A 115,343-nucleotide genomic window follows, 5' to 3' on the forward strand; every position below is an offset into this window, starting at 1 on the left:
GCGGCGATCGCCCTTCGTTTCCGTTGGGACTGCAAAGGTAGGAATCTTTTTTAAACCTCCAAATTTTATTTTAAAATATTTTCGGAGAAGATTGCTGAGGATAAAATCTATCGGATAAAACCGAAAAACAATCACTCTTTCTACCTTATGTCATCGTTCCGAAGAACCGTCCCTCCCTCGCGGAGTGGTGCAAAGATAGGGACTTTAAGACCATATTTCAAAGACATCCCGCAAAGTATTTTATCGCATAAGCCATAAAACACTGGAACATTGAACGATAAAATTGAAAAAAGAAAACAAATAGGCACCATGGACTGCACAAAAGGCGGGATTATGCTATAATCAGCCAGGATTACTATGGATTTAAGCAAGGCATAACAGAGCCTTTATAGTGTTTTACCTCTATGAACCCTCTACAAACCCTCTATTATATCTCTAGATAACCCCTAGAAGATTTAAAACAGAGACGAAGAAGCAAAGAACGTAATACAACGGAACGAAGACACCAAAGGAGGGACGTATATATCGTATTAGAGATATTAAACTTTGAAAATTTTCTGTATCATTGTCTAACAGTACTTAGATTATGAATATCATCTACGGAATAGACTTACTTGGGACGATGGTTTTTGCCATATCTGGTGGAATGGCAGCCAACAGACAGGGGATTGATGTGTTTGGCGCAACTTTTATGGGTTTCGTGACCGCAATTGGAGGAGGGTCTTTACGCGATGTCTTTTTAAATATACGCCCCGTTTGGGTTGAGGACAGCAATTATCTAATTGCAATATTCATCGGTGTCTTCATATCAGTAATTGCGAATAGGCATCTCTACAACTGGGCAAAAACTTTAACATTATTCGATGCTATTGGAATTGGTTTTTTTACAGTCGTTGGGACCCAGAAATCTCTAGACTATGGCAGTAGCAATATTGCCGCAATAATGTTTGGTATGTTTTCCGCTGCTATGGGCGGTGTAATCCGAGATACATTGATGAATGAAACTCCCCTCATCCTAAGAAAGGAGATTTATGCATCAGCATGCCTATCCGGCGCCATTTTATTTGTAATCTTAGAGTATTTTGGGTTAAGCAGGGGATGGAATGCTTTCATTTCGGCCTCTTTTGTAGTCGGTGTACGATTGATATCCGTCAAATACAACCTATCTTTGCCAACAGTTTCCCCCGTTGAAGACAAAAAAAGCTAAAGAACTTCCAGTAACCGCTCAAAAGACATTCCTCGTGACGCCTTAAGTAACACAAAGCACCCTGATATTGTAGCCATAGGAATCAATGCCTCTGTTGTACTTTCATAAAATTCAGCCCCTTCGCACTTATGCTTATAGAATTCTTTCCCTACAAAAATAAGCCTTTCTAATAACAGCTCCTTCGCTTTCTGAATAACAAGTGCATGTTCTTCGTAAGCGTCTTCACCTAATTCAAACATATCTCCTAAAACCAATACTTTACGTTCGGCTGAAAGGACCTTCATATTATCTAACGCTGCTGCCATACTACTGGCATTCGCATTATAGAAATCCGCAATAACTGTATTTCGATCTGTTTTTGTAATCTGTGATCGGTTATTTTTAGGTATATAACCTGCTATTCCAGTATTTATAGCAATTGGATCTACGCCAAAGTGCAATCCAACAGCGATTGCCGCCAAAAAATTCTCTGTATTATAAGAGCCGGTCAAATTCGTAGAAACTTCATATGTTGCAGAATTGTTTCTCTCTTTCCAAGTAATAGCCAAGTAAGGGTTTGCAATCAACAGCTTGCCTATCACATTATTTTCTGCACTAAATCCATACTGCACTACGGTATCGATATGTCTCTTCTTCGCCATTTCCACTAAGTGTATATTGTCACCCTGTAAAAACAGTATTCCATGATGATCCTGTAAATAATCGTACAGTTCTCCTTTAGCAATCTTCACTCCTTCAAATGAACCAAAGCCTTCCAAATGAGCTTTTCCAACATTTGTAATCAATCCATGTGTTGGCTTAGCGATTTTCGACAAAAATGATATTTCGCCCAGATGGTTTGCACCCATCTCAATAATTGCAATTTCAATATCTTTAGATATAGATAGTATAGACAACGGGACACCAATATGATTATTTAAATTCCCTAGGGTAGCGAAGGTCTTATATCGTTGTGAGAGTACAGCGTATAACAGTTCTTTAGAGGTTGTCTTTCCATTTGTTCCTGTAATACCTATTATAGGTATATCTAATTGGTCTCGATGATATTCTGCCAACTTCTGTAAAGCCACCAAAACATCGTCAACTAATATATACCTATCATCTTTCTGCCATATCGGATTATCCACTACTGCATAGCGAGCTCCGTTAAGCAACGCCTGCTCTGCAAAAGCGTTACCATCAAAACTAGCTCCTTTCAACGCAAAAAAAACACTGTCTTGTTTTATGTTACGTGTATCCGTAGATATTAAAGGATACTGTTTATATATATTGTACAACGCTTCTATTTTCATGGTCTACCTGTTTTGTTAAAGCAAAAATAAATAATACTTCAGGTTGTCAAAGTCTATTCATGAATCTTTTTGAAAAACGTCTTACTTAAGCTTATAAGCTATTACACTATTACTATTAAAAGTAGGAATATACAATATACGTTCTCTAGCATTAAACCCTAAATCTGCAGTATTCATCTCTCCCTGTACATCTTGTAACTTCTCGATTACACCATCTGCCTTTACATAATAAATCAATCCCGGCCAGCACGTCACCAGAAAATCTCCATTACCGACAGGCTCTATTCCATCCCCTGCCTGTTCGAAACCTTTCGCCACTATAGTAACTTTTTTCTGAGAATCTATTCGCCAAAGCTCTTTACCCGCCAGCGTGTACAGGCTTCCATTCAACCATTTCAATCCATTAGCGTTATTTACATTATCCATATACAGCGAATAGTTACCCTCATCTATTTTATAAATTTTATTCTCTCTCGTATCCGACACATACACGACTCCCTCATTATCCACTGTAACATCATTCAGAAATACCGCCTCCTTAATTCCAATCTCATCAATGACATTCCCAGAAACCACATCTACCACAATGACAACATCAATGTCAGCAATATATAATAGACCTTTATGTAGAGCTAGTCCTTTGGGTGCGTTCAATCCCGAAATCCAAGTAGCGTTTCGTATAGAACCATCCGTATTTAAAAGAGCTATCCCTCCCTTTCCATCCTTTTCTGCACCGCCTCCATCAATCAGAGAAACATATAATACCTCCTTTACTCCATCGTATAAAACAGACTCTGGAACAGCAAGCTTTTCATTCGCCTCCCATAACTTCTCAAGTTGGTGATTTTGGCCCTTTGCCGTAAAAGCAATTAGCCCCACACATAATGCTAAAACTTTCTTCCTCATAACTATTTTATTAAAGTTCTTTACATGGATCTACAATTCAGAGTTGTATACGATTCCTCTACAGACAAAATTTAGTCAATCCCAAAATCAACCGTCAATTTACATTATTAAGGTTTGACATTCAATCTGATGATTCGAGAATACTTTTCTATATACTTAAACAAATCTAATAAAAAATGAGTTTAACAGCGCACAAAAAAACCGTAAGCTCAGCTAGCTTACGGTACGACTAAACCTAAAACATAAATAAGTTAGCCAACAGTTCCTATTGAGCTCTATTTTTCTCTTCACTGCTATTTTCTCGACGGCGAACGGATTGCTTCAAGTTTCCGAATTTATAATTGAAAGTAAGTCGTATAGACTGGGTATCATTATATTGACGTATATCTGAATCATATTCTGTGAATTTGGTGTATAAATTATTCCGGTTGCTTCGAAAAACATCTGTTATCGCCAATTTGAATGAACTACGCTGATCTTTTAGGTTATAACTTATCCCAATATCCGTATTAAATCTCCCTTGAATTTTATACACATTATATAAGAACGGTGAGTTATAGCGTAAAGCTAATTCAGAAGAAATAGCCTTGTTTATTTTAAGATTACTAGTTGAGTTGAATTGGAAGAATGTTGACCCCTTGTTTACATAGTAACCAGCTACAGGGCCCCGAAAGTGCATATAGATTACCGTCAGATTATTATACATCGTCCAAAATTTGCCGATGCGGGCCGGAACAGTAAGATTTAAGTAGCTCGTGTTCTGTTTCCCTAGGTTTTCTCGGGTTACCCATGTTGTCTTCAGAATCGTATCCTGCCCCATACTTTCCACCATAGCATCATTCGTAAAATCGTGTCCTAAAGCAATATTAAACACTTTATATAAGGTATAATATAGAGAAAAACCATTAGTGTATTCTGGTTTCAAATAAGGGTTACCACGCATTGACGTCCGCTTGTCAATATAATACTCAAATGGATTAAGATGTCGATAATTCGGCCTTGAGATCTTACGAGCATAATTAAGTGAGAACACGTGATTTTCGTTCTTATTATAACTCAACGAGCCCGAAGGAAACCAATCTAAATAATTCCGCTTATTCTCTTTGTTTTCCATACCCGATATGCCATCAGTCACCGTATATTCAGAGCGAAGTCCCGCCTTCACCTCCCACTTATTTAACGCCATGCTATAATCAATATATCCCGCAGTTATTTGCTCTACATAATTGAATGCATTGGAACGCTTTGGATTATTTTGCCAACTATCCACAATGAGGTGATCAAACCTTATTCCGTTATCTGATTCTACATTACTATACTTAACCCCTGCTTCAAGATTACCTTTACCGATCTTCTGTGTATAATCTGTCTTCACGGCAAAGATCTTAATATCTGTCAATGAATAGCTTCGCTCCTTCTCCGGCGCATAGATTAGCGTCTCCCCATCAGGGAAATAGGTACGATACTCGTAATTGAGTCCAGTACTGGTTTTAAACATACTATAGTCCAAATCCACGGTCAACGTCCTACCCATCGTGTCTATCTTAAACTCATTATTAGCATTAAAGGTGTACTTATTAAATTTTTCCTTGCCTAATGTATAAGAATTCATCACAGAATCAATCACTCCTTGCGCACTTCCCATATTCGTTGTACCGGGATTATCTTGGTTTTCTACATTATTATTACCGCTGAATTGTAACACAAATGTATTACGAACAGATGTCTTTTGCTCTAGCCCCAACTTATAATTATGCGTCCGATCTCTCTCTTTTAATTCAGCAAGCTGACTAAATATAGTTTGCTTATCGCCGTCAGGAATCACACGCATAATATTCAGGGTTTCTATCGTTTTATTATCTGTATAAGCGTAGTTACTAAAAACGGTTGTATTATCTTTCTTATAGTTTAAGTTGATAGAAGAGTTCCCTCTAAGCCGCTCTCCCTGACCGACACTAGCAACAAAAGAGCCGTTAAATCCTTCCAGTTTATTCTTCTTCAGAATTATATTAATTACTCCAGCAGCCCCCTCAGCATCATCTTTAGCAGAACGTGTACTAGAGAGCTCTATGCTCTTGATTTGCCCACCATCTGTGCTCTTCAAAAATGTAGCCAACTGCTCTCCTGTCATATAAGTAGGTCGCCCATCTATTGTAACATTGACCCCCTGCCTTCCCATTAGACTGATGTTATCATCTTTATCTACATTGACCCCAGGCGCTCGCTTTAATACTTCGAACGCATTATTTCCCGCACTAACTGAAGAGTTTTCTACATTCATCACCATTTTTCCCTTCACGTTCTGTATCAAAGGCAGCTCGCCCATTACCGTTACAGCCTCTATTTCTTTGTTAACAGGAGTCAACATAACATTTGGCAACTCCACACCTTCAGCCCCTGTTTTGAATATAGCTGTTTCACCTTTACCGAATCCAACAGCTGTAGCTTCTATTATAAACGTTCCACTTGGATAGTCCAAAATTGTATACTTCCCTTCTTCATCCGTTACAGCTGTTTTTAAAACTGCTCTAGCAGTAGTCGTGATTAAATAGACAGAAGCTCCATTAATTGGTTCATTATTGTGATTCACAATCTTCCCACGTAAAGTCGGACGTTGATTAGCCGTTACTACTGTACTGTACAACACTAGAGTGATTATCCAAAAAAAAGCGTTTTTCATAGTAGGCAATCGTTAGGGACTAAATCTATTGATTATTTAATAAGACTATTCTTCGTCTGAAATGGTTTCATCCTTCACTTTCTTTTCCTTCTTCTTCGCTTGTTCGATATGCAATGGCGCACATTGTAGCCCGGAGCGTCTCATAATCCATTCTGTATATTTTATAGTTTCATCATTATCATATTCTTTTTTACAGTCGGAATAGGGTAAGTTCCACATTTTCGATCTAATAGTTTGGTCTATTGTTACTTTTGCTCCCACAGGAAGAAATACCACTACAGACACCGCTTCGTCACGATAAGGTTCTTCAGTAGTCAACGCAAAATGGCTGTCGAAGACAATCTTTCCCTTATCCTGTTTTGCTAAATAGTCGATATGCGATGCACGCTCCGAGGCGCTTTGATAAGTTCGCCCTTTCGCAAAATAGTTATACTGTATATAAGGTATATCTAATGAATCAATATATTCGAAGCGAATGTTTATTTCATCCCTTAAGTATCTAGATAACTCTTTCTTTTTGAATGTCATTGTATACTTCTTATCTCCGTTATCCAATGCTGCCGCTTCTATTACCCTAATATCCTTTTCTTCGAAATGATAAACATTTTGCTTTTCTAGGACCTTCTCCACTTTAATGGTACTCGATTCTTTATACTCTTGTATCCCCACGAAAGAATAAAAAATAATCAGAATGATAGATACTATCCATCCAGCCCACAAACTAAGCGATAGATACGTATTCATCGATCTCGTTTTCAGCAACATTCTTAAAAAAATGTGCAATAGCGCTATAAAAGGAATTGTAATCGCCATCACTCCGGCAAGCAAAGCAATAAACGCCTGTCCCGTTGACAGTAATTGTAATCCTGGAAATACCATTTCATCTTGGTAACCTAAGATTCCAGTTGCAAAACCGACAAAAGTAATGAGCATACCAATGATTACCATTCCACAAAAAATGAGCATCAGAAAAGCAAAGCCCTTACCTAAAATCTGGAAAAAGGTAGATATCCCCTTACCAACCGTTTTTCCTCCGTTACTCAGATGCCCTCTTACAGCTGAAAAATCATCTTTATAGCCTTCTAATTCTTCTTCAAAATTCTTTTTAAAATTCTGAAGATTAGGCTCTTCCCCTCGCATAGACATCCGATCAGCCCGTGTAATTGCTTCTGGCATCACAATCCAAAGGATAACATACAAAAGCACTCCAGATCCTCCGAAAAGAAAGAATAATATAAACAAGACTCGAATCCATTTCGCCTGCATACCGAAATAATACCCCAACCCACTACAAACTCCAGCGACCACCTTGTCGTCGGGATTACGCATTAATTTCCTTTCAGAAATAACACGTTTGTAATCTTCCTTCGATTCATCCAAGTAAGGTTCATCTTTCATTTCGTCCTCTTGCTCAAAGTCGCTAACCCTTCCCATCTGCCCAATCACCTCATTAACATCTAGCATAGAGATAACTTCTTTCTTTCCAACTTGGATTCGTTCCGTAAACATTTCAGCAATACGGTTTTCTATATCTTGCAGAATTTCTCCACTATCATCGGATTGACTGAAATGACGCTTTATCTCAATCATATAACTCCGCAATACCTCGTAAGCATCTTCCTCAATATGGAAGACTATACTATTTATATTGATAATTATTGTCTTATTCATATGTATATATATTTTTCATTATTCGTCTGTTGACAAATTGGTTTGTTTTTACTTCTTATTACCTGTTAAAGAAATTTCAACAGCATATACTAACTCTTTCCAGGTGACATCTAATTTGCGTAACACTTCCTTTCCCTCTTCAGTAATCTGATAGTACTTGCGTGGGGGACCAGAAGTAGACTCTTGCCAACTATAGCTTAGTAGGCCATTATTTTTCAGTCTGGTTAATAAAGGATATAGCGTCCCTTCAACCACGAGTAATTCTGCTTTCTTGAGTTCTGCGATTATATCCGAAGCATAAATCTCTCCTCTAGAGATTATTGAAAGGATACAATACTCAAGTATTCCTTTCCGCATCTGGATCTGTGTATTCTCTGCTATCATAACAATACAAAGTTATATCCTTTGGATGGTACTTTGCAATACATAGTACTATATTTTTTCAAAAACCAAAAGCAAACAGCTGTAAATCAGTCTAATAATTTTATTTAGTCAATATTTAACAAAACTTAATTCAATAAAACAACGGTTATATCGGGCAATAATCCGAGATTTGCATCGATGAAATACCTAAAAAACTATATCTGGGCAATCGTATGGGCGCTAATAATGTTGGTTCTACTACTATTACCGTCAAAAAACTTTGAAGTCAAAAGCGTTACCTTTTATGAAGGCTTTGATAAAATGGTTCATTGTGGGATATTTTTCGTACTATGTATAATACTCTACTGGGAATCTATCTTGAAAAGCAAGAGGTCTGTAAATAAATGGACAAGTATTCTCAAAATTGTATCCAGCACTGTTATCTTTGCCTTTGCAACAGAGGCAGCTCAACAATACTTATCCCCTACAAGGACAGCAGACGTATGGGATATTGTTGCAGATATCATAGGTATAGGAATGGCTACATTTGCCTTCGTATTTTTTTATAAAAGAGAGAAATGAAAAGAAGAAAATATACAACCTGGTTTTTAGCAGCACTTATAACATTCCTTACGTTACAGTCGTGTGGAATTTTCAAAAAAGACTGTGGCTGTCCCAAACCACTCTCTGGCAAGCGGAAATAAAAGACAGAGCAACATCACGCACGGGCAATGGTCAACACGCTGACTTTAGCTCCAGATAGCTTGAGAATTCTACCCGCCTCACTTAAGGTCGCTCCAGTAGTCAGTATATCATCGACCAATGCAACATGTTTATCCTGTAGCATGCTATATCGTGGATTGACACTAAACACACCTTCGACGTTTTCGTATCGTTCTGATCGACTTTTTTTCGTTTGACTTATATTGTATACCTTTCGTTTCAGCACATTCTCATGGACAGGTATACCTAGAGATTCTGACAAGCCTATACCAAATTGGAATGCCTGATTATAGCCCCTCTCTCGGCGTTTTCTATTATGAATAGGGATAGCGACCAACATATCAAATCCCTGGTCTTTAGCAATATCATTTATTATCCTCCCATACATTTTCCCCAAAAAACGTCCTATCTGAGGTTTATTTCCGTACTTTAACTGATGTATAAGTCGTTCTACCCTTGAATTTTTAGACAGGTACAACATAGACATAGCCACCTCAAAATCCAACTTACCCCACAGCTGTCTAGCGGTCTCATTATTTACATCATGATGAAAATCTGTTAAGGGTAGATGATATAAGCATTCGGTACATACTATAGATTCATGAGCAAACAATGCCGTATCACAGGCTAGGCACAAATTGGGCAATAGCACATGCAGTAAGTCCCTTACAAAGTGAGTTATATTCACAACTAGTTTACCTTGGTATAAAGCAAACTTAATAAAATATGTCGGTTAAATCTAACTAGTTAGTTTTCTCTTTTATAGCTAACTGTCCACATGCCGCATCAATATCCTTTCCTCGGCTCCTCCTTACATTCGTCACCACACCTTGACTCCTTAAATAGCTTGCAAAATCCTCAATTTTATCTGCTTCCGCGTTTACAAAATCAGCCAAGGATATTGGGTTATACTCTATGATATTGACTTTACAGGGCACATGTTTACAAAACTTTGCTAGCTCTTTAGCGTCCTGTAGCTCGTCATTAAAATTATGGAATACGATATATTCAAATGTAACAGGGTTTTTCGTCTTAGCATAGTAGTACCTCAGTGCTTCAGCCAAAGCGGTCAACGAATTCTGCTCATTAATGGGCATGATCTCATTTCGCTTTTTATCGTTAGCGGCATGCAACGACAGTGCAAGGTTAAAACGCACTTCGTCATCCCCGAGCTTCTTTATCATCTTAGCAATACCCGCTGTAGACACTGTAATGCGTTTCGCAGCCATATTTAATCCATCTGCTGCAGTTATACGTTCCACAGATTTCATCATGTTAGCATAATTAAGTAGCGGCTCCCCCATTCCCATATAAACAATATTACTTAAAGGTTGCCCATAATTGTCTTCTGCCTGTTTACTGATGAGTACTACCTGATCATAGATCTCGTCCGCATTAAGGTTACGTTTACGATCCATATAGCCTGTTGCACAAAACTTACAAGTCAAACTGCAGCCCACTTGCGAACTGACACAGGCGGTCATCCGGTCTGGTGTTGGAATCAACACCCCTTCTATCACATTTCCATCATATAAGGAAAAACTACTTTTGATTGTTTTGTCACTACTTATTTGAGATTCCTTGACCCTAACATAATTAATTGAAAAACTCTCTTTCAGTTTTTCTCGGAGGCTCTTACTGAGATTACTCATTTCCTCAAAATCTACAGCAGATTTTTGCCAAATCCACTCATAAATCTGTTTGGCTCTGAATCCCTGTTCGCCCATTTCTACGAGCTTTGCTTTCAATTGTTCTAATGAAAGGCTCCGTATATCTATCAATTTTGTAGTATTCAACACGATACAAAGATACGTCAATTTTCCCTTTTTCACCATTTTTTGTTTTTTGAATCGCGCCGGTTACGACATATTCCAAAGTAGTATTCCTATATTGCACACAAAACAACTAAACACAATGAAGTATTATTTTTTTATCTCAATTATCAGCGGAATAGCGTTAATGAGCTCATGCGGTTCAAATAAGTACACAGCAACGGAAAAAGTATATAAGAAAAAAGCAAAAGAGTTTGCAATACAGTATAAAGAAGCTCCTGTAAAAGGACAGCTCGGGAAAATAACAAGTAAGGATAAAGAATGGATCGCTTCTATTAATTTCGGAATTCGCAAACCAAACTATGTAATGATTCACCATACGGCACAAGATTCATTAGCACAAACAGTAAAAACATTCCATAACGCTAAAGCAGGCGTCAGTTCGCATTATGTAATTGGGAGAGACGGTAAAATCGTGCAAATGGTCAATGATCTGTATCGTGGTCACCACGCTGGGGCCGGACGCTGGGGCAATGATACAGACTTAAATTCCTCATCTATCGGTATAGAGCTTGACAACAATGGCACCACCGATCCATGGACGGACAAACAAATACAAGCCCTTCTCGATCTATTAGGGACTCTTAAAGAAAGCTACAATATTCCCCAAGCAAATTTCATCGGACATATGGACTACGCTCCGACACGTAAAAATGACCCCTCACGTTTCCCGTGGAAAATTCTCGCCGACAAAGGTTTCGGATACTGGTATGACGAATACCTAGAAAATGTACCAGTAGGTTTTGAACCGCGGCTAGCACTCCGAATAATCGGTTACGATGTAAAAAATCTCGATGCAGCGATAAAAGCATTCAAACAACACTACATACAAAAAGAGACAAACTCTGCCCAACTGACAGAACACGACCTCAAGGTACTATATTCTATCTTTAAGAAATACTTATAAAAAAAGAGGCTTCAGCCCCTTTTTTTATAAAATCACTTTACAACTGAGCCGTAGAGATCAAAGTCTTCAGCCCGCTCTATAACAACGTTCACGAAATCTCCTATCCGTAGATAATTGTCTTTTGCAGCGATTATGACTTCATTATCGACCTCAGGAGAGTCATATTCTGTTCGTCCTATATAGTAATCTCCATCTATACGATCGACCAATACTTTATAGCTATTTCCCACTTTAGATTGATTGATGTCATAAGAAATCCCTTGTTGAACTTCCATAATTGCATCGACTCGCCCTTGTTTAACCTCTTCTGGAACATTATCTTCAAGATTATGAGCATGAGTCTTCTCTTCGTGGGAATAAGTAAAACAGCCCAAACGATCGAAACGTGTGCTCTCTACCCATCCTAACATTTCCTCAAAATCCTGTTCTGTTTCTCCAGGATATCCACAGATCAAGGTCGTTCGTAGTGCGATATTTGGTACTTTATCTCTTATTTTATTCACCAAGTCGATTTGCTTTTGTTTCGTCGTACCTCTGCGCATAGAAGTCAACATATTATCTGTTATATGCTGCAGAGGCATATCCAAATAATTACAGATGTTGCTCCGTTCATTCATGGCATCTAATATATCCATAGGAAAGCCCGAAGGATATGCATATTGCAAACGAATCCAATCGATTCCCTCAACATCAGACAGGTGTCTCAACAAATCTGAAAGATTTCTTTTACCGTAAATATCCAACCCATAATAGGTAAGATCCTGCGCTATGAGAATTAACTCTTTCGTGCCGTTAGATGCAAGAAATTTAGCTTCCTTCACTAAATCATCAATCGATTTTGATACATGCTTACCTCTCATTAATGGTATAGCACAAAATGAGCAGGGACGGTTACATCCTTCTGCAATCTTAAAATACGAAAAGTGAGAAGGGGTCGTTAATAACCGCTCTCCTAGCAGCTCATGTCTATAATCAGCTCCTATAGAGGATAGCAAGTCTGGCAAGTCATTCGTTCCAAAATAAGCATCTATATTAGGAATTTCTGTCTGTAATTCAGGTTTATATCGCTCAGATAAACATCCTGTCACAATTACCTTATTTACCTTGCCCTGATCCTTCAATTCGGAGAATTGTAAAATAGTATCAATAGACTCCTGCTTCGCATTATCGATAAAACCACAGGTATTAATAACCACAATATCATTGGCCTGTATATTATTTGACTCATGTACAACATCGATCTGATTACCCTTAAGTTGTCCCATCAACACCTCACTATCGTGAATATTCTTTGAACAACCCAATGTAACCACATTTACCCGTGGCTTAGCTGTTAAAATTGTCGCTTTTGTTTGCTTTGTTTTCATTTTATAGTTTTGAGTAGTGCGAAATGAGTATTATAAAAAAGACTCTTCCACTCTCTTTAACAACGGTTTAGCAATTCCAAATCAAGATTGCTCTACGACGATGGAAGTTTCCCTACTTAAACAACGAATCGACGAAATCTTTTTTATTGAAAAGTTGCAAATCTCCGATCTTTTCCCCAACTCCGATATACTTCACTGGAATTTTGAACTGATCAGATATCCCAATTACAACCCCACCTTTAGCTGTTCCATCCAACTTTGTCAAGGCCAAGGCATTGACATCTGTCGCTTGAGTAAACTGTGAACACTGCTCTATAGCATTTTGCCCCGTGGAAGCATCTAATACCAATAGAATCTCGTGAGGTGCTCCTGGAATCACTTTCTGCATTACATTTTTAATCTTACCAAGTTCATTCATCAGTCCGACCTTATTATGTAACCGCCCAGCAGTATCAATAATCACTACATCATCGCCATTGGACACCGCGGACTTAATCGTATCGAAAGCTACTGAGGCAGGATCCGATCCCATAGCCTGCGCGACCACACGAACCCCTACACGCTCCCCCCATAGCTTTATTTGATCTACAGCTGCTGCTCTAAATGTATCCGCAGCTCCTAAAACCACTTTATTACCTGCAGATTTCAACTGATGTGCCAACTTACCTATAGTTGTCGTCTTCCCTACACCATTTACACCGACTACCATAATAACGTATGGCTTATGATTACCATATTCGAAACTTTCGAAGTCATCGCTATTGTTCTCGGCCAATAATGCTTGAATTTCTTCCTTTAGCAGCCTATTCAACTCTTCGGTTCCGACATATTTATCCTTAGCCACCCGTCGTTGAATCCGGTCTACAATCTTCAACGTCGTTGTAACTCCAACATCGGATGTCACTAGCACCTCTTCGAGGTTATCCAGAACATCATCATCTATTGTTGTCTTACCAACTACAGCTTTAGTAATCTTTGATAGAAAACCCTCTTTGGTCTTTTCTAATCCTTTGTCCAGAGCTTCTTGTGCTTCAGGAGTTTCTTGCTTCTTCTTAAAAAAATCGAATAAACCCATGTTTCAAATTTAAAAAAAGTAAGAAGATTAAAAGCATATTTATAGACCAATGGTCTTCCATCTTTATGCTCTTCTTATGTTTAGGAAGCAAATATACTAAAAAAGCCCTTTCGGCTTATGCACCAAAACGGCTCTTCAACTTTTTAAAGAAAAACTTTAAAAAAGGAATATTTTCTGCTTATTTATTTGCTGCAGCAAGAACGTCTTTAACGTTGTCATTGTGCACCATGCTCTCTTTGAAAGTATAAGCTCCTGTTTTAGCAGATTTAGTTGTGATGATTACTTTAGTATATTCCTTACCACCACCTTTTTGTAACGATGCTACCGATTTCTTTGCCATAATTATATTTTTTAACTTGGATCAAGCTTAAACCTATCCAAATATGATTTATTTAATTTCTTTATGAACAGTCACTTTTCTCAATACAGGATTGAATTTCTTCAATTCCAAACGCTCTGTTGTGTTCTTTTTGTTCTTCGTTGTGATGTAACGTGACATACCTGGAAGACCACTTTCTTTATGCTCAGTACACTCTAAAATAACCTGTACTCTATTTCCTTTTTTAGCCATTGTTTTACTTTATTTTAATCCCTCAGCTGACGGATCGATTTCATGAATATCTTTAATTAACAGGCAATTATCTACTAAACGTATCCTTTTTTGATAAATTTACTGATAACCGAAGTAATTCCGTTTTTGTTAATTGTTTTAATCGCAGACGTAGATACTTTCAACGTAATCCAACGATCTTCTTCAGGAATGTAAAAACGCTTAGTTTGTAGATTAGGATAAAACTTACGCTTGGTCTTAACGTTCGAGTGAGATACGTTATTTCCCTTTAATGCCGTTTTGCCTGTTAAGTCACAAATTCTTGACATGATATTTATTTTTAATGTTGTCTATTTACATAAATCACCTTTGCACTCTCTGCAAAGAGTTTGCAAATATCTAAATTTATTTTGGGATTTACAACAACTAAGGGTATAAATATTTTTATAAAATATTCTATTATTCGTGGAGTACTCGCAAAGGTAAGTCTTTTGAAATATTTTCTACTTCTTTGTCTCTAAAAATAGTTTTCAACAATTAACATTATTATTCTTCAACAAGTGTGCGCTACGTTGCAAATGAACCCAAAACAGCAGCATTCATTCACATTCTATTCTTATTTAAGAATTATAATCCCACCTTTGTATAAGCTTGTCTATCCAATCAAAATATGCTACAAAAGACAAAAGGAATTGCACTAAAGACTACAAATTATTCAGAGAGTAGTATTGTTGCTCAAATATTTACGGAGAACCTTGGCTTACAATCCTATCTGATCAATGGTGCAAGAAAGCCAAAAGCCAAAATACACATCAATATGTTACAGCCTCTTCATCTTTTAGATATGATTGTATACGTAAAAGAAGGGAGCAACCTACAGCGAATCAAAGAAGCACACCCGGCGCCAGCACTTGCACAAGTACCTTTAGATATCAAAAAAGGTGCAATAGCACTATTCCTAAATGAAGTTCTATATAAAGTTTTAAAACATCAACATCCTGACCCTCATCTTTTTCATTTCGTCTATCAATCAATACTCTGGTTGGACCAAACAAATCTTTCTATCCAAAATTTTCATCTTTGTTTTTTAATGAAATTGAGTCGATTCTTAGGATATCTACCCAGCACAACTTCACAATCAAAACCTTTTTTTGATTTGATGGAGGGACGATTTACTAATAGTCTTCCTGCTCACACCTACGTATTACAAGAGCCACACACCAATTTGTTTCATAGCATTCTCAGTTGTAGCTATGAAAACAGTGCTGATATCGTGATAAAGCATAATGACCGTATATATATCCTACAACAGATTATAAATTTTTACCGGTTGCATACGGAAAATTTCGGGATAGTTAACTCTCTAGAGATTCTAGAAGAAATTTTCCATTAAATTTCCGGTTAAAAAAAAATAATCTATTTTTGAATTATCAATATCTTTGTTACATAAATAACTACACTATAATTAATACAACATTAACAACTACAACTATGGAATGGTATTTAAAAGTCGTAAGAGACAATTACGCAAACTTCAACGGTCGTGCTCGACGCAAAGAATATTGGATGTTCTTTTTGATAAATGTCGGTATCAGTCTAGTCTTGAGCCTAATTGACAGTTTATTTGGATTAAAAATGGGAGGAAACGAAATGGCAGCTTATGGTGGCGGAACCGGTGTCATTGGAGGAATTTACTCTTTAGCCGTTTTCATCCCGGGTCTCGCTGTAACTGTAAGACGATTACATGATTCTGGCAAATCTGGATGGAACTATCTTTGGGTATTAACATGTATTGGCGCATTTTATGTTCTATATCTTCTTATTCAAGAAGGAGACCGTGGTCAAAACCAATATGGAGAGGATCCAAAAGGAGGGGAGAATGAGGACCCATTCGCTGGACAACGTGAACTTAATAATCCTTTCTCAGGACAGAATAACCCATTTAAAAACGACAATCAATAAATCCCCGTTTGGTTAAAATAAAAAAGCCCGGAATCTTTTGGATTCCGGGCTTTTTCACAATAAATATATATTAGAATCTACTAGATAACTTTTACATTTACTGCATTAAGACCTTTACGACCTTGCTCTACTTCGTAAGTGACATCATCACCTTCACGAACTTTGTCTACTAATCCCGAAACGTGAACAAAAATTTCGCTCTCGCCTGATGCAGGGATAATGAAACCGAAACCTTTGGTCTCATTAAAGAATTTTACTTTACCTTCTTGCATTATATTAAATTGTTAATTTTCCTAAAGATAATGGATAAAAAACAAAAACTTATCATTTATTTTAAAACTATATTAAACATTATCACTTTTTCTTTGTCTATCGAATTATAAAACATTTTAGAAAACAATGATATGAAACAAATAATAACATTTTTCTTTTTAATTAGCTCTCTAGCTATGGTAAACGCTCAAACAATGAACATTGAAAACAGTCGCAAAGTCGCGACCAAAGGATATGCCGAAAAAGAGGTTACTCCCGATATTATCTATCTTTCTGTCAGTTTGAAAGAATTCTACATGGATGGCAACAGCAAGAAAAAAGTAACAATAGAACTCATAGAAAAACAGCTATTTGATGGCGCTATCGCTGCCGGAGTAAAAAAAGAAGACATTACAATTCAAAACATTTACAGCTATAACTACGAAAACAAAAAAAAGAATAACGAACTACTACAATCCCGCCAATACCGTATTAAAGTAACCAACTTAAATGGTCTGAATACGATGCTAGACAAAGTTGACCCACAAGGCTTACAAAGCACCTCTATAAATGGTTATGATCACTCCCAAAAAAGAGAGATTGAAAAAGAATTAAAAACAATAGCTGTAAGAGATGCTCGGCAAAATGCAGAAATTCTAGCAGCTGCCGATGGCCAGTCTGTAGGTCGTGTATTGATTATTAATGACAACAGCAGTATCAACTTTAATGACTTTGCACCAGTTCCTCAAATGATGTATGCTAAATCATCCCGCATGGACGTCTCAGGGGCTACGGAATCAAATGATCTCAACATTGATATCCGTCCTATTAAATTGACCTGCTATATCGATGGCGTATTTGAAATAAAATAGAGTGACTATGTTCGCTAAACAAGATGACAGGGCAGAAAAACGCAAAAAAGACTTCATTTGGGTCGAGCGCGTTTCCTATCTCTTAGACAATAAATTTAATATCGGGGGATTCAGGTTTGGCCTGGATCCCTTATTAAATTTAATACCATATGCAGGCCAAATTGTTTCCTTTGGCACCTCCATTTTATTGGTTCTAATAATGCTTCGCAATGGTGTTGGATCCAAAGTTGCTGTTAAGATGCTACTCAATGTAATTTACGACGCATTCTTTGGTGCTATTCCATTCTTCGGTCAGGTGTTCGACTTTTTCCATAAAGCAAATCAGAAGAATATAATTCTCCTTCGCGAACACTACTTTGAGGAAAAACACCAAGGCAGTGCAAAAAAACTCCTAGTAAGCATACTTATTATATTACTTTTCGTATGTATAGCTCTGTTCTATTTCTTATGGTTACTATCAGGGTGGTTTATTCGCCTTATAGGCACCATATTCTAAGAATATTCTCATTACTTCCCAGGTTATACGTGCAATATTTGTTACTTTGTTTAAATAAATTTTAATTTTGCCTAATGTCCAAAACTAGAATATTTGCACTATTGATGCTTGCTTTAATATTTGCAAGTATACTCACCAACCCTCCACGTGAACAGTTTGAAAAAGCGCTCACTATCAAGGCAAAAGATATCCTTGAAAAACAACTACATTATAAAGACAAAGACGCTGTACTTTTAGGTATGACGCTATTTGGGGACAAAGTCGTTCAGGACTTTATTGACCGAAGTATTATTGTCAAAAACTACTATCTTTTCTCTGTTGTAAAATTAAAATGGCAGGATACGGAAACTCCAATAGGAGGGGGGGCTTTTAAAACCATTTGGATCAGTCCAAAAATTGATGAAAAAGCGGATGAAATCATTGCAATATTAAAAGATCTGTAATGCTATGCTAGAAATCTTATACCATGACGAATTCTTAATTGCAATCAACAAACCGCACGGTTTACTTGTACATCGGTCTTCTATAGCGAATGATGCATCCGAGTTTGCACTACAGATGTTACGTGACCAAATTGGCCAACCTGTCTACCCAGCCCACCGATTGGACCGTAAGACAGGAGGGGTGCTACTCTTTACATTGGACAAAGAGACAGACCGCCTTACACAGCCTTTGTTTGCTGAGAACAAAATGGATAAGCGTTACTTAGCTGTCTTAAGAGGTTTCAGCCCAGGGCAGGGCTGTATCGACTATCCTCTATTAAAAGAAAACGGTACTTCACAAAATGCTATAACACATTTTCGTAGTTTAGCTCAAGCGGAGATTCCTATTCCTTTTGGCAAGTTCGATACCTCAAGATACTCCCTAGTTGAGGCCAACCCTGAAACCGGACGTATGCATCAATTGCGTAGACACTTTGCACACATATTCCATCCAATCATAGGGGACAGACCTCATGGCTGTAATAAACAGAACAAGTTATGGAAAGAGCAGTTCGAAATAGACACGATGCTCTTACATGCAAGTAGCCTCTCATTTCATCACCCACATACCGGAGATAAAATTGAAATAAAAGCTGACATCCACCCCTGCTTTAAAAAAGCATTAGACTTATTACATATTAACCTATGTAATACCGTTTAACCTCCGTACTGCATGCTGACCTGTATAACTTGACGACAGCGTCCCTGTTCAGGAAGCTTCTAGTAACAGGAATACCTGTCAGAATTTATCAATATTGCAAAATATAAGGTCACAATATCAACTTTATAAGTATTTTTGTAATAAAACATTTTTATATAGCTAAAGAATGAAAAACACAGCTTTGACAGATTTGCATATATCACTAGGTGCAAAGATGGTTCCTTTTGCAGGCTTCAACATGCCTGTACAATACACTGGTATAAACGATGAGCACGAAACAGTACGCAATGGAGTGGGCGTCTTTGACGTAAGCCACATGGGAGAGTTCATCTTAAAGGGTGAAAAAGCTCTCGATTTGATTCAAAAAGTATCCTCCAATGACGCATCAAAACTATATGATGGCAAAGTACAATATGCTTATCTTCCAAACGAGAATGGAGGAATTGTCGATGACTTTCTAACATACAAATTGGATGATGAGACTTATCTTCTAGTTGTCAATGCTTCCAATATCGAAAAAGACTGGAACTGGATAAGTAAGTTCAATACTTTTGGTGTCGATATGAAAGACATTTCTGACAAAACAGCATTACTTGCTATCCAAGGGCCAAAAGCCGCCGAAGCCCTACAATCTCTTACAGATATTGAACTTGCTTCTATGGAATATTACACTTTCCAAAAGGGGAAATTTGCAGGAGTCGACAATGTAATCGTATCTGCAACGGGATATACAGGAGCAGGAGGCTTTGAAATATATGTTGCCAATGAAGATGTGAAAACTGTTTGGGATGCAATTTTTACGGCTGGAGCTCCTTATGGAATTAAACCAATTGGCCTTGGTGCTCGTGATACCTTACGTTTAGAAATGGGCTTCTGCTTATACGGAAACGATATCGACGACAATACATCGCCTTTAGAAGCAGGATTGGGATGGGTTACCAAATTCACAAAAGATTTTGTAAACTCCGAAAACTTAAAAGCTGAAAAAGAGGCAGGAGTTCAAAAAAAGCTTGTTGGTTTTGAAATGATCGATCGCGGAATCCCTCGTCACGATTATGAAATCGTAGACATAGATGGAAATATTGTTGGTAGAGTTACTTCTGGTACACAATCGCCTACATTGAAAAAATCTGTAGGATTAGGTTATGTGAACAATGCTTTTGCTAAAGAAGGTACGGAGATATACATCAATATAAGAAACCAAAAAGTAAAAGCTGTAATTAAGAAACCACCTTTTGTAAAGTAATTGGCGAGTAGATTAGCAGATATAGCTCACAAAAAAGGGATAATTAACATTATCCCTTTTTCTTTTTAGTAACCATACTGTTCTTTTCTTGTTGCTTTTTAACCAAATCACTCTTGACATGCTTCAAAAGAACAATCTTCAAATAGATCAGCACTACGGAGATAGCGATAGCTGCGCCCAAGATCAGCATATTTCCACTTTGATAAGCAGCAACGCCACTCATTATCAAAAAGATTATGCCTAAATTCAATAATAAGTTTAGTATAAAATGTTTTTTCATCGTTTCTTATTTTCTGTACCAATTACCCGCTCTCTAATAAACGCAAAATACACAATCCCTCCTAAAATATTCGTTAAAATAACAAATAAGGCCAGCAGTGCCCGTTCCAACATATTAATATTTACTGACAACATTATCTCCCGAAGTACCAATAGTACCCAAATCATAGATATAAGTAACGATACACTGACCAATACCACTGAAAAAGGAATCTTCAACAAAACTGTACCAATTGCCAATACATAAAAAACCAGACTAAAATAGAACGCCTGTTTAGTCTGGTGATATAAATTTTTCATCCTCCGAAATTACAAAAAAATACTATTACCTACGGAAAGATTCCCAGTTCTTCATAGGCCACGCCAATTTTATTAATAGCACATATAAATGCTGCAGTTCTCAAATCTTCGACTCCATCAGTATTCTTCCAGACATCTCTGATTTCTTGATAAGATCCCATCATCGTATCTTCCAGACCCGAATGGACTAAATCAATCTCATCAGGTCCTCTCAGAATCATTTTACGTTCCACTTCCGACATTTTTTTATTTGTGAGCTCTTCAACCGAATTCATGATTTCAGCATATCGATTTTCGCTGAATCTTTTTTCCAAACGTCCATACCGAACATGGCTCAAATTCTTCAACCATTCGAAATAAGAAACAGTTACTCCTCCCGCATTGAGATACATGTCCGGAATGACTAACACCCCTTTACCATTGAGTATAACATCTGCTTCTGGAGTCAACGGTCCATTTGCTGCTTCACCGATTATTTTGGCTTTGATTCTATCTGCATTTCCCCCATGAATTACCGCTTCTAGAGCTGCAGGTATCAAGATATCACATTCTTGTTCCAACCCCTCAGCTACATCCGGTATATTTACCGCTCCAGGAAAATTTAATAGAGATCCTGTCTGTGACCGATATGCCTGTGCCTCATCTACATCAATACCCGTATCTTTATATATAGCTCCATTATATTCAATCAATCCGACAATGATAGCTCCTGCATTTTGACAGAATTTAGCGGCATGATATCCTACATTTCCAAGCCCCTGCACAATTATTCTCTTTCCCTTTATTCCAATAGATAATCCTATTTTATCCATATCTTCCTCTATAGAACAGGCTTCCCGTATCCCAAAGAACACCCCCAAGCCCGTCGCTTCTACACGACCGCGAACACCTCCTTGAGAAATCGGTTTTCCTGTCACACAAGCCATTGCGTTGACATCATTCGGATTCAGGGAAGAATACGTATCTACAATCCAACTCATCTCCCTTCCTCCAGTTCCATAATCTGGAGCAGGAACATCGATCCCTGGACCAATAAAGTTCTTTTTACATAATTCCGATGTATACCGCCTAGTAATCCGCTCGAGGTCTCCAACAGTATATTTAGAAGAGTCTATTTTTATACCACCTTTACCTCCTCCAAACGGTACATTGACAATCGCACATTTATAAGTCATCAGTGCCGCCAAAGCCATTACCTCATCCTGATTAACCTCCATGCTAAAACGGATGCCTCCTTTACAGGGTAATTTATGGTGCGAGTGCTGTACCCGATACGCTTCTATAACCTCGACTTGGTCTCCTATGCGGACCGGAAATTTAACCTGCAAAATAGAATTGCAAGCTTTTATCTGTTCTAGAATTCCTTTTGAGAACCGTGTGAATTTTGCCGCTTTATCAAAGCTACGTTCTACTCCACTAAAAAAGCTATAAGTATTACTTGTTGACATAAGTTTCACTAGTTAGTTAAACATTCAGATATCATATAAATTTATGAAAAACAGAGCAAACTAACTGTAGTTCAACACATTTATTTTAAAAAGTTGAACTAATTTTATACAGACGTAGAATTTGCCGTTCATAAAAAAGGGAGCCTAAGGCTCCCTTTTTTAGATAACATTATGTTTTTTAATTCTCTAATACACGTCTATCTCCGGATCAACCTCCTCTTTCCATGCTAATATTCCTCCTTTAAGATTTGCTAAATTAGTGAACCCTTGCTGTTCCAATAACATTACTGCTTGGGCACTACGCTTTCCCGAACGACACTGTATGATCACAGGTATATCTTTAGCTACTTTATCGGATTCAATCAAAATCCCACCTAAAGGAATATTAATACCATTCAAATTAGACACTTCATATTCAAATGTCTCACGAACATCAATCAATTGAAACTCTTCGTTTTGATCTATCATTGATTTTAACTCCTGAACTGTAACCTCTTTCATATGTGTAAATTTTAACTTTTTATTACCTTGTTGATTGATTAAAAGTAACACCTCGATTTCTCGCTCACTACTTAAAAGTTCTGCAAAACAGACACTTCCTCTTTTACTTTTATTACAATCAAACTTAGATAAAATGCATGGGATTCACGAATCCATCATAAAAAAAATTATATCAATCCTATTTATTAAATTGTACGCTATATTGAACAAAATCAAAATAATGAAAAAGCTCTTCTTCATCCCTTTACTATTCGTGTTTACGGGCACTGCTTTTTGCCAAAACTCTTCGCACAAAATTGTAGATCGCAGCGACATAGAAAGAATTTTAAACGTACTGGCATCCGATGATATGAGAGGTCGACACGCTTTAACAGAAGACGCGGAGCGAGCGGCTGATTTTATAGCAAAAGAATTTAAAGCCGTTGGTCTCACTCCCTACACGGAAAACGATTATAGACAACGGTTTGAGATGCAACAGGTATCAAAACGTAATAGCTCTGTAACCTGGAATGGAAAAGTTCAAGAACCAAATAATTTTCTGATTTTGGGACATGCTCCAAAAATACATTGGTCAACATCCTCTCAGATACCCATATACAGGATAAAGAAAGGAGAAGATTTTGCCCAGAGTTTTAGAAATCATGTACAATCTGATGAAGATGCAATTATAATTGTCGACCCTAGCTTCTCTGCCTTTATAGCTCGCTACAATAAAATATATTCGCGAGAAGATCTTGTCACAAAAACACCCCACACTCCCACGAAAGTATTTATAGTTAGCAAAAAAGCATCTGACAAGTATGAGATTATCAGCGAAAATAATATAAAAACGGTGTCTATGTCAAACGTTGCTGCAATCCTCCCTGGCAAGTCTAAACCGGGTGAGTATGTTATTTTTTCAGCACACTACGACCATATTGGTATTATCGATGCCGAAGGACAAGATTCTATTGCCAACGGCGCAGATGATGATGCTTCGGGCACTACCGCCATTATCAGTCTTGCTAAATATTACAAAGAACAAAATAATAATGATCGCACATTAATCTTTGTTACATTTACAGCAGAAGAAATAGGAATGTTCGGATCAAAATACTTTTCGAACAATATTAATGCAGACAGTGTTATCGCCATGATAAACATAGAAATGATCGGTAAAGATGCCAAATTTGGTCCTAATTCATTATATATAACAGGATATGACCGGTCTGACTTAGGCCAGCTAATGCAGCATAATCTAAGCGGTTCAAACTTTCGGTTCTACCCAGATCCCTACCTACAGCAAAATCTCTTTTACAGAAGTGACAATGCGGTACTGGCAGCACTCGGTGTCCCAGCACACACTTTCTCTACATCACAGATTGACAAAGACAAATTCTATCATACCGTAAGAGATGAAGTAAGCACGCTAAATATTGATAATATCAAATCGAGTATAGAAGCTATTGCTATTGGTGCTTCTGGAATCATTAACGGAAGCCAAACTCCTCGCCGCGTAGAAAAGCTAAAGGACTAAACCTCTTCACCTATACAAACGAATGTTTCAGTATTAAATATCAAACGAAAGAAACCATCCATTTCCGTCTCAAAGGATTGCCCTCCAATAGGACGCAATCCTTCCTGAGATTTTAAAACCCTTGGATCAACGAATATTTTTTCACCTTTCGGTTTCCACTTTTCATAATGTGTTTTCACAAAAACATATCTCCTGTTTTCGCAAAAAACAACCATATTAATATCCTCAGCATATTTTATTATCGTATCATCCATCTCTGAGCACAAAATATTCACTGCGGGATAGGATTTGGAGATTAAAAAAGATATCGCTGTATCGAAAAATGAGCTTTCAAGCGAAAACAGCCTAGTTTCTTCTTGTAGATAAGGAATAGACATAGCCGAAAAAACAATATCTACTTTTATTTCCTCCGAAAGAAAAAAATCCAGGCTATAGGTATTCGAAATTATGGTAGGGGACCATTCTAACAACTGATCTAACAGCTCCTTTTCTAATGCCTTAAAGTCTTGTACTAATAATGCGGGCTCTTGGTTCTCTCTGACAATATGATGTGACGACATTTATCTCGGATTATCGTTTTTATGTTTTGAGCTGTTGAATAGTTATATAAGCCATTAAGCCTATACTTAGCTCTAAAGCATCCTCATCAATATCGAAGGTAGATGTATGGACTGCGGAAGTTATTCCTTTACTAGCATTCCCTGTACCTAGTCTGTAAAAACATGCTGGTATTTCTTGCGAATAATAAGCGAAATCTTCTCCTGCGGGCCAAAGCTCTAACTCTACAACATTTTCCTTTCCAAGGTATTCCTCTGCAAAAGATCGCGATTGATTTGTCAAAGCGGGGTCGTTCGTCAAAAAAGGATATCCTTTACGAACCTCAAACTCACAATGAGCGCCCATTGCCTCGGCAATTCCTTCGGCAATCTGAACCATTCTTTTATGCGCCTCACCTCGCCACTTCTCATCGTAAGTTCTAAACGTTCCTTCCACGACCACTTCATCTGGGATAATGTTCGTAGCTCCGCTGCCTATAATCTTTCCCCAAGATACCACAGTAGGAATACGAGGGTCAGCGTATCGACTTACGACTTGTTGCAAAGCCGTTATGATTTGTGCGGTGATAGCAATAGGATCTATATTTTGATGCGGGTGTGCCCCATGTCCTCCTTTGCCTTTGATCGTCATATAGAGTTCATCTGTCGAGGCCATATATTGTCCAGCTCGAAACCCAACCTTTCCAACCTCAATAAAAGGCATGACATGTTGTCCTAAAATGGCCTCAGGCTTAGGATCTTCTAGAACCCCTTCTTTAATCATTATAGATGCTCCTCCTGGTAGCTTTTCTTCTCCAGGTTGAAAAATAAGTTTTACAGTACCTCCAAAAACGGGTCTTAAATGTTGCAATATTTTTGCCACTCCAAGTAGGGAAGAAGTGTGCACATCATGTCCACAAGCATGCATGACACCTATTCGTTCGGAGCCATATTCACGTCCCTCTACTTCAGTAATAGGAAGCGCATCCATATCTGCACGTAATGCAATAATCTTATCCGACTTCAAATCTCCCTTAACAAGGGCGACGACCCCCGTATTTGCCATGGACTCATAACGGATTCCTAACACATCCAATTGTTGCTTTACAAAAGCGGACGTCTCAAATTCTTCAAATGAAAGTTCAGGATTACGGTGTAAATGCCGACGAATATCGACTGTTTCTGAAAAAAAGGCTTTTGCCAATGCCTGTATATCCTTCTTAAGATCGGCCATTGTGTATATATTACTATTCCCAAACCCAAATGTCTTCTTGGAATACGAAGACTGAACTGTATTGTGAACGCAATACACGCATAAAATTATTTGCTTCAGTTCGGCTAGTAAAATCCCCCACTTTAACCCTATAGTTTGGTTCTTCGTAGTTTATATAACTATCCATATCTGTGTATTGGCTTCTAAAACGGCTTTGGGCAGCATAGGCATCATTCCGGTTGGAACCAGAGTATATCTGCACTCGGAAGCCCTTTCTCTTCACCCGGCTTGCTTTACTCTTATCTACCACCTTAGGGCCAAGACTAACCGTCCTCGTTGCTGTGGGATTGATTTCATGCTCTGCTCTGAAGTTTTGCAAAATTGCAATCAAGGTATCTCGAGATACTTCAACTACACCTGTTTGCTGTGCTTTGGCCGACAAGACCATTACTCCTAGAACAAAACCTAAAATCAATCCTTTTCTCAACATTATATTATTTTTTAAGCGTTTTTACCGTGACAGTTCTTGTATTTCAATCCTGATCCACAAGGACATTCGTCATTTCTCCCAACAGTTTGCTCTTTCTTTATTGGCTGCGTTACCTGAGCAGTTCTAGTATCTACATCTTCTTCAGATACCCCTGTCGGCGAACTTAGTTCCTCCTTAGTTGCTACGACCTTTGGCTGTACAATTGGCTTTGCTTCTTGTACCTGTTGTGGTTGCTGCCCTGGGATTTCACCTTTGAATAGGAAACTCACTATCTCTTTATTCATACTTGCCAACATGCTCTTGAACAAGTTAAAAGCCTCCATTTTATAAATGATAATTGGATCTTTTTGCTCATAAACAGCATTTTGCACAGACTGCTTTAAGTCGTCCATCTCCCTAAGGTGCTCCTTCCATGCCTCATCAATCAAAGCCAAAACTATTCCTTTTTCAAAAGAACGGAACACTTCAGCACCTTCAGTCTCGATCGCCTTCTTAAGATTAGTTGCAACTTGTATGCCACGAATGCCATCAGTAAAAGGAACAACGATATTTTCAATCATATCGCCTCGTTCTGCCATCACATTCGTCAATACCGGCAATGTTTGTTCTGCTAGATGTTTTGCTTTACTCTCATAGTGTGTAATCACCTGATCAAACAACTTATCTGTTAACGTAGCGATACTACTAGCCGTAAATTCTTGACTTGTTACTGTTGGATCTATCGCAAACAAACGAATCATTTCGATTTGGAATTCCTCGTAAGAACCACCTTCCTTCGATTCGGTTACCACATCTTCAACAACATCATAAATCGCATTATTCAAATCTACATCCAAACGCTCTCCAAATAATGCGTTTTTACGCTTAGTATAGATTACCGTACGCTGTGAGTTCATGACATCATCATACTCCAACAAACGCTTACGAATACCAAAGTTATTTTCCTCCACTTTTCGCTGTGCACGTTCAATCGATTTGGTCAACATACTGTGCTGCATTACCTCACCCTCTTCAACGCCCATCTTCACCATGATGTTTGAAATACGCTCCGAAGCAAACAAACGCATTAATGGGTCTTCTAATGAAACGAAAAACTGTGACGACCCTGGATCTCCTTGACGTCCCGCACGACCTCTCAACTGTCTATCTACACGACGGGATTCATGTCTTTCTGTACCCACAATAGCCAAACCACCAGCATTAATAACCTCTTCTGTAAGCTTAATATCCGTACCACGGCCCGCCATATTGGTCGCTATTGTTACCTGTCCTGGATGTCCAGCTTCAGCAACAATTTCTGCCTCCCTCTGGTGCAATTTCGCATTCAAGACGTTATGCTTAATTCCTCTCAACTTCAACATACGGCTCAATAACTCCGAAATCTCTACAGAAGTAGTACCGACCAGCACTGGGCGTCCTTGTTCTGTTAGGTTTTGTATTTCTTGAGCTACCGCATTATATTTCTCACGTGCTGTACGATAGATAAAATCCTGTCTATCATCTCTCTGTATACCTTTATTCGTCGGTATCTCGACCACGTCCAACTTATAGATCTCCCAAAGCTCACCAGCCTCTGTAGAAGCTGTACCCGTCATACCCGATAACTTATGGTACATACGGAAGTAGTTTTGCAGCGTTACTGTCGCATAAGTTTGTGTTGCATCTTCTACCTTTACATTTTCTTTAGCTTCGATTGCTTGGTGCAGACCATCAGAATAACGACGACCATCCATAATACGTCCTGTCTGCTCATCTACAATCTTAACTTTACCCTCATCTACGATATATTGATCATCGCGTTCGAACAAGGTATATGCTTTTAATAACTGATTTATAGAGTGAATACGTTCTGCCTTTATAGAATAGTCACGCAATAGTTCTTCTTTACGCGCAGCTTTTTCTTCCAATGTAGCTGTTGATTTTTCGATATCAGCAATTTCAGATCCCACATCTGGCAGGATAAAGAAACTTGGATCTTCTCCAGAAGCCGTAATTAGCTCAATACCTTTTTCAGTAAGTTCTACCTGGTTATTTTTCTCATCGATAACAAAGAATAGCTCTTTATCGGCTTTAGGCATGTGCCGATTTTGCTCCTGCATGTAGTAATTTTCTACTTTCTGCAAAATCTGACGATGATTTCCTTCACTCAAGAACTTGATTAATGCTTTATTCTTCGGTAAACCTCTAAATGAGCGAAACAAAGCTAAGCCTCCCGCTTCAGGATCTACATCTCCTGCTGCAATAGCTTTTTTAGCTTCATTAAATACCGTATTGATATAGGCTTTCTGTGCATTTACCAAGCGTTCTATCCGTGGCTTCAACTGATAGAACTCATGCTGGTCTCCCATAGGGATTGGTCCAGAGATAATCAATGGGGTACGGGCATCATCAATTAATACCGAGTCAACCTCATCAATCATTGCAAAATGCAATTTACGTTGCACCATTGCGTCTGGTGTTTGCGTCATATTGTCACGCAAATAATCAAAACCAAACTCATTGTTAGTCCCATATACGATGTCACATTTATAGGCATCGCGACGTTGTGGAGAGTTTGGCTGGTGCTTGTCAATACAATCTACACTCAATCCGTGGAACTCGAAAAGAGGACCATTCCACTCCGAGTCACGCTTAGCAAGATAATCATTGACAGTTACAATATGTACACCTTGACCAGATAGTGCATTCAAATAAGTCGGCAATGTTCCTACTAAAGTTTTTCCCTCACCAGTCGACATTTCTGCGATTTTGCCTTGATGTAGAACTATACCACCGATCAATTGTACATCATAGTGTACCATATTCCATTTAACCTCATTCCCAGCTGCTATCCAAGAATTGCTCCATAAAGCTTTATCTCCTTGAATAGTGACATTTGCCTTACGAGCGGCCAATTCCCGATCAAAATCTGAAGCCGTAACTTCCAGTACCGAATTTTCGGTAAGGCGTCGAGCCGTATCTTTTACAACCGCAAAAGCTTCTGGTAATATTTCTAACAATATTTCTTCAAGCTTCTTGTCTCGGTCTTTGTTCAATTTATCGATTTTCTCGTAAACTTCCGTTTTGGCCGCCATGTCTGTTTCGGTACTTTCAGACTTGCTTTTTAAATCGGCAATCTCTGCATCGATTTCCTTTAAATAGTCCTGAATACGTGCTTTAAATTCGATTGTTTTGGCACGAAGCTCGTCATGTGATAAATTGGTTAACTTGCTATATTCATCTTTAACCTTATTTACATAAGGTTGGATAGCCTTAATATCACGTTCTGACTTGCTACCAAATAGTTTACTTAAGAATTTTAACATAATTTTTTTTTATCTCTGTCCACATGCACAAAATTGAATCCAAAGACAAAACATAGGACATTTTGGCACTAACCGGGCAAATTTACTTATTCGAAACGATAACTTTCACTCTTACAATGTATTTTTTTTATATCTAGCCAAATCCCCCGTCTCTTTCTATTAAAAAGATGTTTTTTTTAATCTCAGGGATCAATTGAAGAGCCTCAGCACGTTCAAACATAGTAGCTATAGCCGCTCTACCAATACCTCCCAAATCAATTGAATAGGAATTCACATACAGTTCTATATGCTTATACATCACCGTTTCCTCCATCTCTTGAGCGTGACTGCGTATATATTCAATTCCGGACTTGGGATTGGCAAATGCAAATTCGACACTGTGACGTACCAAACGGTTAATCTTCTCTTTAACGTCTAATGGCAAATCCCGGCGAATCACAATACCGCCCAAGGGGATAGGACTATTGGTTGTCTTCTCCCAGTAGTCGCCAAGATCCACAACCTTATGTAACCCCTTCTCCTGATAAGTAAACCTATTTTCGTGAATAATCAATCCCAAATCAACTCTACCATCCATTACCGCTTCTTCAATATCAGAAAAAACCAACTCTTGCTTATTTTGCAATTGGGGAAAAGCCAAGCCCAACAAAAAGTTTGCCGTTGTATATTTACCCGGTATAGCTATCGCCAGATCCCTAAACTTATCCGGTAGGTCCTGACCTACATACTCCATTAGTTCTTCAGCTAACTCCTTATTTTTGGTAATAAGCAAGGGGCCTACACCAAAGCCTAGAGCACTACCTGCATCCAACAACTCATAGTCCTCGACAGCATAAGCAAAGGCATGATAACTCAGCTTTGTAATAGCTAATTCCTTCTTGAAAGCCTTTTGGTTCAGCGTCTCAACATCATGATATTCGACCTCAAACTCCAGCCCATATGTATCAATCTTTTGATGTATCAAGGCATCAAATATATAGGTGTCATTGGGACATGGAGAATAACCTAAACTTAATTTCATTATTTTAAAATAGTGTTATACCTTTATTTTGACAGTAATTACCAAAACCAACATCGCTATAAAAGTTACAAAAACAATTCCTTTAGCAAGTGATTCTTTTCCTGCACGATAAGTGAAGCGAACAATAATCAGGTTAATAAGAGCTGCAATCACATATAATGCAATAGGTTTATCCGAAAAATAGCTCGCCTGTATGCTGGTATAGTTAGATAGTACGTAGGCTAAAATAGGAGCGAGGGTACCTATTGCTCCTCCAGCCCAAAAAGAATCTTTCATTTAGCTTTTGAAATTAAATGCCCAAGAATTTAATTCTTGAATTGTATGATGTGCAGTCATATCATATTGCGTAGGCACTATAGAAACGTAACCGTTTTTTAAAGCAAATACGTCTGTATCTTCTCCTCTATCACTCCACTCAAACTGTCCCGTCAACCAAAAGTATTCCCTATTATAAGGATCCAACCTATGCTCAAACTCTTCTATCCAATGACCGTTGGCCTGCCTGCATATTTTAATTCCTTTTATCTCCTTATCTATATGCGGAAAATTAACATTCAAGAGCGTGCCTTTAGGTAATCCATTTGTTAACACTTGCTCTGCTATGGCCGAGATATAAGGCCTACAGTGTGAAAAGTCAGCACCATGTGAAAAATCATCCAATGAAAAACCAATAGAGGGTATTGCTTCAATAGCCCCTTCTACAGCGGCTGACATTGTGCCAGAATATAAAACATTAATCGAATAGTTTAAACCATGATTTACTCCTGACACACATAGATCGGGTTTCTCTCCTTTAAAAATTCGGTTTACTGCAAGTTTGACACAATCCACAGGTGTACCAGAACACTTATACATCTCGACTCCCTCATATAGCTCTATTTTATCCAACCTCAATGGCTTTCCAATAGTTATTGCATGCCCCATTCCCGACTGAGGCCCATCTGGAGCTACAACAATCACCCGTCCCAACTTTTTCATTTCCTCCAACAAGACCTTTATTCCTGGGGCTGTTATACCATCATCATTCACAACGAGTATAGTAGGTTTCTTCTTTGTCATACTGCTAAGTTAGTAAATAATCTAATCCCGTACCACACGGAATCCGAGATTACTAAAAGAAGCCATTGGGGCTACAGAACCTATAAAAACAGTATTGAACGCGGCACAACTCGTCCTATTACACCACCAAGATCCACCTCGGGCATGAGCTACTTTACGTTCTTTGTCCTGCGGGAGTCGTCCTTCGCAAAACTCGAAGACATTTCCTAACACATCATATAGTCCCCATGGGTTGGCCTTAAAGCTTTTTACAGGTGCTGTATACATATAACCATCCGAAAAATCGGGCTTAAGATGGTCTTTTTTATGCCAGATATTTGCATAATCCACTATCTCTTCCTCGGAAGCTCCTGCAAAATATTTTCCCGTGGAACCCGCTTTCGCTGCAACTTCCCATTCTTCAAAGGTTGGCAATCGTACCGCTGCCCATTTACAATATGCAATAGCGTCCCGATAAGAAATACATGTGACCGGGTGGTCCATCTTATCTGCTATACCACCTCGGGATACACCATTTGGGAAACGCCAATATGCGGTACTGTCTTGTATCCACCTAAACTCCTCCAAGCCTGGTTCAAAAACCTGCGCATTACAGTATCTTTCAGCAGTGGTCCTATACCCTGTAGCTTCTACGAATAGTAGAAAATCGGCATTAGTCAACTCTGTTGTAGCGATACTAAACTCTTTGATAAAAACAGTTCGTTTCGGATTAAGGACAGCTCCCTTTTCCCCAACAGTATACGTTCCTTCTTTTATTCGAACAAAATTCATATCCTGTGCAAAAGAAGAAATAGTAAAAGCTATAAAGAACAGAAAAAGAACACTATTTTGCATCTGATTCACGCTATTTATTATTCCTATCGAAATTATTTTCCAACGTCGCTTTTTTCTTTAAAGTAGCCCATCGCACGTTCTAAAATCAATGCTTCATTTGCCTTATTATAGTCAATATATGTCTCATAATTATAGGATTGCCCATATAACTTCCGATATGAAGTAGACTTTAGAAACTCTTCATATTCCCCTTTTTTCATCAGCAAAAGAAGCAAAGTCAATGCATCTTTATCTTTCTTATTACTTTCAAAATAAGTAATGATAAAGGGAATCATTTCCCATCCATTAATTTCGTCGATCACATCCTTGTAATTCACGCCCATCCGCTTGCTTCGTAAAGTAGACTCCTCTATATAGAACATTACAGAGTCTCTATTCTCGCGCAAGAAAACTAGCTGTCGCTGGCTCCAGGCCTGTTCGTTTAATGTAGAAAGCAAATAGCCAAATACCTTTTGTTCTTCATTGGGCAACATAATCCGTATATCACAATTCTGCGAATATACTTCTGGATGAACCATCGTATATGTAAATTTTTCGCGTAGAGTCAACGATTTAAAATCAGCTGTAGATAGGGCCGAGAGTCCCATATCATCGTTATCATCAGACTTGATTTCGATTTTCTTGATCAAGCCCTTCACTTTATCAAGACCGTAGGGCGGAACCGTCATCTTCCTTCGGTATTCCCAATAGTCATAATCCGCCTTTGTGGGTTCATAAAGCGCCAAATCATCTTGTGCATAAGAAATCGCTACTGCACTTATACTGATCAAAACTGTTATTAAATATCTCATAGCAATAGTAAACAAGTGACCTACTTGTCGAAAGTTTTTTCCGAAAATAAAATTAATGATTTCTTCTTATTTTCCACAAAGGAATATGTGGATTAAGCCGAGGTCTATAGCGGAAGTATATTCACCATAGATCGAAACAAATGCGCCTGATAACACTAGAGATACAGGCCCTTCTTATCTATAAATTCTAAAACACGATCGGGGACAAAAAACTTAACATCCTTTCTGCCCTTGATAGCGCTTCTTACAAAAGTAGATGACAACTCCATCTGAGGTGTATCTGTCATTGTCACAGCTGGGTGATTCAACCATTCCCCAGCCTCATATTTTGGCCTTGGATAGACAAAAATCTGAAAGTCTCTTAACAGGATATCTGCATTCTTCCATTTGTGTAACCCCATTAGATTATCTTCTCCCATAATCAACACAAACTCCTTACTCGGATACCGTTCCCTCATGTAGGTCAGCGTATTTATCGTGTAAGAAGGCTGTGGAAGTCCAAATTCAATGTCACATGCCTTCAGCTTTTCTGCTCCTTCAATAGCGAGGTTCACCATCTCTAAGCGATCATACATATTGCCCAGACTTTTTTTGTCCTTAAAAGGATTCTGAGGTGACACAACAAACCATACCTCAGCTAGGTCTGTATATTGCGCCATATAGTTTGCAATAATCAGATGTCCTATATGTATCGGGTTAAAAGATCCGAAGAAAAGTCCAATCTTATTGCCTGCCATTATTTATCCAGAAAATCCAATACTATTTTTTCCGCATCTTGACATGCTACATCCAGATCGAAGTTATTTAATATCACGTCAAATTTATCCGCGTAACTCAACTCCAATTCCGCTTTTGCAAAGCGCTCCTTCAGTTTCTCTTCTGAATCTGTACCACGTCCAGAAAGTCGTTCTTGTAACACTTCTAGCGATGGTGGGTTTACAAAAATCGCTAACGCTTCCTCTGGAAACTTAGATTTCAATCTTAATCCACCGACTACGTCAATATCAAAAATAACACTCTTTCCTAGAGACCATATACGATCCAATTCGGACCTCAGTGTTCCGTAATAAGTCCCAGAATAAACCTCTTCAAATTCTATAAATTCTTGCTTTGCTACCTTATGTAGAAACTCCTCTTTAGAAATGAAATAATAGTCTTTACCGTGTTCTTCGCTTCCTCTTGGCTCTCTGGTGCTCGCCGATATAGAAAACTCCAATTTGTCACTATATTTACTTAACAGATGTCTTACTATCGTTGTTTTTCCCGCTCCAGAAGGAGCAGAGAAGATTATCAATTTTTTATTCATAACTTACAATACATTTAGTAGTTGTTCCTTGATTTTCTCAAGCTCCTCTTTCATACGAACTACAATTTGCTGAATGTTCGCATTATTAGCCTTCGATCCTAGCGTATTTATCTCTCTCCCCATTTCCTGAGAAATAAACCCTAGTTTTTTACCGTTAGAATCCGCGGCATTAAGCGCCTCCAAAAAATAGTTACAGTGACTTCTTAAACGAACTTTTTCTTCAGTGATATCAAGTTTGTCGATATAAAAAATTATCTCTTGCTCAAATCTATTTTTATCGATATTCTCTTTTCCCACAGCTTCGTCCATATACTGGCTTAAGCGCTCTCTAATCAATGGAATCCGATCACCTTCGACAGCTTCTACCTGTCCTAAATAATCAAGAATCAACTCTACGCGCTTCTCCAAATCATTTTTCAGAACCTTCCCTTCATCCATTCTAAACCCAGTGAATGATTCTACAGCTTGATAGAAAGCATTCAATAATACTTTACCCTCTTCTTCATCCACTTCGTCTTCATTGTTCGCAATCACTTCAGGCATTGACAACGCTAGGTTAAATAACCCCGTTTGATCTTCTCCGAGCTGTGCAGCGATATCTTTAAGTTGATTATAATACTTCTTCAGCAGTTCGCGGTTTATAGAAGATGCTTTCGCTGTTTGGTCAGCGTATTCTGATGAAATCAAAACGTTCACTTTTCCTCGTTCTATCAGTTTACTACATTCTCCACGAAGCGTAAGCTCCTTGTCCGAAACAGCCTTAGGCAAACGTATTCCTAACTCTAGAAATTTTGAATTAAGTGATTTTATTTCCACGGTATATTTAACCTTCGCATTCTCATGCGAACCTACACCATATCCTGTCATTGATTTTATCATATGCAAAGGTAGGAAAACTAATGTTGATTTCTAACAATCTGACTATTGAAAAACCCCAAACTATATCCTGCTATATAAAAATGTCGTTTATGGACAACCATCCTACCAATCATGCTTAGCAATGATTACACATAAATAGGTTTTATAAGTAGATCCGCTCGGTGAATGGACAAATCCGATACCTATATCGACTAGAGAACCATTCCAATCGTCCATACCTAAAACATGTTTCCGATGCATAAAACCTGGAGATCCCTTTCCGATGATAAAAGCATTAATCCCCTCTACGGCTGAGGCATGGTTGGCTGCTATCGATTCGAAATTGTTCGCTGACTTTTTCTTCGTCCAATCGGGGTTGAGGTGATATCCAGCCTTTACCATGTAATAATTCGGCCCCAAACCTTCTGGTGTCACATGTTCAAAATAATTACGATTAGCCATATCATAAGCCCTGAATTCAGCTACTTTTGCGAGATCATCGTTCCAAATCAACATCGTTCTTTTCACCTTATTCACCGGTGAAATTCCTAATTTCTTAGCATATTTTTCGGGATGCATACGGATCTCATTGAGTAGGTTATATGCCTCCTTTGCTTGTTGCCGATCGGTACTAATATTTTTATTTTGAGCAATCGCTACAGTAGAGAACAGTAATAAGAAAAACAAAATACGCATATTAACTCTTTTTAAATTAGACTACTTTGTTGCACTTATGTTTAAATCAAACTAAGCAAAAAAAAGAGGCATTCCTTTTTGGAGTGCCCCTTTCTATTATAACATATATAGCCTTTAGACTGCTTTACTTCCTTTTATTTTTTCCTTCACTACTTCAAAAATTATCGGAAGTATAGAAAGGAAAATAATAATCAAAACCACTTTAGAAAAATTATCTCGAATTATAGGAATGTTCCCTAAGAAATAGCCCGCCAATGTAATTCCGACAACCCAAAGAATTGCTCCAACAACATTATAGGTTATAAACGTACTATATTTCATCCTACCAATTCCTCCCACAAAAGGGGCGAGGGTTCTTACGATAGGAACAAAACGAGCAATAACGATTGTTTTGCTACCATATTTCTCATAGAACGAGTGCGTTTTTTCAAGTTGTGCGTCTGTTACCATTTGCTTCCCAAACAGCCTAAACCGAGTAATACGCATTCCAAAATGCTTACCAATCGCATAATTCAGGGAATCTCCCGTAATAGCGGCAATAAGCAACAGAATAATCATAATCCAGATATTAAGATCATTTGGTTGAGCAGCAAGCATACCCGCTGCAAAAAGTAACGAATCTCCTGGCAAAAAAGGCATCACGACCACACCTGTTTCAACGAATATGATTAGAAATAAAATCAAATACGTCCAGGTCTGATAGTCATTTACAATCTCCACTAGATGATCATCAATGTGAAGAATAAAATCTATCAATGAATATATTAAATCCAATGGAATTCAGTATTAGTTAAAACTATTCAGCATTACAGGCATAACCAACATCAAGATTTCTTCATTATCCTGCTTGATTGCTGGTAATAACAACCCAGCGCGATTTGGAGTACTCATTTCCAACACCACTTCTTCGCAGTTTAAGTTATTCAGCATTTCTACCAAAAACTTAGCGTTGAATCCTATCTCCATGTCTTCACCTTCAAACTGACAATTAAGACGTTCATGAGCCTCATTAGAAAAATCTAAGTCCTCCGCAGAGATATTCAACTCACTACCATTGATTTTCAAACGAACTTGATGTGTCGTTTTATTTGCAAAAATAACCACACGACGCAATGTGTTTAAAAACAAAGCGCGATCTACTGTAAGTTTATTTGGATTCACTTGAGGGATTACAGCATCATAATCCGGATAACGCTCGTCTACAAGGCGACAGATCAAATGAATGCTGCCAAATTGAAAGAATGCATTTGTTGTATTATACTCTACTGCTACCGAAGTCTCATCAGATGGTAGGGAAGATTTTAACAATGTTAATGCTTTCTTTGGAAGAATGATAGATGTTGCCTTTTCTGCACCGACATCTGTACGACGGTATCTCACCAAGCGGTGTGCATCTGTTGCTACAAAAGTGATATTCTGTTCTCCCAATTGCACCAACACACCAGACATCGCTGGTCTTAACTCGTCATTACTTACTGCAAATATTGTTTTATTTATTGCCTCCGATAGAATGGATGCTGTAATTTTAACTGTTGAGACATTATCTACAACAGGTATCTTAGGAAAGTCATCTGCATTTTCTCCACTGAGCTTATATTTTCCATCTCCAGCACTAATCTCTATCGCCAGCGTTTTTGTATCCACCGAAAAAGCGACAGGTTGATCAGGTAACGTCTTCAATGTATCTATCAAAATCTTTGATGGCATTGCTACTCTTCCTTCTTCTTTAGCTTCGATGGCCACAGAAGTTACCATGCTTGTTTGTAAATCCGTCGCAGAAATAGTTAAAGTGTTATCTTTTATTTCAAATAGAAAGTTCTCCAAAATCGGAAGAACAGTACTGCTACTGGATGCCCCGCTTATGGCCTGCAATTGCTTTAATAATACAGATGTGGATACTATAAATCTCATGTCTAGCTTCGATATATTTTTATATGCAATAATACAGAAAAGAATTAAATTTTTACAATCTAAGTACGGGTTTATCTTTCATCACTGACATATTCACTTCGCTTTTTTTGTACTATGTATTCGTGAATACAACGCTTTTTATCTAAGTTTGTGTAGACTTACGATATGCAATTTAAGGAAATAGTAGGACACCAAAGCATTAAAAACCATTTAATCAACTCGGTAAAAAACAATCGGGTCAGCCATGCTCAGCTTTTTTTAGGACCAGAGGGTTCAGGCAGTCTGGCTTTAGCGTTGGCATATGCCCAATACATCAATTGTGAAGACCGACAAGAGGACGATAGTTGTGGACATTGTGCATCTTGCAGAAAATATGAAAAATTAATCCACCCCGATTTACATTTTTCCTATCCCTTCTTTGCTAAAGGCAAAGAAGAAACTGCTACTACCTATATGGACGAGTGGCGTAAAGCTTTTCTTACCAATCCTTATTTGGGTTTGAATTACTGGCGAGAGCAATTAGATTCTGGCAATAAACAAGCTAATATCAATATAGCTGAGGCCCATGATATCATCAAAAAACTGAGTCTCAAATCTTTTGAAGCCGAGTACAAAGTATTGATTATGTGGCTTCCGGAATACCTTGACACCCAAGGAAACGCCCTCCTAAAGCTTATTGAAGAGCCTCCAGCAAAAACGCTCTTCCTTTTAGTTGCTGAAAATCAAGATAAAATAATAAATACGGTAATTTCCCGAACCCAATTGGTCAAAATTAACAAACTTCATCATGACGAGATGAATAGTTATTTAGTTGAGGAGCGAAAGTTAGACCCTAAGCGTGCCAAAGAAATATCCTTTATTGCAGATGGAAATATTCAAGAAGCTCTTAATTTAATCCATCAACATGGAGAAAACGAAACTTTTTCTATTTTGGTTCAATGGTTACGTTTTATAGTCACTGATAATGGAAAAGAACTAATAGGTCTTACCGAGGACAAACTTTCAAAATTAGGTCGGGAAAATCAAAAAAGTTTCTTACTTTATGCCATTAATATGATGAGACAGATCATATTAATGCAACAAGGCTTGAGAAATCTAGTCTTTTTACAAGAAGAAGAATTTGCATTTGTAGAAAAATTTAGTGGTTTATTCCAATTTGAACAATTAGAAGAAGCTATCAATATCCTAGAAAAGACACATTATGGGATTGAACGCAATGGTAACGCCAAAATATTATTTTTAGATTTATCTTTGCAATTGGTTTTATTGTTCAAATATCAAACGTTCCCGAAAAATCGGGACTCAATAATATAAAATAGAAATATGGGATGTGGCAGTTGCTCATCCGGGGGATGTGGTACAGGAAGTAAATTAGGTACAGTACCATCAGGATGCAATAACAATGGTTCTTGCATGACCAGCGGATGTAATAAATTAGATGTATATGACTGGCTTTCCGACATGGATTTGCCTTCAAATTATAAACCCTTTGACATTGTTGAAGTTCGCTTCAAAGGGTCTCGTAAGGATTATTATGTAAACACGGACAACATTTACCTAGAAATGGGCGAAATGATAGCCGTAGAGCCTTCTACAGGAGGATACGATATCGGGCATGTTTCTTTGACAGGAGAGCTCGTCCGTCTTCAATTGAAGAAAAACAATATCGCACCAGACTCCGTTGTCAAGAAAATCTACCGCAAGGCAAACGATGCCGATGTTACAAAGTTCAACATTGCGAAAGAGCTTGAATGGGAGACTATGCATCGAGCACGAAAGCTTGCTTTAGACCTTGGTCTATCGATGAAAATATCCGATGTAGACTATCAAGGTGATAAAACAAAGGCTACTTTCTATTATACAGCAGAAGGTAGGGTTGACTTTCGTGAGTTAATAAAACGTATGGCTGAATCCTTCCGGATCCGAATAGAAATGCGACAGATTGGAATGCGTCAAGAAGCGAGCCGTTTGGGTGGTATAGGATCCTGTGGTCGTGAACTTTGTTGTTCCACGTGGCTTACCGATTTTAAGACCGTATCAACCTCTGCTGCCCGCTATCAAAATCTATCCCTCAACACACTAAAACTAGCTGGTCAATGCGGTAAATTAAAGTGTTGTTTGAACTATGAGTTGGATAGCTATATGGATGCACTAAAGGATATTCCTAACGATGTAGACAGAATAGAGACCAATAGTGGAATGGCCTATCTCCAAAAAACAGATATCTTCAAAAAAACAATGTGGTTCTCTTACCCTGGTGCTGAAAACTGGATCCCGTTATCCATCAGCAAAGTAAAAGAACTTGCAGAAATGAATAAGGGAGGAATTAAGCCTGACGCATTAGATTACACCCCTCAAGCTGTTGAGACCAAAAAACCGGTTGTTTTTGACTATGAAAATGTCGTTGGCCAAGATAGCTTAACACGTCTGGATGATAAAAACAAAAGACGTAAAAAGAAAAAAAGCAAACCTCGACAAACTCCAACAAATCAAAAAACAGAGAGTAATACAAATTCTAATCAGGCACAAGCTCCAAAGCAAGCCCCGTCAGGTCAAAAAAAGGAAACGAGCAGTGGTGTAGAAAGCCGTCAGAATAGACCTGCTCAAAATAAAGACAATAACAAAACGGCACCCTCTGCTAATCTGGGAGATGACAACGCCCTAAAAAATGAGCAGCGCAAAAAAAGAAGGTATAATAACAGGAATAGAAACAAGAATAACGATAAACCAAATAACAGTGGCGAGTAGATACTCGTCACTATTTTTTCAATATGATAAGACCCCTTCTATATGCTTTTGGTATAATAAGTTGTTTGGTTTCGTGTACCAATAGCGCTGTTTATGAAAAGAATCAGCCTATTCCAGACCGAGCATGGTCATATGAAAAAACACCTCAATTTGATGTGCACATAGCAGATTCCAAGGCTAGATACAACATCTATATAAACCTACGCCACTCCAATGAATATAGCTTTTCCAATATTTTTGTACTCCTTCATGAAAAAGGTGCAAAATTAGCCGATACAGCTTATCGCAAAGAAATACCTCTTGCTCAGCTGGATGGACGTTGGTTCGGAAATTCAGCGGGATCACTATATGAAGTACAATATCTTGCAAAAGAAAACTTTGTCTTCCCTGATACCGGTGTATATACCTTTGCGGTCGAACAGAACATGCGGGAAAATCCACTCAAGGATATTGTTGATGTAGGTATTAAGGTGGTAAAACAATGATTATTACCCTTATTCGGTGGTTATTATTACCAATAAGTCTAATCTATTGGCTCATTGTATGGGCTAGAAACACACTCTATGACAAAGCTATACTAAAAGGCACCAAATTCTCCATCCCAACAATTGTCATTGGTAATCTTGCCATAGGAGGAACAGGAAAAAGCCCAATGACGGAATACATCATCCGATTACTAAAAGATGATTACAAAATTGCAACACTTAGTAGGGGATATGGTCGAAAAACAAAAGGCTATAAAATTGTACACAGCGATTCTTTAGCGATCGAAGTAGGGGATGAGCCTTTACAGTTCAAAAATAAATTTCCGAAAATTACAGTTGCTGTTTCTGAAAATCGCTGTTACGGAGTTCAACAACTTAATAAAGATCACGACCTCATTATTTTAGACGATGCTTATCAGCATAGAAAATTAACTCCAGGTTTCACCATCCTTCTTTTCGACTTTAACTCTCTTTTATCCCCCATAATACCCCTTCCTACCGGAAACTTTAGGGACAATTTTTCTGCAACGAAAAGAGCCGATCTAATATTAATTACAAAGTGTCCCGACGACATTCTCAATAGAGATAGGAACCGTATAGAGCATCAAATAAGAAAACATGCTCTAGCACCTATATTCTACACGGGAATTGATTATGGGCAACCAAAAGACAGAAATAATCAACCCCTAACAGCCCCTTTGAAAAACCTTGATATTGTTCTTTTTTGTGGTATAGCCAATCCTTTGCCATTACAGTCTTATCTCACTGCTCTGGGAAATATAGTACATATCTTACAATATCCAGACCATCACAATTACACGGATAAAGACTTCGATAAAATAGCAGATTATTATCAGTCTCTACCTACTACCAATAAAATTATCATAACGACAGAAAAAGATATGCAAAGGGTACCTAACTCGGCATTGCAGGATATACCGCTTTATTACATCCCTATCACCCTCAAATCAATGGATAAGCAGCAGGATACCTTTGATCATTTTATATTTAATTACATACAGTCCGCTACAAGTGTTAATTAGCTTTAACGAAAGTTAATCTTCACTAAAGTTAAAGTACCAACTCCCTACTAGTCAAATTATTTAATGAAATTTATGGTGTAAACAATTAATTGATTCATCATGAAAACAGTATTTGCATTAGCAATAACCACAGCCTTGTCCATAAGTATTGGCCAGGCACAGGAGAGGAGCAACAGACAGCATCGCAGTCCTGAAGAACAGACAAAAATAAAAGTCGAACGATTAGCCACAGCGCTTAATCTTCAAGACTCCCAAAAAGACTCTATTTATAACTATCTTTTAATTTTTCAAAAAGAAACAAAAGCAGAGAATAGGAGAGAAACCTGGAAACAAAGAGACACTAAAATAAAAACTTTCCTAACCGAGGAACAAGTAGTAAAATACGACTCTTTGCAAAATAGTACCCAAAACAAAAGAAGTCGACAAAATAAAACTTAAAGTACTAAAAAACAATAACTTAAAAAGGGATAACATAGCTTTATCTCTTTTTAGGTTGTGTTAAATGATGTTAAATTGTAACAAATACGATACAATAAAAGCAATAAAATAGGCGATACAACAGTTATTAATTCAGAAAACGATTAATAATACATTTCAAAAACTTAAAATTTAAATGCTATGAAAAAATTAATTTTAACTGGACTAAGCTTTTTATTTGCTATCACGATTCTATTCGCTCAAGAAATAAATCCAGAAAACAAAGCAAAAGAAACGGTTACAGAATTAACCGAAAAATTAACACTGACTGATGACCAACAAACAGCTGTATATAATATTGTTCTTGAAAAAGTAAATGCAAAAATTGCGATAAAATCAGACACAACATTATCGGCAGATGTAGTAAAAGAACAAATACAAGCTTTGACAGCCACTGCCAATGGTAAGATTAACGACTTATTGACAGACGAACAAAAGCCATTATTCGTTCAATACTTAGAAGAAAAGATGGCTAATAAAAAAGAATAGCTTGAATCAGTACAATAGTTTTTAATTTCATAATTACCTAGCTGAGGCGGGTCAGAGAAAATACTCTGGCTCGCCTTATTTCATATAAAAAGGCTGATTCATACTAAAGAATCAGCCCTTCTCCTATATTATATTACTACGACTAAGAAGTTTTTAATTTCTTCTGTATGTCCTGTACGTATGTTTTAAATTTCTTATCCGTTTCGATCAAATCTTCTACTGTCTGACAAGCGTAGATTACGGTAGAGTGATCTCTTCCTCCGAAGAAACTCCCAATCGACTTCAAAGAGGACTTGGTATGATTTTTAGCCAGATACATTGATATTTGGCGAGCCTGTACTATTTCTCTCTTACGTACCTTAGATTTAACCATTTCTACAGGAACTTCAAAATACTCACATACCAATTTCTGAATATACTCCATCGAGATCTCCTTGTGGGTATTTTTCACAAAGTTCTTTAGCATCGATTTTGCCAAGTTCAGATCTATTTCTTTTTTGTTTAATGTAGATTGAGCCAATAATGAAACTAGAGCACCTTCTAATTCACGCACACTATTATCAATCTGTGTCGCTACGTACTCTACAACATTCTCAGGTAATTCTATACCATCAGAGTACATTTTCTTTTTTAGAATTGCTATTCTAGTCTCTAAATCTGGAGCTTGTATATCGGCAGATAATCCCCATTTGAAACGGCTTAAAAGACGCTCCTCTAACCCAGAAAGATCTTTTGGTGCCTTATCCGAAGTCAGAATAATTTGTTTTCCTGATTGGTGTAAATGATTGAACACGTGGAAAAATATATCCTGTGTTTTTTCCTTTCCTGCAAAATTATGGACATCATCCATAATAATAACATCCATTGCCTGATAGAAGTTTACAAAATCATTGATAGTATTATTCTTCAAGGAATCTACAAACTGTTGACAGAATTTCTCACAAGAAAGATATATAACTAGCTTATCTGGCAAGTTCCTTTTTATCTCATTACCGATTGCCTGTATCAAATGCGTCTTACCTAATCCCACATCTCCATACAACATCAAAGGATTAAATGAGGTACCACCAGGTTTATTGGCCACTGCATAACCAGCTGATCTAGCTAATCGATTACATTCACCTTCCACAAAATTCTCAAACGTATAGTTCTGATTCAGCTGTGGGTCAACCTGCAATTTCTTTAGTCCAGGTATGACAAATGGATTCTTAATATTTTTATTTAGAGCGACAGGAACTGGGATAGATTGTCTCTTAGCTTCAGCCCCGTTGCCATTCGAAGGTAGATTTGTCGTATAAGGTATATTAGTAGAAGATTTCTCTACTACGATATTATACTCTAACCTTCCTTGTTCGCCTAAAAATTTCTTTACAGTCTTACGAAGAATACCCACATAGTGCTCTTCCAACCACTCATAAAAAAACAAACTCGGTACTTGAATAGTTAAAACGTTTCCCTCCAAACGAATAGCCTTCACAGGCTCGAACCATGTCTTGAAACTCTGCGCCGGAATGTTATCTTTTATGACCTGAAGACAATTATTCCAAACACCTGTATACGTTTTTTCCATTCTTAAATTGTTAATAACTTGATAACCAATTAATGATAAAATAATTGTTTATAACTTTCGCTCTCAACGAAGATGACAAAAATTTCTGAGGTAAAAAAATCAAAAACCAAAAAAAACAATAATAACTAATACACAGCGAGTTATGTCATTTTTAAAGCTGTTTTAACTATAATATTTACGTCAAATTATACTTTTCCACACGGGCATCTGTTAGCAAGAATAGGTTGCTATTTTCGAAAAAAAATAGATTGCGGATTGAAAATTGTGGAAAACTTTACGCTCCAATAATTAGTCATTTTCTCCTTTATACACCGCAAAAAATAAGCCACAAATACTTGTGGCTTAATCAATTTAAAAATATAATTTTATTTTGTCCTTATTTTAACCGACCATAGTCTTTGTTGGTTGCGATTGCATTAGTTTTCTACACACTTCTATCACCGCGTTGGCATCATAATTACACAGTCTCCAGAGTTCTGGTTGCTCACCATGATCCACAATCTCATCAGGAATACCTAATCGTACAAGATTTGCTGTATAGCCATGATCCGCCATAAACTCAAGCACTGCCGAACCAAATCCTCCGGGCAATACCCCATCTTCTATAGTTATTACCTTCTTAAATTTTGAAAATACTTCGTGTAATAAACCCTCATCAATTGGCTTCACAAATCGAATATCATAATGAGCAGGATATATCCCTTCCTCGTTCAGTGCATGAAAAGCCTTCGATACCTCATTACCTACATGGCCTAAACTAAGAATAGCGACTTCCTCGCCATCGACTAACTTACGCCCTTTTCCTATTTCCAAAGCCCTAAATGGACGCTTCCAATCCGCCATTACTCCCGATCCACGTGGATACCTAATTACAAATGGTCCCATATTCTCCAATTGAGCCGTGTACATCATATTACGCAACTCCTCTTCGTTCATAGGCGCTGCTATCGTCATATTAGGAATACAGCGCATAAATGCAATATCATATGCTCCATGATGTGTTGGTCCATCAGCTCCTACTAATCCCGCCCTGTCTAGACAGAATACTACATTTAGATTTTGTAAAGCAACGTCATGTATTACTTGATCATAGGCCCGTTGCATAAACGAAGAGTAAATATTACAAAACGGTACTAAACCTTGCGTTGCCAACCCAGCACTAAAAGTTACAGCATGCTGTTCTGCAATCCCGACATCGAATGCTCTATCTGGCATTGCATTCATCATAATGTTCATAGACGAACCGCTTGGCATTGCTGGCGTAATTCCCATTATCCGACTATTACTTTCAGCTAGTTCTACCAAAGTATGCCCGAATACATCTTGGTACTTTGGTGGCTGAGGCTTATCATGCGTGGATTTCTTGATTTCGCCTGTTATCTTATCAAATAGTCCAGGAGCATGCCATTTCGTCTGATCTTTCTCTGCGAGAGCATACCCTTTTCCCTTCATTGTAACCACATGTAACAACTTTGGTCCATTGATATGCTTCAAATCCTCTAAAGTTTTAACCAATTTATTGACGTCATGCCCATCGACAGGTCCAAAATATCTAAAATTAAGTGATTCGAACAGATTAGAATTTTTTAACAACGTTCCCTTAATACTTTGCTCCAACTTTTTAGCCCATCCGTATGCGTCAGGACCATTCTTAGAAATCTTAGCCAATACAGCGATAAGGTCATCTCTGAATCTATTATAGCTTTTAGAAGTAGTAATACTTGTTAGGTATTCCTTCATCGCCCCCACATTGGGATCAATAGACATACAATTGTCATTTAATATCACCAAGAGATTCGATTTCTCAATACCAGCATGATTAAGGGCTTCAAAAGCCATTCCTCCGGTCAAAGCGCCATCACCTATTATTGCTACATGTTGCCTATCTGTTTCCCCTTTATAAGCTGATGCTACAGCCATTCCCAAAGCTGCAGAAATGGAGGTTGATGAATGTCCGACCCCAAAGGCATCATACTCACTCTCGCTGCGCTTAGGAAATCCAGATATTCCACCTAAGACACGATTCGTATGAAAAGAATCACGTCTGCCTGTCAATATCTTATGCCCATAAGCTTGATGTCCCACATCAAATATAATCTGGTCATAAGGGGTATTCAATACATAATGTAATGCTACGGTCAGTTCGACCACGCCCAAGCTAGCCGCAAAGTGCCCTCCATTGACAGAAACAATATCAATAATGTACTGTCTGAGCTCTTTACATACTTCTTCCAATTCACTATCTTTTAGATTACGTAAATCAGACGGAAATTGAATTCCTTTTAAAAGTGCTCCTGCTTCTACCTGCATACCAAAAAAATTTCAAAATAAGATACAAAGTAACAATTAATTCCATAAACTATCTACAATTATTTAGAGAATTAGTTTTGTCTGTAAAATATACCAGAGATGTTTTTCTAAAACATAAATATTAACTTTCAAATGTCTATTTTTGAGATTGTATATGGATGCGACAAACTACGAAATAAAACTGGAACAATTTGAAGGTCCCTTTGACCTTTTATTGTTCTTTATCGAACGCGATGAATTGAACATCCACGATATTCCTATTTCTAGAATTACAGATGACTTTTTGGATTATATCCAGAAGATGCAATCCTTAAACATAGAATTAGCTTCCGAATTCATTTTTGTTGCCTCGACCCTGATGCGTATTAAGGCAAAAATGTTACTTCCTCGTCCTGATTTAGATGGAAATGAAAATGAAGTAGATCTAAAGGAACAACTTGTTCAGAAACTTATCCTCTACAAACAATTCAAGGATGTCTGTGAATCATTAAAAGTTTTGGAAACGGACCGCGAAAAACTACACCATCGCGCCAATATTTCCTATGATCTAAAACACACCCAGCGACAGACAACCGAAGAAGAACTCGCATCTTTCGATTTATACAAACTGATGATGGTATATGAAAAGATGATGTTTCATTTTACCCACAGGGTAATGCCTGTGACACATACCGTTGTCAAATTCCCTTATACAATCGAACAGCAAAAGAAAGCCATAGCTGAACTCATTGAGCTCAATAAGAAACTGGATTTCCAACATATCCTCAAACACTCAGAGAATAGAGTACAGTTTGTTTTCAATTTCTTAGCTATATTAGAGATGTTGCAACAAAAACTATTAGAGATAGAGATTGGTGCAGGCTATAATAGCTTTTCTATAGAAAGGAAAGATCCAAATGCTGTCGATCAAGTCATCGAAGAAGAGGAAGCTAATTAGCCTCTCTTCAGATTATCCAATACCTCTTTCAAATAGGTAAACTGATCTTGTGCCGGAATTGATTTTATAGCTCGTAAAGACTTTATACCTTCTTTCAAGGCACGAACAGATTTATTTTCGAAGCTTCCAATCAATATATCCAATTCTTTCCTATCCAAAACACCATCTACAAGCCCTAGATCTCGAGCCCGTTCAAAATCAAAATATTCTGTATCCAGACATAATTGTAGTACCTGCTTTTCGGACATGATCTTTAGTAAACTAGCCATCACCTGAAACGGAAATATACCAAGGTCCAATTCCGGCAATCTAAACTTCACATCTGGAGTAGCAAATACATAAGTACACCCCAAAGCTATCAAAAAACCTCCCGCTATTACATTTCCTTCCATAATAGCTATCGAAGGTTTATACAACCTCTCAAATACCTCGCCCAGGGATATATTTTCATTTATAATGGTAGGATTTACGTCATCCAGTCCAGCATCTTCAAAAGTCTTTAAATCCATCCCTGCACAAAACACAGGTCCTTCAGCTTCGATGAGTACCACTTTAATAGCATCGTCTCCATTTACTTTTTGAAACACATGATGTATCTCATTGACCATGGTAGGAGTAAAAGCATTTCGCTTACCAGGTCTGGCCAATACCACTTTACAGATATAACGGTCTATTTCAACCTTGATATATTTATACTCTCCCATGTTCAATCATCGTTTGAAATGCATCCATAAGCGCAACACGCTGTTCTATATTTCCCTTTTTGAATCTGTCTAATAATAATTCCATTGGAATATTCCCAACCAAATCATCTTTAGCAAATGGACAACCTCCATACCCTAATAATGCTCCCTCAAAACGTCTGCATCCAGCATTATACCCAGCTTCGACTTTTAGTAGGGCTTCTTCAATCCTAGCGTGTAGATGTAAACTTAATTCAGCATTAGGAAACTGCATGGCGACTTGACGATATAGACTAGCAACGGCATCTACAGAAGCTTCCGAAGTCGTATCAGCGATAGAAAATCTATTTACCCCTAGATTTGATAGACGATCCATCCATTCTATAACTAAATCTTCATGCCACAGATCACCATAAGGATTCCCAAATGCCATAGAAATATAGACGACAAGTTCCTGTTTATTACTTTGCATCAGATCACAGATACGTTTTACACGTTCTAAAGACTCATAAACAGACGAATTAGCATTACGTTGCTGAAATGTTTCCGAAATAGAAAATGGATATCCCAAATAATCTATTCTGTCTAGTCCAGAAGCAACTTGCGCCCCCCTTTCATTGGCAACTATTGCCAACAGCTTAGCCTTTCCCTTATCCAATCCCTCTAAGACTTCTACCGTATCCTTCAATTGGGGCACAGCTTTTGGCGATACAAAGCTTCCAAAATCGATATACTCGAATAACCCTGAAGCTAGTAATTGATTAATATAGGTGATTTTCTTTTCTGTAGGAATAAAATCACCTATACCTTGTATTGCATCTCTAGGACATTCTACTAATTTTATTTCCGAACTATTTGACATCTTTTCGTATTTCGCGTGCGATTACCATTTTCTGTATCGCGCTAGTTCCTTCACCGATTGTACATAGTTTGGCATCCCGAAAGAATTTTTCAGCGGGAAAATCTTTTGTAAATCCATATCCACCATGTATCTGTACGGACTCATTACTTGCTTCCACGGCAACCTCTGATGCGTAAAGCTTAGCCATAGCACCTTCTTTTGTTACTTTTTGATGCGTATCTTTCAAATAACCGGCCTGTCTAATCAATAACTCTGAAGCTTCAATCTTCGTTGCCATATCGGCTAATTTAAATGAAACATCCTGAAAATCAAATATTTTTTGATTAAACTGTTCCCTTTCATTCGAGTATTGCAATGCACATTCGTAAGCACCGCGCGCTATTCCCAAAGACAATGCAGCGATAGAAATACGACCTCCGTCCAGCAACTTTAGTGCCTGTACAAAACCATTGCCTACTTCTCCTATAACCTGATCTTTGTGAACTCTACAATTATCAAAGAACAAACTTGCTGTCTCCGATGCCCGCATTCCCAATTTATCTATCTTCTTACCTGCAGTAAATCCAGGTGTTCCTTTTTCAATAATAAAAGCCGTCATTCCATGTTTATCTCCCTTCTCACCGGTACGGACAATAACTACTGCTACATCTGCGCTTATTGCATGTGTAATAAAAATTTTGGAACCATTTATCACCCAATAATCACCATCTTGAACAGCCACGGTAGTCATTCCACCTGCGTCGGACCCCGATCCTGTTTCTGTCAGTCCCCAGGCACCGATCCATTCTGCTGTAGCTAATTTTGGCAAATATTTTTCTTTTTGTTCTTCACTTGCAAAAGAAAGAATATGATTGGTACATAACGAATTATGTGCTGCTACGGAAAGTCCTATAGAACCACATACCTTAGATATTTCATCCAAAATAGTGATATACTCCTGATAAGTAAGTCCCGCACCATGATACTTTTCTGGTACTAGAATTCCCATAAAACCATAATCACCCATTTTCTTAAAAAGCTCTACAGGAAAATATTGCTTTTCATCCCACTCCATCACAAAAGGTTTGATGTGCGTTTTTGCAAATTCACGTGCGCTCTCACGTATCATTACCATTTGCTCGGTATCCTTCGCATTATACATAATGAAATTTTACTTATGTTTATATTCAGTTTATAATTATTATTACAAATATCAAAAAAAACAAATAATATTTTACGATATTTATAAAAATAATTCAAATGACCTTTTGTAAATATTAAATTAATAATCCATAGCATATGGAAAAACTTCTTGAAATATTAAAAGAAAAAACTGAAAAACTTTATTTAGGGGGCGGTTTAGATAAAATCCAAAAACACAAAGAAAAAGGAAAATTCACCGCTTGGGAACGTATAAAATATTTACTGGATCCTGATAGTCCTTATACAGAAATAGGAGCTTTTGCTGGAGATAATATGTATCAAGATGATGGAGGCTGTCCAAATGGAGGTGTAGCTATTGTCATGGGATATATACAAAAAAGACTATGTGTTATTGTTTCTAATGATGCTACTGTAAAAGCAGGTGCATGGTTTCCTATAACGGGCAAAAAGAATCTTAGAGCACAAGAAATAGCAATGGAAAACCACCTTCCCATTATTTACTTAGTAGATTCTGCGGGTGTATATCTTCCGATGCAAGACGAGATATTTCCAGACAAAGAGCATTTTGGTCGAATTTTCAGAAACAACGCAAAGATTTCAGCAATGGGTATTCCACAGATATCTGCCATTATGGGATCATGTGTGGCGGGCGGGGCTTATTTACCCATAATGTCCGATTATGCACTTATTGTAGAGGGGACAGGCTCTGTTTTTCTGGCCGGTTCTTACCTTGTTAGGTCCTCTATCGGCGAAGTCATTGACAACGAAAGCTTAGGAGGGGCCACCACCCACTCTGAGATATCAGGTGTAACTGACAATAAATATCCAGATGATGAAAGTTGTTTAGACGCTATCAAAAAAATAGTGGATAAGTTCGGAGATACCCCGAAAGCAGGGTTTTCAAGAATAGCATCCCAATTACCCCTCTTACCAGCTGAGGCCGTCTATAAAAATCTTCCAGAAGATAGACTCAAGCCTTATAATATGCTCCAGTTACTGGATTCTATCGTAGACAAAGGCTCACTTGAAGAATATAAAAAAGATTATGGCAAGACTATAATCTGTGCCTTAGCCCGAATAGATGGATGGGCAGTAGGCATAGTTGCCAATCAAAGAGAAATCGTCAAAGCAAAGAAACCGGGAGGCACACAAGAAATGCAAATGGGGGGTGTCATCTACTCCGATTCTGCAGATAAATCCGCTAGGTTCATCATGAACTGTAACCAACAGAAAATTCCTTTGGTATTCTTTCAGGATGTAACAGGATTTATGGTAGGTTCCCGGTCAGAGCAGGGGGGGATCATCAAGGACGGAGCTAAGATGGTCAATGCAATGGCCAATTCCGTTGTTCCAAAATTTACGTTTATAATAGGAAATAGCTATGGTGCAGGAAACTACGCCATGTGTGGTAAGGCATATGATCCTAGGTTGATATATGCTTGGCCTACTGCCCAGATGGCTGTCATGAGTGGTGCTTCAGCAGGTAAAACATTACTACAGATTCAAGAAGCGGCCTTAAAAGGAAAGGGAATACAGCTGTCCGAAAGTGAAAAAAACAAGTTACTTTCAGAGATAGAACAAAAATATAATGAACAACTAAGTCCTTATTACGCAGCAGCTCGACTTTGGGTAGATGGTGTCATAGATCCCAAAGAGACCAGAAAAATCATCAGTATGGGTATTGAAGCTGCAAACAATAATCCAGATATACCAAAATACAATGTAGGGGTTATACAGACCTGATCAAAGATATTCATTAGGGCTGGTTTTCAGCCCTAATGAGTATTATAGATAGCAATATATTCAGCTAAAGACTCTGGATTACGCATTATATCAGTCGACACGACTTTACTTATCTCTTTACCCGAAAATATCTTCTTGATAGGAAGCTCTAGCTTTTTACCACTCAACGTATACGGTATATCAGAAACAGGGTAAATAGAATCAGGTACATGTCTTGGACTATATTGTGCCCTCAACGTTCGCTTTATCATATCCCTTAACTCCTCATCAAACCCCATCTTTTCTTCCATCTGTACAAATAGTAACATCGTCGAAGACCCATTTTCATAATCTATACAGATTACCAAGCTATCTTTTATCGGTGTTAGGCTATTCACTGCATTATAGATCTCTGCAGTACCTATACGTACACCACCCCGATTTAGTGTAGCATCCGACCTACCATAGATTACCACTCCTTCATCATTTATTTTTATCCAATCACCATGGCTCCATACCGATGGAAAACGATCGAAATAACTTTCATGATATTTTATATTATCTATATCATTCCAAAAATAAAGCGGCATAGAAGGCATAGGCTTTCGGATTACCAGTTCACCTACCTCATCGTATACGGCTACTCCTTCATCATTAAACGCAACTATATCAGCCCCTAATGTTCGACACTGCAACATACCTGCATATACTGGTAGGGTTGGACTTCCCGACAAAAAGGCTGAACAAACATCAGTCCCTCCGCTCAAAGAAACAATATGTACATCTGGAAATTTACGTTGCAAATCTTCAAAAGTAGCTATGGGTAGAGGAGACCCCGTAGAACCGATAACCTTCGGTGCATAATCTACTATTTCGACCCCTTCTAATGAGGTAAAATAAACAGCTCCTGCTCCAAGGTGATCGACCTGTGCTCTTTTTAAAAATGTCCAAAAGGTAAGGTGCTTATTATGGTTAATAATACCATCAAACAAGCAAAGAGTAGCCCCACATAAGAGAGATGACAATGCATAGTTCCACATCATCCAACCCGTTGTCGTATACCAAAGAAAATTCTCTCCATTCTGCACATTTTGATGTAATACTAAAGCCTTAAAATGTTCAAGAAGATTGCCACCAGTACTGTGTGTAATCGCCTTAGGTTTTCCTGTTGTGCCAGAAGAATACAATATCCAAATTGGATGAGCAAATGGAACGCGTACAAAAGTTAATTGCTTTGGTACATAACCGAATATAATTTTCTTCCAATCGTCTTCATAAACCTGTACAATAGCCGAAAGATCAGTTAGATCTGACTTCAACCGCTCCAATGTTTCTAATTTAGAAAATATCCTTTCATTGTACTGGTAAGAAGTCTCTATGAATAATACCTTGGGTTTAATTTGGGTAAAACGTTCAGAAATGCTTACATCTCCAAAGTCAGGTGAACAGCAGGACCAGATAGCCCCTAATGAATTGACTGCCAGAAATATAGCTATAGATTCTATCGTATTATTCAATACAGCTGCTACACGGTCACCTTTTTCCACACCTTTTTCCACAAGAAACTGTTGAATCCGGCTGACCATTTCACTTAATTCTTCCCAGGAAACCTCCTCGTAGCCTATCGATTCGCTAGCAAATTTAAGCGCTGGCCTTTCTGTGGTCTTTTGCTTGAAAATATGTTCTGCATAACTCAGTTCTACCCCTTCAAACCACTGTGTCTCAATAAAATCAGTAGCACTGCTATCCCAAGACACCCCTTTTTTATACCTACCCGAATAAGATATACGAAAGTAGGAAAACAAGCTAGACCAAAATTCTTCTAAATTATCAATTGACCATTGATGCAATTCATGATAGGAGGAAAATTTTATTCCTTTATCCGATTCTAAAAATTGTTGATAGTGGAAAAGTCCAGACTTATTGATATAATCGGACGATGGTGTCCATAACGCTTTAGTCATATTGTTTATTTTGGCTATAATAATTGCAAAATTAGCAATTTAGGCAACAAAATAAACAATAATACTATATATCGTAATATAAAGAGTCTGCTTTTGACTATTTATTGAAAGCGTTCCATCCCTGAGCCTTTATTTCATGCACATGTCCAGATTTAGATATCATATTACACCCTTCTGCTGTCTCGGTGATATATCCTATTACGGAAATATCCAACTGTCCCTTAATTTTGTCATAGTCAGACTGCGGAACGGTGAATAGAAGCTCGTAATCCTCACCACCACTTAATGCACATACCGTAGGATCCAAACCAAATTCTCGAGCAGTCTCATAAGTCATTGGATCAATAGGGATTTTATCCTCATACAATTTACAGCCTACATTAGAAGCTTTACAAATATGCAATATTTCAGAAGCCAATCCATCCGAAACATCAATCATAGCATGAGGTTTCACGTGCAACGCTTCTAACAACTGGATAACATCTTTCCGTGCTTCTGGTTTCAACTGTCGTTCGATAATATAGTCCTTGCCTTCTAGGTCAGGTTGAATATTAGGATTTTCCAGGTAAATTTGCTTCTCGCGTTCTAACAGCTGCAGACCTACATAAGCCCCTCCCAAATCTCCCGAAACGCATATCAAATCTCCCTCTTTCGCACCTGATCGATAAGCGATTTCATTTTCCTCCGCATAGCCGATACTCGTTACAGAAATGACCAACCCCTGCGCCGACGCTGAGGTATCCCCACCAATCAAGTCAACATTAAATTTTTTGCAAGCTATTAAGGCACCTTCATAGATTTCTTCCACAGCCTCTAAGGGAAATTTCGAAGATAATCCTATTGAAAATGTAATTTGTGAAGCTATACCGTTCATTGCATAAATATCACTGAGATTGACTTGCACAGCTTTGTAGCCCAAGTGTTTTAAGGGAACATAACGCAAGTCAAAGTGAATTCCTTCCAGTAGTAAATCAGTAGAAATCAACGTTTTTTTATTCGCAAAATCTAATACGGCTGCATCATCTCCAATTCCTTTGACCGTTGAAGCCTCCGTTAATTCGACAGCTTGCGTAAGGTGGTGAATTAAACCAAATTCTCCCAACTCACTGATATTTGTTTTGTCTATATTGTCAAACATATTTCTTGCTCGTATTTTTCTTCATCTATTACAGCCCCAGTTGAGCTGATATTTCCAACATTCGTTCGATAGGTTTTTGCGCTCTAGCGATGACATTCTCAGGCAAAACAATCTCAGGTTGCTCATAATAGAGACAATTGTACAATTTCTCCAATGTATTGAGTTTCATATGTGGACAATCATTACACGCACAAGCATTGTTCGGAGGAGCTGGAATAAATTTCTTATTTGGACTGGCTTTTTGCATCTGATGTAAAATGCCCGATTCCGTAGCTACAATATACGTTTGACTAGCGTCTTCTATCGTAAATTTTAACATTCCTGAAGTAGAACCGATATAATCGGCTTGACTTAGTATATGTTCCTCACACTCTGGATGCGCTATAAATTTGGCTCCAGGATTTTCGTTTAGCAATCTTTCAATTTTTTCTTGCGAAAAAATCTCGTGCACCATACATGCACCATTCCATAATACCAAATCCCTACCAGTTTTTTTCTTTACATAATCTCCGAGATTTTTATCCGGTCCAAAAATTATCTTCTGGTCACGTGGCAAACTCTCAACAATCTGAACCGCATTACTTGATGTACATACAATATCTGAAAGCGCCTTTAATTCGGCAGTACAATTCACATAGGTAATCACTAGATGATCTGGATATTGCTCTTTAAATTTAGCAAAGAGATGAGGAGGACAACTATCCGACAACGAGCATCCCGCTTTCAAATCCGGAAGCAGTACTTTTTTACTGGGCGACAGTATTTTAGCAGTTTCTGCCATAAAATGAACCCCTGCAAATACAATCACATCAGCATCTGTTTTTGCAGCCTGTTGCGACAGCCCTAAGCTATCTCCGATATAATCTGCTAGATCCTGTATTTCAGACTCTTGGTAATAATGAGCTAAAATGACAGCATTCTTTTCTTTCTTCAACCGTTTTATTTCTTCGATCAAATCAATACTAGGATCAATAGCGACATCAATAAAGCCTTTGGCTTCTAAGTCTCTCTCAAAAGTAATATTCATCTCTCTTCTTTATTTGTCAATCATTGGAACTAAATCAACATCACAAAAGTAAACAAAGAAATTCAAACGAAATCCACATTCCTTTTTTTCAATAATTAATAATCTATTTTATATAAATCAATCTTATTGTTTATTAGTCTGTGGAAAATGGGGATAAGTGAGTCAAAAATTATTTTATTTTTGAGATAAGGGCGCTTTATCCACAAGTTATCCACAGAATCTTATCGAATATAGTCTGATTTTCAATTAGGTAATTTTAGCGGCTTTATTTTTTCCATATTCAGATGTGAATTTATTTATGTTTACAATTTGTTAATATCTGCTTCATATTTGTAGAATTTTTGGGTTCTGAATGTGTGTATTTATAGGCGATTGTGGAATAATAAAAAGTTTTACAATTTAATTCACTATTTGTTTACACGTTTTCCACATATTTTGTTAATTTGTTAACGTATATAGGTTCTATATTTAAGTTTTTTTTATGTCGGAGAGAAAAGTTGACTTTTTAATAGTAGGCTCGGGTATAGCAGGGTTGAGTTTTGCTTTGAAAGCAGCTAAGTTAGGTAAAGTATTGATAGTCACTAAGTCTAATGAAGACGAGTCCAATACAAAGTATGCCCAGGGAGGTGTAGCGGTCGTTACAGATCATACTGATAGCTTCGAAAAACACATACAGGATACCCTAATTGCGGGGGATGGTCTTTGTAATCCACAGGTTGTGGAAAACGTGATCAAGGAGGGGCCTGCCCGTATAGACGAGCTGATAGCTTATGGGACCTCGTTCGATAGAGAAGATTCAGGTAGTTATGATTTAGCGAAGGAGGGAGGTCATTCTGCGCATAGAATTCTTCATTATAAGGATATTACGGGCTATGAAATTGAGCGTGCGTTACTTGAGAAGATTCATCAGGAACCGAATATAGAGATTCTAACACATTACTTTGCAGTAGATCTCATTACACAGCATCATTTAGGGAAGCATGTGGATAAGAAGTCTGTAGACACCGCTTGTTACGGTATTTACGCTTTCAACACTTTTACTAACAATGTGGAAAAGTTCCTCGCAAAGGTCACACTGATGGCTACTGGTGGAGCTGGTCATGTTTATTCTAGCACTACAAATCCAACTATTGCTACGGGTGATGGCATTGCTATGGTGTATAGGGCCAAAGGAAAGGTTAGGAATATGGAGTTTATACAGTTTCATCCAACTGCTTTATATAATCCGAGCGAATACCCTGCCTTTTTGATTTCAGAGGCTGTGCGTGGTTTTGGAGGTATCTTAAGAAGATGTAATGGCGAATCCTTTATGGAGGAGTATGACGAGCGTGGTTCGCTTGCTCCAAGAGATATAGTCGCTCGAGCTATAGATAGCGAAATGAAGCGGTCTGGGCTAGATTATGTTTATTTGGATATTACGCATCGCAATAAGGCTGATTTGCTTTCACATTTTCCAAATATCTATGAGAAATGTCTTTCGATAGGCTTGGATATGACAAAGGATTTTATACCTGTTACTCCAGCAGCACATTATTTATGTGGAGGCATACTTGTAGACGAGTTTGGTGCTAGTTCAATAGCCAACCTGTATGCTTGTGGAGAATGTGCGTCTACAGGGCTTCATGGAGCTAATAGGCTGGCTTCCAATTCTTTATTAGAGGCCGCAGTGTATGCACATCGCATATTTTTGGATGCAGAAGCCAAGTTCTCGGCTTTGACTTATCAAGAAGCAGTTCCAGACTGGGACGATTCGAATACAAAGCTTTCTAACGAGGATATTTTGGTTACTCATAATCTGCGGGAGACCCAAAAATTTATGAGTGATTATGTAGGTATTGTTCGTTCTGATTTTCGTCTTGATCGAGCTATGCGTCGTTTAGGTTTATTGCATGAAGAAACGGAATCTTTTTATAAAAGGACACGTTTATCGGTGAAACTATGCGAGCTTCGTAACGTTATACAAGTGGCTTATTTGGTTGTCAAGTCTGCCATGAATAGAAAAGAGAGTAGGGGATTACATTTTACAACAGATTATCTTCAGCATGCAGAGCAGTTGGAGGATACAATTTTATAGATTATGGCTACAATTCTCCCAGTTAAAGCGAGTTTTCCATTTATAGGTGATGATACCTATCTTGCGCCTAATAGTACGATTGTGGGTGACGTAACAGTTGGAAAGAACTGTTCCATTTGGTTTAATGCAGTTGTACGCGGAGATGTAAATTATATTAGAATAGGAGATTATTCCAATATTCAGGACAATGTAACTATTCACGGTACCTACGAACGTAATGGTACGGACATTGGATCTTACGTTAATGTAGGGCACAACGCGATAGTTCACGGTTGTACGATAGATAGCCACGTACTTATCGGCATGGGAGCGATCGTAATGGACCAGGCCCATATACAAAGCAACGTAATCATTGCCGCAGGCGCAGTAGTATTAGAAAATACCATCTGTGAGTCTGGTTTTCTTTACGCCGGTGTACCGGCAAAGAAAGTAAAACCATTGACGGAAGATCAACTATCTCTATTGCAGAATCTTCCGCATAATTACGTGATGTATGCCTCTTGGTTTAAGTAATAAAGGGGCTGTATAAAACTAGTTTTGTTCAAATTTTAGCACTACATTTTCGTTTTGCTCCCAGTTCGCACGAATTGTAAATGATTTGTCTAAGTACCAGATTGGTTCAGCCTGTATTTTATTATAGACGTCAGCACCATCCCATCGTTGGTTTTTATTTAAGTCCTTTATGACGCGTAATATGTATTTTCCTCCTGGATACTTTATATAAGCTACTTCATCCGTGTTAGTAATTATTCTACTGTCAAATATTTTTTCTCTTTTTTCATCAGTAAGCTGTACAATGTATTGTATATCAGGTTCTATACCATTTATTTTGAATTTTATATCGCCATAGTTCTCTGATTCATCTAAAGTGAACTTAGTTTTAAACTCTTTGTTAAAATCATCAAAGGGACTTAGAATAGCCTTTTCTTCCAATACAAGTTCATAGTTTTTATTGGCTTTCCAATTGTAGCGGATATGATATAAATTCTGGTTAAGAGTATCCTGTTGAAGTTGGAAGTTACGTCTGGAGGTACTATCTTCCATGAGTATAACCTTAGCTTTATCTATATTTTTAATAGGAAAGAGACTCGTTATCGTCAGATGTTTGATCTTGTCAACTTTACTTCCTATATTGATAACAGGCTCTATAAAGCGTTCGTATTTTTCATTTTTTGATCTTCTTAAGAGGATTGTATCCAGTACCTTTTCTTTATCACTTAACTTGAATTTTATAGAATCAAAGTCCATATTTTTAAGAAATATGAAAGAGGAATCACTGTAATTCGAAAATCGGATTTGTTGATCAGCTATAGGTATATTGGGGTCCATTATTCTGATACTTGCCGAATCAATAGGCTGATTGAAAGTCAGCAATATCCTGCTATTTTTCTCTATTTTCTTTTCAATCGTTCTGAATTTGGTCGGTTTTCCTACGGAGTATTCTATTTTTATGTTTTCTACATCTTTGTTGAGTACTATGCTATCTCCTATAAATCCAATGGCCTCTTCCGGATTGTTGTATATCCTGTCGTTATTTTGCTCTTTTAAAGCATATATTCTATAGGTATCCTCCCTCAGATTTCTAAAAGTGAAGTTCCCTGAAGAATCTACTATGGTGAATATGTTTGCTTTTCGTTTTCCAAATATAGAATCCTGGCGGGTAGGGATGAGTAGTACTTTTACGTCTTTATCTATTTTTTCGTCAAATACTTTAGTATACGCATTTTTTACTGATCCTGTTATTTTTAAAGAATCAAGTTCAGGGCCTGTCGAGAAAACATAGGTGTAGTTTACAATAGGATTTCCTTCATTGTAATCTACTAGACCTTTACCAAAGTTGATAGTATAGGTTGTGTTCTTTTCGAGTGAGTCGGGTAGAAGTATATGTAGGTTTTTTTTCTTCACTTTATACTCAGGTTGCTTGTCCGCGTCTGGGGATATGCTGAATTCTTTAAACTGGTTGTTCAGTTTTATATATTCATCCATTGTCAGAACGATTTCTTTAGCGGCGAAATTTCTGGTGAAGTTTGCAGGCGATTCATTTAGAATTTTTGGTGGAAGTGAATCTTTTGGTCCACCAGTAGGCCGTTGCATGTTTGCGCAGCGAAAAAATGTGAGCGATATAAGGGATATAAAGCCTATTATTATCAATTTTTGGATTAAATGTGTTTTAAGGCGTTTTGACGCAATATTATCTTTAGTGGACTCCAGTATCATAAATTTATAGATAATCTCTTATATCGCTTTATTTTAAGTCGATTTTATATTATATAACCTATTGATATATAGTTAATTAACTCATATGAACCATTAAAACGCTAATATCCGAAGGTGACACCCCAGATATTCGCGAAGCCTGTCCAAGTGTTCTAGGTTTTACCTTGAGTAACTTTTCACGTGCTTCTATCGATAGCGAAGTTAATGAAGAATAATCAAAATTAGGATTAATTTCTTTATCCTCCATTTTTTTCATCTTGTTTACGATCTCTATTTCTTTTTCGAAGTAGCTATCGTATTTTACTTTTATTTCTGCCTGCTCGATTGTTTCTTTATCGTGTTGTTGCAACAGCGCATCGAAGTCTGCATTTGCTTCCGCTATATGTTGGATATTAATTTGCGGACGCGTAAGTACAGCAAACATTTTACTTTTCTGATTCAATGGACTTGAATTTTCTCGCGTTAATATCCCATTCATTTCTTCTGGACTTACCGCGGCTTGCTTCATATAGTTTACGAGCTTATCGGAGTTGTCTATTTTCTCCTGTACTTTTTGTAGTCTTTCGTCAGAGACGAGTCCTAGTTTATGTGCGATAGGAGTGAGCCTGATGTCCGCATTATCTTGTCTTAGCAATAAGCGGTGTTCAGCTCTGGATGTAAACATACGGTACGGTTCTTCGGTACCTTTTGTTACTAGATCATCTATTAGTACACCGATATAGGATTCTGATCTTTTTAGAATAAGCTCATGAAGATCATTTATCTTTTGATGTGCATTTACTCCCGCTACAAAACCTTGGGCTCCGGCTTCTTCGTAACCTGTTGTTCCGTTTATTTGTCCTGCGAAGAATAGATTTTTCACCTTCAATGTTTCTAGGGTTAGATCCAATTGCATAGGAGGGAAATAGTCATATTCTATGGCATATCCGGGTCTGTACATTTTAGCATTTTCAAAACCAGGTATAAGTCGTAACGCTTTTTGCTGTACATCCTCTGGTAGTGAAGTTGAAAAACCGTTGACATATATCTCGACAGTTTGAAATCCTTCTGGCTCTACGAAAATTTGATGTCTATCTCGTTCAGCAAATCTGTTTATTTTATCTTCTATGGATGGACAGTATCTTGGTCCTAGACCTTTGATTCTTCCGGTGAACATTGGAGATTTTTCGAAACCGGTTTTCAATATTTCGTGTACCTTGTCGTTTGTATAGGTTATCCAACAGCAACGTTGTTCTGTAGGTAATGGAACATCGGTAAACGAAAAACGTCCTTTTTCTTCATCGCCCCATTGTTCTTCCATGAGTGCGTAGTTTAAACTTCTTCCGTCTATGCGTGGGGGAGTCCCTGTTTTCATTCTCCCTGATTCGAATCCTAAAGAGACAAGTTGTTCTGTGAGCCCTGTTGCCGATTTTTCTCCGGTACGCCCACCACCAAATTTTTTATCACCAATATGTATTAGGCCGTTCAAAAAAGTTCCATTCGTCAGTATGACAGCATCTGCTTCTATGCGTATACCTAGAGATGTTATCACCCCTTTTGCAGTACCGTTTTCTACAATTACTTCTTTGACGGTATCCTGCCACATATCCAGATTTGGAATAGCTTCGAGTTGTAATCTCCATTCTTCTGCAAAACGCATACGGTCATTTTGCGTTCTTGGACTCCACATTGCTGGTCCTTTGGATTTGTTTAGCATCCGGAATTGAATCGTAGATTTGTCAGCGATGATCCCAGTGTATCCACCCATAGCATCTATTTCTCTTACGATTTGACCTTTTGCTACTCCACCTATTGCAGGATTGCAACTCATTTGGGCTATCACCCCCATATTCATAGTGATTAGTAAGGTAGAGGATCCTAGATTTGCTGCTGCTGCTGCTGCTTCGCACCCTGCGTGACCAGCGCCTACAACAATTACGTTATATTTATTAAACATATTAGTAAGTGATGTTTCACGTGGAACAAGTGTTTATTTTTTTTACGTTCCACGTGAAACAGTTTAAATGTATTCTGATAATTCTATCCAGCGGTCTGATTTTTTATCGAGTTCTTTTTGTAAGCTTTGTATCTCGTTTGATATTTCAGTTAGCGCTTCGTGTTCTGTAGTGTTGTTTAGTAAATCTGTTTTTTCGATTATACTTTTTTCTAAGACTTCTATTTCTTTTTCTATTGTGTCGTATTCAAATTGCTCTTTGAAGCTTAATTTCTTTTTGTTGCTTTGACTTGTTGTAGTAGGGTAGTCTTTAGTAGTTTTGTCTATAGATTTTTCTTCTTTTAGTTTTAACTCTTGCTCTGCTTTATAGTCTGCATAGTTTCCATTGTATATGGTTACATCTCCATTTCCATCAAAAATAAAGAGTTGCTCTGTGAGTTTATCTATTAAGTATCTGTCGTGCGATACCAATATTAGAATTCCAGGATAGTTAATTAGAAAGTCTTCCAGTACATTTAAGGTGTCTATATCTAGGTCATTGGAAGGTTCATCTAGTATTAAGAAGTTGGGGTTGGCCATGAGGATACGCATCAACTGCAGACGTTTCTTTTCTCCACCACTCAATTTACTTACCATTCCGAATTGTTTTTCCGGCGGGAAGAGAAAAAGTGTAAGTAGTTGAGAGGCCGTTAGTGTATCTCCGTTAGCCATTTTTATATATTCCGCTACATTCTTCACGATATCTAGTACACGATCTCCACTATCGAAATTTAATCCGCCCTGTTTGTAATATCCGAATTTTGTTGTTTCTCCTATATCTACAGTTCCTGCGTCAGGAGAGAGGGTTCCGGTTAGTAAATTTAGAAATGTACTTTTTCCTGTACCATTCTTACCAGCTAGCCCAATTCTATCTCCTTTTTTAAATATGTAAGAGAAGTTGTCAATAAATGTATGTCCATCAAATGATTTTGATACATTGTTTAATTCAAGTATTTTGGAGCCTTGACGGGATACTTTTACACTGAGCTCTACTTTGTCGTGTGCTCTAGGTCCCTTCGATTTCTCTTCTAGGGCATAATACGCATCTATTCGAGATTTTGATTTAGTGCCTCGAGCTTGGGGCTGTCTGCGCATCCATTCGAGTTCTCTCCTTAATAGATTGCGTGCTTTTTCGGCCTGTATAGCATCGTTGTATTCTCTTTCTGCTTTCTTTTCTAAGAAGTAGGCATAGTTTCCCTTATACAGATGTACTTTAGCTTTATCTAATTCACGTATCTCTGTGCAAATATTATCTAAAAAATATCTATCGTGAGAAACTGTAAGAACAGTTTTTTGTCCCGTTGTTAGCAGTTTTTCTAGCCATTCAATAGTTTCAATATCCAAATGGTTGGTCGGCTCGTCTAATATATATATATCAGGTTCGTCGATAAGAAGCTTGGCTAAGGATAGCCTTTTCTTTTGTCCTCCAGAAAGGCTATCTATCTTTTGGTCAAAATTTGAAATCTGTAACCTGTTTAAGATAGTTTTTATATTGTACTCATACTCCCAGGCATTGAGCGCTGTCAGTTGATCCGTAATTATTGCTAGCTTATGTTCATCTACAGTAGGGGAGTCTACGAGTTCCTCATATTGTTTGATCAATTGCTGTTGCTCATTGTCCGCACTATAAATAAAGTCGTTGATCGTATTCAAGCCTGAAAAATCAGGTTCTTGAGGTAAGTATCCAATTCGGATTCCTTTTTCTTTTACAATCTTGCCTTCTTCTGGTGGGAAAACCTCTGCCAATAGTTTTAACAAAGTAGATTTCCCTGTTCCATTTATCCCGACTAGGGCTATGCGATCGCCTTTTTGCAAGCCAAAATGCAGCTCTTTGAATAACCATTTGTCATTAAAAGAGTGACCAACTTGTTCTGTACTGAGTATACTCACGTTTTCCTATATTATTTTATTATCGTACTATAAAAATATACTATCTGAATTAGGGTGCTTATGGAACCCTTTTTGTAAAAAGGTAGTGCCCAAAAAATACCAGTTGATAATCAATTTTTTATAATACTGATTATCAATAATTTATAATTATTTTAGTAAAGCTGAATTTGCTTTACCTATAACTTTGGATTATAGCATTATAATCTTTCTACTGTAGGCATACCTATCCAATCACAAAAGTAAGCAAATTATCTCTTGCAGATTAGAAAAAGAATAGTATAGAGTAGTTTTTACAAAAAGCTGTTAGTTCAGCCTAAATGAGGCGATGAGATTAAATTTTGGTATTTCGACCTGGAATACATATCCATCTATTTCCCGTATCATCGTGTAGTAGCCCTTCATATATCCCAGTTCGCTTTTTAGGTTGCAACCTGATACATATTGGTGCGATTCTCCTGGCTGCAGAACAGGTTGTTCGCCTACTATACCGTCGCCATCCACTTGTTTATGTTCACCTATAGAATCAAATATATCCCAGTGTCTGCTTACTAGCTGAGCAGTATAGTCGGAGGTATTCTCTATAGTAATCCGATACGCAAACATAAAATGCATATTGTCTGCGTTAGAGTATTCCGGTTGGTATACGCATTCTACAGATATACTGATTCCTGCAGTCGATTGTGTGATCATAGCATCAAAATTAGGAACTATGTTTTTAAAATCATAATTCTATTACCTATTGATACTAAATAGTTTAAACTTATTAGATTGTTTTGACTATTTTGGTTTAGGGTATGCTTTTTGTTAATTTCCGCGGAGAGTACATATTATAGTCAAACAATCTATAGAAAATGAAAATAAAGAACATTATGTTGGCTTCATTGATAGGAGCTGGATTAACGTATTCCTGTGGTGGTAATAGTGCTAAGCAGGAAGATGGAAACCAAGAAAAGGGAGTTTTAGAGCAAGTTAGTGAATCTGCAGAAGCCATAAAGGGATTAAGCAAATTGGAAGAATATAGCAAGGAGCTTGAATCTCGTATGAATGAGTTAAAAGGAATGAGTCCTGTTTCTAATGATGTCTTTAAAAAGGTATTACCAGAAACTTTTCAGGAATTAAAGCGTACTTCTCTCCAGGTAGGAGAGATGAGTGCACTCAATTTAGCGAGTGGTAAAGCGGAATATAAAAATGAAGATCAGTCTAAGAGTATTGTAATTGATATCATGGATGGGGCAGGAGAAGGTGGTGCGAGTATTGTTTCGCTTATGTTTATGGGGATGATGACTGATAAAGAAGAGATAACAGATACAGGATTTGAGAAGACAATGGATATTAATGGTACGAAAACCATGGTTAAGGAGCATAACGATCAAGGAGTGAAGGATTCGGAGATACAATGGATATATAACAAACGTTTTGTGGTAAAACTCGAAGGCAGAGGTTATTCCTTGGATGAATTGACTGCCGCATTTAAGGGGTTGGATTTGGTAGCTCTTAAATAAAGCTTAATTGTAATAAGAAAAAGAGGCAAAAAGCCCCTTTTTCTTATTTAGTTTTTTTATGTTTTTTATATCTCAGCCAACCTATAAATGTAGCCAGTAGTAATAATAGGATGGGCCAAATACCAATTGCACCAATAAATATGTTTTCTATTAGTTCCCAGCCAAAACCAAAAGCTTCCTTTATTTTTAACCAGGAACCACTGTCGCTATTAGCAATTATAGAGTCTGAGTTGTATAAGTTTAATACTAGCGTACTGTAACCCACCTGATCCTTCATTGCTCGTAGTGTGCTTTCAGTACTCTCTATATCTTCTTGCAATTGCCTTATCTGTTCCTCTATTTCTAAGAGTTCCTTTACATTTTTTGCATTGGCTACCATGTTTTGATACCGATCTAGATATATTCTTTTACTTTTTATCCGCGATTCCAGATCGTAGTACTGAAGAGATATATCTTGAGCCTGAATAGATTTTTCCGTTATTTTGTCATTACCTTTCTCTATTCCTTCAAGGAAGTTGTCAAACTGAGAGGAGGGGATCCGTAGGGTTAGATTATAGTTTGTATAAGTCGTTCCTGTAGTAGTACTTTCCTGCTCATAGTAGCCATTAACCCTTTTTACAAGGGCATCTATTGCCGTTTTGGTTTTTTTGAGATCTTTAGATTCTATCGATAGGTTCCCGGTTCTTATTATTTTTTTTCCCTGATTTAGTTTTTCTGCTTCGAGTTTCCCTGTTTCTACTTCTGTCGTTACACTTTTTAAGGTCATTGGGGGGGAGGCAGCTGCATCTACTGTTTTTAAGTCATAAGCCATTGCTTCGTCAGCGCTGCTTTCCATTGATACCTCTTTAGAGCCTTGCCCACATGCTAAAACACCAGTTAAGCTTAATAGAGCGAATAGGAATGTTATTTTGTTCATCTTGTTATCTTTTAATTTGACAAATAGCTAAGCCCTAATTCACGGTTTTTATTTTAGGGTTTTCAGATAGATGCAAAAACAAGTACTATTCCATAATCTATAGAGATATTATAACTAAAAAAGCGCCTAATACTATATTAAGCGCCTTTTAGTTACTTCGTAGCCTCTCTTACTTTCGGGGCTATTTTTGTGCCGTATATTTCGATGGCTTTCATCATATCTTTGTGGTCTGGACTTCCTACATCAGTATGTGCAGAGAATCGGGTTAACCCAAATGCTTCTTTTACCGTCAGAATCTTATCTATTGATTCATTTGCATCCCCTACAATGAGATGTCCATGGGGCGAACGACCAAAGTCATATTGTGATTTTTGATACGGAGGCCAGCCTCTAGATGCGCCTATTCGATTCATCTGTGCTCCATATATAGGATAGTATTTTTCAGCAACAGCTTTACTATCTTCTCCAAAGAAAGCATGCATATGTACACCTACCTGAAATTTTTCCATATCGTGCCCATTATCCTCATAGGCCTGTTTGTACATTTCAAATAAGGGGGTGAACTGTTCCCAAGCACCACCTATGATGGCAAACATAACCGGCAAACCTAATTTTCCCGCCCTGATTACCGAAGAGGTCGTACCTCCTACAGCGACCCATATAGGCAATCCTTTTTCTGTAGCTCTTGGATGTATTTCCTGATTGATTAGCGATTTTCTAAATTTACCAGTCCAATTGATGGTTTTATTTTTCTTTATTTTGAGCAAAAGGTCTAATTTTTCTTCGAACAATTCGCTATAGTCTTTTAGGTCGTAACCAAAAAGAGGAAATGACTCTATAAATGACCCACGTCCGGCCATTATTTCGGCTCTTCCGCCCGATATAAGATCTACTGTAGCAAAATCCTGATATAGTTTTACAGGATCTGTTGAGCTTAATACTGACACTGCTGAGCCTAATTTAATATTCTTTGTTACGGTTGCTGCAGCAGCCAGAATTATTTCAGGAGAAGCGACAGCATAATCTGGTCGGTGGTGTTCTCCCATACCGAAAAAATCAAGACCCACCTCATCCATCAATTTAATTTCTTCAATTATTTCTTGAAGGCGTTGTTGTGTGGATTGTATCTGACCTGTTTTAGGATCTATCTGTAGATCGCCAAACATACCTATTCCTAATTCTAACATAGTTTTTTAATGTAAGCGTATAACCAAAGTCAATTTTTCCATCTTGACCACCTAAACTTATACAAATATACCCCACCTTAGGTTTGTAAAAGTTAAGGTAGGTTAAGAAAACTTACCCATGTATATATTCTTTGGTACCGTAAGACTGTATCAGTTCACCTTCAAAATCCAACCATTCCTTCCAGCGTTTGTCAACATCCACATCTTTACTGTATGTTTTCGCAAAATTCAAAAACGTAGTATAATGATTTGCTTCCGAAACCATAAGGTCATGATAAAACTTAGCCAGTTCTTTATCTTCAATGTTTTTAGAAAGTACTCGGAATCTTTCGCAGCTACGGGCTTCTATCATTGCCGCAAACAATAGACGGTCTATAAATGCTTGGTTTCTAGATCCATCTTTCTTTAAAAACTTCATCAGTTGCCCCACATAGTCATCTTTCCGTTCACGACCTAATTTATAACCTCTCTCTTTAATGATATCAATTACCATCTTGAAATGTTCCATTTCTTCAAGCGCGATAGCGGTGAGTTCATGTACAAGGTCTTCAAATTCTGGGTTTTGAGTAATCAGCATTATAGCATTAGAAGCCGCTTTTTGCTCACACCAAGCATGGTCCGTCAAAATCTCCTCCAAATTAGACTCAGCAATATTAGCCCAGCGAGGGTCCGTCAGTAGTTTTAATCCTAGCATTGTAATTCTCGATTTGTTTCCTAATTACAAACTTAGATAATTTCCTTTACATAAAGCTTGCTGAGAAGTTTCCTCTTTTATGGATTAGTAGAGAACCGGCCTCAAATAAAGTGTTTTGAGACCGGTATGGGCTGGGATATAGCCTGCCATCCCCTTGAGGTAACAACAATAGTTTTGATCATAGGTAATAAGTAGCTTTAAATATCGCCTTAAAATGAAGTCATTTATATTGGTTAATTTAATTGTCTTATTTTTGTATTCTAAGGTTGCTTTAAAGATAGTTAAAAAATAAAAGCAGAGTGCGTATAAAATGCTAAAAGTACTTTTTATCGGTTTGGTATGGCCAGAACCGACATCTTCAGCTGCAGGTTGGCGAATGTTACACTTAGTTCGTTTGTTTTCCAGAGGCTATGAGGTTCATTTCGCTTCAGCTGCCGGGAAAGGTGAGCATTCTTGCGATTTGACTTCTTTAGGAATAGTGGAGCATACTATACAGCTCAATGATTCCTCTTTTGATTGCTTTATTCGTGAACTTGCACCTAGCATTGTGGTTTTTGATCGCTTCATGGTCGAGGAACAGTATGGCTGGCGGGTAGCTGAGCACTGCCCTGACTCTCTTCGGATATTAGATACAGAGGATCTCCATTTTGTAAGGCTTGCTCGGCAAGAAGCTTTTAAGAAGGCACAGACTGTAGATTATCGGAGCGACACTGCCAAGCGGGAGATAGGTGCTATATTGCGCTCCGATCTATCGTTGATAATATCAAAGGAGGAGATAACACTCCTGACAGAAGACTTTGCTGTCCCGATAGAACGCCTTTTTTATCTACCTTTTCAAGAAGAGAAATTGACAGAAGCACACTTTTCCTATCTGCCAGATTTTGGACAACGTAAAGATTTCGTTTTCATCGGTAATTTCATACATGAGCCCAATTGGCGAACCGTGGAGATATTAAAGCGAGATATTTGGCCGGAAATAAAAAAAAGAGAAGCTGATGCAGAACTCCATATTTTTGGTGCCTATGTTTCTGAAAAAGTATTACAGTTACATAAGCCCAAAGAGAGATTCCTGATCAAGGGGAGGGCTGAGGATGCACGCAAGACCATTGCAAACTATCGTGTATTATTAGCTCCTATTCCCTTTGGGGCGGGAGCTAAGGGAAAGCTAGTCGATGCCATGTATTCTGGGACACCGTCCGTGAGTAGTCGTATAGGTGCCGAATCTATGCAACAGAATGGGGAATGGGGAGGCTTTATCACAGACGATAGCGCTGCTTTTGTTGATCATAGTCTTCAGCTTTATCGAGAAAAAACAATATGGGAAGAAAAGCAGAAGTTGGGTTTCGCTATTTTTAATAGCCTATATGCAGACAACTCCTATAGTGAAAGACTTTTAAAAGCAGTATTAGAAATACAAGATGATATAATTTCTTTTAGAAAATCGAATTTTATTGCGGAGATATTGATGCATCAATCATTTCAATCCACAAAATATATGTCTTTGTGGATTGAAATGAAAAATAAGAACAAAAGTTAACCCAGTATCAGTTGTAAGCCATCTTTTATCAGATTACTTACATTAGGTTTTGCCTGCTGTATCGTATTTAGTATTTTTTGAGACTTGTCAAATAGTACCATATTTCCTTCTTTATGTGCAATTTCGCAGATCTCTAATGTCAATAACCAATCGTCAGGATAGTTCATATTGACCGTTTGTAATATCTCCTCTAAGTTTCCTTTTTCTTTATTTTCTCGATGAGCCCTCACCGCCAGGTATAGCTTTTCAAGTTCGATTTTTTCCTGCGTCTTTTGTTGTTTTATCGTTTTTGTGTGCGAAACATGCGAAACGAGGTCAAAACTGGTATCATCCGCAGGCCCCGAGTAGCAAGAAATAACCTTTTTCCCTATTGCCATATCATAAGTGCCCCATTCCGGATGGAATAGGATCTCGTCGTGGTAGCGCACCGTACAATTTTCTAGACTGATCAAGATAATCTTTCCTTTGATGTTTCGTCGGCCTGTAATAATACGTCCCTCAACCGTAATATTTCCCTCAAATTCTAATTTGATGTCTTTACCTTCTTCAATATTGTACGCTTGCAGATCCTTAGGGCTCATGTCTTCTATAGAGAGATTTATCCCCTTTAACTTACCGACGGGAGAGCTGAAACCGGCACTATGGTAATTGGTGTCATGGTTTATTAGTTCCTTATTGTGATAAGCTAAGGCCGTAGGAGAGGAGGTCTGTATATAAATAGGTTTTCCATCCTGTTCGATGATACGACTAAAGATACCGGATACCTGAATACCCGTAGACAGCTCTATGGTACCTAATGCTTTTGACTCTATAAGCTTCTTCACGCCGCTGATCCCACCTGTCCGGAGAGCCATTGTATTCGCAAATTCTTCTAGGACCAGGCTTAAATAAGCAAAGTCTGGTGTTACATAAAGCTGAGGTTGAGGTTTTGTAATATCAAAGCCTTGGTAAGCTGCACTTATGTCATAAGGCAGTTTTTTGACTTCTTCCCGCATGCACCAAGCAGATTCGCCAATAGAAGAAAGTAGGCCTGCTCCGTATATTTTAGGGTTCTCTACCGTTCCTATTAATCCATATTCGACGGTCCACCAGTGGAGATTACGAATCAGGGCCATTTCCGAAGCTTCTATTTTCTTGTTTTGGAGCTCGTTCACCAATTTCTCGACCCGTTCTATATCTGCTATAGGAGAGCCTTCGGCTTCTTTTAGAATAGATAGCTCGCGAATAGCTTCATATATTTCATAGTCGTGCGAAGAAGAAATAGCCTTACTTCCTATTTCTCCAAATCGCCGTAGGTATTCTGCATACTCCCTGTTAGCTATAATCGGAGCATGCCCTGCGCCCTCGTGAATGATATCGGGTGCCGGTGTGTATTCAATATTTTCGAGCTGTCGGATATCAGAAGCAATGACCAGAACATGATAAGCCTGAAATTCCATAAAGGCATTAGGAGGAATAAAGCCATCTACAGCCACAGCAGCCCATCCGATTTCCTTCAATATACGGTTCATACCATACATATCCGGTATTTTATCAACTTCCAATCCTGTTTTATCTAGTCCTTCGAGATAGGAATCATGTGCCACCCGAGATAGATAGTCAACATTTTTACGCATTACATAGCGCCATACCGCTTGATTGATAGGGGTATATTCCTCGTAGTTTTGGGGTTTTATAAACTGCCTTAAGTGTTTGGGTAGGCGGTCTAAAATCGGGTTAGACTCATAATTTGTATGCATGACTTGCTTTATTATTTATCAAACTTAGTAAAATCTATCATAAATTCTAAGAAAACAGGTCAAGGTAAAATTATATTTTTCGACTTTTTTAGGGCTATCTTCTAATACAGTCTCCATTTTTATTCAAAAATAAGCTTATCTTTATTGAACCTGTGTATCAGCCACCTTGTATGAGAGATAGCTATTCCCATACACAGTCATATTACAGAACTTAAACTTATTCAATACAGCCGATTGTCAATTGCGATAGATCAGAATTGATTGATAGTTACTGGCAACCGGTAAAAGCACAGATAAAATATAGTAAACAGATGAAAACAATAAAAGGACCAGGTATATTTCTTGCACAGTTTATTGCAGAAGAAGCGCCTTTCAATTCTATTGAGAATATTGCCGAATGGGCTAAGTCTTTAGGTTTTAAGGGCCTTCAGATTCCTACAGGAGACCCGCATTACTTTGATTTACAGAAAGCTGCCGAAAGCAAAACATATGCAGATGAATATAAAGGAAAGCTAAATGAGCTTGGGCTCGAAATCACAGAACTGTCTACGCACTTACAGGGACAATTGGTTGCTGTACACCCAGCCTACGACAAGCTTTTTGATGCATTTGCACCTGAAAAACTCCGAAATAATCCCAAGGCGCGTACAGAGTGGGCCATACAACAATTAAAGTATGGTGCGAAGGCATCTCAGAACCTAGGGTTAAAAGCACATGCTACTTTCAGCGGGTCCTTATTATGGCAATATTTCCATCCTTGGCCCCAACGGCCAGAAGGGTTGGTCGACGAAGCTTTCACCGAATTGGCAAGACGCTGGACTCCTATTCTAGATACCTTTGAAGAGTGTGGTGTAGATCTTTGTTATGAGATTCATCCCGGCGAAGACCTCTTTGATGGTATTACCTACGAGATGTTCCTAGAGAAGGTAAATAATCATCCAAGAGCATGTCTATTGTACGATCCATCCCATTTTGTATTACAACAGTTGGATTATATACAATACATTGATTTTTATCATGAACGTATTAAGGCTTTTCACGTCAAAGATTCTGAGTTCAATCCAACAGGAAAACAAGGTACTTTTGGTGGATATCAAAGCTGGTTGAATCGGGCTGGCCGATACCGTTCTCCAGGCGATGGACAGGTCGATTTTAAGACTATTTTTAGTAAGCTCAGTCAGTACGGTTACGATGGGTGGGCTGTGATGGAATGGGAGTGCTGCATCAAGAACCAGATTGATGGTGCCACAGAAGGATCCAAATTTATATCCGATCACATTATCCGTGTTACGGATAAAGCATTTGATGATTTTGCGTCTACCGGAGCAGATGCTGCCTTTAATAAGGAAATCTTAGGTCTAAGCTAAAGATAATAAAAATGGGCTCTTTGTAGAGCCCATTTTTATTATCTTCCTTTCTTTTGGAGTGGGAATTTCATTTTATAGCCCACACGAATCTGTCCTTTTGCTATCTGATCCAGCTTACTTTTCAGCATCGTCTTCTTCAATGGCCCCAGCTTATCTACAAAAAGCTTTCCTTCGATATGGTCATATTCATGCTGTACGATGCGCGCTGCCAATCCTGACAGTTCCTCTTCCTTCTCCTCAAAATTTTCGTCCAGATAGTTAATAACGACATTTGACGGGCGCATTACTTCCTCATTGATATCCGGTATAGAAAGACATCCTTCATTGAAGGCCCATTTTTCACCGTGTTCTTTGACAATGATAGGATTTATGAATACCCTTTTGAAATCTTTTAGGTCTGCATCGCCTTCACCATCTTCATCTTCGGCAAAAGGAGAGCCATCGATTACAAACAAACGTATTGGCAGACCCACTTGAGGAGCAGCTAGTCCTACTCCATGTGCACTATACATTGTTTCAAACATATTATCTATCAATTCCTTTAATTGAGGATAATCTTCATCTATTTCTTCGGCTTTTTTCCGTAATACCGGATCACCGTATGCTACTATTGGTAATTTCATTCTTCTTAATCTACTGCAAAGGTATGAATTTTTATTTTTGTGCCACTTATCGGTATCTTTTCATTGAGCAGGATTATGATTATTAATCGTAATTTTATACCGTGCAAGATTCAAATCAGGATATCATCAGTTTTATTCAGCTGTTATCGGAGCATATTAAGATAGAAGAAATCAACGAACATGATGGATTTTTTGAAGTACGTTCTGATCGTGTATCGCTCTTTATATACAAGCCCGGTAGCCATCGCGTTGACGAAGGTTCAAGAACCGGTGTGATCCATATCGACCATGATCAAGTCCAAAGTGCTCCTTACAAAATCATCAATCGTCTTAAGGGACAGCATGGTCAAGGGCAACGTATCTATGCCCGGACCACAGTTGTTGCCCGGATTGACAAGCGAGTTGCATTAGCATTTCAGGAAGAATACCACCTTCAGGGGGCACTGCCAGGCAAATACAGGTATGGGCTTTTCCATAAGGGCGAGTTGGTTTCTGTTGCTATATTCAGTGGGGCACGTATTATGCGGCAGTTGGGACCGGATTTTAGGTCTTTTGAGCTGATTCGATTTTGCCACAAAGGAGATACGCTGGTTGTGGGGGGACTATCCAAGTTATTGAATGCATTTATCAAAGAATTCAAGCCACAGGACATCATGACCTATGCCGATAGAGATTGGTGCCAAGACGCATCTTCCTTGGAGACTTTGGGGTTCAAGGTTGTAGATACAACCGTTCCACAGCGTTTTGCAATTATAAACGGACAGCGATTTTTGCATGTTACACAAGAGCAATCGGTGGACTATTACATTGAAAATAAGGGGAGTTTGAAATTAAAGCTCGTACTTTAAATAGATTTTGCTATTTTAACATCCTTCAACATTAAACTTATAAAATTAATTATGGAACGTAGATTACGCATGGGCATGGTCGGTGGAGGAAAAGACGCCTTTATAGGTGCCGTACACCGTATCGCAGCCTTTATGGATGGAAAGATCGAATTGGTCTGTGGCGCTTTCAGTGTAGATCCAGAAATATCAAAAGAATCTGGTAAGGAGCTTTTTGTCGCTCAGGACCGAGTCTATCCCGATTATAAAACCATGATCGAAAAAGAAGCCCTACTTCCTGAGGGGGAGCGTATGGACTTTTTAACGATTGTAACACCTAATTTTTTACATTTTGAGCCCGCAAAGCTCGCTATGGAAAGCGGTTTTGATGTCGTTGTCGAAAAGCCGATGACCGTATCTTTAGAAGAGGCCCTTGCACTACAGGAGATTGTAAATAGAACAGGTCGTACATTATGTCTTACACACACCTACTCTGGATACCCGATGGTCAAACAAGCCAAAGCGATGGTCCGCGAAGGTCATTTTGGAAAGATCCGTAAGATTGTGGTAGAGTATCCCCAAGGTTGGTTAAGCCGCCTTTCCGAGCGAGAGGGCAATGCCGGAGCAGCTTGGCGCGCAGATCCTAAGCGTTCGGGCAAATCGTTGGTTATGGGCGATATCGGTACACATGTGGCACACCTTGCGGAGTATGTGTCGGGCTTACGCATCACAGAGCTCTGTGCAGACCTTACCACCTTTGTAGAGGGCCGGTTATTAGATGACGATGGCTCTGTACTTTTACGTTTTGAAAATGGTGCTAAAGGTGTTTTGATGGCTTCACAGATTTCGGCAGGAGAGGAGAATGCCGTACGTATTCGTATATATGGAGAAAAAGGTGGATTAGAATGGGCAAATGAAGATCCAAATAATCTTATTGTCAAGATGTTAGATCAACCCCGTCAATTGTACCGTACGGGCAATGCTTATGCTGCTCCTTATACATTGAGCTCCTTTGCAACGCACAACACACGAATTCCTGCGGGACACCCTGAAGGGTTGTTGGAGTCCTTTGCCAATATATACCGCAATTTTGCCCTCACCGTATCTGCCAAAAGAGTTGGTCAGACGCCGAGCCCAGAGGCACTTGATTTTCCAACTGTAGCCGATGGCGTACGCGGCATGGCTTTTATCGATACTGTTGTAAAAAGTAATGAGAGTAACGAAAAATGGACTAAATTTGTACTGTGATAGATAGTACAAGTGTCCTCAAGTATCTTTATCGAGAGACATCCTTTCTCGATAAAGATATCTTGATTATTTTAGGCCCTACCGCTTCGGGCAAAACAAAGCTGGCCGTACAGTTGGCCAAATCCCTCCAGACAGAGATTATCAGTGCTGATTCAAGACAGGTGTACCGCCATATGGATATCGGTACAGGCAAGGACATTAAAGAATACGGAGATATCTCATGTCACCTTATTAATATTGCCGATCCCGGCGAGCACTATAATGTAACCCGATTTTTAGAAGATTTTGAAGCAGCTTATCTATCTATCAAAGAAAAAGGGAAGCCTATAATCGTCTGTGGTGGTACAGGTTTTTATATCGAGGCATTATTAGCACCTCAGCCCTATAGTCAGATACCGACCGATATAGCCTGGCGTAGTCAATTAGAGCAGCAGAGCAAAGAAGCTATACAAGAGCTATTAGCACAGTATATTATCCCAGAGGGATTTAAGATAGATTACTCTTCAAAAAAACGGATAGTTCGAGCCTTAGAGATTTTAATCTGGCTTTCTCAACCTGGGCAAGTCCTCCCTGCAGCTACTCCTGGTTATACAGCTACTATTTTGGGGCTTGATCCCGATGTTGCACTCCGACGTGATCGCATTAGCCAGCGCCTCCTTGACCGATTGGATGAAGGCATGGTCCAAGAGGTCCAAAATCTGTTACATTTAGGATTGACCCATGATGAAATAGCCTACTATGGATTAGAGTACAAATACATCAGTTACTACCTCCGTGGGCAGATCGATTATGATTTTTTCTTACAGAAGCTTGATACCGAAATACATCGGTATGCAAAGAGACAGATGACCTATTTTAGAAAAATGGAGAAGGATGGTCATTCCATACATTGGCTTAATAAAATTAAATAAAGACTACTTTTTTTATAGTCTTTATCGTAGGTTTGTGTATCGGAGCTAAATCTATAGCTTTGTCGCGAAACAACTTTCATAAACGTTTGTATTATAAATTTGTTAGCTTTAGCGACGTGTATTCATGAATGATAGCAGATTAACGGATTTTAGGTCGCTTTTAGAGCGTATTGTCGAGGGGGACGAAAGAGCCTTTTCGCTACTCTATGACCTATTTTCTGAAGATCTCACCAAGCATATTTTATCCAAAGTATCCGATACACAAGTAGCTGAGGACATTCTCCATGATCTCTTTCTTTCCCTTTGGCGCAATCGACACAATATGCTCGGAATAGAGTCATTACCTGCATACCTATACTCATCGTGCCGTTACCTTATTTTAGCCCATTATCGTGCTGAGCTTAAGCGGGCAGATTCTATGGATTTGGAACAATTAGATATTCTTGACGAGGATCTCCCTTTAGAAGAGCGGCTTCATTACCGATATATCATCGACATCGTGTCCAATGAGATCGAAAACCTCCCAGACAAATGCCGCGAAGTTTTTAAGCTAAGTCGGAGTGAATTTCTGAGTAATAAAGAAATAGCCCAACGATTGGATATTTCGGAGTCAACTGTAGAGAAGCATATCAATAAGGCTATCAGGAGATTACGCGATGTGACTAAAAATTTTTTACTTTTTTTCTAAATTGAGTAGAAGGTACCTCGCTTTTTATACACTTATCTATTAACTGACCTTATGTTTTTGACCATTTCTATATTTTATGGTTAGAAGATAACCCTAATGGGACACTCATTGTGGTTGGAATAAATACACACGAGGGTTTTTATGAAGCACGCACAGCGATTATACCAGCAGATTACTAATTTTTTGAACGCGAAGGAAGAAGACCGTCGGGAGGTGATTACTTGGTATGATAATCTTGAATCAGATTCTTTAGTTCAAGAGCCAGAACGGACGGAGATACAGCAACGGGCAAAAAGGCGTGTTTTTGAAGCCATAAATAGCGGACAAAAGAGATTTACTACTAGACGACTATACCGTTGGTCTACTGCGGCAGCTGTCTTTCTCGTTGGGGGCTATTTTGTCTGGAATGCACTAATTCGGGAAGAAGTCGCGACAAAAGAACAGTTGGCACAAGTCTCTCCTGCAAAGGAGCGAGCTATAATCATATTGGAGGGAGGAAAGGAAATTGATTTAGATCGACTAGCTCTCAATGAGAGCCTGCAGGTTGGCGAGATCATTATTACCAAAGATGCAGAAGGTAAGGTGCGTTATCATAATGCCAGCGATGGCAAAGAGAAGATACAATCCAATAGTTTACGGATTCCCAAAGCAGCCACTTATCAGTTGACCTTAGTTGATGGAACCCGTGTCACCCTCAATTCGGATTCTAAGTTGACCTATCCATCCTCTTTTGGTACTGGCGACCGGATTGTCCAACTCGAGGGCGAAGGGTATTTTGAAGTGACCAAAACCGGTAAAAAAAGCCGATTTATTGTCGAGGCAAAAGGGCAACGTATTCAAGTATTGGGAACCAAATTTAATGTAAAATCTTATCCTCAGGAGCAGAAAGAGCAGACCACATTGGAAGAAGGGGCTGTACTGGTAAGCTTGAAGACCAAGACAGCAATTCTAAAGCCCAATCAGCAAGCAAGCTCTCTTGGTCCTAATTTAGAGACCAAGACTGTCAATGTTGGCGATGTTTTGAGCTGGACCAAGGGACAGTTCAGTTTTGATGGCACTAATACTGCCGAAGTCCTACAGGAGATTGGCAGATGGTATGATATTGATATAACATACAAGGGAAAAGCAAGCGCCGAACAGCACATAGGAAAGATTCCACGCAATCTATCTCTAGACCGATTGATCGAGCTTCTGAATTATGCCGAGTTGGAGACAAAGGCCATTGTAGGGAACAACAAACGAATTAACTTAATCATTACATAATCTAAAAACATGAAAGAAAACCAGATGAAGTATCAACGTTCAGGATAGCTCCTGTAGAGCAAACAAAAATCGGATTCTGTTGGCGCAGAACCCGATGAGTAGTTGAAGGCCGCAGATCAAGTGAACTAATTTTTAATCATTTACAACCGACAATCGAAATTAATGAAAATTTCTTTAAATCCGTTCTTGCAGAATGGGAAAGATGGTTTGTCTCTACATGAACCGACTAATGGAACCCAGACTTCGGTGTTCAATAGGATTACTGACCCGTTCTATCTGTCAAGACCTCTATCACGATCATTGATGAAAATCAACCTAATTACCTTATTATTAGGGCTAGGTTTGTCTCAGGTAGATGCAAGCACCTATGCCCAGCAGGTCACACTAAAGCGTCAAAAGACGAGTTTAGAAGCTATTTTGAAAGATTTTGAGAAGCAGAGTGGCTATACGTTTTTTTATAAAAAAACAGATGTTACCCCCGTAAGAGGAATGAATGTCGATGTTAAAAACATGCCCTTAAATCAAGCCTTGAATCAAGTGCTTAAGGACGGTAATTTTACATTCGAGTATTTTGACAAAACTATTGTCATTAAAAAAGGGAGAGAGCTGAAATCGCAAGCAGCGGCCCGAGAACTGCCTCAGAACGTATTAAAAGTTGTTGAGGTTAATCTTCAGCGAGTCGTACGCGGCCGTGTATTGGACGAAAATGGAAAACCTATCAAGGGGGCTTCCATTCGCTTAAAATCAAATCCTAAACTAGCCGTAGCTAGTCAGGATGATGGAACATTTAACCTCCCAATAACTTCTCTAAATGAGATTGTGATTGTTTCTTATATGGGATATGAGATCCGAGAAGTGAAAGTCAGTCTTGAGCAGGATCGTATGCTTATTCGAATGAAGAGACAGGAAGAAGAAGTCGGAGAAGTTGTAGTGACGGGAATCACGCAACGAAAAAAAGATAGCTTTACTGGTGCTACAGCTTCATTTACAGGTGAAGAGCTAAAGATGGTAAACAATCAAAATGTGGTTGCAAGTTTAAGAGCTTTAGATCCTTCTTTTATTCAAATTGAAAACAATGCTTTGGGATCCAACCCTAATATGTTACCTAAGATTGAGTTGAGAGGACAAACAAGTATTCCAACATCCAGTTTGAAAAATGAATTTTCGACAGACCCCAATCAACCATTATTTATTTTAGATGGTTTTGAAACAAGCTTGCGGACCATTATGGACTTGGATATGAATATTATCCAGTCTGCAACTATTCTTAAGGATGCAGCTTCAACAGCAATTTATGGATCAAGAGCATCTAATGGAGTCATAGTAATAGAAACCATCAAGCCTAAACCAGGAAAGGTTCAATTGTCTTATAGTGCAGATATGCAGGTTCAGGCCCCAGATTTATCAAGTTATAACATGATGGATGCCGGAGAAAAATTGGAGTTTGAACGACTGTCTGGTAGATTTAATGCGAATCAAAACATCGTGAGTCAGCAAATGAAGTTAGATCAGCTTTATAATGATCGACTTGATAATGTTTTACGCGGAGTGAACACTTATTGGTTGGATAAGCCTTTGCAAACAGGGTTTTCACATCGTCATTCCGTTAGCGCTCGTGGTGGAGAAGGTGCAGTTGTGTTCGATATAGGATTGAACTATAAAAACACAAAAGGTGCAATGAAGTTATCCGGTCGTGAGGATTGGGGATCTAACATAAATTTGAATTATAGAACCGGAAAACTAAATGTCTCTAATAGAGCATATATTTCAGGATATACAGGAAGCGAGTCCCCCTATGGTAGTTTTTCAACATGGGTTAATGCAAATCCATATTTTGAAATGCTTCCTTCCGATGAAATGTATTTGTCTTACAAGACTACGACAAATGATTCAAGACAAGATATTACCAATGTTAATCCATTGTACAACGCTAGCTTGAAAAGTTTTGATAGAACAAAAAACTATCTTATTACGGATAACCTACAGTTCAATTACGATTTTACATCAGCTTTACGATTGACAGCAGGTGGACAGATTAGCAAAGGAAACACTACATCGGATGCTTTCTTATCTTCATTACACAGTAAGTTCGTTGGCGTAGATTATTCAAAAAGAGGAAGTCTAGATCATGCTGAGAATAGCTATTTTAGCTATACTGGAAATCTGATGCTCACCTATGCAAAAGTTATTAATAACGTACATTCAATAACAGCCAATATTCGTGGAGAGATTAATGAAACAATTAATGAATCGAATGGGTATACTGCGGTAGGATTTCCTTCTACAAGTAATGGTAATCCATCGTTTTCTAACGGTTTTAAGGTCGATTCTAAACCAGTTTCATTTAAAACGATTAGTCGAAGAAACTCTGTTCTCGGATCTGTAAACTATTCGTATGCTCAGAGGTATAACCTAGACTTTAATTATAATCTTGACGGCTCGACCAGTTTTGGGTCAAACAATTTATATTCACCCTACTATTCTTTTGGCGCTGGTTGGAATATAGATAAAGAGGATTTTTTTAAGGATATCAATTGGGTTAGTATGCTTCGTTTGAGAGGTAATATCGGTGTAACAGGAAATCAGAATTTTGGAAATGTAAGTCAATCCGTTTATAGCTATGTGACGGATCTTAATCGTTTTGGCGAGGGGATTTATCTTTCTGCACTAGGTGCGCCAGATTTGAAATGGCAACGAACAAAGCAAACAAGTGTAGGGTTAGATGCAGTATTGTTTAAGAACAAACTGAATGTTCAAGTGAATGCATATAATAAATTGACAGACCCTTTAGTTGTTGCTGTCACACTACCTTCTTCTACAGGATTGTCTGCTTATCCGTTTAATGCAGGAACGTTAAATTATAAAGGATTGGAAACAACTGTTAACTATTCGCCTATATACAAACCTGTAGATCGTATTGTTTTGACTTTTGGATTAACGGGTTCTATGCTTAAGTCTCGTTATGATAACTTCAACAATAAACTAAGCGCTTTAAATCAAGAAATGCGAGTAAGTAATTCGCTTACCCGCTATAAAGATGGCTATGGCCCCAATGATATTTGGGCGGTACAATCCCTTGGGATAGACCCGTCTTCTGGTCGAGAGATTTTTTTATCAGCAAATGGCGAACAAACATACAATTATAGTCCCGATGATGTTGTCAGGGTTGGGACAGCACAACCTTTGGCGGAGGGAGTATTACGAGGGAGTCTTACATATAAGGGCTTTACTGCAAATGTATTATTGCGATACATTTTCCAAAAAGATAATCTAAATACGGCTTTGTTTAACAAAGTGGAGAATATTTCATTAAAGAATGTAGAAAACAACCAAGATAAACGAGCGCTTTATGATCGTTGGCAGAAGCCAGGGGATATCTCGCAGTTTAAGGCGATTAGTATTACGAGTACGACACCGATATCTTCTCGTTTTGTTCAGAAGGAAAATACATTTAGTGGCGAATCTATTAGTCTTGGTTATGAGTTTAGGGATCAGAGGTGGCTGGATGGTTTGAAGTTATCAAATCTACGAATCAACACTTTTTTCAATGATATTTTTTATTCTTCAACAGTTAGAAGAGAACGGGGGATAGATTATCCTTTCACAAAAAATGTCTCGATGAGTATTTACGCAACTTTTAAATAAGAGAAATGAAAAAAATAATAATTCCAATAATTGTACTTTCAGTTTTGTTATCAGGTTGTACAAAGTGGCTAAATGTAAAGCCAGAGGATAAGTTTATTGAAGAAGAGGTTTTAGAAACACCACAAGGGTTTAAAGATGCTTTGAATGGTATCTACTTAAAACTTGGAAGTAATAATATGTATGGCAACGAGCTCAATCTCCGTACACTAGATCTGTTAGCACAACTTTATTACACAACTCCCTTGCACGACAAAACAACGCAACAATTAGTCGTTTATGACTATGGGCAGGATGAGGTTAAGAAAGCAATTGATAATATATGGACAAATATGTATGTCAATATTACAAATGTTAATCGTTTTCTTGAAAACTTAGAAACGTATGGTGCTGTTTTAGATGAGGTCTCTAAAAATATAATGAAAGGAGAAGGCCATGCAATTCGAGCATTTTTATATTTTGATCTTCTTCGCATGTTCGCTCCTAATTACGTTAATGATCCTCAAGCGATGTATATCCCGTATTATGATAAGACTGGGTATGAATCTGCGCCTTACTCCCCAAGCTCTTTTGTGGTCGATAAGATTTTATCGGATTTAAAAGTAGCAGAAGATATCTTAAAGGTTTATGATCCTGTTATGTTTATGGAAGTGGTTGATCAGACTAGGGGAATATATGAATTGGGAAGTATGCCCTATTTACAGTTTCGTAATTATCACATGAATTACTTTGCGGTCAAGGGACTTCAAGCTAGGGTCTTGTTGTATCAAGGGGATAAGTCTGCAGCTTTGGCTGCTGCAAAGGAAGTGATTGACAATCAGAAGAAATTTCCTTGGATTAAGTCCTCCAGTATAGGAGATAAAAGCACCGCTAATCGCGTTTTTTCTACAGAGCTTCTTTTTGCTTTCGAAAATCCAAAGTTGTATCAAATTTACGATAGTCAGTTTAGTGGTGCCCTGGATGATAAAGTTATTCTAAGTGCGGGAACTAACCCAAAGTTTTTGAACACCATTTTTGATAATTGGCCTAATGATTATCGCTATGGGAATATGTGGGACCAGACAGCAGGCAAGTCCTATCATGTATTTACCAAGTACAGAGATATTACAGCATCTAATAAATCAGAATATAATTTTAGATATACTGTGCCAGGTATACGAATTAGCGAGATTTTTTTAATTGCAGCAGAGTGTGAGACCGATGCAAGTCAAGGGTTAGCGTATTTAAATGAAGTTAGAAAGAATAGAAATTCTGATGCTTTAAGCAATGCTAACAACCTTAGTACAGATATTATGAAGGAATATAGAAAGGAGTTCTATGGAGAGGGGCAATTATGGTATTACTACAAACGGACAAACATGAGATCTATAATTTCTGCAGCTACGAATGCTCAGAAAGCTATAAACTTGGATCAGTATACTTTTCCGGTTCCGTTATCTGAAACTCAACCTAGATAATTTTGATTATGAATAATATTAATAAAATAATAATAGCTGTAGTATTTTTAGTTTGTATTACATCTTGCAAACAAGCGGAATTAGAATACCATTCAGCAAATAATACCATTCTATTTGAGGGAATAGATCAAACAGGTAATAAAGGGTATGTGCCTCAAGATACCAATAGCTTTTCCTTTGGTTATGTACCCGACAATATTAAAGATAGCCTATATTTTCTTTCCGTGTTTACAACAGGCGGACCACAGAGTATTGATAGACCCTATAAGATCGATTTTTCAAAGAATAGTACATTGAAAGAGGGTATTGATTATGAGTTATTGACTCCTCAATTTGTGATAAGATCTGGGGAGGTGAGAGATATCCTTGTTTTCAGATTATTGCGTACTCCAAAAATGCAAACAGATACGCTGTTTCTGGATATGAAACTTTTTCCCAATGAAAACTTTGAAACAGAGATGGTTAATCAGATTGTTGGCACAGGTATAAACAAGAAAAAGAAGAACTTTACAACGCATCATTTTACGGTAGATGATATTGCCGGAGCTCCTTGGTTTTGGGATCCAAAGAAGAATCCTAGTGCGACATCTTTGATGGGATATTTAGGCGATTTCAGTGCAAAGAAATTCCAAATCATGGCGAGTAGGTTTAATTGGGATCTTGATGTAGTAACGGCCGAGAAATATATGCCTGCCGCAAACCTTTTGGTTGCTTGGTCTAAAAGTATGCAGGTTTATCTGAACCAAATGGAGGCTATGGGGACTCCTGTTTATGAGGTCGATGGTATCACTCTGATGAAAATGGGTAAGTATGCACAATAAATTAAAAATTATGAAAAATACTATTATAGCTTTCAGTCTTTTAATTTTCAACATTTGTATTTTGAACTCCTGTAGAAAGGATTTGGGAAATTACGATTATTCTGAGCAGAACCATGTTCTCATTGAAAATATGGACGATAATTATCTTGGGTTTTCTGGGGTGGGATTAAAAATAAAGCCTGTATTGAAGCTAAGAGATGGGACTCCTTTTGATGAAAATAAATATTCTTATGAATGGTTCAGCTATGATTCTTTAGCCTCTAATGCGGACGTAAAAAAAGTGCTCAGTACAGAGAAAGATTTAGATATTCTGCTATCATTAGTACCATCTAAGTATGCCCTATTTTATCAGATAACAGATAAGGTAACAGGGTATTACTGGCAAAAGAAGGTTGGTTTAAGGGTCACGACGGAGATAGCAGACGGCTGGCTAGTTTTAAATGACATCAATAATGAAGCACGTCTAGATATGCTCGCGTTCAATGCGAAAACTACAGCGTATGACTCCTATTTTGATATTACAAAAGCAAGTGGAGATTGGAAAATAGAGGGAAAACCTTTGATGGTTCATTACGTTAGAAATTCAGAGATTTTAACGTCTAAGACCAGCGCAAGGGTATATGTGTCTACGGATAAATTAACTTATAGTATCAATAATCAGATATATACTTGGAATAACTATGGTAATTTAAAAGACGAGGTCATGCGCCCAACACCAACAAATTATCACGCAGTCAAATTTAGTTCGAGGGGTTCAGAATCTTATCTACTCGATAGTGAAGGGGTATTAAGCCGGGAAAATATTCCTCAAGCGACTTTATATGGACCTTCTTTAAACAGGTTGAGTACGGGAGGAATGATCGAAATAGCCCCATTTTTTGCAGATAAGAAAGCTTCACCAAATTATGCTGTAGTATTTGATGTAAAAACCAGACGCTTTTTAATTCACAAAGGAATGAATCAGGCACTTATCGTACCTACTTCTTCGACACCCGATACGTTTAAACCCGAAAATCTACAGAAAGACCTGGTGTTTTTAGCTTATGCTCCAATAACGAATGCTCAGTTTTATGCCCTTTTGAAGGATCCTGTTACAAAAAAGTTAAACTTGGTTCGTTTTATGGATAATGATACCGAGTTCGTTCTTCAGGGGGATGATGCCTTGGACGCAAGCTTGCCAATTGGTAATGCTGATTTTTATGAAGTTGATCCTACTTACGGCTATATAATGTACTCTGTCGGAGGGAAAGTATATCAGTATGATCCTTTTAATAAAGTAAATAAGTTGTTGATTGATAAAGGCAGTAGAACAATTTCATTAATTAAGTATCCTAGCCTATTTAACCGTTCTGACCGTTATCTTGAAATAGGGAAGAAACTGGTTGTATGTACGTACGATGAAAGCCAACCTACCAATTCCGGTAAAATGGAGCTCTACGATATAAGCTTATCAGGGGAGCCTCAATTATCAAAAACTTATGAAGGATTTGGTAAGATCGTAAGTGTTTCTTATCGTGAATAATGTATAGGAACTCTATTGTATGGTTTACCTTCCTTATACTTCAAGCCATACAATAGAGTTCGTGACTTCTAATTTAGAAAACAATGAAAAAAACAACATACCTATTATTTGTACTGACGTTATTTTTTACAGCTTTAAAAGCCCAAGAAGACCAATCTTTTAAAGGTTCGTTTGAAGCCTGTAAGGCACAGGCACAACAAGAGAATAAACTTATCCTGATCGATATGTATTTTGTCGGTTGTATGCCTTGTGCAGAGATGGATAAAAAAGTATTTCCAGATCCGCGAGTTCAGGCAGAAGTACAAAAGAATTTTATTCTATACAAAACCGATGTCATGAAAGAACAGGACGGCAAAAAGCTCGCCCGCAAGTATGGGGCAGGCGGTTTCCCGACCTATGTCATTCTGAATAAAGAGGGAAAAGCCATTATGATGGAATCTGGTTATTTTGGTGCCGATAGATTTGTGCCCCTTCTGCAAGAAGCCGTCCAACGCAATCAGGACAACCGTTATTTGGCATTTGACACCGACTTGGATAAAGAATACGCTGCAGCATACAGCGAGCGTTTTATTAAGACAGGAGTAAACCATCCTTTTTCAGAGCTGGAACCCTATTTAGCCCAACAAAAGGATTTGTTCAGCGAAGAAGCTTTTTTAGCCAATTCGGTCACTCAATTTCCGCAGTATAATGACTGGACATACGACAATCTGCCAAAGCTGCTTGACATGTATGGCGCCAACTTATTGAGGAACAAAATCAACAGCATAGCTAATATAAAGAGCCGTGCTTTCGGTAAAGAACAGGATAGTGACGCGTTAAGAAAAATGTTTAGCTACATTAGGCCTACTTTCAACGATCGTCTCTGGACTGTTTTTCTACCAGGCTTTGTTGCCGAGTTTTATAATGCTTCCAAAGATGCCAACACCTATTTTATGTTATTGGATGAATATCATCTTTATCCAAGATGGGAGGAGCGAAGCAATGCTCTGGGGCCAGTAATTATTGATCAGAAGAATAATCCAGTTATACTTAAAAAGATTCTGGCCGAGTATCAAGAACAAATTAACAAAGAGAAGCTTGAGTTTTCCGATCAGTATAAGCTTACGCTATTGTACATCTATTTGAAGGATTTTAAAATGGCCGAACAAGCCGTCGGTCAACTCTTAACAGATGATTTTAAAAACCCATATTATAAGATTACTAAAGAAAATGCAGAGGCAATGCGGGCTGCCATTCTGCGTAAGGATACCCAAGGTTTTGAGGCCCAGGTTTTGAAGCGACCTTTGGGATTCTCATTGGATTAGTCAAAAATCAAAAAGAAATAAACACAGATTATATATGGTCAAAAAGACAATTTTATTGTGCATAGCAGTATTCAGCCTGCTATTGACACAAGCACAGCAAGCCAGTAATATCAATGGAACGTTTAGTGCTGCTCCTTATCAGAAAGTAAGTCTCTTCAAGGTATACAACGGACGTCTGGTAGAGCTAGCTACTTCTACGCCTGGTAGTAAGGGGCAGTTTGCCTTTAGGTTTACGCCCGAATACGAAGGCCTCTACTTGGTGGGAGCAGGTTCTTCCCAGAACCAACAAGGACTTCACCGGTTCTATTTTAAAGGTGGCGAAGAACTCAATCTAATTCTTTCGAAACAGGGATACGAACTGACAGGTAAAAATAGCAAAGAGAATCAAGCACTTTACGCCTGGGACAAGCAGTCTGCAACTTTTAAGGGAAAAGGAACAAGCTTAGCTTCAATGACGACCTATGTAGATTTCTTTCCTGAGGTAGAGGGGTTTAAGAACAAAGTAGCAGAAATTGGAAAATCTGTGAAAACAGGAAATCCGAAGTTTGACACCTTATTCCCTCGTATAGTTGATTTCGACTTTGCATATTACACCATTTCGTACCTCTATATGCCCCGTACGGCACATCCTAGTAAAGAAGAAATGAGTGCATACTACACTTCATTCAATCCCGATAGATACCTGACCGACGAGTTGCTTACCCTTCCATACGGAGATCGCTTTATGAGTATTTTAGTGTTTAAAAAGGTCGATCTTTCTAGTAGACCGAGTTTTGAAGATCAGGTTGCTTCTATTCCTTCCGATATTTTGAAAGGTCAATTTGTTGTAAACCGTTTAGAAGGAGCACGTTCCTACAATGATTTTCTAGCGATGAGCGAGCAGTACGGAAAACACTTCACCTTAGAAGAGCAGAAGCAGCGTGTTTCAGCCGTTGGTGCCAAGCTCGTCGAGACCAAGACCGGAGTACCAGCATTCAAGTTTGCTTTCCCGGATGTTGATGGTAAGAAAATCGCATTAGATGACTTGAAAGGAAAAGTCATATTATTAGACCTATGGGCTACCTGGTGTGGGCCATGTCGTGCCGAAGAGCCCCATTGGGAGAAACTAAATGAAGAGTACAAAGATAAAGCAGTAGCATTTGTTGGTGTTTCTACAGATCAGGACAAGCCCAAATGGGAAAGCTACGTCAAAGAAAAACAATTAAAAGGGATTCAGATTCATGCAGGGGCCGGTAATGAGCTATCGAACGCTTACAAAGTCAACAGCATTCCTCGCTATATTCTAATTGATAAAGCGGGAAATCTGATTACAGCAGATAGCCCCCGTCCGTCCGATCCAAAGCTAAAGTCACTTTTGGACGAGTGGTTGAAGAAATAATAATTTCAAGAAGTATATTATGTAGAGAGGGACCATCTTAAGATGGCCCCTCTTTTTTATACCTTTTTCTTCCAGAAGTTCAATAACCCATTGCAGGCCGAGCCATCCAGCTCGAAGCTACGCGGGATTTCATTCCATCCGCCCCAATATGTTGCCAGCCGGGTACCTATAGGTAGCTGGTCGAGTTCATTTTTCAGAAACCGGGTATACACCCGATATAGATTCTTGTCTATAGGCACCTGTTCGTCAATAGGGCAAGAGGTATCTATATTTTCGTAGAAAGAGTTATAGAAATAAAATGCATCATAGTCCGAAAAGGTAATCTCAGCCATATTCGCGTGGATAAATTCCACATTTTGGATTTCGTATTTCTCGGCTATCTCTTTTGATAGTTTAGTCAGTGATTCGCGTTGTTCGACACCGTAGAACATACCATCGGTACAAGCAGCTCCCACGAGACAGAATTTGCCTACCCCAGCACCGATATCGAGCACTTTATTGTTCGGCTCCTGCACAAGATACTCTGCGGCTAGTTTTGCTACTGCGACTGGTGTCCAATGGCGATCAGCCAGTTCTCTAATATGTAAAGGGTACAGTTCATCAAATGTACTGTCTGCTACAGCGATATTTGCTCGTAGTGTTTTAAAAATCATGTGTTGGCTCCGTGCTTTTTAGGTCAGCAACTAAAAAATAACCCCTAATATAGTTGGTTTTTTTCCAATTGATGATATATAATGTATCACATAGATTACAGTCTTTTTGGTAGAAACGAATTTTAAAAATACTACCTTTATCCTTTAGATATGATGATAAAGAAGATTTTCATACTATTACTTGCTGTGATTGCTCTGTTTATGGGGCCACAGTACGCTATGGCACGAGCTGTCGTAGGAGTAAAGGTATGTTGTCAAAAGATGTCATCCCAAAAATCTTGCTGCAAAGATAAAGAAAAGAAAGCTACTCCTAAAAAACACTGCAAGGGTGATGGCAAAAGTTGCTCCTGCGGAGTTTCTATAGACGGCAAGACTTCTTTGTTTTTTCATGTAGCAGAGAGTGATGTTTTTTTTGAATTTTCTGAAAAACAGCAAAAGTATTTTTACCAAGATTTATTTCACAGCAGCGATGCACGTGCTATCTGGCTTCCTCCCAAAATAAGCTAATATTACGTTATGGACAGCCCATGGTCTGTCCTGTCCACACCTCTTTTTAGGTAAACATTCATTTTCAAGATCCTGTTATAACAACATTTCTGTAGCAGTGACTGCACAAAAACGTGCATCATGTCACCACTATCAGAGTTCGTTGTACACAGTTTGGGTATTCCATCCCGAAGGATCAGAATAAGTTAATGACCATTAAAAGACAAGTAAAATAGACATGAAATCAATACATACATTATGGGTAGTCGTATTTCTACTGTTAGCTGTTCCGCGTTCTTATGCACAGCTGAAAGTAGGAGATTCACTACCAGATATTACATTACAGAATGATAAAAATCTCGATATCACACTTCGATCCTTTGAAGGAAAGACTGTTTTGGTAGATTTTTGGGCTTCTTGGTGTCTGCCCTGCAGAAAGGCCAACAAGCATCTTGTAAAACTGTACGATAAGTACAAAGACAAAAATTTTGAAATTGTAGGGATCTCTATCGACACCGACAGTACGAAATGGCTTAAAGCTATCCAGCAGGACCGATTAAAGCATCAGCAATTGATCGATCCCAAGGGATTTGATGCGCCGTCCGCCCTGCTCTTTGGTGTCGATGCTTTACCGGCAGCTTATCTGTTTGACCCATCTGGCAAACTGGTCGCGATCAACCCTACAGAAGAACAAATCATTTCACAAATTAAAAAATAAGATAACGATGAAATATCCATGTAGCAGAATTGCACAAACACGCATGACCGCGAAGCAGCATGCTCACCAATTACAATACATCGTGCATAAAACAATTTGGATATTCCATATGGCCGTTAAAGAACAAATTATACACATATGAAAACGATTAAAATAAAATCATTTATAGCAGCTTTTGCATTATTATTCACTAGCGTTGCAGGTTATTCACAGATTTCAAAAGTAGATATCATGGCTACAGGGCTTACTTGCTCGATGTGCTCCAATGCCATCAATAAGCAGTTAAAATCCTTATCCCAGATATCCGATGTCGCGACAGATCTGAATACCAATACATTTACGATTTCTTTCAATGATAATCAAACCGTAAGCCCTAAGGTGTTAAAAGATGCTGTAGAAAAAGCCGGCTTTTTTGTAGGTTCCATGGTGTTGACCCTATCACCTGAAGCAACCGCTGCGCAGCAAGTTGCTGTAGGAGACGACTCTTTAGTATTTATTGATGATAAGAAAGCAGGTTCAAACCAGTACAGAGTCGTTGATAAAGGTTTCGTAACACAGAAAGAGTACAAGAAGCTAGCAAAAACTTACGCAAAGCATGGCAGCTATTCATCAGAAAACGATAAAGTATACCATATAGTAGCATTATAATATGAGGTATATAGTCCTATTTTTTTTCGTATGCAGCACTATAAGCACATACGCACAGGAGTTATTTGTAGTTACAGAACCGGCCAGCAATGTGCCGGCCGGTTCACTTAGCGTGCGCGTAGGTCAATCATTAATCAAGAATGACCTAAAAGATAATCATATCTACGGGCTATCTCCCGAAGTAACGTGGGGTATTAATAAAAGTCTTATGGTCCGTGCTTCCAGCTATTTTGACAATGCCGCAAATGGCATGAACCTAGCCGGTGCCAGCGCCTATGCCAAGTATCGTTTCTATTCTGTAGATGATCTACAGAGTCATTTCAGGATGGCGGCCTTCGGTAGATACAGTTGGAACAAGAGCGCCATCCATCAGGAGTCAATAGATCTTATGGGCAAGAATTCAGGTATTGAAGTCGGTCTTGTTGCCACACAGCTTATCAAGAAGCTTGCGCTTAGCTCCAATGTGAGCTACGGACGTGCCTTTGACAATGACGGCAACGACTTTCCAGAACTATACAGCAAAGATGCCATCAACTATACTTTTTCAGCAGGAAGATTGATGTATCCCAACCGCTATAAGAGCTACAAGCAGACCAATATCAATGCCATGGTCGAACTAGTAGGGCAGACCATTCTTAAGAATGGCCGTTCCTATATGGACATTGTGCCTGCGGTACAGTTTATCATCAATAGTCAGGCACGGATCGATGTGGCGTACCAAAAGCAACTTTATGGTTCTGTATATCGTCCAGTAAAAGATGGCGTATTTCTAAAATTGGAGTACACGTTTTTTAACGTAACCAAATAGTTGTATTTTTATTAGTTGTTATTTAGGGCGGTTTTATTAAACTGCCCTAAGTTGTTTTAAGCATGCCCCTTTTTATTCTTTTCAGTAATGCACCACAATCTCCCTGGAGATCATTTACTGTGTATCCCTTGCTTGTCATTCCTGAAAATTATAATTCCTCTCCCTATTCACCAATAATATTGTTGGTACCACGAATATATGATATAGGTTTCTTGTTTATGGTCAAGTGTATCTATTTCCCGGTCATTCCGCGTTAGTCTTGAGATTGGGAATAGGAGAGCCCTTATGAAGGTTATGAAAGTGAATTTGTATTAGAAATTTTACTTCATCATAAGTTTTTATACTTTTGTTGCAACTGCACTAACAGTTCATAAACAACAACACGACTATCTTAGGTGACTGGTTATTCGGAATATCATATATTGGCGCAACTGCGGGATGGGGATCACGGTGCTTTTGAGCAGCTTTATGATGTCCATAAAATTCAGCTTACAGCCAGTGTGCTGAGGCTGGTAAGGTCTCCGGAGCTGGCCGAGGAAGTGATCCAGGAGACATTTGTGTCCCTTTGGGAAGCCCGCGCCAGAGTAGACCCTTCCAAGCCATTGCTACCCTATCTCTATACGATCTCTGCCAATAAAACAAAGAATATATTCCGCAAATCAGTCTCTGATACCAAAGTGAGAGATGAGTTACTAACGACTTTTGAAGAAAGTTATAATCCCATAATGGACAGTATATTCCGGAAAGAGTACGAGGTACTGGTAGATAGTCTTTTGGCTAAGCTCACCCCTCAACAATCGGCGGTATATAGACTGTGCAAGCTGGAGAATAAAAGCTACCAGGAGGTGAGCCAGCTGCTGGGCATAGCCGAAGGTACCGTCAATGTCCACATACGCGAAGCCAACCGGACTTTAAAGAGCCTGATTGCTACGCGGGCAGACCTTTTATTGCTGTTAATCACTTTTTTTCATTTTTCTTAAAATTTATCTACCTGCTTTTGTACTGTTGTGTGTATTACTAATATACAAGCCGTAAACAATAGATGAACGCTAACCAAGAATTTGAGGATCTGTTTACCCATCTGGCCAATGGCACGATTACCAAGCCACAGCTAGATCGGTTGATAAGCCTTATCGAACAACATGATTTTGATCAGGAATTGGTCCATAGGCTAAAACTGGAGCTAGAGCAACCCACGCTATTGCAGGAGTCTGCTTTGGTGGATAGTATCGCCTCCAGAGCTAGAGCCAATATCATGGAGCGCACTGCAGTAAGAACCAAGACACGACGTATCCCTCGGTCCATAATATGGTGGGCAGCCTCTATTTTGGTGGTCAGCGGGCTCACTGTCCAATACTTTAAGCAGGTTGATACTGTTGTGCCCGCAGAAGAGCGGGGAGCGTATGTTGCTGTTCAGGATATTGCTCCAGGCGGCAATAATGCCGTCTTAACACTCTCCAATGGAAAGACTTTCGTCCTTGATTCGACAGAACAGCAATTGGTAAGCCAGAATGGGGCTATCGGATACGACGGTGGTAAGGACCTACTCGCGTTGAAAGATTCCGTTTATCAGCTTACGCTGGCCACACCGCGTCGGGGGCAATATCAGGCCTTACTTCCCGATGGTACACGCGTATGGCTAAATGCCGAATCTAAGATCAATTATCCATCGCGCTTCGACAGAGATAACCGGGTGGTATCGGTCGAGGGTGAAGCCTACTTTGAAGTTGCAAAAAAACAGGGTTCAAAATTCATCGTACAGCTCCAGGGAGGAAGCCAGGTAGAGGTATTGGGAACACATTTCAATATTAACGCTTATTCCAACTTTTCGGACATCAAGACTACGCTGTTAGAAGGAAGTGTACGCGTGGTATCGCCCGACCGGGCACATGTCATGCTTAGGCCAAATGAACAAGCTGCGCAGAAGAGGAATGGAAACGCTATCCGTGTGAATAGGGTGAATGTAGATGATATCGTAGCCTGGAAAAACAATAAGTTCAATTTTGACGGATTACGTTTTGAAGAAATAATGAGCCAGATCGAACGCTGGTATGATATTGAGGTGGAATACAAGAACGAAATTCCGAAAGTCGAATTCTATGGTGAGATCGGCCGGCAGAATACCTTGCTCTATGTACTCAAGGTATTTGAAAACTCGGGTATAAAACTACAGCTTAAAGGGAATAAGCTCTTGGTCTACTGACTAGGAGAAGACACCCAAAAATAAAAACAATAACTAACTAACAACTAACAATTTATTATGAATGGAAATTTAGACGTTCTAAGAGGGCTAGCTTCTGCTGTGTGGAGATCGAGCAGGTTCTTGTCAAGGACAAAAATTCTACTCTTGGCCTCATCTGTTATGTTTATGTCTATGGGCATAGCACAGGTGATCCATATCGAGGGGAGAAATATGTCGCTCCGGCAGATCCTCGATGAGCTAAAAAAGCAATCCGGCTATTCGGTATTTATCCGCAAAGATGTATTGGATAATGCAAGCACTATTAATTTACAGAAAAAAAACAGGACAGTAGAAGAGCTGTTGGAAGAAGTTACCAGAGGACAGCAGTTGGATTATCAGATCAAAGGCAAAGAGATCGTATTGTCCAAGAAAGCGACTGCTCCTCAAGCTGTACAAAAGACCTCCCGTAGCACTGTCGAGTTGGATGCGCAGCAGGAGACCGTCGTTCGTGGAGTTCTCGTAGATACGGAGGGCAAACCTGTAGCTAAGGCAACTGTTAGCAGTAAGAGCACAGGAACTAAAGTCGAGTCCGATGCATCAGGTCGGTTCCAGATCAAAGTGAGCTTGCCGGATGAACTACTTGTCTCTTATATAGGATTTGCACCTAAAAGGGTGGCAGTTGCCGATACTAAAGCGTTACGTATTACATTACAGTCTACAGCTGTCGCTGTTGAAGATGTTGTTGTGACTGGGATATTTGAGAGACCTGAAGGGAATTTTACAGGAGCTGTCACTTCGATCAGTGGCGCGGAGTTAAAAAATGTGAGTTCCAGTAATGTTTTTGCTGCTATTAGTGCGTTAGACCCCGCGTTTCGAATAGTACCTAACAATGCAGTAGGAGGTAATATTAATGAGATGCCTGAAATACAGATCCGTGGTGCTAATTCAATGCCTAATCTGAGTGGTGAGCTTTCCGCAAATCCCAATGCCCCTTTATTCATATTAGACGGTTTCGAAGTTACTTTACAAAGAGTAGTCGATCTAGATATGAATATGATCCAGTCCATTACCATTCTAAAGGATGCTTCGGCTACTTCAATCTATGGTTCTAGAGGAGCCAATGGGGTACTGGTGATTACATCGGTAGCTCCCAAACCAGGAAAGATACAAGTTACTTTCAACAATGATTTTAGATTGACTACGCCAGATCTTTCCGTCTACAATTTACTTAATGCGCGTGAAAAACTTGATTTTGAAAAACGAGTGGGCTTTTATACTGCAGAGCAGGGCAATAGACAGTATATCTTGGATCAGGTGTACAATGACCGTGCTGCCGCTATTGCGAGCGGTGTTGATACCGATTGGCTCGGGTTCCCCACACAAGTAGGAACGAGTAATAGAAGCACGTTATATTTACAGGGAGGGGACGAGTATATCCGTTATGGTTTGCAGCTTTCTGGCGATTTTCAAAACGGTGTTATGAAAGGGCAGAAGCGGAATAATTATTCCGGCCAATTTGATTTGACATATAATGTCAAGAATCTTCGTTTTCAGAACTCTATCCGTATTTTTCAAAATACCTCTAATGAATCGCCATATGGCTCTTTTGCACAATATGCCCGTATGAACCCCTATTGGAGACCATTTGATAGTAATGGCCTTCCAAATCAAATCTTGGAGAGTAATACCTTTGGAACCTTCACTAACCCACTGTATGATGCGACTTTGAATACGTTGGATAAGTCACAATACTTCGGGATTTCCAATAATTTAAAAGTTAGGTGGAATATTATGCAAGGGCTGCACGCAGAAACGAGTTTTAGCTTGAATAAGCAAAATGGCTCATCCGATCAGTTTTATCCAGCACAGCACTCTAAGTTTACCGGTGTCACAAATGTAAATGAAAAGGGTTCTTATGACGTAAGGAATGATAATTCACTAGGATACGAGAGTTTGACTACGCTAAACTATACAAAAAACATTAATAAGCACTTAATCTATTCGACTCTAGGTTTTAACATAGCGAGCAATTCAAATAATTATTATTCCATTAGTACCGTTGGCTTTCCTTTTGATCGTCTAGACAATCTTTTGTTTGCCAATCAGTATAAACCCAATACCCGACCTATAGGAGACGAAAGTACGGTTCGTAGATTAGGATATTTATTTAATGCCAATTATGCCTACGACAATCGGTATTTGCTTGATTTTTCGGCCCGTCGGGACGGTTCATCGCAATTTGGTTCAGACAAACGTTACGGATCATTTTGGTCCACAGGTATAGGTTGGAATATCCATAATGAAGACTTCTTTGTTAAGAATGAACAGATCAATCGATTAAAAATAAGAGCAAGCTACGGGTCGACAGGTTCGTTGAATATTCCCGCATATCGTGCGCAAACCCGTTATAGTTTCGGTGTGGACAATGTATACGATGGCGAGTTAGGTGCTGCTATTATGGGATTGGGTAATCGAGAATTGAGCTGGCAAGAAGTGAAAACATTAAATCTAGGTACAGATGTCACCTTATTTAAAGAGCGTTTGGATATACGTTTCGAATATTATAGAAGCTTGACCGACAATACTATTACTAATGTCTCATTGGCTCCATCTAATGGTTTTTCGGATTATGCTGAGAACTTAGGAAAGATCCAGAATACGGGGTTCGAGTTTTCAGGGCGCTATAAGATCATTGACAATAAAAAGGAAGGAATTCTGTGGTCTGTCAATGTAGGCGCTATCACCAATAAGAATATATTGAAAGAACTGTCTAATAAACTCAAGCTGACTAATGCCAATACCAATGCGGCCAATACAAAACAAAGAGCACCTAATATTATGCTTGAAGAAGGGCAGGCTATCAACTCGATTTTTGTCGTTCCATCCTTGGGGGTAGATCCTATTACAGGAGCAGAGGTATTGTTGAAAAAAGATGGCAGTACCACATTTACTTGGGCGGCTGCAGACAAAGTCGCTTATGGTGTTACTGATCCTAAATGGAATGGTGTATTCGGTACGAATTTGAACTATAAAGGTTTTGAACTCGGGATGATATTCAATTATCGTGTTGGTGGGCAGATGTACAATCAGACTCTAGTTGACAAGGTACAAGGTGCCGATACCAAGTACAATGTGGATCGTAGAGCTTATGATCTGGGTTGGACGAAACCTGGCGATGAATCTATGTTTACCAAATTTGGGACTACAGAGGTAATTACCAAGTTGAGTTCTAGATTCGTACAGGATGACAATGTGCTTAGCCTAAGCTCCGCTTCCTTGGGATACAATTTCTATAGACATGCTTTTGTGAAAAGGATAGGCTTGAATAGCTTCAGTCTAGTAGCTATTACTAACGATTTATTCACTTTGAGCTCTATTCAGGTAGAACGTGGTACCAACAATCCTTTTGCTCGTACATTCTCCCTTTCCTTAAGAGCTGGTTTTTAATGATTAATTCGAATAAAATGAAAATAACCACTAAAATATTCGCCATCCTTAGCCTTTTGTTTTTTGGCACAGGGTGTAATAATTACCTTGAAGTAGACCCTAAATCTACAATTGGTCAAGAGCAATTGTTTAGTTCCGAAGTTGGCTTCCAGCAGGCTCTGACAGGTGTATATTCACAGGTCGCATCCAAGTCCTTGTATGGAGATAATATGTCCATGGGTTTTGTGAGCATGATCGGACAAAATTATAGTCCGAATGCTAGTTTGTTTCCTTTTAAACAGACCGTAGCGCTTAATTTTAAGACTGGTGACGCTATTTCTTTCGTATCATCTATCTGGTCGAGTGCTTATAAAGCTATTGCAGGGACCAATACGATTTTAGCAGAAATCGATGCCAAGAAAAGCATCTTCACAGAAAATAATTATGCATTGGTAAAAGGCGAAACTCTAGGACTACGGGCCTATTTACATTTTGATTTGTTGAGACTCTATGGTGCGAATTTTGCTACTAATTCCAGCAAAAAGTCTATTCCATATCGTACCGTATCAAATGCGCTTTCTAAAGTCCCTTCCACTGTCGATGAGGTATCTGCTTTAGTGTTAGAAGATTTGCTTGAAGCAGAACAGCTGTTGAAAAACACAGACGCTATGGTTCTTGGTGTGAATAAGAATAGACGATTCAAAATGAACTATTACGCCATCAAAGGATTACAAGCGCGTGTATACCTTTTCAGAGGAGATAAAGTTAATGCTGCAAAAGCGGCAAAGGAGGTCGTAGAGTCAGGCAAATTTGCTTTTGTCACTTCGGATGAAATAAATGCAAATCCAGGAAGCCGTGATCGTCTTTTTTCTAATGAACATGTTTTCGCTTTGCGTGTCAAAAATATCAAAGAGTGGGTCGAAGGTTCCCGAGCATATTTTAAGATTGTTCCAAGCGATTCTCGTTACTCTTTGACGAGAACTGAAGTCGATTTTAAAACACTGTATGAAGTTGACAAAAACGGATCAACCGATATTCGGAGTTCGAAATTATTAGAAACGGAAGGCACAACTATTTTTTGTTCTAAATTTTGGCAGACTTCCGTATTGGGCAGTGGGCAGACAGAAATTGATCGGTTAGATCAGACAGTACCATTAGTGAGATTGTCCGAGATGTATTATATACTAGCCGAAACCGCTGCGACACCAGCGGAGGGGTTAGTCTATTTGAATAAGGTAAGGGTCAATCGTGTTCTGCCAGAGATTTTATCTACAGGTTTCACATCACAGAATCTCGAAGCAGAGATTCTTAAAGAATACCAAAAAGAGTTTTATGCGGAGGGACAGTTATTTTTCTATTACAAACGTAAACTGACTGTACGTATGCTTTTTGGTGCGAAGAATCTGAGCGAAACCAACTATATCGTTCCTGTGCCAGACAATGAGTTAGAGTTCAATCCTAATTACAATTAATTAATAAATGATTATGAAGAATATATTCATTATAGGTCTATTGTTTTTATCCTTAGCATCCTGTCGCAAGGATCCACAGTCTGTTTTTAGTGGGCAGGATGGCGTTACCTTTTATTATAAGTCTGGACCAGAGCAGGATAGCGTGAGCTACTCCTTTAAGGCGAACGTTGTCCCAAAAACCAAAGATACCGTTTATATCAAGATGCGTCTCGTAGGCAAATTGGCTAATTATGACCGGGAGATTTCGGTGGTTGCGGATAAAGGATCCACCGCTGTAGAGGGAACGCATTTCATTCTGCCAAAAACGTTTATGCAAGCTGATTCCTTTGAAGTCAGATATCCAGTTGTCCTGCTAAATTCTCCTGATCTGGTCAGTAAGACCGTTCGGTTGGTGCTACGTGTGGCAGATAGTAAGGATCTGATCGTAGGTACCGTAGGACAAGCTGATTATAGCACAAGAAATACGGCGGTGTTTAAAATAAACTTTAGTAATAATTTGATAAAACCAGACTATTGGGATTATATCGGAGGCTATGTAGGGCCTTACAGTAATGTTCGTTATCAATTTATGATTGATGCGCTTGGTACCTCAAATTTTAGACCGAACACCAAAGGGGGACTACTTACCTATCCGGATTTTTTGAATTTTAAAGCTGTGTTGGGTACGGCTTTGAACGAGTATGAAAAGAAGAATGGCCCGTTGATGGATGAAAATAATCTCCGGATTACTTTTAACTAACAATATTAAACTGGAAAAGTATGAAATATCTATATAAAATATTAAGCATGGCCCTTATTGGGACAATGCTTTATTCCTGTCAGAAAGAAACCTATAACTATTCGGAAGTTAACACCCTTTCAATAAAGAAAGATGCTGATACCTATGAGGTACAGCAGCGAGACATATTAACTATTGACCCCGTTATTTCTACAAGCCAAACAGATGGAGGGCCTTATACCTACGAGTGGTTGGTCTATAAGGATGTTGACATAGCAGATTATAATATATCGGCAGCCAACCCACCGAATAAAGCAAAAAAGCTTTCTTCTGACAAAAAGTTAAATGTCGAAATTATGTTAGACCCAGGTGTTTACCATCTTCAGCTTACTATTACTGATAGCAAGACCAATCTGAAAACCTATGATCAGTCTACATTGACGGTCAATGGCAAGTTTTATGAAGGTTGGTTGGTCATGTCCAATACATCAGGTAAGCCAACTGTTTCCTTTGTTCGTAAGGACGGTGAAGTCTTTTTAGATGTTATTGGTTTATCAAATAAAGGAATGGCTTTGTCAGGTAAAGGACTTGCTGCTTTCTCAGGTGTGCACAAACAATTGGAAAGTGTTAATGTCTTTACAGATCAAGAGTTTTATAGTTTTAACGCCAATGATTTTTCATTGATTGGTACTTCTGGCAGCTTGATGGAAACGAAGATTGCCCCAATTAGATCACCTCATTATGCTATAAACAATATTAATTTTGATCAGTATATTGTTAGCAATGGAAGTGTTTATGGTGCATTAACCCCCTATGGTGGATTCGGAAAGTATTCATCACGTTTTAGTGGACCTGATTATTCGGTATTTCCTTTCTTCATGACAGGATCCAAGGCATATACTTTGTTCTATGATAATAAGGGCAAGCGTTTTCTGCACAACAGTTATAATACACGGTCTTTGCTCGAGTTCGCCAGTATACCTGAGGAGGTGAAGGATGGGGTGGTTACGGTGGCATACAATGTTAGCGCGGTAGGCAAAACGGCAATAGCCATTGACAAAGGAGCAAATAATGAATATTTCTTAGTGATGAAAGACGATGTTGACTATTATTTATACTCCATACTACCAGATAATGCGAGTCCGGCAGGCATGAAGCAAAAGATGACACATGTACCTGAGATTGCTAAAGCAACCTCTTTTGCCGTTTCAGAGGCGAATAAACAAATGTATTATGCTGTCGGGAATACCATTTATATCTATGATATTCTAGCCAATTCGGCTAAGGTAGCTTATCAGTTTCCGGCAAATACCTTAATCAAAGATCTCAAGATGTTTAAGAGCAAAGGTTGGAGTAAAGTTGATCCATTGTTTAATAGACGATTGACCGTAGCTACGTACAACGGCAGCGAGGGTGAATTGTATTATTTCGATCTACTTCCGATTGGAGACATCGAAAATAATACGTACAGCAAGAAGTTTGGAGGGTTTGGTGAGATCGAGCAGATTAATTACAGAAACCCTAATTTATAGAAATTACCATGCATTTACATAAAAAAGCAATCCTAGTCATCGCCTTATCAACGGCACTAGGTACCGTCAAGGCCCAGTTGGCCAAGAAAACTGACCTGACATTCAAAGATATCCAAGACCGGGTCAATGGCTTACTTGCCAGTAAAGACCCCTTGGCAAAAGATTCTATCAAATGGGAGGCCTCCCATTTGATAGAATCCAAAAATGAAGAGTACATCAAACATGGCAAATCCGTCTTTGGATTTTTAGGGGACAGTAAGTCTGTGGAGATAGCTCACCAGAACCTCTTAAAAAAGTTTCCCAAGAGTGCTTATACGGCAGGTTCAAGGTTGGATGATCTACTGAAGGATTACACTGACGAAGGCAGTTTAAACAAAGACGTCGCCGTATGGAAAAAACAGTATAAAACAGCCCTGCAGACAGCTTCGTTTGCCGATGCGAGCTATGCCAAAATAGCTGGTAAATTGCTTACCAATGGTGAGGTAGCAGGCGCTAAGACCTATGCTGCTCTGATCGTTAAAGATGCGGCAAAAGCGAATTTTGAATTTAAGCTCGCACAGCACACATTCGAACAGGGAGATATCTCCCAAAGCGCGCAACTCCTTGATGCCCTCATTAGCAAATATCCACAGGTGCTTCAGGAGAATAAATACCTTGGACAGCAAGTCTATAGCCTACAGGCTGAGATTTTTGGCAAGCAGCAGAAGTGGGCAGCGGCATTGGGGCTTGTCGAGGAGCACAATCTTCCTTTAGAGGATATCAAGTTTCAGGCCCTGATGCAGACGGGACGCAACTTTGATGCCTTCTTACTATTGGACACGCGTTTTGCAAAAACCGCATTGACACCGATTCAGGAGCGGGAGGGAGCCACACTTTTCGAGAATCTGGGAAGTACATCCAAGGAATGGGAAGCCTACAAAGTTCGTGTAGAAGCAAAGAAAACAAAGGAGAACGAGCAGCACTGGACAAGCTCCATGATCAATGAGCCTTCTATTGATTTTGAGCTCATGGATATGCAGGGGAAAATCGTCAAGTCTTCGGACTATAAAGGTAAAATTGTAGTTCTGGACTTCTGGGCTACCTGGTGCGGTCCATGTGTCAATTCCTTTCCAGGGATGCAGGCCGCGGTAGACAAGTACAAAGATGATCCGGAGGTCGTATTCCTATTTATGAATACATGGGAGCGCAGCGAAGATTATAAAACAAAGGTGAAAGCCTTTATCGAGGAGAAAGGGTATAGCTTCCATGTCGTATTTGATAAGCAAGAGGCAGGAGATGCCTTAGTCGAAAAATATGGCATTACCGGTATTCCGACAAAGATTATTATCGATCAGAACGGACGAGTGCGGTTCAAATCCTCTGGTAGCTCACCCGTGGTGAAAGAAATCGTAGACGAGATCTCGTATAAAATCGATCTCATTAGGAAGCAGAAGAACTAGAGGTTATTTAATATTGGTAGATGCAATCGCTCCGAAAGAGCTTCCTAAACTCAGCATTGAAAATGAGGCGATATATAGCTAATTTCCGGATTCGAAAGTATTCCTCTCGCGAAAAAATCAAGCTATCTTAAAAAAAGGGAGAAAAAGACTTCTCTACGAAATACCCTACAACAAAAGGCGGGTAACAGCCAATGAATCATACAGGTTAAGCCTATGGTTTATATGGTTGGAACCTGACTACTTAAAGAAGATTAGAACAAAACCGGTGTGACGGATAGAAGGATCGGTTGTATCGTCTGTTTCATCAAGAGCTCCGCTTGATTGATCGACTGCCGCAGTTGATTAATAGATCGTGGCACTTGATTCATCATCTGCATCATTTGATTGATCTACTATTGCAGTTGATTAATAGATCGTGGCACTTGATTCATCATCTGCATCATTTGATTGATCTACTATTGCAGTTGATTAATAGATTGTGGCACTTGATTCATCATCTGCATCATTTGATTGATCTACTATTGCAGTTGATTAATAGATTGTGGCACTTGATTCATCATCTGCATCATTTGATTGATCTACTATTGCAGTTGATTAATAGATTGTGGCACTTGATTCATCATCTGCATCATTTGATTGATCTACTACTGCAATTGATTAATAGATCATCGTTCTTAATTCATCATCTAGTTTATTTGATTAACTAGCTGGTGCAAAAGGACATTCAAAAATTAGATCTATGTCGCTATATAAGCACAAACACCGGCTACCAAGACCGGTGTTTGTGTTGTATTTGCTTATCGCCAAAGACTATGTGGAGTCTGGCCTTTGCGGATAGATTCTAAGGATGTTTCGAGGCGTTTCTTGACTTCCTCGGCTCCGGGTAGAAAACTGTCCTGACAGGCGATTTCCATCTCTTTGACAGCCTGTGCTTGGTTTCCGGTCTTTAACAAGAGCCCAGCATACACTGCCGCGGAAGAGAAATGGGGGAAATAAGAATTCGCCTGTTTGGCCCAATCCGTGGCCTTTTTTAAGATCTTAGGGTCGTTAGACTGGTTATAGATGTACTCGGCAGCATCCCGTAGGCTATAGGAGACACCCGACATTTCTTGATGACGCATCAGTCTTTTCATCACGGCATAGTTCGGATCAGCCACAGAGTCTGTCTTGCCTTCAAGATAAGGCTTCATATAGTCTTCAAAAGTTTTTTTGTCTGAGGCAATCTTGTCCGGAATGCCTGTTTTCATAAGCCCGTTGTCTACATAGTCTATTGCTGCAGCTTGAAGTTTGTCTACATCATGGATACCATTGTAGTACTGCATGACAGTAGCCTTTGCTATAGCCGTTTGTTCGGCCTCATTGACCTTGGATGCAACTAGCAATTTGCGGTAAGAGTCGATCATGATCGGTAGCTGATCGGCTCTTTCCTGCTCGATGATATTCTTCTGAAAATAATTGCGGATACCCGTTTCTAATATTCCTAAGGCATATTTGACAACATCTAGAGAGTCTAGCTTCTCGCGGTTATTGAAAAGGTAATTGAACCCCTCGCCGCCGGGTATGACCTGGAATGTGGGATCGGTGAAATAGACTGCGCCAAGTATCTCTTTGTCTAAAAGCTGGCTGGCGGAAAGTTTTGGCATAAGCTCTTCGATAAGATCGGCAGATGGTAGCTTGGATAATGCGCGTTTCTTCATGTAACCGATCAGAAAGTCCGTATCGCGATTGCCTTTTTCATACTCTTCGTGCCATGCCACCAATGGCTTTGGATCATTACGCTCCTGAAGGGCGATTTCGGCCTCTTGCAGAAACGGCGCCGCAGGCATATAGCCCGAAGTACGGTATACTAATCTGCCATCACCATCTACAAATAGATAGGTAGGGTACGAGCGTACGCCATATTGTTTGGCTAAAGCTACGCCTTCGCCTTTTTCGGCATCAAATTTATAATTGACAAAAGATGCGTTGAATAGCTTGCCGACATTTTCCATAGGGAATACCTCGGCAGCCATTAGCTTACAAGGTCCGCACCAGCTGGTGTAGACATCGACAAATACCAATTTGTTCTCGGCCTTGGCCCGGGCTAATAGCTGACTCCAGGTACCTTCTATAAATTGTATTCCCTGTTGTGCACTGGCCGCAAAGGAGGCAATTATTAATACCAGTGTCCCAATTAATCTCTTCATTCTATTAAAATTAAAAACCGAATATTTCTTTTATTTTATCATCAAATTGAGCGGAATCTCCGACATAGCGAGCGATGATCTTGCCTTCTTTGTCTAGGAGTATCTTTGTAGGAAAGGCTGTGATTCCGTAGGCTTTTACAGCATCAAATTCGGCTATACCTTCGTTATTGAGTACCTGTACCCATGTCATCTGATCTTCTTCGATCGCTTTTTTCCAGATACGCTTATTGTCTTCAAGACTGCTACGCTGTTCGTGTGCTATACCTACGATCTCTAGACCGTGGCTTTTGTACTTGCTATACAGCTCACGTAGGTGTGGGTGTGAATCCCGGCATGGCCCGCACCAGCTGCCCCAAAAGTCCAGTAGTACGTATTTGCCCTTGAGGGTCTCGAGGTTGACTGACTGTCCGTTGATATCTACCTTTTGAAGAGCAATGGCTTGTTTGCCTATTGCGGTAGCATCCATGCTGGCAATCTTACTTTTTATAGCCTGTGCGTAGCTGCTGTTTTTATGGGCTTGCCCCAATTCATTAAAAGCAGATTTTAGCTCATCCAAAGAAAGTGAATTGACCATGCCAGAAAGGAAGTACATGCTGACTAGTGACTGCGGATGCTTCTTAATAAAGCTATGTTGTAGGGAGCTGTTTTTCTCCGCGTTGGCCTGACTGATACGGCTAGACTCTTTGAATAGGGAAGAGTCGCCCGAAAGATCGAAAGCTTTGTAGGCTTTTTTTAACAATGTCCAGTTCTGGTCCTCGATCTGGTTCTGTTTTTCTTTGATGGTCGCCCATTCTGAATTCTCTTTGCCGCCTTTTACTTTGGCCAAATGTACTTTGTCTACGGTTCCTGTAATCTCGATGGTGGCATTGGATAGGAAAAAACTGAGGGATGGGCCAGGAATGAAGCCTTGGCCTGTGGCGATCATCGATGCAGGATTGCCCCGGAAACCTAGGTGAGCGAGAACAGGTTCCTTTACCGTGCCCTTGAATACAGCCCAACCGTTTTCGACTACATAGCTCGTGTCTACAGTGTAGCCATCTCCAGATGCGAAAGCTAAGTACATAGTGTACTTCTTTGGATTGTCTATTTTGGTCTTGACCGTATAAGAGTTCTGGGCCTGCACGCCAAGGAAACTTCCTAGAAAGGATAGGAATATTAGGAGTTTTTTCATGTTGTTTTTATTTTAAAAGTTCTGTTAGGCGTTCAATTAACTCTTCACCACGCAGATTTTTGGCAATGATAATACCATTGGCATCCAGTAGGTAGTTTTGAGGGACTGCTCGCACACCGTAGGTCGCAGCTACTTCATTTTTCCAACCTTTTAGGTCACTAACGTGAAGCCACTGTAGGCCGTCGTCTTCTATCGCTTTAAGCCATGCATCCTTTTTGCTATCGAGGGATACGCCTAGTATCTCGAAGTTTTTATCTTTGAATTGTGCATAGGCTTTAACCAAATGTGGGTTCTCACCGCGGCATGGTCCACACCAGCTAGCCCAAAAATCGACAAGAACATATTTACCCTTCAGAGAAGAAAGAGCAATTTTTTTGCCCTCTGCCGTTTCTTGACTAAAGTCTATCGCTGGCTGACCGATATCCAATGATTTGGCCAAGTTTAGCTCTTTTAAAGCTGCCTTTCCTTTGTCGGTGTTGCGGAGACGCTCGCTCAGGCTATTAAATAGTGGTTCGAACGTTGCCGGATTAATCATGCCAGTTTGAGACATCACCATGTCAAAGCTGACATAGGAGTCTGGGTGTGATTTGATAAAACTATCGTCCACCTTGTTCATTTCCATGCGGATGGCCCGAAGCTGTGGGAATAGCTCATTTTGGCCCTTTTCATCGTTTTTTTCGAAGAGCTCGCGCATCTTTTCGCTTAGTGGGGCCATTTGGTCCTGTAATGGCTTGAGTTGTTGCTGTAATGAGAGAAAGTCCTTTTGTGTGGGGCCGCCCGAAATCGTAGCGCTCTTTATTTGATCAGTGCCCTTCACGACAATTGTGGAAGCTTCTAGATAGAATTCTTGGTTATCAATCGCGGCCATTTCGTCCATAGTTGTTGGTTGGAACTTTTCATGGGTCGATTTTAGGCGCAGACCTGCACGGGTGGGCTGGTCTATAGTACCTTTTAAAGAAAAGACTCCTTTTTTAATAACTGTCGAGTCGGTTATCTCCTGCCCATCTGCTGTGGTGTAATTGAGGATTATTGTTTTTTGATCGCTGCTGGGGTTTAGTTTTCCGCTGATCGTAAACTTTTGTGCATGTGCTACGGAGATTATTCCGAAGCACACTGCGATGTATTTTAAGCTGTTTTTCATCATTTTATGGGTTATTGTTCATTCCTGGGTTCTGTATCATAAGTTTTTCCGGAAAACGTAGGACTAACCGTTCGGGTTTTAAAGTGAAAGTTTTACCGACTTGTCCCGAAGCCTCGTATAGGATATGGTTGTATCCAACTGTCGATTGGTAGATCGGGTCTACAGAGAGTCGACGCATATCATACCAACGGTATCCCTGGCCTGCAAATTCGCGAATACGTTCTTCTAATATAAAGCGAACGAGATTCTCTTGATTATTACCTACACTGCTTGGTACAGCTGCGTATTGCTGCGCCATGCGATGTTTGCGCAAGAACTCTACATCAGCTATTGACTCACTAAGCTTGCCTAACCTAGCCAAACATTCGGCGCGCATCAGATAAATGTCTGATAATAGCATGCCCATCTGAGTAGCAATAGGGCCTATTCTACGATGCAGGCCATTGGGGTACGTGTCTCCCATAAAAGCTGCATTTGCGTAGAAATTTAGTCTTAGGTCTGTAGATGTATAGAGATCTTTAGTCTCAGGAGTGATCACGATCTCAGAGTCGGTAAAAGCCCAATTATTGATAAATTGTTTTGCAAACAGATTCTCTGCATTATCTGAAGTAGATGGATATTCTGGGCCAAATAAACCGATGGGCATAAATTCACCATCAGGCGCAAAAGTAAGGTTGTAATCGTATAAGTTGACGGGAATTTGGGCGGAGGCAATCTTTCTCAAAGATGCTGATAGTGCCCGTTCTGCTTCTTCAAATTTACCCATTTCTATATAGACTTTGCCCAACAGCGCCTCTGCAGTAGGTTTTGACATGCGAAACCTATGATAAGGACCATCGGGGAGATCGGGTATACTGGCTGTTAAATCTTCGACAATAAAATCGTAGACCTCTTGAACGCAGGCTCTGTTAAACTCGGTCTTGGTGACATCCGCGTTTTTAATAATAGGAATGCCGAGGTCAGTAGCTGCTGTAGAAGCATCATAAGGTTTGCCATAGTAATTGATTAGTAAATGATAAGTCCAAGCGCGCCCCGCTCGTGCCTCGGCTAGGATGGCTTTCTTTTTTTCCTCTGTACCGCCTGTAGCCTTGTCAATCTCGGAGATTATTTTATTGAATAAGTAAATATTATTCATAGGGACCCCCATTTCGGGAGCATCCTCGTCGGGCTCGTATACGACATCGTCCCAACGAAATAAGCGCTGAGTACGTAACTCTGCTCCTGAAAAGAAAGGTTCTATGGCAGAAACTTCATCACCCATTAATACCTGAGCATCAGTATACATGTTTAATAGATCCAAATTGCTAAGTAAAAGGTCATAATCTGCCACTGATTTAGCAATGAGCTTGCCTTTAGGGGTAATCTCTAAAAATTCTTTAGAACAGGAAAGGCTTAAGCAAAGTAAAGATGCTATACCTATCGTTTTTATTTTTAAAAATGAGGTCTTCATAATAAATTCTTTCTTACCAATAGTCTGTTAAAAATTGACATTTACTCCAAACGTAACCGATCCCTGTCCAAAGCGATAATTCTGAGTATGCACCATCTGATCTACGGCATAAAGTTGAGACGCGGTTGGTGTTCGGAGTCCGCTATGAGCGTCGTGAAACTCAGGATCTATATTATAGGAGTTCGCTTTCCAGAGCATGATATTAGATACCTGTAGACGTAAACTGATATCATCGGTCTTTATCTTACGGCATACGGTCTCTGGAAGACGATAAGACAGCGTGATGTCGCGTAATTTAATATAGGAAGCACTTACTACGTTGATATCCCCTTTTCTATAATAATCGGCATCTCTTCTAGAATCACTTTCTGATTGATTTGGAACGTAAGCCGGCACATTGGTGAAAGCTTCGTCTCCTGGTTTTCTCCAACGGTCTAAGAAGTCTGGATGTAACTGTCCTCCAGTAAATCCTGATTGACTACTTCCACTAAGGACATTTCTGTGTTTTGTCATCCGACCAGCATAGTAGCCTTCCAAAATATGATTTGGGCCTACATCTCTACGCATAGCATGCCCTAGATTAAAGGAAGCATTGGCGGCTAGTGTGAAATCTTTGTATCTAAAGGTATTGGTCAGTCCTCCACTCCATATAGGCTGAAAGGTACCCATATAAAGAATGTCTTCCGGTGTAGCAACGCTACGAGTTTTAGTAATACTACCATCAGCGAGACGGATCTGTGGGTCCCCTATATTATCTAAGCCTGCATACTCGTAAGCGAATAAGGAAAACGCAGAATAACCAGTAGCATATGAAGCGTTAATTTTTTGACTTCCAGTCGTAAGTGCGGTAGGGTCGTTAAGTTGGGTGATTTTATTCTTATTGTAGGCTAGTACTAAGCCTGTGCTCCACGAAAAATTATTTTTTCGAATATTTATTGAATTAATGTTGAATTCAATGCCATTGTTTTGCATGTCCCCATAATTGCCCACGATACTGGAGTAGCCAGTGAAACCGTTGACGGTCATCATGCCAAGAAGATTTTCTGTTTTCTTGCCATACCAATCAATGGAGCCAAAGATCCTACTGTCCAAAATAGAGAAATCAACGCCTAAATTGAGCGTTTTGGTAGACTCCCAGGTCAATTTCGGATTAGCAGCTGTTGCGATGCGGAGGCCTTTTCCATTCATTAAGAATCCGCTGTTTTGTGCCATCAATATATCATAAGAAGAAGCTGTGCCTGGGAGTGGAGAATTTCCGGTAATACCATAGGTAGCACGTAAGGCAAGGTTGTTTGTCCAATTCCAGTTCTTTGCAAACTCTTCTTCGCTAAGAATCCACTTTGCTCCAGCGCTCCATACCAGTCTATTTTGGGCAGACTTGTCCATCCCGAACAAGTTACTCTTATCAACCCGCCAGCTACCATTTAGGGTATATTTGCGATTTAAGGTATAGCCTAAATTACCATAGTAAGAAGTAAAGCGTATTTCGGTCTCGGTCTGGCGGAAAGGGACATCCCATAATATACTCTTGCCTAGGTTGTTCGCAATAACGGGATTTGCTACTCCACTAGTACGTAGTCTTTCGTAGTCGAGGTAGGCGTAGGTTTGCAGGTCGAGATCGTAACCTCTCACTTTGCTTTCGTTTGTAAGGAAAAGCTGGCTCTGTGCTTCTTGACCTACTAATATAGTAAGCTGGTGCATTCTGTCTGCCCAGTCTTGGTCATAGATTAACTGGTTGCGCACGGTCCAGTTCTGCATGTTGTTCTGATAAGCACTATAGGTGCCACCTGTAGTGGGGAGAATGTGTTTTGGTGCTGCACCAGGAGAGGGAACTGTAGTGAACTCGGCCAATTCTGTGCGGTTTAGATAGCTTTTGGCATCATCATAAGATGTGCGTCTGTTGGTTCCTTTTATGTAGCCATAAACCCCCTCAAAGCGCAGCCCTTTATATAGATCTATTTTAGCACCGGTAGTAATGCGGGCATTCCAACCATTATTTTTCGTGAAACCATAGTCCATTTCATTTAAGGGGATATAATTGAGATCTACACCGCTTAGGCTTTCCCAGTTGGCACGAACCGATTCGCTACCATAGCCGATATATGGTGTGGCAATTGGATTGCCATTGGCATCCTTGAATAGTTGGTAAGGATAAAAACGATAATCTATGGTCTGTGTACGTTTTGCCGAAGAGGTATTGTTAGTCAAATCGGTGATCAGGTACATTTGTAGCCAATTATTGAACTTGAAATCCTGTCTAAGGTTGATCTTGTAAGTATCATTGGCTTCGCCTGGCCGAGGAGATACAGTATTGGTATAAGCTGCAGACCCGTAGAATGAATGTTTTTGACCACCTCCTCGTAGTGACAAAGAATGGTTCATAACCGAGGCATTGCGGTAGAATAAATCTTTGATCTGCTGGTGGTTATTGAGAGAGGATAGGCTATCAAGACTGCGATCTGCCTGTGCCTGCGTGATAATTCCCCGATATTGGTCGTATAATATCTGCTCATGCGGAGCTATTCCTGAGCTGCCGGAGCCAGTAGAGGCCGAGATCTGTGACCAGGGATAGAGTACAGGATTAAACATTTCTTTAGCCGCTTGTATAAACTGTGCACTGGATAGGGTAGGAATATAGTCTAGATCGGGCTTTCCTTGAAAATTCATAAAGGCATTGTAGTTGATATGTAGCCGCTCGCTAAAACCACCCTTTTTGGTGGTAATAACGATTACACCATTGGAGGCCCTTGCACCCCAAATAGAAGCCGCAGTAGCATCTTTTAAAACGGTAATATTCTCTACGTCTTGAGGGTTAATGTTGGATATGTCATCTATAGCGATACCATCCACAACATACAGCGGATTACGGTTAGTGCCTTGGTAATCACCGTATGTGCCTTCAATTCCAATAGTGGATAGACCACGAATTAATAAAGGGTTGTTGGTCCCAGGAGCGGTATTGACAGTTAGTCCCGGTACGAGCCCATCTAATCGCTGCAGGATGTTCATACTGCTCGAACGGTCGGCAATAACAGCCATATCGGGATTTGAATACGACCCCGCACTACGCTCTTTGGAGATTTTCTGATAGCCTGTGTTGACCACATTGACAGCATCTAAGTCTTCTACGCGGTTTTTTAACACGACGATAATCCCCGATCCATATTTGTCTATCGATTTTATTTCATGGTAGTAACCTAATAGTCTGCAATTGAGACGATCACCGATTGCAGCTTCGATGCGGAAACCCCCTTTGCTATCGGTCTGTGTGCCTTTGTCTTTGCCTTCGATCACGATGGTTACACCTACTAGTGGATTGCCCTTTTCATCCAGTACAGTACCGACGATGATTCCTTGTTGGCGTTGATCGGTGGTAATAGCCTCTTTTTTGGATTCTTTGCGTTTTACAGTTACGATTTTGTCCGTAATGCTGTAGGACAGTTGGTGGGCGCTTAAGATATGCTGAAGTGTTTCGTCCAGACTTTTGTTTTGAATATTTAGATTCAAAGGAGCTACTTGTTTGATCAATGATTCGTCATATACAAAATCATAACCTGTCTGCTTTTTGATTTCTCCAAAGGTTCGTTCTAGCGAAATACGATCGGCACGAAGCGATATCCGCTGTGCGAGTGTGACCGCCTGTAACTGAAAAATGCCTATAAGCAAGAAAAGTACGGATAGTTTCATAATTCGGATTACTCTTCCAATCGAGGCATAGGAGTCCCTTCCCCCGTATTTTGTAATAAAAAATTTATACATTTGAATGGGATAATTAGTTAGTAAATTGTGTCTTGCAATTTTTTTCGATATTCCAATATAGAACCGGGCGTGTTACGAGCACTTCCGGTTTTTTGGGAATTATAGTAGCGTTATGGCCCTCTTTTTTGTTTCATCTTTAATTCGGTTTTTTATTTGACTAGTATCGTTTTTCCATCGAATTCAAATGCGATGCTATTGGTCGATTCCATTGCCTTCAGTACGCTGGATAGGCTGTTTTTTCGGGATATACTTCCTCCTATTTTGAGGTGCACGGGTGCAGTGCTAGCATAGGCTATTTCTACATCGTACCAGCGTGCCAGTTGGCGCATGGTGGTCTGTAGATTCTGGCCTCTAAAGATAAAGTCATCATTCTTCCAGGCCATTACCACATCTGTATCTGCATCACGGGTATGTAGCTCCTCTTCCGTCAAAACGGCTTGCTTGCCCGGGGATAGGGTGACCGAACGGAGCTTGTCGGCAGAGGTCACTTTGACCGCACCTTCCAATAGTGTGGTCTTGATGGACGGCTCGTCAGGATAGCTGTTGATGTTGAAATATGTGCCTAATACTTGTACGACCTGTTGTCTACTGACAACTCTAAATGGTTTACCTATTGCTTTTGAAACTTCAAAGTATGCTTCGCCATCCAATTCTACGACACGTTCATTGGTGAGGAATCGGCCTGGATACCGTAAGGTGGAAGCTGCATTGAGCCATACTTTGGTACCATCAGGCAATGTGATGCGGTATTGCCCACCTCGAGGGGTATTGATGGTGTTCAGTTTGGTTGCCAGAGGACTATCCGCAATAGGTGATCCGTCGGCGTATTTGACCTGATTGTCCACGATGGTGATTCCCTCTTCATTTTCCTTTAGCTCGATAAGCTGGCCGTCGGCTAAGGTCAGCGTGGCCTGTGTGCGACCTGGTGAAGGGTCGTTGACAACGGTATTTGTGTCTGAGGGGTATGTTGGAGTGGTGGTCAGTCCCCAATGTGCTATTGCCCATCCGGCCACGATAAAGACGGCTGCAGCTGCGGACCAGCGCAGGATCGGGAAGCGTCTGCGGATGGCAGGACTGTGTCCGTCTTGGTGAAGCTGTATATGGTTGTGTATAGACTCATCAATACGATGCAATACCTGCTCCTCGGAAACCGTAACGGGAGATATGTCTTCTTCAACAGTGTCGAAGCTGGTATCGATCAGTTGCTTGAGGTCCTCTTCCGAAGAAACGTCAAAATATTTGAATAGATCATCTGTCTCCTTGACCGATGTCTTTCCATTGATATACCTGTGATATAGTGATCGGATGTGGTTATTCTTTCCCAATGTTAGCTCTTATAAAATTTAGGGTCTATAATGCTATTACGTTTTGAAAAGAAGGAATCACTACAAGTAGCGATAAAATTATTTGAAAAATGTAGAACAAATTCCGCTTATGAGGATAAGGTTCTGATACTTAGTCATAAATTCTTGTATCTTTTTTGAGGCGCGGGTCATGTGGGTGCTAATGGTGTGTACCGAAATACCAAGTTCTAGAGCCACTTCTTTATAAGACTTGCCTTTCATCTTGCAG

At 39.0% G+C, this 115,343-nt stretch carries 104 protein-coding genes (1 of these 104 running past the window's edge); 47 read left to right on the forward strand and 57 right to left on the reverse strand.

Annotated elements, in window-relative coordinates:
* The first annotated feature begins 586 nt into the window (after nt 1–586).
* Complete coding sequence (locus CLV99_RS22285; protein WP_133586741.1) at nt 587–1,207, forward strand: trimeric intracellular cation channel family protein; 621 nt, start codon at nt 587–589, stop codon at nt 1,205–1,207.
* On the opposite strand, the gene CLV99_RS22290 is transcribed toward CLV99_RS22285, so the two are convergent.
* The 5 genes from CLV99_RS22290 to CLV99_RS22310 form a co-directional block, all read right to left on the reverse strand.
* Entirely contained in the window at nt 1,204–2,499 is a 1,296-nt protein-coding gene (locus CLV99_RS22290; RefSeq protein WP_133586742.1) for a UDP-N-acetylmuramoyl-tripeptide--D-alanyl-D-alanine ligase, read from the reverse strand. The genes CLV99_RS22285 and CLV99_RS22290 overlap by 4 nt on opposite strands.
* Nucleotides 2,500–2,580: 81 nt before the next feature.
* Nucleotides 2,581–3,405, reverse strand: a complete 825-nt coding sequence (locus CLV99_RS22295; RefSeq protein ID WP_133586743.1) for an NHL repeat-containing protein — start codon at nt 3,403–3,405, stop codon at nt 2,581–2,583.
* A gap of 265 nt (nt 3,406–3,670) precedes the next feature.
* Nucleotides 3,671–6,085, reverse strand: coding sequence for a TonB-dependent receptor domain-containing protein (locus CLV99_RS22300; protein WP_133586744.1), 2,415 nt, complete (start codon nt 6,083–6,085; stop codon nt 3,671–3,673).
* A 45-nt stretch (nt 6,086–6,130) separates the two neighbouring features.
* Complete coding sequence (locus CLV99_RS22305) at nt 6,131–7,756, reverse strand: PspC domain-containing protein (RefSeq protein WP_133586745.1); 1,626 nt, start codon at nt 7,754–7,756, stop codon at nt 6,131–6,133.
* A 48-nt stretch (nt 7,757–7,804) separates the two neighbouring features.
* Nucleotides 7,805–8,140, reverse strand: coding sequence for a PadR family transcriptional regulator (locus CLV99_RS22310; protein ID WP_021069546.1), 336 nt, complete (start codon nt 8,138–8,140; stop codon nt 7,805–7,807).
* A 177-nt stretch (nt 8,141–8,317) separates the two neighbouring features.
* Between CLV99_RS22310 and CLV99_RS22315 the strand changes: the two genes are divergently transcribed.
* Nucleotides 8,318–8,701: a VanZ family protein gene (locus CLV99_RS22315; RefSeq protein WP_133586746.1), complete on the forward strand. Its 384-nt coding sequence runs from the start codon at nt 8,318–8,320 to the stop codon at nt 8,699–8,701.
* 136 nt (nt 8,702–8,837) lie between these two features.
* On the opposite strand, the gene CLV99_RS22320 is transcribed toward CLV99_RS22315, so the two are convergent.
* Nucleotides 8,838–9,530, reverse strand: a complete 693-nt coding sequence (locus CLV99_RS22320; RefSeq protein WP_133586747.1) for a ComF family protein — start codon at nt 9,528–9,530, stop codon at nt 8,838–8,840.
* A gap of 55 nt (nt 9,531–9,585) precedes the next feature.
* Nucleotides 9,586–10,677, reverse strand: a complete 1,092-nt coding sequence (gene rlmN / locus CLV99_RS22325) for a 23S rRNA (adenine(2503)-C(2))-methyltransferase RlmN (RefSeq protein ID WP_133586748.1) — start codon at nt 10,675–10,677, stop codon at nt 9,586–9,588.
* Between the two features lie 79 nt (nt 10,678–10,756).
* Here rlmN and CLV99_RS22330 point away from each other — a divergent pair, with 79 nt between their 5' ends.
* Entirely contained in the window at nt 10,757–11,581 is an 825-nt protein-coding gene (locus tag CLV99_RS22330; protein ID WP_133586749.1) for an N-acetylmuramoyl-L-alanine amidase, read from the forward strand.
* A gap of 32 nt (nt 11,582–11,613) precedes the next feature.
* On the opposite strand, the gene rimO is transcribed toward CLV99_RS22330, so the two are convergent.
* From rimO to rpmB, 5 genes are all read right to left on the reverse strand, one after another.
* On the reverse strand, nt 11,614–12,948 hold the full coding sequence (gene rimO / locus CLV99_RS22335; RefSeq protein ID WP_133586750.1) for a 30S ribosomal protein S12 methylthiotransferase RimO: 1,335 nt from the start codon (nt 12,946–12,948) through the stop codon (nt 11,614–11,616).
* Nucleotides 12,949–13,060: 112 nt separating this feature from the next.
* Nucleotides 13,061–14,023: a signal recognition particle-docking protein FtsY gene (gene ftsY / locus CLV99_RS22340; RefSeq protein ID WP_133586751.1), complete on the reverse strand. Its 963-nt coding sequence runs from the start codon at nt 14,021–14,023 to the stop codon at nt 13,061–13,063.
* A gap of 178 nt (nt 14,024–14,201) precedes the next feature.
* On the reverse strand, nt 14,202–14,363 hold the full coding sequence (locus CLV99_RS22345; protein WP_133586752.1) for a DUF4295 domain-containing protein: 162 nt from the start codon (nt 14,361–14,363) through the stop codon (nt 14,202–14,204).
* A 48-nt stretch (nt 14,364–14,411) separates the two neighbouring features.
* On the reverse strand, nt 14,412–14,594 hold the full coding sequence (gene rpmG / locus CLV99_RS22350) for a 50S ribosomal protein L33 (RefSeq protein WP_002998409.1): 183 nt from the start codon (nt 14,592–14,594) through the stop codon (nt 14,412–14,414).
* Nucleotides 14,595–14,668: 74 nt separating this feature from the next.
* On the reverse strand, nt 14,669–14,902 hold the full coding sequence (gene rpmB / locus CLV99_RS22355; RefSeq protein ID WP_021069554.1) for a 50S ribosomal protein L28: 234 nt from the start codon (nt 14,900–14,902) through the stop codon (nt 14,669–14,671).
* A 341-nt stretch (nt 14,903–15,243) separates the two neighbouring features.
* Between rpmB and recO the strand changes: the two genes are divergently transcribed.
* Entirely contained in the window at nt 15,244–15,966 is a 723-nt protein-coding gene (gene recO, locus CLV99_RS22360; RefSeq protein ID WP_133586753.1) for a DNA repair protein RecO, read from the forward strand.
* 98 nt (nt 15,967–16,064) lie between these two features.
* Nucleotides 16,065–16,535, forward strand: coding sequence for a DUF805 domain-containing protein (locus CLV99_RS22365; RefSeq protein ID WP_133586754.1), 471 nt, complete (start codon nt 16,065–16,067; stop codon nt 16,533–16,535).
* An 80-nt stretch (nt 16,536–16,615) separates the two neighbouring features.
* Here the strand turns inward: CLV99_RS22365 and CLV99_RS22370 are convergent, their stop codons facing one another.
* Entirely contained in the window at nt 16,616–16,807 is a 192-nt protein-coding gene (locus tag CLV99_RS22370; RefSeq protein WP_133586755.1) for a cold-shock protein, read from the reverse strand.
* Nucleotides 16,808–16,939: 132 nt separating this feature from the next.
* Between CLV99_RS22370 and CLV99_RS22375 the strand changes: the two genes are divergently transcribed.
* From CLV99_RS22375 to gcvT, 5 genes are all read left to right on the forward strand, one after another.
* Entirely contained in the window at nt 16,940–17,659 is a 720-nt protein-coding gene (locus CLV99_RS22375) for an SIMPL domain-containing protein (protein WP_133586756.1), read from the forward strand.
* A gap of 7 nt (nt 17,660–17,666) precedes the next feature.
* Nucleotides 17,667–18,155: a DUF4112 domain-containing protein gene (locus CLV99_RS22380; protein ID WP_133586757.1), complete on the forward strand. Its 489-nt coding sequence runs from the start codon at nt 17,667–17,669 to the stop codon at nt 18,153–18,155.
* A 74-nt stretch (nt 18,156–18,229) separates the two neighbouring features.
* Nucleotides 18,230–18,598: a hypothetical protein gene (locus CLV99_RS22385; protein ID WP_133586758.1), complete on the forward strand. Its 369-nt coding sequence runs from the start codon at nt 18,230–18,232 to the stop codon at nt 18,596–18,598.
* A gap of 4 nt (nt 18,599–18,602) precedes the next feature.
* Nucleotides 18,603–19,298, forward strand: coding sequence for a pseudouridine synthase (locus CLV99_RS22390; protein ID WP_133586759.1), 696 nt, complete (start codon nt 18,603–18,605; stop codon nt 19,296–19,298).
* 166 nt (nt 19,299–19,464) lie between these two features.
* Nucleotides 19,465–20,544, forward strand: coding sequence for a glycine cleavage system aminomethyltransferase GcvT (gene gcvT, locus CLV99_RS22395; RefSeq protein WP_133586760.1), 1,080 nt, complete (start codon nt 19,465–19,467; stop codon nt 20,542–20,544).
* Nucleotides 20,545–20,593: 49 nt separating this feature from the next.
* Here the strand turns inward: gcvT and CLV99_RS22400 are convergent, their stop codons facing one another.
* From CLV99_RS22400 to CLV99_RS22415, 4 genes are all read right to left on the reverse strand, one after another.
* Nucleotides 20,594–20,824, reverse strand: a complete 231-nt coding sequence (locus CLV99_RS22400) for a DUF6358 family protein (protein WP_021069564.1) — start codon at nt 20,822–20,824, stop codon at nt 20,594–20,596.
* Nucleotides 20,821–21,123, reverse strand: coding sequence for a hypothetical protein (locus CLV99_RS22405; RefSeq protein WP_133586761.1), 303 nt, complete (start codon nt 21,121–21,123; stop codon nt 20,821–20,823). The genes CLV99_RS22400 and CLV99_RS22405 overlap by 4 nt, the downstream gene beginning before the upstream one ends.
* Nucleotides 21,124–21,152: 29 nt before the next feature.
* The gene (locus tag CLV99_RS22410; RefSeq protein ID WP_133586762.1) at nt 21,153–22,571 is read right to left on the reverse strand and encodes a Glu/Leu/Phe/Val family dehydrogenase; all 1,419 of its coding nucleotides are present in this window, start codon (nt 22,569–22,571) and stop codon (nt 21,153–21,155) included.
* A gap of 186 nt (nt 22,572–22,757) precedes the next feature.
* Complete coding sequence (locus CLV99_RS22415) at nt 22,758–23,072, reverse strand: rhodanese-like domain-containing protein (protein WP_133586763.1); 315 nt, start codon at nt 23,070–23,072, stop codon at nt 22,758–22,760.
* A gap of 220 nt (nt 23,073–23,292) precedes the next feature.
* On the opposite strand from CLV99_RS22415, the gene CLV99_RS22420 reads away from it, so the two are divergent.
* Nucleotides 23,293–24,588, forward strand: coding sequence for a M20/M25/M40 family metallo-hydrolase (locus CLV99_RS22420; RefSeq protein ID WP_133586764.1), 1,296 nt, complete (start codon nt 23,293–23,295; stop codon nt 24,586–24,588).
* Here the strand turns inward: CLV99_RS22420 and CLV99_RS22425 are convergent.
* From CLV99_RS22425 to dnaN, 15 genes are all read right to left on the reverse strand, one after another.
* A complete protein-coding gene (locus CLV99_RS22425; protein WP_133586765.1) occupies nt 24,585–25,148 on the reverse strand; it encodes a thiamine diphosphokinase in 564 nt (187 codons plus the stop codon). The two genes, CLV99_RS22420 and CLV99_RS22425, sit on opposite strands and share 4 nt — an antisense overlap.
* 19 nt (nt 25,149–25,167) lie before the next feature.
* A complete protein-coding gene (locus CLV99_RS22430) occupies nt 25,168–26,358 on the reverse strand; it encodes a M20 metallopeptidase family protein (protein WP_133586766.1) in 1,191 nt (396 codons plus the stop codon).
* A gap of 13 nt (nt 26,359–26,371) precedes the next feature.
* A complete protein-coding gene (locus CLV99_RS22435; RefSeq protein WP_133586767.1) occupies nt 26,372–26,827 on the reverse strand; it encodes an SPOR domain-containing protein in 456 nt (151 codons plus the stop codon).
* A gap of 11 nt (nt 26,828–26,838) precedes the next feature.
* Nucleotides 26,839–30,132 (reverse strand): preprotein translocase subunit SecA, encoded by a 3,294-nt coding sequence (gene secA / locus CLV99_RS22440; RefSeq protein ID WP_133586768.1) that lies wholly within the window; start codon nt 30,130–30,132, stop codon nt 26,839–26,841.
* A gap of 133 nt (nt 30,133–30,265) precedes the next feature.
* Complete coding sequence (locus CLV99_RS22445) at nt 30,266–31,153, reverse strand: 1,4-dihydroxy-6-naphthoate synthase (protein ID WP_133586769.1); 888 nt, start codon at nt 31,151–31,153, stop codon at nt 30,266–30,268.
* A 15-nt stretch (nt 31,154–31,168) separates the two neighbouring features.
* Entirely contained in the window at nt 31,169–31,429 is a 261-nt protein-coding gene (locus CLV99_RS22450; protein WP_133586770.1) for a hypothetical protein, read from the reverse strand.
* Nucleotides 31,430–32,212, reverse strand: coding sequence for a 5'/3'-nucleotidase SurE (gene surE, locus CLV99_RS22455; protein ID WP_133586771.1), 783 nt, complete (start codon nt 32,210–32,212; stop codon nt 31,430–31,432).
* Between the two features lie 21 nt (nt 32,213–32,233).
* The gene (locus CLV99_RS22460) at nt 32,234–33,046 is read right to left on the reverse strand and encodes a formylglycine-generating enzyme family protein (protein ID WP_133586772.1); all 813 of its coding nucleotides are present in this window, start codon (nt 33,044–33,046) and stop codon (nt 32,234–32,236) included.
* Nucleotides 33,047–33,078: 32 nt separating this feature from the next.
* Nucleotides 33,079–33,837: a hypothetical protein gene (locus CLV99_RS22465; protein WP_133586773.1), complete on the reverse strand. Its 759-nt coding sequence runs from the start codon at nt 33,835–33,837 to the stop codon at nt 33,079–33,081.
* A gap of 155 nt (nt 33,838–33,992) precedes the next feature.
* The gene (gene nadD / locus CLV99_RS22470) at nt 33,993–34,574 is read right to left on the reverse strand and encodes a nicotinate (nicotinamide) nucleotide adenylyltransferase (RefSeq protein ID WP_133586774.1); all 582 of its coding nucleotides are present in this window, start codon (nt 34,572–34,574) and stop codon (nt 33,993–33,995) included.
* Nucleotides 34,574–35,143 carry a guanylate kinase gene (gene gmk, locus CLV99_RS22475; RefSeq protein WP_133586775.1) on the reverse strand — a complete coding sequence of 190 codons (570 nt, stop codon included), beginning with the start codon at nt 35,141–35,143 and terminating at the stop codon, nt 34,574–34,576. Before gmk ends, nadD begins: the two co-directional genes overlap by 1 nt.
* A 3-nt stretch (nt 35,144–35,146) precedes the next feature.
* Nucleotides 35,147–36,022 (reverse strand): YicC/YloC family endoribonuclease, encoded by an 876-nt coding sequence (locus tag CLV99_RS22480; RefSeq protein ID WP_133586776.1) that lies wholly within the window; start codon nt 36,020–36,022, stop codon nt 35,147–35,149.
* A gap of 102 nt (nt 36,023–36,124) precedes the next feature.
* Complete coding sequence (locus tag CLV99_RS22485) at nt 36,125–36,697, reverse strand: CAP domain-containing protein (RefSeq protein ID WP_133586777.1); 573 nt, start codon at nt 36,695–36,697, stop codon at nt 36,125–36,127.
* Nucleotides 36,698–36,811: 114 nt separating this feature from the next.
* The gene (locus CLV99_RS22490; RefSeq protein WP_133586778.1) at nt 36,812–37,471 is read right to left on the reverse strand and encodes a DedA family protein; all 660 of its coding nucleotides are present in this window, start codon (nt 37,469–37,471) and stop codon (nt 36,812–36,814) included.
* Between the two features lie 12 nt (nt 37,472–37,483).
* Entirely contained in the window at nt 37,484–38,608 is a 1,125-nt protein-coding gene (gene dnaN, locus CLV99_RS22495; RefSeq protein ID WP_133586779.1) for a DNA polymerase III subunit beta, read from the reverse strand.
* Between the two features lie 165 nt (nt 38,609–38,773).
* Here dnaN and CLV99_RS22500 point away from each other — a divergent pair, with 165 nt between their 5' ends.
* From CLV99_RS22500 to CLV99_RS22525, 6 genes are all read left to right on the forward strand, one after another.
* Nucleotides 38,774–39,922 (forward strand): DNA polymerase III subunit, encoded by a 1,149-nt coding sequence (locus CLV99_RS22500; protein WP_133586780.1) that lies wholly within the window; start codon nt 38,774–38,776, stop codon nt 39,920–39,922.
* A 9-nt stretch (nt 39,923–39,931) separates the two neighbouring features.
* Nucleotides 39,932–41,356, forward strand: coding sequence for a PSP1 domain-containing protein (locus tag CLV99_RS22505; RefSeq protein WP_211348630.1), 1,425 nt, complete (start codon nt 39,932–39,934; stop codon nt 41,354–41,356).
* Nucleotides 41,357–41,379: 23 nt separating this feature from the next.
* Nucleotides 41,380–41,841 (forward strand): gliding motility lipoprotein GldH, encoded by a 462-nt coding sequence (locus tag CLV99_RS22510; RefSeq protein WP_246032836.1) that lies wholly within the window; start codon nt 41,380–41,382, stop codon nt 41,839–41,841.
* Entirely contained in the window at nt 41,838–42,884 is a 1,047-nt protein-coding gene (lpxK, locus tag CLV99_RS22515; protein ID WP_133586782.1) for a tetraacyldisaccharide 4'-kinase, read from the forward strand. The genes CLV99_RS22510 and lpxK overlap by 4 nt, the downstream gene beginning before the upstream one ends.
* Nucleotides 42,885–42,983: 99 nt before the next feature.
* A complete protein-coding gene (locus CLV99_RS22520) occupies nt 42,984–43,322 on the forward strand; it encodes a hypothetical protein (RefSeq protein WP_133586783.1) in 339 nt (112 codons plus the stop codon).
* Nucleotides 43,323–43,502: 180 nt separating this feature from the next.
* Nucleotides 43,503–43,850, forward strand: a complete 348-nt coding sequence (locus CLV99_RS22525; RefSeq protein WP_133586784.1) for a hypothetical protein — start codon at nt 43,503–43,505, stop codon at nt 43,848–43,850.
* 142 nt (nt 43,851–43,992) lie between these two features.
* Here the strand turns inward: CLV99_RS22525 and dnaA are convergent, their stop codons facing one another.
* Nucleotides 43,993–45,420, reverse strand: coding sequence for a chromosomal replication initiator protein DnaA (gene dnaA / locus CLV99_RS22530; protein ID WP_133586785.1), 1,428 nt, complete (start codon nt 45,418–45,420; stop codon nt 43,993–43,995).
* Nucleotides 45,421–45,801: 381 nt separating this feature from the next.
* Nucleotides 45,802–47,730 carry a 1-deoxy-D-xylulose-5-phosphate synthase gene (dxs, locus tag CLV99_RS22535; RefSeq protein WP_133586786.1) on the reverse strand — a complete coding sequence of 643 codons (1,929 nt, stop codon included), beginning with the start codon at nt 47,728–47,730 and terminating at the stop codon, nt 45,802–45,804.
* Nucleotides 47,731–47,872: 142 nt separating this feature from the next.
* On the opposite strand from dxs, the gene CLV99_RS22540 reads away from it, so the two are divergent.
* A complete protein-coding gene (locus tag CLV99_RS22540; protein ID WP_394347259.1) occupies nt 47,873–48,667 on the forward strand; it encodes a segregation and condensation protein A in 795 nt (264 codons plus the stop codon).
* Here CLV99_RS22540 and CLV99_RS22545 read toward each other — a convergent pair.
* The 3 genes from CLV99_RS22545 to CLV99_RS22555 are packed head-to-tail and all read right to left on the reverse strand — an operon-like array spanning nt 48,664 to nt 51,353.
* A complete protein-coding gene (locus CLV99_RS22545; RefSeq protein WP_133586787.1) occupies nt 48,664–49,371 on the reverse strand; it encodes an enoyl-CoA hydratase/isomerase family protein in 708 nt (235 codons plus the stop codon). The two genes, CLV99_RS22540 and CLV99_RS22545, sit on opposite strands and share 4 nt — an antisense overlap.
* Complete coding sequence (locus CLV99_RS22550) at nt 49,358–50,212, reverse strand: beta/alpha barrel domain-containing protein (RefSeq protein WP_133586788.1); 855 nt, start codon at nt 50,210–50,212, stop codon at nt 49,358–49,360. The genes CLV99_RS22545 and CLV99_RS22550 overlap by 14 nt, the downstream gene beginning before the upstream one ends.
* Complete coding sequence (locus CLV99_RS22555; protein ID WP_133586789.1) at nt 50,202–51,353, reverse strand: acyl-CoA dehydrogenase family protein; 1,152 nt, start codon at nt 51,351–51,353, stop codon at nt 50,202–50,204. Before CLV99_RS22555 ends, CLV99_RS22550 begins: the two co-directional genes overlap by 11 nt.
* A 137-nt stretch (nt 51,354–51,490) precedes the next feature.
* On the opposite strand from CLV99_RS22555, the gene CLV99_RS22560 reads away from it, so the two are divergent.
* The gene (locus CLV99_RS22560) at nt 51,491–53,098 is read left to right on the forward strand and encodes an acyl-CoA carboxylase subunit beta (RefSeq protein WP_133586790.1); all 1,608 of its coding nucleotides are present in this window, start codon (nt 51,491–51,493) and stop codon (nt 53,096–53,098) included.
* Between the two features lie 32 nt (nt 53,099–53,130).
* Here CLV99_RS22560 and CLV99_RS22565 read toward each other — a convergent pair whose 3' ends face one another.
* The 3 genes from CLV99_RS22565 to nadA all read right to left on the reverse strand — a co-directional run bounded on the left by CLV99_RS22565 (nt 53,131) and on the right by nadA (nt 57,206).
* A complete protein-coding gene (locus CLV99_RS22565) occupies nt 53,131–55,041 on the reverse strand; it encodes an acetoacetate--CoA ligase (protein ID WP_133586791.1) in 1,911 nt (636 codons plus the stop codon).
* Between the two features lie 97 nt (nt 55,042–55,138).
* Nucleotides 55,139–56,179, reverse strand: coding sequence for a thiamine-phosphate kinase (thiL, locus tag CLV99_RS22570; RefSeq protein ID WP_133586792.1), 1,041 nt, complete (start codon nt 56,177–56,179; stop codon nt 55,139–55,141).
* 28 nt (nt 56,180–56,207) lie between these two features.
* Entirely contained in the window at nt 56,208–57,206 is a 999-nt protein-coding gene (nadA, locus tag CLV99_RS22575) for a quinolinate synthase NadA (RefSeq protein ID WP_133586793.1), read from the reverse strand.
* Between the two features lie 481 nt (nt 57,207–57,687).
* Between nadA and nadB the strand changes: the two genes are divergently transcribed.
* Nucleotides 57,688–59,280, forward strand: coding sequence for an L-aspartate oxidase (gene nadB / locus CLV99_RS22580; protein ID WP_133586794.1), 1,593 nt, complete (start codon nt 57,688–57,690; stop codon nt 59,278–59,280).
* 3 nt (nt 59,281–59,283) lie between these two features.
* On the forward strand, nt 59,284–59,793 hold the full coding sequence (locus CLV99_RS22585) for a gamma carbonic anhydrase family protein (RefSeq protein WP_133586795.1): 510 nt from the start codon (nt 59,284–59,286) through the stop codon (nt 59,791–59,793).
* An 18-nt stretch (nt 59,794–59,811) separates the two neighbouring features.
* Here the strand turns inward: CLV99_RS22585 and CLV99_RS22590 are convergent, their stop codons facing one another.
* From CLV99_RS22590 to apaG, 4 genes are all read right to left on the reverse strand, one after another.
* Nucleotides 59,812–61,497 carry an Ig-like domain-containing protein gene (locus CLV99_RS22590; protein WP_133586796.1) on the reverse strand — a complete coding sequence of 562 codons (1,686 nt, stop codon included), beginning with the start codon at nt 61,495–61,497 and terminating at the stop codon, nt 59,812–59,814.
* Between the two features lie 76 nt (nt 61,498–61,573).
* Nucleotides 61,574–63,433, reverse strand: coding sequence for a tRNA uridine-5-carboxymethylaminomethyl(34) synthesis enzyme MnmG (gene mnmG / locus CLV99_RS22595; RefSeq protein WP_133586797.1), 1,860 nt, complete (start codon nt 63,431–63,433; stop codon nt 61,574–61,576).
* 63 nt (nt 63,434–63,496) lie between these two features.
* Complete coding sequence (locus tag CLV99_RS22600) at nt 63,497–65,359, reverse strand: ABC-F family ATP-binding cassette domain-containing protein (RefSeq protein WP_133586798.1); 1,863 nt, start codon at nt 65,357–65,359, stop codon at nt 63,497–63,499.
* Between the two features lie 303 nt (nt 65,360–65,662).
* The gene (apaG, locus tag CLV99_RS22605) at nt 65,663–66,049 is read right to left on the reverse strand and encodes a Co2+/Mg2+ efflux protein ApaG (protein ID WP_133586799.1); all 387 of its coding nucleotides are present in this window, start codon (nt 66,047–66,049) and stop codon (nt 65,663–65,665) included.
* A gap of 161 nt (nt 66,050–66,210) precedes the next feature.
* On the opposite strand from apaG, the gene CLV99_RS22610 reads away from it, so the two are divergent.
* Nucleotides 66,211–66,861, forward strand: coding sequence for a hypothetical protein (locus CLV99_RS22610; protein WP_133586800.1), 651 nt, complete (start codon nt 66,211–66,213; stop codon nt 66,859–66,861).
* Nucleotides 66,862–66,904: 43 nt separating this feature from the next.
* Here the strand turns inward: CLV99_RS22610 and CLV99_RS22615 are convergent, their stop codons facing one another.
* The 3 genes from CLV99_RS22615 to miaE form a co-directional block, all read right to left on the reverse strand.
* Nucleotides 66,905–67,777: a DUF4349 domain-containing protein gene (locus CLV99_RS22615; protein WP_133586801.1), complete on the reverse strand. Its 873-nt coding sequence runs from the start codon at nt 67,775–67,777 to the stop codon at nt 66,905–66,907.
* Nucleotides 67,778–67,929: 152 nt separating this feature from the next.
* Entirely contained in the window at nt 67,930–68,964 is a 1,035-nt protein-coding gene (locus tag CLV99_RS22620; protein ID WP_133586802.1) for an LLM class flavin-dependent oxidoreductase, read from the reverse strand.
* Between the two features lie 112 nt (nt 68,965–69,076).
* Nucleotides 69,077–69,658, reverse strand: a complete 582-nt coding sequence (miaE, locus tag CLV99_RS22625; RefSeq protein WP_133586803.1) for a tRNA-(ms[2]io[6]A)-hydroxylase — start codon at nt 69,656–69,658, stop codon at nt 69,077–69,079.
* 310 nt (nt 69,659–69,968) lie between these two features.
* Here miaE and CLV99_RS22630 point away from each other — a divergent pair, with 310 nt between their 5' ends.
* Nucleotides 69,969–71,195, forward strand: coding sequence for a glycosyltransferase (locus CLV99_RS22630; RefSeq protein WP_133586804.1), 1,227 nt, complete (start codon nt 69,969–69,971; stop codon nt 71,193–71,195).
* Here CLV99_RS22630 and CLV99_RS22635 read toward each other — a convergent pair.
* Entirely contained in the window at nt 71,192–72,934 is a 1,743-nt protein-coding gene (locus tag CLV99_RS22635) for an aromatic amino acid hydroxylase (protein WP_133586805.1), read from the reverse strand. The genes CLV99_RS22630 and CLV99_RS22635 overlap by 4 nt on opposite strands.
* A 311-nt stretch (nt 72,935–73,245) precedes the next feature.
* Here CLV99_RS22635 and CLV99_RS22640 point away from each other — a divergent pair, with 311 nt between their 5' ends.
* Complete coding sequence (locus CLV99_RS22640; RefSeq protein ID WP_133586806.1) at nt 73,246–74,301, forward strand: sugar phosphate isomerase/epimerase family protein; 1,056 nt, start codon at nt 73,246–73,248, stop codon at nt 74,299–74,301.
* A gap of 38 nt (nt 74,302–74,339) precedes the next feature.
* Here the strand turns inward: CLV99_RS22640 and def are convergent, their stop codons facing one another.
* Nucleotides 74,340–74,924 (reverse strand): peptide deformylase, encoded by a 585-nt coding sequence (def, locus tag CLV99_RS22645; RefSeq protein WP_133586807.1) that lies wholly within the window; start codon nt 74,922–74,924, stop codon nt 74,340–74,342.
* 101 nt (nt 74,925–75,025) lie between these two features.
* On the opposite strand from def, the gene CLV99_RS22650 reads away from it, so the two are divergent.
* The 11 genes from CLV99_RS22650 to CLV99_RS22700 all read left to right on the forward strand — a co-directional run bounded on the left by CLV99_RS22650 (nt 75,026) and on the right by CLV99_RS22700 (nt 89,982).
* Nucleotides 75,026–75,772: a hypothetical protein gene (locus tag CLV99_RS22650; RefSeq protein ID WP_133586808.1), complete on the forward strand. Its 747-nt coding sequence runs from the start codon at nt 75,026–75,028 to the stop codon at nt 75,770–75,772.
* A 51-nt stretch (nt 75,773–75,823) separates the two neighbouring features.
* On the forward strand, nt 75,824–76,996 hold the full coding sequence (locus tag CLV99_RS22655; protein WP_133586809.1) for a Gfo/Idh/MocA family protein: 1,173 nt from the start codon (nt 75,824–75,826) through the stop codon (nt 76,994–76,996).
* Nucleotides 76,993–77,907 (forward strand): tRNA (adenosine(37)-N6)-dimethylallyltransferase MiaA, encoded by a 915-nt coding sequence (miaA, locus tag CLV99_RS22660; RefSeq protein WP_133586810.1) that lies wholly within the window; start codon nt 76,993–76,995, stop codon nt 77,905–77,907. Before CLV99_RS22655 ends, miaA begins: the two co-directional genes overlap by 4 nt.
* A gap of 124 nt (nt 77,908–78,031) precedes the next feature.
* The gene (locus tag CLV99_RS22665; protein WP_133586811.1) at nt 78,032–78,595 is read left to right on the forward strand and encodes an RNA polymerase sigma factor; all 564 of its coding nucleotides are present in this window, start codon (nt 78,032–78,034) and stop codon (nt 78,593–78,595) included.
* A 141-nt stretch (nt 78,596–78,736) separates the two neighbouring features.
* Nucleotides 78,737–79,858, forward strand: coding sequence for a FecR family protein (locus CLV99_RS22670; protein WP_133586812.1), 1,122 nt, complete (start codon nt 78,737–78,739; stop codon nt 79,856–79,858).
* A gap of 162 nt (nt 79,859–80,020) precedes the next feature.
* Nucleotides 80,021–83,503 carry a SusC/RagA family TonB-linked outer membrane protein gene (locus CLV99_RS22675; RefSeq protein ID WP_133586813.1) on the forward strand — a complete coding sequence of 1,161 codons (3,483 nt, stop codon included), beginning with the start codon at nt 80,021–80,023 and terminating at the stop codon, nt 83,501–83,503.
* Between the two features lie 5 nt (nt 83,504–83,508).
* A complete protein-coding gene (locus CLV99_RS22680; RefSeq protein WP_133586814.1) occupies nt 83,509–84,957 on the forward strand; it encodes a RagB/SusD family nutrient uptake outer membrane protein in 1,449 nt (482 codons plus the stop codon).
* 8 nt (nt 84,958–84,965) lie between these two features.
* The gene (locus CLV99_RS22685; protein WP_133586815.1) at nt 84,966–85,778 is read left to right on the forward strand and encodes a DUF4843 domain-containing protein; all 813 of its coding nucleotides are present in this window, start codon (nt 84,966–84,968) and stop codon (nt 85,776–85,778) included.
* A 10-nt stretch (nt 85,779–85,788) separates the two neighbouring features.
* On the forward strand, nt 85,789–87,300 hold the full coding sequence (locus tag CLV99_RS22690; RefSeq protein ID WP_162850195.1) for a PKD-like family lipoprotein: 1,512 nt from the start codon (nt 85,789–85,791) through the stop codon (nt 87,298–87,300).
* A gap of 83 nt (nt 87,301–87,383) precedes the next feature.
* The gene (locus CLV99_RS22695) at nt 87,384–88,604 is read left to right on the forward strand and encodes a thioredoxin family protein (protein ID WP_133586817.1); all 1,221 of its coding nucleotides are present in this window, start codon (nt 87,384–87,386) and stop codon (nt 88,602–88,604) included.
* Between the two features lie 34 nt (nt 88,605–88,638).
* Nucleotides 88,639–89,982 carry a TlpA family protein disulfide reductase gene (locus tag CLV99_RS22700; protein ID WP_133586818.1) on the forward strand — a complete coding sequence of 448 codons (1,344 nt, stop codon included), beginning with the start codon at nt 88,639–88,641 and terminating at the stop codon, nt 89,980–89,982.
* A gap of 56 nt (nt 89,983–90,038) precedes the next feature.
* On the opposite strand, the gene CLV99_RS22705 is transcribed toward CLV99_RS22700, so the two are convergent.
* On the reverse strand, nt 90,039–90,635 hold the full coding sequence (locus CLV99_RS22705; protein WP_133586819.1) for a methyltransferase domain-containing protein: 597 nt from the start codon (nt 90,633–90,635) through the stop codon (nt 90,039–90,041).
* A 150-nt stretch (nt 90,636–90,785) separates the two neighbouring features.
* Here CLV99_RS22705 and CLV99_RS22710 point away from each other — a divergent pair, with 150 nt between their 5' ends.
* The 12 genes from CLV99_RS22710 (at nt 90,786) to CLV99_RS22765 (ending at nt 104,771) form a co-directional block, all read left to right on the forward strand.
* Entirely contained in the window at nt 90,786–91,142 is a 357-nt protein-coding gene (locus tag CLV99_RS22710; protein WP_133586820.1) for a hypothetical protein, read from the forward strand.
* Between the two features lie 217 nt (nt 91,143–91,359).
* On the forward strand, nt 91,360–91,839 hold the full coding sequence (locus CLV99_RS22715) for a TlpA family protein disulfide reductase (RefSeq protein WP_133586821.1): 480 nt from the start codon (nt 91,360–91,362) through the stop codon (nt 91,837–91,839).
* A 138-nt stretch (nt 91,840–91,977) separates the two neighbouring features.
* A complete protein-coding gene (locus CLV99_RS22720; protein ID WP_133586822.1) occupies nt 91,978–92,487 on the forward strand; it encodes a heavy-metal-associated domain-containing protein in 510 nt (169 codons plus the stop codon).
* 1 nt (nt 92,488) lies between these two features.
* On the forward strand, nt 92,489–93,295 hold the full coding sequence (locus tag CLV99_RS22725) for a hypothetical protein (protein ID WP_133586823.1): 807 nt from the start codon (nt 92,489–92,491) through the stop codon (nt 93,293–93,295).
* Nucleotides 93,296–93,690: 395 nt separating this feature from the next.
* On the forward strand, nt 93,691–94,275 hold the full coding sequence (locus CLV99_RS22730) for an RNA polymerase sigma factor (RefSeq protein ID WP_133586824.1): 585 nt from the start codon (nt 93,691–93,693) through the stop codon (nt 94,273–94,275).
* Nucleotides 94,276–94,337: 62 nt separating this feature from the next.
* Entirely contained in the window at nt 94,338–95,498 is a 1,161-nt protein-coding gene (locus CLV99_RS22735; protein WP_133586825.1) for a FecR family protein, read from the forward strand.
* A gap of 57 nt (nt 95,499–95,555) precedes the next feature.
* Complete coding sequence (locus CLV99_RS22740) at nt 95,556–98,924, forward strand: SusC/RagA family TonB-linked outer membrane protein (RefSeq protein ID WP_133586826.1); 3,369 nt, start codon at nt 95,556–95,558, stop codon at nt 98,922–98,924.
* Nucleotides 98,925–98,941: 17 nt separating this feature from the next.
* Nucleotides 98,942–100,375, forward strand: coding sequence for a RagB/SusD family nutrient uptake outer membrane protein (locus CLV99_RS22745; RefSeq protein ID WP_162850196.1), 1,434 nt, complete (start codon nt 98,942–98,944; stop codon nt 100,373–100,375).
* 13 nt (nt 100,376–100,388) lie between these two features.
* A complete protein-coding gene (locus CLV99_RS22750; RefSeq protein ID WP_162850197.1) occupies nt 100,389–101,114 on the forward strand; it encodes a DUF4843 domain-containing protein in 726 nt (241 codons plus the stop codon).
* Between the two features lie 20 nt (nt 101,115–101,134).
* Nucleotides 101,135–102,625 carry a PKD-like family lipoprotein gene (locus tag CLV99_RS22755; RefSeq protein ID WP_133586829.1) on the forward strand — a complete coding sequence of 497 codons (1,491 nt, stop codon included), beginning with the start codon at nt 101,135–101,137 and terminating at the stop codon, nt 102,623–102,625.
* 8 nt (nt 102,626–102,633) lie between these two features.
* A complete protein-coding gene (locus CLV99_RS22760; RefSeq protein WP_133586830.1) occupies nt 102,634–104,064 on the forward strand; it encodes a TlpA disulfide reductase family protein in 1,431 nt (476 codons plus the stop codon).
* 287 nt (nt 104,065–104,351) lie between these two features.
* Nucleotides 104,352–104,771, forward strand: a complete 420-nt coding sequence (locus CLV99_RS22765) for a hypothetical protein (RefSeq protein ID WP_133586831.1) — start codon at nt 104,352–104,354, stop codon at nt 104,769–104,771.
* Between the two features lie 90 nt (nt 104,772–104,861).
* On the opposite strand, the gene CLV99_RS22770 is transcribed toward CLV99_RS22765, so the two are convergent.
* The 7 genes from CLV99_RS22770 to CLV99_RS22800 form a co-directional block, all read right to left on the reverse strand.
* Nucleotides 104,862–106,250, reverse strand: coding sequence for a thioredoxin family protein (locus tag CLV99_RS22770; protein WP_133586832.1), 1,389 nt, complete (start codon nt 106,248–106,250; stop codon nt 104,862–104,864).
* A gap of 10 nt (nt 106,251–106,260) precedes the next feature.
* Complete coding sequence (locus CLV99_RS22775) at nt 106,261–107,421, reverse strand: TlpA disulfide reductase family protein (protein ID WP_133586833.1); 1,161 nt, start codon at nt 107,419–107,421, stop codon at nt 106,261–106,263.
* A gap of 7 nt (nt 107,422–107,428) precedes the next feature.
* Complete coding sequence (locus CLV99_RS22780; protein ID WP_133586834.1) at nt 107,429–108,565, reverse strand: TlpA disulfide reductase family protein; 1,137 nt, start codon at nt 108,563–108,565, stop codon at nt 107,429–107,431.
* A 1-nt stretch (nt 108,566) separates the two neighbouring features.
* Entirely contained in the window at nt 108,567–110,012 is a 1,446-nt protein-coding gene (locus CLV99_RS22785; protein ID WP_133586835.1) for a RagB/SusD family nutrient uptake outer membrane protein, read from the reverse strand.
* A gap of 27 nt (nt 110,013–110,039) precedes the next feature.
* Complete coding sequence (locus CLV99_RS22790) at nt 110,040–113,699, reverse strand: SusC/RagA family TonB-linked outer membrane protein (protein ID WP_162850198.1); 3,660 nt, start codon at nt 113,697–113,699, stop codon at nt 110,040–110,042.
* Between the two features lie 221 nt (nt 113,700–113,920).
* Nucleotides 113,921–115,096, reverse strand: coding sequence for a FecR family protein (locus CLV99_RS22795; protein ID WP_133586837.1), 1,176 nt, complete (start codon nt 115,094–115,096; stop codon nt 113,921–113,923).
* Between the two features lie 78 nt (nt 115,097–115,174).
* A protein-coding gene (locus tag CLV99_RS22800) for an RNA polymerase sigma factor (protein WP_133586838.1) crosses the window boundary here: on the reverse strand, nt 115,175–115,343 show its final stretch. It continues 428 nt past the right edge of the window; only the last 169 of its 597 coding nucleotides appear in the window; its start codon lies off the right edge, out of view; its stop codon occupies nt 115,175–115,177.

It is taken from the genome of Sphingobacterium yanglingense, from assembly GCF_004363245.1.
GTDB lineage: Bacteria > Bacteroidota > Bacteroidia > Sphingobacteriales > Sphingobacteriaceae > Sphingobacterium > Sphingobacterium yanglingense.

What these genes read in the sequence shown, in the direction of transcription:
- CLV99_RS22285 (WP_133586741.1), top strand. Translation starts at nt 587, where the DNA reads ATGAATATCATCTACGGAATAGACTTACTTGGGACGATGGTTTTTGCC.
- CLV99_RS22290 (WP_133586742.1), bottom strand. Translation starts at nt 2,499, where the DNA reads ATGAAAATAGAAGCGTTGTACAATATATATAAACAGTATCCTTTAATA.
- CLV99_RS22295 (WP_133586743.1), bottom strand. Translation starts at nt 3,405, where the DNA reads ATGAGGAAGAAAGTTTTAGCATTATGTGTGGGGCTAATTGCTTTTACG.
- CLV99_RS22300 (WP_133586744.1), bottom strand. Translation starts at nt 6,085, where the DNA reads ATGAAAAACGCTTTTTTTTGGATAATCACTCTAGTGTTGTACAGTACA.
- CLV99_RS22305 (WP_133586745.1), bottom strand. Translation starts at nt 7,756, where the DNA reads ATGAATAAGACAATAATTATCAATATAAATAGTATAGTCTTCCATATT.
- CLV99_RS22310 (WP_021069546.1), bottom strand. Translation starts at nt 8,140, where the DNA reads ATGATAGCAGAGAATACACAGATCCAGATGCGGAAAGGAATACTTGAG.
- CLV99_RS22315 (WP_133586746.1), top strand. Translation starts at nt 8,318, where the DNA reads ATGAAATACCTAAAAAACTATATCTGGGCAATCGTATGGGCGCTAATA.
- rlmN (WP_133586748.1), bottom strand. Translation starts at nt 10,677, where the DNA reads ATGGTGAAAAAGGGAAAATTGACGTATCTTTGTATCGTGTTGAATACT.
- CLV99_RS22330 (WP_133586749.1), top strand. Translation starts at nt 10,757, where the DNA reads ATGAAGTATTATTTTTTTATCTCAATTATCAGCGGAATAGCGTTAATG.
- rimO (WP_133586750.1), bottom strand. Translation starts at nt 12,948, where the DNA reads ATGAAAACAAAGCAAACAAAAGCGACAATTTTAACAGCTAAGCCACGG.
- ftsY (WP_133586751.1), bottom strand. Translation starts at nt 14,023, where the DNA reads ATGGGTTTATTCGATTTTTTTAAGAAGAAGCAAGAAACTCCTGAAGCA.
- CLV99_RS22345 (WP_133586752.1), bottom strand. Translation starts at nt 14,363, where the DNA reads ATGGCAAAGAAATCGGTAGCATCGTTACAAAAAGGTGGTGGTAAGGAA.
- rpmG (WP_002998409.1), bottom strand. Translation starts at nt 14,594, where the DNA reads ATGGCTAAAAAAGGAAATAGAGTACAGGTTATTTTAGAGTGTACTGAG.
- rpmB (WP_021069554.1), bottom strand. Translation starts at nt 14,902, where the DNA reads ATGTCAAGAATTTGTGACTTAACAGGCAAAACGGCATTAAAGGGAAAT.
- recO (WP_133586753.1), top strand. Translation starts at nt 15,244, where the DNA reads ATGCTACAAAAGACAAAAGGAATTGCACTAAAGACTACAAATTATTCA.
- CLV99_RS22365 (WP_133586754.1), top strand. Translation starts at nt 16,065, where the DNA reads ATGGAATGGTATTTAAAAGTCGTAAGAGACAATTACGCAAACTTCAAC.
- CLV99_RS22370 (WP_133586755.1), bottom strand. Translation starts at nt 16,807, where the DNA reads ATGCAAGAAGGTAAAGTAAAATTCTTTAATGAGACCAAAGGTTTCGGT.
- CLV99_RS22375 (WP_133586756.1), top strand. Translation starts at nt 16,940, where the DNA reads ATGAAACAAATAATAACATTTTTCTTTTTAATTAGCTCTCTAGCTATG.
- CLV99_RS22380 (WP_133586757.1), top strand. Translation starts at nt 17,667, where the DNA reads ATGTTCGCTAAACAAGATGACAGGGCAGAAAAACGCAAAAAAGACTTC.
- CLV99_RS22385 (WP_133586758.1), top strand. Translation starts at nt 18,230, where the DNA reads ATGTCCAAAACTAGAATATTTGCACTATTGATGCTTGCTTTAATATTT.
- CLV99_RS22390 (WP_133586759.1), top strand. Translation starts at nt 18,603, where the DNA reads ATGCTAGAAATCTTATACCATGACGAATTCTTAATTGCAATCAACAAA.
- gcvT (WP_133586760.1), top strand. Translation starts at nt 19,465, where the DNA reads ATGAAAAACACAGCTTTGACAGATTTGCATATATCACTAGGTGCAAAG.
- CLV99_RS22400 (WP_021069564.1), bottom strand. Translation starts at nt 20,824, where the DNA reads ATGAAAAAACATTTTATACTAAACTTATTATTGAATTTAGGCATAATC.
- CLV99_RS22405 (WP_133586761.1), bottom strand. Translation starts at nt 21,123, where the DNA reads ATGAAAAATTTATATCACCAGACTAAACAGGCGTTCTATTTTAGTCTG.
- CLV99_RS22410 (WP_133586762.1), bottom strand. Translation starts at nt 22,571, where the DNA reads ATGTCAACAAGTAATACTTATAGCTTTTTTAGTGGAGTAGAACGTAGC.
- CLV99_RS22415 (WP_133586763.1), bottom strand. Translation starts at nt 23,072, where the DNA reads ATGAAAGAGGTTACAGTTCAGGAGTTAAAATCAATGATAGATCAAAAC.
- CLV99_RS22420 (WP_133586764.1), top strand. Translation starts at nt 23,293, where the DNA reads ATGAAAAAGCTCTTCTTCATCCCTTTACTATTCGTGTTTACGGGCACT.
- CLV99_RS22425 (WP_133586765.1), bottom strand. Translation starts at nt 25,148, where the DNA reads ATGTCGTCACATCATATTGTCAGAGAGAACCAAGAGCCCGCATTATTA.
- CLV99_RS22430 (WP_133586766.1), bottom strand. Translation starts at nt 26,358, where the DNA reads ATGGCCGATCTTAAGAAGGATATACAGGCATTGGCAAAAGCCTTTTTT.
- CLV99_RS22435 (WP_133586767.1), bottom strand. Translation starts at nt 26,827, where the DNA reads ATGTTGAGAAAAGGATTGATTTTAGGTTTTGTTCTAGGAGTAATGGTC.
- secA (WP_133586768.1), bottom strand. Translation starts at nt 30,132, where the DNA reads ATGTTAAAATTCTTAAGTAAACTATTTGGTAGCAAGTCAGAACGTGAT.
- CLV99_RS22445 (WP_133586769.1), bottom strand. Translation starts at nt 31,153, where the DNA reads ATGAAATTAAGTTTAGGTTATTCTCCATGTCCCAATGACACCTATATA.
- CLV99_RS22450 (WP_133586770.1), bottom strand. Translation starts at nt 31,429, where the DNA reads ATGAAAGATTCTTTTTGGGCTGGAGGAGCAATAGGTACCCTCGCTCCT.
- surE (WP_133586771.1), bottom strand. Translation starts at nt 32,212, where the DNA reads ATGACAAAGAAGAAACCTACTATACTCGTTGTGAATGATGATGGTATA.
- CLV99_RS22460 (WP_133586772.1), bottom strand. Translation starts at nt 33,046, where the DNA reads ATGCAAAATAGTGTTCTTTTTCTGTTCTTTATAGCTTTTACTATTTCT.
- CLV99_RS22465 (WP_133586773.1), bottom strand. Translation starts at nt 33,837, where the DNA reads ATGAGATATTTAATAACAGTTTTGATCAGTATAAGTGCAGTAGCGATT.
- nadD (WP_133586774.1), bottom strand. Translation starts at nt 34,574, where the DNA reads ATGGCAGGCAATAAGATTGGACTTTTCTTCGGATCTTTTAACCCGATA.
- gmk (WP_133586775.1), bottom strand. Translation starts at nt 35,143, where the DNA reads ATGAATAAAAAATTGATAATCTTCTCTGCTCCTTCTGGAGCGGGAAAA.
- CLV99_RS22480 (WP_133586776.1), bottom strand. Translation starts at nt 36,022, where the DNA reads ATGATAAAATCAATGACAGGATATGGTGTAGGTTCGCATGAGAATGCG.
- CLV99_RS22485 (WP_133586777.1), bottom strand. Translation starts at nt 36,697, where the DNA reads ATGCGTATTTTGTTTTTCTTATTACTGTTCTCTACTGTAGCGATTGCT.
- dnaN (WP_133586779.1), bottom strand. Translation starts at nt 38,608, where the DNA reads ATGAGATTTATAGTATCCACATCTGTATTATTAAAGCAATTGCAGGCC.
- CLV99_RS22500 (WP_133586780.1), top strand. Translation starts at nt 38,774, where the DNA reads ATGCAATTTAAGGAAATAGTAGGACACCAAAGCATTAAAAACCATTTA.
- CLV99_RS22505 (WP_211348630.1), top strand. Translation starts at nt 39,932, where the DNA reads ATGGGATGTGGCAGTTGCTCATCCGGGGGATGTGGTACAGGAAGTAAA.
- CLV99_RS22510 (WP_246032836.1), top strand. Translation starts at nt 41,380, where the DNA reads ATGATAAGACCCCTTCTATATGCTTTTGGTATAATAAGTTGTTTGGTT.
- lpxK (WP_133586782.1), top strand. Translation starts at nt 41,838, where the DNA reads ATGATTATTACCCTTATTCGGTGGTTATTATTACCAATAAGTCTAATC.
- CLV99_RS22520 (WP_133586783.1), top strand. Translation starts at nt 42,984, where the DNA reads ATGAAAACAGTATTTGCATTAGCAATAACCACAGCCTTGTCCATAAGT.
- CLV99_RS22525 (WP_133586784.1), top strand. Translation starts at nt 43,503, where the DNA reads ATGAAAAAATTAATTTTAACTGGACTAAGCTTTTTATTTGCTATCACG.
- dnaA (WP_133586785.1), bottom strand. Translation starts at nt 45,420, where the DNA reads ATGGAAAAAACGTATACAGGTGTTTGGAATAATTGTCTTCAGGTCATA.
- dxs (WP_133586786.1), bottom strand. Translation starts at nt 47,730, where the DNA reads ATGCAGGTAGAAGCAGGAGCACTTTTAAAAGGAATTCAATTTCCGTCT.
- CLV99_RS22545 (WP_133586787.1), bottom strand. Translation starts at nt 49,371, where the DNA reads ATGGGAGAGTATAAATATATCAAGGTTGAAATAGACCGTTATATCTGT.
- CLV99_RS22550 (WP_133586788.1), bottom strand. Translation starts at nt 50,212, where the DNA reads ATGTCAAATAGTTCGGAAATAAAATTAGTAGAATGTCCTAGAGATGCA.
- CLV99_RS22555 (WP_133586789.1), bottom strand. Translation starts at nt 51,353, where the DNA reads ATGTATAATGCGAAGGATACCGAGCAAATGGTAATGATACGTGAGAGC.
- CLV99_RS22560 (WP_133586790.1), top strand. Translation starts at nt 51,491, where the DNA reads ATGGAAAAACTTCTTGAAATATTAAAAGAAAAAACTGAAAAACTTTAT.
- CLV99_RS22565 (WP_133586791.1), bottom strand. Translation starts at nt 55,041, where the DNA reads ATGACTAAAGCGTTATGGACACCATCGTCCGATTATATCAATAAGTCT.
- thiL (WP_133586792.1), bottom strand. Translation starts at nt 56,179, where the DNA reads ATGTTTGACAATATAGACAAAACAAATATCAGTGAGTTGGGAGAATTT.
- nadA (WP_133586793.1), bottom strand. Translation starts at nt 57,206, where the DNA reads ATGAATATTACTTTTGAGAGAGACTTAGAAGCCAAAGGCTTTATTGAT.
- nadB (WP_133586794.1), top strand. Translation starts at nt 57,688, where the DNA reads ATGTCGGAGAGAAAAGTTGACTTTTTAATAGTAGGCTCGGGTATAGCA.
- CLV99_RS22585 (WP_133586795.1), top strand. Translation starts at nt 59,284, where the DNA reads ATGGCTACAATTCTCCCAGTTAAAGCGAGTTTTCCATTTATAGGTGAT.
- CLV99_RS22590 (WP_133586796.1), bottom strand. Translation starts at nt 61,497, where the DNA reads ATGATACTGGAGTCCACTAAAGATAATATTGCGTCAAAACGCCTTAAA.
- mnmG (WP_133586797.1), bottom strand. Translation starts at nt 63,433, where the DNA reads ATGTTTAATAAATATAACGTAATTGTTGTAGGCGCTGGTCACGCAGGG.
- apaG (WP_133586799.1), bottom strand. Translation starts at nt 66,049, where the DNA reads ATGATCACACAATCGACTGCAGGAATCAGTATATCTGTAGAATGCGTA.
- CLV99_RS22610 (WP_133586800.1), top strand. Translation starts at nt 66,211, where the DNA reads ATGAAAATAAAGAACATTATGTTGGCTTCATTGATAGGAGCTGGATTA.
- CLV99_RS22615 (WP_133586801.1), bottom strand. Translation starts at nt 67,777, where the DNA reads ATGAACAAAATAACATTCCTATTCGCTCTATTAAGCTTAACTGGTGTT.
- CLV99_RS22620 (WP_133586802.1), bottom strand. Translation starts at nt 68,964, where the DNA reads ATGTTAGAATTAGGAATAGGTATGTTTGGCGATCTACAGATAGATCCT.
- miaE (WP_133586803.1), bottom strand. Translation starts at nt 69,658, where the DNA reads ATGCTAGGATTAAAACTACTGACGGACCCTCGCTGGGCTAATATTGCT.
- CLV99_RS22630 (WP_133586804.1), top strand. Translation starts at nt 69,969, where the DNA reads ATGCTAAAAGTACTTTTTATCGGTTTGGTATGGCCAGAACCGACATCT.
- CLV99_RS22635 (WP_133586805.1), bottom strand. Translation starts at nt 72,934, where the DNA reads ATGCATACAAATTATGAGTCTAACCCGATTTTAGACCGCCTACCCAAA.
- CLV99_RS22640 (WP_133586806.1), top strand. Translation starts at nt 73,246, where the DNA reads ATGAAAACAATAAAAGGACCAGGTATATTTCTTGCACAGTTTATTGCA.
- def (WP_133586807.1), bottom strand. Translation starts at nt 74,924, where the DNA reads ATGAAATTACCAATAGTAGCATACGGTGATCCGGTATTACGGAAAAAA.
- CLV99_RS22655 (WP_133586809.1), top strand. Translation starts at nt 75,824, where the DNA reads ATGGAACGTAGATTACGCATGGGCATGGTCGGTGGAGGAAAAGACGCC.
- CLV99_RS22665 (WP_133586811.1), top strand. Translation starts at nt 78,032, where the DNA reads ATGAATGATAGCAGATTAACGGATTTTAGGTCGCTTTTAGAGCGTATT.
- CLV99_RS22670 (WP_133586812.1), top strand. Translation starts at nt 78,737, where the DNA reads ATGAAGCACGCACAGCGATTATACCAGCAGATTACTAATTTTTTGAAC.
- CLV99_RS22675 (WP_133586813.1), top strand. Translation starts at nt 80,021, where the DNA reads ATGAAAATTTCTTTAAATCCGTTCTTGCAGAATGGGAAAGATGGTTTG.
- CLV99_RS22680 (WP_133586814.1), top strand. Translation starts at nt 83,509, where the DNA reads ATGAAAAAAATAATAATTCCAATAATTGTACTTTCAGTTTTGTTATCA.
- CLV99_RS22685 (WP_133586815.1), top strand. Translation starts at nt 84,966, where the DNA reads ATGAATAATATTAATAAAATAATAATAGCTGTAGTATTTTTAGTTTGT.
- CLV99_RS22690 (WP_162850195.1), top strand. Translation starts at nt 85,789, where the DNA reads ATGAAAAATACTATTATAGCTTTCAGTCTTTTAATTTTCAACATTTGT.
- CLV99_RS22695 (WP_133586817.1), top strand. Translation starts at nt 87,384, where the DNA reads ATGAAAAAAACAACATACCTATTATTTGTACTGACGTTATTTTTTACA.
- CLV99_RS22700 (WP_133586818.1), top strand. Translation starts at nt 88,639, where the DNA reads ATGGTCAAAAAGACAATTTTATTGTGCATAGCAGTATTCAGCCTGCTA.
- CLV99_RS22705 (WP_133586819.1), bottom strand. Translation starts at nt 90,635, where the DNA reads ATGATTTTTAAAACACTACGAGCAAATATCGCTGTAGCAGACAGTACA.
- CLV99_RS22710 (WP_133586820.1), top strand. Translation starts at nt 90,786, where the DNA reads ATGATGATAAAGAAGATTTTCATACTATTACTTGCTGTGATTGCTCTG.
- CLV99_RS22715 (WP_133586821.1), top strand. Translation starts at nt 91,360, where the DNA reads ATGAAATCAATACATACATTATGGGTAGTCGTATTTCTACTGTTAGCT.
- CLV99_RS22720 (WP_133586822.1), top strand. Translation starts at nt 91,978, where the DNA reads ATGAAAACGATTAAAATAAAATCATTTATAGCAGCTTTTGCATTATTA.
- CLV99_RS22725 (WP_133586823.1), top strand. Translation starts at nt 92,489, where the DNA reads ATGAGGTATATAGTCCTATTTTTTTTCGTATGCAGCACTATAAGCACA.
- CLV99_RS22735 (WP_133586825.1), top strand. Translation starts at nt 94,338, where the DNA reads ATGAACGCTAACCAAGAATTTGAGGATCTGTTTACCCATCTGGCCAAT.
- CLV99_RS22740 (WP_133586826.1), top strand. Translation starts at nt 95,556, where the DNA reads ATGAATGGAAATTTAGACGTTCTAAGAGGGCTAGCTTCTGCTGTGTGG.
- CLV99_RS22745 (WP_162850196.1), top strand. Translation starts at nt 98,942, where the DNA reads ATGAAAATAACCACTAAAATATTCGCCATCCTTAGCCTTTTGTTTTTT.
- CLV99_RS22750 (WP_162850197.1), top strand. Translation starts at nt 100,389, where the DNA reads ATGAAGAATATATTCATTATAGGTCTATTGTTTTTATCCTTAGCATCC.
- CLV99_RS22755 (WP_133586829.1), top strand. Translation starts at nt 101,135, where the DNA reads ATGAAATATCTATATAAAATATTAAGCATGGCCCTTATTGGGACAATG.
- CLV99_RS22760 (WP_133586830.1), top strand. Translation starts at nt 102,634, where the DNA reads ATGCATTTACATAAAAAAGCAATCCTAGTCATCGCCTTATCAACGGCA.
- CLV99_RS22770 (WP_133586832.1), bottom strand. Translation starts at nt 106,250, where the DNA reads ATGAAGAGATTAATTGGGACACTGGTATTAATAATTGCCTCCTTTGCG.
- CLV99_RS22775 (WP_133586833.1), bottom strand. Translation starts at nt 107,421, where the DNA reads ATGAAAAAACTCCTAATATTCCTATCCTTTCTAGGAAGTTTCCTTGGC.
- CLV99_RS22780 (WP_133586834.1), bottom strand. Translation starts at nt 108,565, where the DNA reads ATGATGAAAAACAGCTTAAAATACATCGCAGTGTGCTTCGGAATAATC.
- CLV99_RS22785 (WP_133586835.1), bottom strand. Translation starts at nt 110,012, where the DNA reads ATGAAGACCTCATTTTTAAAAATAAAAACGATAGGTATAGCATCTTTA.
- CLV99_RS22790 (WP_162850198.1), bottom strand. Translation starts at nt 113,699, where the DNA reads ATGAAACTATCCGTACTTTTCTTGCTTATAGGCATTTTTCAGTTACAG.